Below are 89,466 nucleotides of genomic sequence, written 5' to 3' on the forward strand. Positions count from 1 at the left end.
ATTTGAACAGTTACAATCTGATTCCGCTGGCGGAGTATCGCGAAAATCTCACCGCGATGGTCTCCGCCGCGAAAAGTGCCGGCGCAAAAGTGCTGCTCTGCGAGATTCCGAATGTCAATCAGGAGATGATGGCCAAACGGCACAAAGAAGAGTTCTTCCGGCAGGAGAGTGCGGAAAAGAAAGTGAACAACGTGAATGCGATCGTGGCGGAAGTCGCGAAAAATCAAAATGTTCCACTTCTTGCAACCACGAAGGTTCTCGGCGCGTCGACTCAGAATGCGGCAAGTCTCTTCCGCAATCCGGCCAATTCCGGCGCTCCGGACGGCGTTCACCCGACCCCGAATGGATATTTCCGACTCGCCGATGCGATTGCAAAACGAATCTGGACGGAAAAGTGGACGCCGAAACGAATTCTCTGCATCGGCGACAGCATCACGTTCGGGGAAGGAGTGAAAGGCGGCGGAAGCGCTTCGCCGGATTCGGAGTCATATCCGGGGCGTCTCTCCCGATTTCTGAACGGAAAGTGATTTTGCATTTTTCTCGGAGGACATCCGACTGAAACGAGCGATGATCCCGAGTAGAATTCCAACGGTTTTCTCCATCTCGTCAACAGAAGCGAACTCGCTTTCCCCGTGGAAGTTGTATCCGCCCGTCCCCAGGTTGGGGCAGGGGAGTCCCCGGAAAGAGAGCATCGCACCGTCGGTTCCGCCGCGGATCGGGACGATGACCGGTTCAAGGCCGTTTTCCCGCACGGCATCCCCGGCGATTTCCAGCAGAAATGGATAACGCTGAATCACCTCTTCCATATTGCGGTACTGATCTTTGATGGCAACCGTGACGGTTCCTGCGCCGTATCGGGCATTGAGTTGAGCGGCAATGCGGTGCAGAGTGGTTTTGCGAACATCGAACGACTCCGCGTCATGATCGCGCAGCAGATAACTCGTTTGAGCCTCGGAAGCCGTTCCACTGCAACGAATCAGATGGTAAAATCCCTGAAACTGTTCGGTCTGCTCGGGGACTTCGTTCTGCGGCAGCATCGAGTTGAATTCAAATGCGACACGCAATGCGTTGACCATGATTCCTTTCGCCGAACCGGGATGAACCGGTATCCCGTGGAATTCGACGGTCGCGGTCGCGGCGTTGAAGTTCTGATATTCGATTTCGCCGGCGGCGCCGCCGTCGACGGTGTAGGCGTATTCCGCATCGAACGCTTTCACATCGAAGAAGAGTGTTCCCTCGCCGATCTCTTCGTCGGGGGTGAATCCGAAGCGCAGAGGACCGTGCGGAAGATTCCCGGCGATGATCCGTTCCGCCGCCGTCATGATCTCCGCGATCCCGGCCTTGTCGTCCGCGCCGAGAAGCGTCGTTCCGTCGGTCGTGATGAGCGTATGGCCGATGAGCCGGCTGAGAAACGGGAAACGGCCGGGATCGAGCGCCTTTCCACTCGTACCGAGCGGGATGATTCCGCCGCGGTATGAGACGATCTGCGGTTTCACATCTGCTCCGGAAGCGGCGTCGGAAGTATCGACGTGGGCAATGAATCCGAGGGCGGGCGCATGTTCGAGCCCCGGCGTGGCGGGAACCTCTCCTGTCACATATCCGTGCTCGGAGACGTTGACATTGAGAATTCCGATTGTCCGCATCTCTTCCGCAAGATGCCGGGCGAGCGCCATCTGATTCGGGGTGGAGGGATGACTCCCGGTGGTTTCGTTCGACGTCGTATCGAACCGGACATAATCAAGCAGTCGTTCAAGGACCGTTTTCATGCTGACCTCATTTATGTTATCTTTTTGGCGTGCAGTCGGTTACTCCCGGACCGACGATTCGGCTCCGTCCGCTCTTTTCGGCCGGCAGAAGCCGGATTTGCAGCGGCACAAAGACTTCGATGTTAGGCACATGGGTGATGATTCCGACGAGTTTCCCCCCGCTTTGCAGAGACTGGATCTGCGGAAGCACGTGGGCGAGAGTATCCTCGTCAAGGGTTCCGAACCCCTCGTCCAGAAAGAGCGTATCGATCTGGAGATTTTCACCGGTCATGCGCGGGAGTGCGAGCGCGAGCGACATGCTCACGAGGAAACTCTCTCCGCCGGAAAGGTTTTTGACCGTCCGGACATCGTCGCACTGATAGTGATCGATCACATTGAAATCGAGAGGGGAATCCTCGATGCTGACCAGTTCATACCGGTCGCTGAACTTGCAGAGCACCTTATTGGCCTCTGAGATCAGCTGTTCAAAGATCAGCGACTGTGCAAATTCCTGAAATTTTTTGCCGTCCTGTTTGCCGATAAGATCGCTCAGGAGTTTCCAGCGTTCCAGTTCCCGGCGCAGCTGCCCGAGTTTCTCCTCGGCGGTTTTACGGCGCTCGCGCTCCGCTGCGTCATGCTGCAGTTTCTGTGCAATCGCTCCGGCGGCCTCGTTGAGAAGTCGGGCCTGTTCCCGTTGCTTCTCCGCTTCGGCGGCGCGTTCTTCACAACTCCGGGAGTCGCCGCCGCCGCACGGTTTAAGTTCAGTTTCGAGTTCCGCCAGGCGCTTTTCCGCGCTCTCTTTCCGGGCGGTGTGAACGGCTGCGTCCTCCTCGAGTTTCCGGAGCTGCGCGGCACACTTCTGTTCCCGGCCGGCGGCGTTTTCGATGGCTGACTCAAGAAGTTTCTCGACCTCATCCGCGGGGCGGCCGTTGAGCAGAACCGCGCGCTGTTTCCGGGTCTCTTCGAGTTGTCCGGTCCGGGTTTGGCGAAATGTATCCAGTTCCCGGAGTCTCTCACGCTGATGGGTCAGAAAATCATTCTGCAGCGTCCGTTCCGCAGTCAGTCGTTCCCCGGTCCGGATGGCTTCCTCGACCCGGGCGGAACGCTCCTGAAACAACTTAAGTCGTTTTCTGAGAAGAGAGATCGCCTCTTCCGGAGGACATCCGAACGGCGCGAGCAACCCGATGAGCTCTTTCCGGGTTGACTGCAGACGCATGTTCAGATTGTTCAGACGGTTTCGACTCTCGTTGAGTGATTGCGCCGTGAGCTCGGCCCGGTGTTCTGCTTCCTTCCGGGTTTCCCGGAGGGACCGGATCTCTTCCTCATGAGTCTGAAGTTCAGCTTGCAGACGGAGACTTTCCTCTTCAACTTTCTCGATCGCTTCAAGTCGTTTTTCCCATTCCTGCAGGTGGTTGCGGAGAGATTCCGCCAGATCGGGCATGGCCGCGGAGAGATTCCATTCCTGCGGGAGTTCCGCATCAAGTTCCGCGCTGTCGTGTGCGTCGGTTTTTCGATCCGCATCACACTGTTCTTCGAGAAGCCGGAGCGACGACTGGAGGGAAGCCTGCTCGAGCCGCAACGTCTGTATCATTTCACTGAGGGCGCGATAACGTCTGGATTTCTGCTCGGTCTCCTCCGCGGTTTCTCCGGTGGCGTAGGGGTGATGCAGAGCGCCGCACAGCGGACACGGGCGACCGTCGCGCAGATTGGCGCGTTCGGCAACGAGATCTGGAATCCCGAAACGCGGTTCGAGTTCGCGCCATTCCGTCTCAAGTTGTTTGAGTTCATCGGAAATCCCCGTCTCCTTTTCCCGGAGCTGTCCGGCCTTTTTCGCCAACTGTTCCAGATGAAGCCGGCCGGACTCAAGCCGTTCCGCGGTTTCGAGAAACGTTCGGATCTGCTGAACGCGCAGCGCCGCCGTCAGACGGTGATGGTGATATGTTCCGCCGTCGGCATCGGAATCGCCGGGAACGGCATGGCGCCGCCCGAGTTCCTCTTTCTTTTGAATCAACTTTTTCTGCTCATTTTCAAGATATTGCAGCCTTTCAACCGGCTTCTCTTTTTCCTGCAGCTGCACGGAGAGAGTGTTCTGGAGAGTTTCACCGGAGGCAATCTCGGCGTCGATCTCTTTGCGCAGTAAAGCGAAATTGCCGAGTTTGACGCTCCATTCGGCAAAATGTTCCGGCAGGAGAGCGTCTTCCGGATGTGCGTCAAGTTCTTTCCGCGCAGATTGTTCCATCGTTTTCGCCTTGGCGATGGCGGCATCGGTTTCCGAAAGTTTCCGCTCGGCATTGCGGGTCGCCTTTTGTTCTTTTTCAAGCTGTCCGGCGTTGGCGGCGAGCTCATTTTCCTGGAGTCGAATCGTCCCGTCGAGTGTCCGAGCTGCCGTGACAGCAGGACGTGCATCCTCCCGTTTTTGTTGGGTTTCAACTGTTTGCGCTTTCGCTGCGGCAAGCTCTGCCCGGGCGACTTCCAGCTGAGGCGCAGCCGCCTCCTCTTCGGCGGCAAGTTGTTTCAATTCGTCGAGGAGATTCGCACGGCGCGTCGTCAGATCGTTGATACGGTCGAGAGCGGCGGCATGAGCCGTACAGCGCGAAGCCTCGGCACTTTTCTGTATCCGCTGATTTTCAAGTTCGGCAAGTTCTTCATCCGGAATAAGTTCAATCTTATCAATTCCTGCGGATTCAAGCGCAAATCCCGCCTGGAGGTCGCGAAACTTTTCAAAAGCAGCCATGGAAATCTGCTTGTAGATCGTGCTGCCGGTGATCTGTTCGAGAATCTCCGAACGTTCCGCGGGCGAGGTGTTCAGAAAGATGGCGAACTCCCCCTGCGGCAGGAGGATCGCACGGGAGAAATGTTTGAAATCCATCTTCAGAATCGAAGCGATCACCTTTGAAGTCTGCGAGAGTTGAGAGGAGATCATCTTGAGCGACCCGTCCGGCAGCATCTCCTCCAGAGTATGATGAAGTTCCTGAAGATTGCCGTCGGATTTGTTGCGGGCCCGTTTCTGACTCCAACGTGCGACGTAGCGGCGGCCCGAAACGCTGAACTGCAGCTGGGCGAAGCAGTTTCCCGTGCCGCGCGTCATGATCTCATTCTCATTTTTGGAGGTGCTGCCAAGCCGGCTGGTCTGCCGGTACAATGCCAGCCGGATCGCATCGAAGATCGTCGTTTTCCCCGCTCCCGTCGCACCGGTGATCGCGAAGATCCCGTTGCGTTCAAATGCCGGATCGGTCAAGTCGATTTCCCACTCTCCCTCGAGGGAGGCGAGATTCCGAAGCCGGATTTTTTCCACTCTCATGGCTGAACCTCCCTTTCCTGCAGTTCCGCGAGAAGTTGCCGATACGTTTCGAGCAATCCCGTCCGGGCGTCCGGGGCGGTGATCCCTCTGCGATCGAGCAGAAGCTCGAAAACCTGCTCTTCGGAGAGAGAACGTAATTCGTTGACATCTCTTATCTTGCGTTCTTTGACCGGGGAGGGGAGCAAAGAACGCGCAATCAGCGGATAATTGTGCTTTGTCCTCGCGAAGAGTGTCGCGATTCCGGCGGCGAGGCTGTGGGAATCAAGATCGGTGGCAAGAACCCGGCAGCAGACCTCTGCCGGATTGTCCCGGGTGGCCGTGAGTTTCGGCAAGATCTCCTCCCACTTCCCCTCGAGCGTCACGATCTCCCGCGTCTGCGGCACCGGAATCGGGGTGATCTCCGGCGTTCGCCCGGCAAACTCCACAAACAGGATCTCCCGCCGCCGGACGTCGGAGAAACTCATGCGCAATGGAGATCCGCAGTATCGGATCTGCTTTTGCCCGCCGACGATCTGCGGCTGGTGGATGTGTCCGAGCGCGATGTAGTCCGCCGATGCCGGGAGATCCGCCACAGAAGCAACTTTGAGCCCTCCGACGAACTCACGCACTCCGTCATTTTCCTCCATCGTCGCGCCTGCCGCGGCGAAATGCCCGGTCAGCACGAAAGGAATCGGCCTGCCCGCGCGCAGCTCTTCGGCCCTTTCCGCGATTTTGCGGTAATGTTCCCGAAACCCCGTCCGTTTGGCTTCCTCGCGCTCTTCGGGACTCTCCCCCCAGCTCGAGAGATGGAGATCCCCGTCGCGCAGATACGGAACCGCTCCGATGATCATGGCCGGCTCGCCGTCATCTCCCGGAATCGTAACAATCTCATCGGCCGGATCATCCATCGCGGATCCGAATACCTTGATGTGAAATGCCCTGTCAAGAAGCCCTGCCGGAGCGTTCAGAAAAGAGGGCGAATCGTGATTGCCCCCGACGATGATAATGCGCAGACGACCGGTGGCGCGAACCACTTCGGCGAGGAAATCATAATACATTCCCGCACAACTGTTTCCGGGAGAATTTGTATCGAAGATGTCCCCCGCGACGAGGAGGACATCGATCTTTTTTTCGACCAGCACATTCTGCAGCCAGCCGAGAAATTCCCGGAACTCTTCCTCGCGCCTGCGGCCGTGAAAGAGATGTCCGAGATGCCAGTCTGAAGTGTGCAGCAGTCGCATTGCCCGGTCAAATCATTCCCAGTTCTGTGGCGATGAATTTCGCCCGGTTGGTCGTGATCGAGTCGACGCCGATCTCGACCAGATGCTTCGCCACGGCGGGATCATCGACCGTCCAGACATGAAACCCGAGATTCGCCGCATGCAGCGCTTCCGCGTAGGCGGGGGAGAGAAACTCCGACTCGCAGATGTCCACACCGTCCACTCCGAGGTGCTTTAATTTTGCCGCAAGTTCCTCCGGGGACAATACCGCCCGCCTCGGTTCCGGAGATTTTCTGGTGAAGTTGCAGCAGAGCCAGTAGGCCTTGTGAGCGGGAAACCGTTTTTTGACTTCGGTGATCGTCGCCTCGTCGAATGCGATGAACGTGAGCTGTTCCGGACGCCACGGACCGGACCGGAATACCGCCTTGAGCGCATCGACGATCGGGCCGACGCTTTTCAGCTCAATGTAGATCTCACCGTAATCCGGCATGGTTTCAAGCACTTCCCGCAGGGTCGGAATCCGGGTGTAGCGCCAGGCTTCCCCTTTCCAGATTCCGGCGTCGTACTGTTTGAGTTCCGGGAGAGTCAGGGCGGAGATCGGAAGATCCGCCCCGCAGGTGCGGCGAAGATTGTCATCGTGCATGCAGACGATTTCGCCGTCTTTCGAGAGATAAAAATCCCCCTCGATGCAGGTGGCGCCGCGGCTCCACGCGAGGGTGAAAGATTCGAGCGTGTTCTCCGGTGCGGCGAACGATTCGCCGCGATGTGCAACGATTTTTACGGACATGATGACAAATGCCCCCCCTGTTTATTTCCCGCAATCACAAGAGAATATAACATCAATTCCAGTATTTTCCACATTGGCGATCAAAACTTCGCCCCTTTTTACCGGAATTTTCACTTCCATGTCGTAAAGACGGTTCAGCAGAGCGTCGATGTACCGTTTCGGCAGCGGCTCGGAGCTCCGGACCGGCAGGCGCGGCATGAGCTCGGAATTGCAGCGGACGGTCGCGGTGACGACCCGGCGCGGGTCGGTCAGTTCGTTCCGCGCATAAAGTTCGCCGCGCGGGCAGCGGTTGCCGGTGACACTCCACGCATCGGAGTCATTCGAGCGCTCCGCCGTCAGGTGGCAGCCGATCGGACAGTTGATGCAGATCAGTTTCTTTTCCATGATGTTACGCCTCCTCCTGCAGGCGGAAAACAAGCGTTCCGGACTCATTGAGAATCTCGGCCGGCAGTTCGACTTTCAACATTTCCGCCGGCTTGACATAGGTGAATTTCCGTTTCCAGACGAGACGTCCGTTGAGTTCGGCCTCAAGCGTCGCCGCATCGCTGACGATGAGCGGTCGGAACGAGTAGGTCCCTTTTTCACCAGTGTTGAACTTGTTCGGCACCACATATTTGAGATTTGCGGAAACGGTTACGGGGTTTGCCTGACTGTTGAGCGTGCCATCCAGATAATGCACGATCGAGCGGCCCGCATCGGCCGCCTCTTCCGAAACGAAGTCGACGAGATCGTGCACATGCAGCACATTCCCTCCGGCAAATACTCCGGGGACGGAAGTCTGCAGATTCGCATCGACAATCGCGCCGCCGGTCGCCGGATTCAGCTCCACTCCGAGTTGACGGGAGAGTTCGTTTTCCGGGATCAGCCCGACCGAAAAAAGCACCGTGTCACATTCGATCCGGAACTGGCGGTCCAACTGGGGAATTCCATTGTCAAGCGGTGCAACTTCCACGTATTGAACCCGTTCTCTTCCGGCAATGTTCACGACCGAGTGCTCGAGATAGAGCGGAATTCCGAAGTCGTTCAGGCACTGAACCACGTTTCTGGTCAATCCCGACGGATGCGGCATGATTTCGACCACCGCCTTGACTTCGACGCCGCTCCAGCGCAGCCGCCGCGCCATGATGAGCCCGATGTCGCCGGAACCGACGATGACCGCGCTCTTTCCCGGCAGCATGCCCTCGATGTTCAACAGTTTCTGTGCCGCCCCCGCCGTGAAGATTCCCGCGGGCCGGCTTCCCGGAATCGCGAGGTTGCCGCGATTGCGTTCCCGACACCCCATTCCGAGAAACAAAGCGCGGGCCCGAATGCGGGAAACTCCCTCCGCCGCAGAGAATGCGAGAAGCTCAAACCCGTTGTCCGGCAAGCGCTTGATTTCTGTTACCGCAGTTCCGGTTTTGAATTCGACGTTCGGCTTTGCTGCCAGTGCCGCCACCCGGTCGGCATATTCCGGTCCGGTCAACTCCTCCTTGAAGTAGCGCAGCCCGAAGCCGTTGTGAATACATTGCCGGAGGATGCCGCCGAGCTGATCTTCGCGGTCGATGACGACTGTCCGAAATGGACTCTTCGCCGTTTCTGCAGCGGCGGCGAGCCCCGCCGCGCCTGCGCCGATGACGGCGATATCGTAAGAAAAATCGTGAATCATTCCGCTGCCTCCGGGGTCGTGTTGACTTTGATTGTTCCGAGTTTTCCGCCGAGCAGCCGGCTGTTTCCGCCTTTTTTGGTCAGCTCCTCCATCGGAATGCCGCTCTCGCGGCTGATGATTTTCATGATTTTCGCCGAGCAGAAGCCGCCCTGGCAGCGGCCCATTCCCGCCCGGGTGTAGAACTTTACGCCGTCCAGCGTCGTGTGTCCCTTGCGCACGGCCTCGATGATTTCCGCTTCCGAAATCTTCTCGCAGCGGCAGACCACGTGAGTCCAGGCGGGATCGTCGGCATGGAGACGGTCGAGAGCTTCCGGAGTCTCGTTGCGCAGTTCATGATGCGGCGGATTGCGGTATTCGATCTTCTCTTTTTCGACAAGTTCGAGACCGTCTTTCTTCAGCAGGTCTTTCACATACTCTCCGATCGCGGGAGAAGCCGTGAGACCCGGCGATTGAATTCCGGCAACCTGCACGAAGTGAGGGACTTTCTCCGACAGGTCGATATAGAAGTCCTCACTGTCGAGGACGGGCCGCAATCCCGCGAACGAGGTGATGACGTCCCGGGTCGAAACCCCGTTGACCATGCGGCTTACGAGCGTGACGATTCTCTGCATGTTGTCTGCGCTTGTGGTCGTATCGAGTTTATCTTCCGCCGGATCGGCGGTCGGACCGATCATGGTCGTCCCCTCGGCGGTCGGAATGACGAGAATTCCTTTCGATTCCCGGCTCGGAACCGGAAAGACCACCTTACCCGGCCGCGCCGGAGAGTTTCGATCGAGCAGATACTCCTCGCCTTTTCTCGCATGAATCTTGAACTCTTCCGCTCCGCAGACGGCCGAGACTCTGTCGGCAAAGAGCCCGGCGGCGTTGATGACATACCGCGCCTTGATCGTGCGGCCGTCCGCCGCGGTCAGTGTCCAGAGGTTGTTCTTCCGTTCTCCGGAGACGACTTCAAAATTGCAGAAGAGGTCGCAGCCGTTCCGGCGCGCCGATTCCACGAGGCTGAACACATAACGGTACGGTTCGATCGTTCCGCCGTTCGGCGCATAGAAGCCGCCGACTACTTCCGGATTCAGTTTCGGTTCCAGTTCGAGCAGCCGGTCGCGGCCGCACATCTCAAGGTTGCGGACTCCGTTCTCCACGCCCTGCTGATAAAGTTTCCGCACGGTCACCATCTGCTCGTCCGAGAACGCCACCACGAGGATCCCGTTGCGGTGAAACGGGAAATCGAGTTCGTACTGGAGTTTGTCGAACATCAGATTCCCCAGAATCTCCAGCCGGGCCTTGAGCGTTTTCCGGGCAGAGTGATGAAATCCGCCGTGGATGATTCCTGAATTCGCTTTCGACACGCCGAAACCGACATCGGCCCACCGTTCGACCAGCGCGACTTTCAAGTCGTAATGCGACAGTTGCCACGCGGTCGACGCACCGGATACTCCGGCACCTACAATGACTGCATCATACATGTTCCCATATCCTTTGAAGTTCTCCGAGATTGTTCACCTGAAAATCGGGATGGATGTTCTCCGGCACGACGAGATCCGCACCGGGCTGCAGAATGTGGCATGTGACCGCTCCCGCGTTTTGGCCCAGCGCGATATCGGTCGCGAGCCGGTCGCCGGCCATGAGGCATTGTTCAACCGGTACTGCGTACCGCGCGGCCGCCTCCCGCAGCATGCCGGGATCGGGTTTGCCGAGCACCTTGAGTTTCGTGTTGGTCGACACTTCCAGGCAGCGGGTGATCGCCCCGCAGTCCGGCAGCCAGGTCGGCTGATCGGTCGGACAGTAGACGTCCGGATGGGTTGCGAATCCCGGGATTCCTTTCCGCAGCAGATATGCCGTCCGGCAGAGGTCGTCATAGTGAAATGCGCGGTGAAATGCCACGATCACCGCCTGAGGCGTCTCGTCGTCGAATTCAAATCCGGCGGCTGTGAATTCCGGACGGATGCAGGGCATCCCGAAGAGGTGGATCCGTTTGATTTCCGGATGGTTGCGCTTCAGGAAGTCGATTGTGTAACAGGTGGATGTATAGAAATTTTCCGCTGTCGTTTCGATTCCCATCCGGTGCAGTTTCGCGACGTACTCTTCCGTGCTGTACGATGAGTTGTTGGAAAGAAACGCATATCCGATCCCGCGTTTCCGCAGGAATTCCAGAAACGGCAGCGTCGTCGGGAACAGCGTCCCGCCATGGTAAATCGTTCCGTCCATATCCAGAAACACCATGCGGACGGATTTGAGTTGTCTCTCCATCTTCAGTCACCTCTGCTGCTTGTTTATCCGGCTGCGTGCAGCCTCCCGGAGAATGATGTTTACATTCAAGTTTACTGAATATAAACTTAGTTGTGAAGAAAGTCAACCGCAAAAGCAGAAAAAAGCGGGAAATCCCAGATTTCACCGGGATTCCCCGCCGATGGTAGCAGGAGGAGAGGAGGTAACAAACTCTTTGATTCCTCTCGTGGAATGCTGTTCAGGTACAGACAAGTGAAAAATTTTGTTTCCTTTGTTGTCCTGAACTTACTGTTCACTTTTGAGCAAGTGGCCACCAATAGTCTTTATCACGAGCCGTTTCTGAATATTTCATTGCTGCAACATGACCATCGACAAATGCCCAGTTTGAACGTCCTGAGTGGAATCCTAAAAAATTGTCGTTGGCAGCGCCATTCGATTCCAGCAAGGCGTGATTTGCATCTTTATATGCGATGTTACTGAAATGGTAACTGTGAATGGTTGCGTAATCGTTGTGCATCTCTCCGAGGAGAACGATTCGGCTGGTATTTTTCAGAGATGTGATACGAGGTGACCCCGTGTGTTCTCCGGTGTTTCCTGCCCGCAACCAACGGGATTTGGGATCGATTACCCAATCTATGACACCCACATTTATCGCGTAGCTGAGTTTTGTCCCCCATTCAGACGTTTCAGAGGTTGAAATTGCTGGATTCAGGCCAGATGTGTCGCCGGGGCAGAGATATATCGTTTTGGGACGCCAACGTTGCGGTGTGAATGATACGCCAACATAGCTTCCGCAACTGACAGGCCAGCCGTCCCTGCTAAAACCATAATACCTGCTCTGACCGGCAATTGGCAGCATATCTTTATTATCTCCGGTATAGAGTTGAAATCCCGTGGAGATTTGTTTCAAATTATTTGTACAGGAGATTGCATGAGCCCGTTGTCTGGCCTGATTCAATGCCGGAAGAAGCATGGAAGCCAGAATCGCGATGATCGCAATGACAATCAACAATTCGATGAGTGTAAATTTGAGTCTGGACATAATAACCTCATGTTCATTTCTGTTTGGATGCCGTTTTCTCATCAAGAACCAACTCACGCCAGTAATATTTCATATTTTCTGGCTGTTCTTCAGTGGAATGCACCATTGCCGGTCCCACCGAACCTTGGGCGACAATGCGGTTGCCATGCCGCAGCAGGAACTCTTTTGGTAAACCAGGAGAACATTTCCCAATCTGACCCACATTCAATCCTTCTTGCAACGAAACCTTTCCGATACCGGGTATTTCCAGCTCGGCGAGCTCGGTCATCCATGCAAAGTAGTTCATGTTGGGCCAGGTTGGATGTTCCCCTCCGCCAACAGTGCGGCGACCACCATCACAGACAGGCCAGGAGAGAAAAATCCGATCTGAGGTCAATTCCGGATAGGTTCCGGTCTTATACCATTGGATATAGAGACTCATGAGATCCAGGACTGCGTCCTGTTTCAGTGTTGATGGAAAGATATCATGATCTTCATCAACATCATTCCAAGTCCATATAATCACATGATCAGCCTGTTCTTGCATGGCGATCATCCACAGCGTGTGCATATAATTCCATGCTGGTTCGATAAAAGCTGTTCCTCGACGATAATACCCGGTGCCGACACCCAAGAAGAGAGGCTTATTTTCCTTGCGAAGCAGTGGAATAAGTTGTTCGCAGCTATTTTCCAGCCAACTTTTGTGTGCTCCAAGCGGACAGAGATCAATCGCATCGAAAATTCGTACCGCTTGTTGCATGCGCGGTAAGTTAATGACAGAACGAGTAAAAGGTCCAAGTTCCTTTTCCGGGTTCTCTACAATGTTCCCGACAAAGAAAAAATCACTGTTTGACTCTTTGCGGATAGATTCCAGCACCTGATCAGGCGTCCTTTCATTCAGAAAGAACGACAGCAGAACAGGCTTCCCGTTGATCCGATAATAGTTGGGATGTTTGGCGTAGGTCTCTTCCAGCGCCTTAATTGCGGGGGCCCAGACTTCAACAGACGGGGGCAAGCCACCAGCTCGATCTATTTGCAGGCAGAAACGCATTTCAGGTGCAACACGTTTCATGGCATCCAACCATTTTTTCGTCTGTCCGCCATGCCAGATAGCCAATTCGGGCGCATGGCCTTTTTTCCAGCCGTTGCGGACCATAACATCCAGAGCTACCACATCGATCCCTGCCTGCTGCATCCGGAGCAGATGGCGTTCGATGCGACGTGTTTCATCAGTCTCATCAGCAGCCAGAGTCCAGTGATTTTTGGAGGGATCAGTGGAATCAGCAACTCTGTTTCCTGTATTCGGAGGGAACCATGGCACTACATGAACAATGACATCACGATTTGTCCGATCCGAAGAGAAAGAAAAAGAAGGTTTCCCTATATTTCTCTGCTCCAGTTTCGGTGCAGCCATAATTGGGACGCACGCCAATAGGGTGATTGCTGCGAAAAAAAGTTGTTTCATCGAGGATCTCCTTTGGTTGAAAGTGGAATAACTGACTTGCGTTGAATCAGTTCCGGCTGCATACTGTGACTTCCAAGCGGTTTCTCCGGGTGTCGCAACAATTTGACTGCCAACATGAGTTGACCGGCAACATTGGATCCGACTGTATCAATTGGAGGGGATCCTGTCCGGGTTAACTCCTCGTCCGCAATCGCGACAACACTCAAATCACGTGGAATCGAAATATTGTGATTACTGCAAGCGGTCACTGCGGCAAGAGTAGAGCCTCCAGAAATTCCCAGTAGAGCAGTAAAGTCAAAACCCCGCTGAATGATCTCGCAAAATTTATCGTAAGTTTTTGAAAGTGCTACTTCTCCTGGAGTGATTGCGCAATCAATCATTTCCAATTTGATATTGTGGAGCTTTGCGTAATTTTCTGCTCCATGAATGCGATCTCTGATGGTTTTGTTGGGAGGTTCATTCAGTAGAACTCCAACATGACGATGACCATTTTGCACCAGGTGATGCAAGGCAAGAGCGGCTGCAAAACCATCGTCGAGTACCACACTGCCGATTCCAAATCCATCAAAATAGCGCCCCAGGATCAGAGTCGGACCGATCTCCCCATAGCGAAATAGTGTCTCATAATCCGACTTTGTAAAATCTCCTGCAGACGGCAGAATGATTGTCCCGGCAGACCTGCGCATGCGTGTATCCAAGTCGTGGGGAATGGTTGTTTCATAGTCGAATTTTTCAACTCGAATCCGGGGACATCCTTCTTCTTCATTTATAGCCGTTGCGGTTTGCATCAATACGCTGGTGTCACAACTTTGCCAACGCGGCAACATCAGTAGATATTGTCCCTCCGGCAGTTGTTCGCTTTTCACCTTGGTGCCGATGTAAAGTCCTTTCCCGCGCGTTGCCATGAGTAATCCTTCCAGGCGAAGTCGTGAGAGAGTTCGATCCACTACGGACTGGCTGATGGCGTATCGGCTCATTATTTCCCGGATAGTCAAAAAGCGTTCTCCACTTTTCTGATTGCAGATTTGTTCCCGCAGGAGCTCATATAGTTCGTCTGACTTGTTGGCGGTTTGTGTCATTTTTTTGTGATCGTTTTTATCTGTATTTGTCTGTGTATCGTACTATAATTATAGTAAAACTTTCACAAAATGTCAATAGCTATTTAAAAAAAAATAAATTTTTTTAGAAAGGCCATCCAACCGCTGATGGAGGAGAAGATCTTTCAGGTGCTGTTTGATTCTTTATTCGTTGTCGTTAGCCGATGGGACAGGGGAGGGACATTTTTTCCCGCAGGAGGGGACAAAATGTCACGATGGAACCTCTTTCTGGAGAACGGCATGTATGAAAAAATCTGGCATGGCATATGCTTTCTCTTTCAGCGCCGACACGAAAGAGTCGAAATGAAGGAGGAATGAATATGAATATGATGCAGAGATGGAATCTGAACGACGGGCTGCTGCCCGCTACGCTCGGCGGACTCAATGAACTGTTCCGCTCGGTGTTCGATGCCACGACTGATTTCGGTCCGGAGTGGCTGTCGGACCGGATCGGCGCCCTGCCTCTGGATATGGAGTGCGGCGAAAAGGAAGTGACCGTCAAGATCCCGCTTCCCGGCTGCAAGGCCGAAGAGATCAATGTGGAGGTCGTCAACGACATCCTCACCGTCAAAGCCGAACGCTCCGAGGAGAAAAATGACGATGGCGAGGAAAAACATTATCTCCGCCGTGAACGCTCCAGCATGAGCTACGAAGAGTCAGTCAAACTCCCGGCCCGCGTCAGGGGACATGAGGCAAGCGCAAGTTATGAAGACGGAGTTCTCACCGTCGTACTCCCGCGCGAGGAGGAGAATGTCGACAAGGCTCATGTGGTCAAGGTTCAGTAAGAGAGGAGCTGATTATCATGGAAAAGGATATGCAGGAAAAAAATGAAGTCCGCACGATGCCGGAACCGGTGACGATTGTTCCGCTCGTGGACATCGTGGAGAACAACGAGGGGGTTACGCTCACATTTGAAGTCCCCGGCGCAAACTCAGAAAGCGTCGACATCGAAGTTCTCAACAATATCATGACGATGAGCGCGAAGAGTTCACTCCAGCGCAATGGGCGTCCGGTTGTCTTTAAACGCAACTTCCGCCTTTCCGAAGACGTCGATGTTCAGAACATCACCGCGAAAACCAAAGACGGTGTTCTTACACTCGAAATTCCGAAAGCGGAACGCGCCAAGGTCCACCGGATCAAGGTTCAGTAACGTTCCATATCAAAAAAGCCCGGCAGTCGACTGGCTGCCGGGCTTTTTCTCTTTTCAATCACGGACGGTGAAATTCGCACGGAACCCCGGTCTGGCAGAGCGCGCAGCCGAGTGCCCGATCAAGCCAGCCGTAGGTCTTTTCGCGATCTTTCGCAACGTGTTCGACCGCGTATCGGGCACAGGCCGGTTTGTCGCGATCCTTGAATTCCGGTCCGATCGCGTGAGCCGGGCAGCGCCGGATGCACGCCCCGCAGCGGATGCACCACGCGAACGGGTCGTCGCCGTAGGGACGTTTGTCGGCCGGGAGTTCGAGCGTCGTCACAACCGAACCGAGACGCATCGCCACACCGTGCTCCGTGATGAGGCTCGCCGAGAGCCCGAACGTCCCCGCCCCGGCGACAAAAGCCACATGCCGTTCCGACCAGCTCGAAGTGAAGTGTTTGACATCCCACCCCGGCGGCGGATAGACCGCTTTCTGCTCCAGGTGCGGCGCGATCGCGGGGAAACCCGCTTTCGTCAGCAGGCTTGCCATCTGGGCGCGCATCTCCTCGTTCAAGATCTCGCCGAAACTGCGGACTGCCGCCCATTCGATCGACGGGCGGACCGTCTCCGCGCGGTTCGTTTCGCGCGCCTGCCGGTTCACGGGCAGCACCCAGGAGATGACCGATTTCGCCTCGGCTTCCGGAAATTTCCGTTTCAGCACTTCGTCCGGCGTCCAGTGGTGCGGTCCGATCAGCTCCTTGAAGCGGATGAAGAACGGATCGTCCGCCGCCGCAACTTTCACTTCCGGCTCATCGAAGAAGCGGTCGGCTCCGGTCTGGTGATAGAGATTCCGGAGAAGTTGTTCGATCTGGGTTCGGTTCATGATACGGTCCTCCACGGTTGCAGGAAAAACGGGAGACCCGTTTCCGGATCTCCCGCGGGAATCTGATTTACGCTTCGATCTTCTTTTCAAGGTAATCGCGCAGCTGCGTCACGTTGACTCGATCCTGAAGCATCGTGTCTCGGTCGCGCACGGTCACGCAGTTGTCGTTGCCCGACTCGAAATCGTAGCAGATGCAGTACGGCGTGCCGATTTCATCCTGCCGGCGGTAGCGCTTGCCGATGCTGCCGGTGTCATCGTATTCGGCGCGGAAGTGGCGATCGATCTCCTTGTAGAGCGCGTAGGCCGACTCCTTGAGCTTCTTCGACTGCGGCAGCACCGCAACCTGAATCGGCGCAACGAGCGGCGGCAGGTGCATCACAATGCGGGTATCCTCCTCCATCCCCTCTTTCGCGGTTGCGGCTTTCTCTTCGTCGTAGGCGGCCGAGAGCAGCGCGAGCATCGTGCGGTCGAGACCGACGGAGGTTTCGATGACGGTCGGCATGAACTTGCGGTGGTTGTCATGATCCATGTACGAAAGGTCCTCGCCGGAGAATTCACTGTGGCGCGAGAGATCCCAGGTGCCGCGGTGGTGAACTCCCTCGAGTTCGCCCCAGCCGAACGGAAACTTCACTTCAATGTCGATCGCGGCTTTCGCGTAGTGTGCGAGCTTCTCGTGGACGTAGATGCGGAAGAAGTCGTCCTTGAACTTCAGCTTGTTCCTGTAGTAGTTGATCCGCTGCTCTTTCCAGTATTCAAAGAACTCCATGCCCTGAGCCTCTTCGCAGAAGAACTCCATCTCCATCTGCGTGAATTCGCGGCTGCGGAACGTGAAGTTGCGCGGGTTGATCTCGTTGCGGAATGCCTTGCCGATCTGTGCGATGCCGAACGGAATCTTCTGCCGCGTCGCGACCCGCACGCTGTGGAAGTCGACGAAGATCGGCTGGCAGGTTTCGGCGCGCAGATAGGCGGCGTGTTCCTCGTCGAAGACGGGGCCGACAAACGTTTTCATCATGAGGTTGAATTCGCGCGGTTCGGTCAGATCTTTCGAGCCGCAGTTCGGGCAGGTGGTCGGATCCTCCATCTGGTCGACGCGATAGCGGGATTTGCAGTTGCGGCAGTCGGTCATGAGGTCGCTGAACTGGTCGAGATGACCGGACGCTTTCCAGACGCGCGGGTGACAGATGATCGTCGAATCGAGCCCCTCGACGTTGTCGCGGGTTTCGACCATCTCGTGCCACCAGAGATTTTCGATGGCGCGTTTCATCCGGGCGCCGTAGGGGCCGTAATCCCAGAATCCGTTGATGCCGCCGTAAATCTCGGAACTCGGAAATACAAATCCGCGGCGTTTGCACAGGCTGACGAGCTTGTCCATCAGCTCCTGATTCTTGACGTTTTCTTCGGCCATTTTTTCTTCCTTGAGCGTTGTCGGAGAAACCGTGGTCCGGCCTCTCTTTGTAATGAGTAACGAAAAGAAAGGACGCTTTCCGGAAAAGGCGTCCTCTCCTTAATATAACATCGCTTGATGAAAAAGCAAGGCAACTCACAGCACCAGTTCAAGCGCAAGCACACCCTCGAGCAGATTTCTGCCGTTTTCCTCGTGCCAGTCGAGTTGAAATTCCCGTTTCAGGACCGCCCGGATCACACGATTCTCCAGCGTTTCCCGGTAGCGCGGCAGCCATGCGTCGAGGGCGAGCAGCCGCTGAAAAAGCTCATCGCGGTGCGGCGTCCGGATCTGCAGCTGCGCCTGTATCCGGAATCCGGCGGCGCGGTTGCCCGAGGCGATTCCGGTCAGTCTCACCGCGGCAGCCGGGCAAACACCGCATCCCGGCGGAGGGAATTCTCCCCGGCAGATCCCGCGATCCGGCGCGAGATTGAGTTTCTCTCCGAGCCACCGGGCGAGGGCGCGTTCGAGCGCCGCCGGATCGAATGCGACGACATCCCGGTTCGGAGCATCCGGGGCCGGAGTGCTGTCGGCGCTCTGCGAGGAGGCGACGTCGACGCTGGCGGTCAGCGTGAGAGTGCCGCTGCCGCATTCACGCTCGAAAATGCGTTCGATTTTAAAAGAGTCGCCGCCGCTGTGCCAGACGGCGTTGAAGAGAACTCCTCTGCTTGTGACATTCACGGCCGGAAGCCGGGCGAGAAGTTTCGAGAGAGTTTCTCCGAATCCGGAGCTGCCGACTCCGCGCACGGCGAGTTCCAGCGTGAATTCCCGATGCCGCAGATCCTCTGCCGGAGCCGAACCCGTGATGCGGACGGCGGCATCCTCCTCCTCCACGTCACCGAGAGTCCCGACGCGGACACCGAGCAGGGCGGCGACGCCGTTCTCCACGGCAGTGAGCGGGATTCCCGCCCACCGGGCGGCGTCCGGGGTCTCCGCGGTTTCCTGCGCGGAAAAATACGAGCGCGCGAGGTCGATCCGGCAGAGCAGCGCGAGCTCCACGGTCGTTTTCGGGACGCCGTGGTGCAGGACGGTGTTGAAAGTTCCGGCGTTCTGCCGTTCGATCCGGTTGAACCGGACGGCGAGCACTTCGTCGTGCTCCCGCGGAAACGCCGTCGCGATCCGCGAAAAGGTGTTGCGGAATCCGGCGTCTCCGGATCTCCCGGTCAGCGTCGCCGTGACGGTCAGAGAGCCCGGACTCTCCTCCGCCGGCTCCGGGAAACCGGTTACGGATACGCCGATGCCGTCGACGTTGTCCGGCAGTTTTCCCGCCCTGACATTGAGTCCGGAGACGAGCTGCCGCAGCAGGGCGGCGAGTGCCGCTTCAACCGCTGCGGAACGGAATGCGCCGCGTTGCCGGCAGGCGGTTTCCGAGGCGGCGGGGGGAGTGAAAATGTCATTCATCGAAACATCCTCCTTGGTGTGGGTTGTTATTCAAGGTCTTTTTGTCAACTTTTTCGGAAAATCTACTTGCAATGTTTCTTCAAGGATATATATTACGGCAAAATATAGCATTGAGAAAAACTCAACCAGGGGAGGTATCATCATGTCGAAAACAGCACTGGTGACGGGCGGCGGCCGCGGGATCGGCGCCGGAATTGTGGAGAAACTCGCTGCGGAAGGGTGGAACGTCGTGTTCTGCGGACGTAAGGAGGAGTCCGCGTTTACCGAACGTTGCCGGGAGCTGGAGACGACTTACGGCGTGAAAGCCGCCTACTTCTGCTGCGACGTTTCCATTCACGAGGAGCGCGGGAAACTGCTCGCCCGGATTCTCGAAAAATTCGGTTCGCTTGAGGCGCTTGTGAACAATGCGGGCGTCGCGCCGCTCGTGCGTGCGGATATCCTCGAGATGACCGAGGAGAGCTTTGACCGCGTGCTCGGGATCAACCTCCGCGGGCCTTTCTTCCTGACCCAGCTGGTCGGGCGTTATTTTGCGGAAAACAAGATCGCCGGGACGATCGTGAACATCGGCAGCGTTTCGGCGACGGTCGCTTCGATCAGCCGCGGCGAATACTGCATCTCCAAGGCGGGCGTGGCGATGGCGACGAAACTCTTCGCCGTGAAGATGGCGGAGTTCGGGGTGCCGGTCTATGAGATCCGTCCGGGCGTGATCTCGAGCGACATGACCAGCGTGGTCAAGGCGAAATACGACAAACTCATCGCCGAGGGGCTCACGCTCCAGCCGCGCTGGGGAGAGCCCGCCGACATCGGCAGGGCGGTCGCGATGCTGCTGCGCGGAGATCTCGCCTATTCGACGGGGCAGGTCATCAACGTCGACGGCGGCATGGAGATCGGGCGGCTGTGATGAAGACGCGCAGACTCAACACGCTCGTGATCGGCTCCGGAGCTTCGGGGCTCGCGGCGGCGCTGCGGCTCAAAACGCTCGGAGTGGACGACGTTCTGCTGCTCTCCGAGGGGCTCAGAAACGGGACTTCGATCAATACCGGCAGCGACAAACAGACCTATTACAAACTCGGTATTTACGGCGCGGAGCCGGACTCCCCGGCGCTGCTCGGCCGGACGCTGTTCGACGGCGGTTCGGTCCACGGGGACGTGGCGCTCGTCGAGGCGGCGATGTCGGTGCGCTGTTTCATGAATCTCGTGAATCTCGGCGTGCCGTTTCCCTGTGATGAATTCGGGCAGTACGTCGGCTACAAGACCGACCACGATCCGAAGCGGCGTGCGACGAGCTGCGGGCCGTACACCTCGCGCGAGATGTGTCTCGCGCTGATCCGGGCTGTAAAAGCCGCCGGAGTCGAGATCGCCGAAAAACGCAACGTCGCGGAACTCGTCACCGTTGACGGCCGTGCGGCCGGGGCGGTCGCATGGAATCGGGAGACGAAAGAGTTCGAGACGTATCTCGCGGAGAACACCGTGTTCGCTGTCGGCGGGCCGGGCGGTCTCTACGCTTCGAGCGTCTATCCGGCCGGACACATGGGGGCGATCGGGCTCGCGCTGAAGATCGGGGCGAAAGCACAGAATCTGCCGGAGTCGCAGTTCGGACTCGCCTCGACCCGCTTCCGCTGGAATGTGTCGGGGACCTACATGCAGGTGCTGCCGCGTTTCGTTTCGACGGCGGCGGACGGCGTCTCGGACGAGCGCGAATTTCTGCTCGACCATTACGGCGACGCGAATGCGATGAATTCGATGATTTTCCTCAAGGGTTACCAGTGGCCGTTCGACGTGCGCAAGGTCCCGGACGGCTCCTCGCAGATCGATCTTCTCGTCCATGAGGAGACCGTGAAGAAAGGGCGGCGGGTCTTTCTCGACTTCCGGACGAACACGGAAAATCTCGACTTCGCGGCGCTCTCGGCGGAGGCGCGGGAGTATCTCGAGAAATCCGGCGCCTGTTTCGGCACGCCGGTCGAACGACTCGAGAAGATGAATCTAGGCGCAATCGAACTTTACCGGGATCACAACATCGATCTTTACAAAGAGAAACTTGAAATCGCGGTCTGCGCGCAGCACAACAACGGCGGGCTTGCGGGCAACATCTGGTATGAGTCCGTGAACGTGCCGCACCTCTTCCCGATCGGGGAGGTGAACGGCTCGCACGGCGTGACCCGCCCCGGCGGCTCGGCGTTGAACGCGGGGCAGGTCGGCGGCTTCCGCGCGGCGGAGTTCATCGCTGCGAAATACCGCGAAAACACGCTCGACTTCCCTCGGGCGGAAGAGGCGGCGAAACAGCTTGAGGCCGATCTTCTGCGCCGTCTCTCCGGCACGCGCGACTGGCGGAGCGACCGGCGCGAATTTCAGGAGCGCATGACCGCGTTCGCGGGCCATCTGCGGCCGCAACAAAAACTCGACGAGGCGGCGGATGCGGCGCGGAATCTGCTCGACGCGATGGATCGCGAGGGATATCCGGCGGCGGACACCGATCATGCGATCACGAACTTCCATCTGGCGTTCTCCTCGTGGATCTACCTCGAGTCGATCGCGTTTCAGGCGGCATCGGGGGCGGGGTCGCGCGGCAGCGCGGCCGTGCTGCGCGCGGACAACTCCGTGATTCCGGAGAATCCCGCGTTCCGGGCGCAGGTGCTCGGCACGACTGTAACGCCGCAGGGGGTGCGGGTCGGCTGGGAGCCGTGCCGCCCGTTCCCGGAGACCGACGGCTGGTTCGAGACGGTCTGGGCGGAGTTCCGCACCGGGAAGATCTACGGGTGACCCGATGGCGGAGTTCGATTTCACGATTCTGCGCGAGCTGCGCAAACGGTCGGGACTGAGCATCGGCGAGGTTTCGGCCGGGAGCGGCGTCTCGGCGGCGGTGATCTCGAAGCTCGAGCGGAACCGCACCCGGGCGGAGCTCGATACGCTCTACCGTCTGGCGCGCGTGTTCGGCATCACGGCGGCGGAGCTGCTGAGTCTGGCCGAAGCGCGGCTGTCGCATCCGCTGAAAGCGACGGCGCACCGCAACGAGGATTTCCTCTTCCGGGAGATCAACTACCGGAACATCCGCTGTCTGCACGGCAAGGCGGAGCAGGGGGCGCGGATGAAGCATCCGAACATCCATCAGGACGACTATGAACTCTGCTGGATTCTCGAGGGAACGCTGCGGCTGACACTCCCGTCCGAGGTCCATGAACTTTCGGCCGGGCAGTCGCTCCAGTTCGACGCGCTGCTCGAGCACACCTACGAGGCATTGACCGATTGTGAGTTGTTGATTCTACACATCAGAAAGGAAAACAGGTTCTGAACATGGCGGAAAACTATCCCAAAATCAGTTCATTCAAAACCGCGGAGGCGTTCCGCGCGCATCTGAAAAACCTGAATCTCGATCTCGAAGTCGATGACGCGATCCTCCCGGCGCCGGAGAGCCCGCTCGCGCAGGGGCTCGAATACCACGGCCGCCGGATCGGCAACCGCTGGTGCATCCTGCCGATGGAGGGGTGGGACTGCCTGCCGGACGGTTCGCCGTCGGAACTGACCCGCCGCCGCTGGCTCCACTTCGCCGCGAGCGGCGCGAAACTGCTCTTCGGCTGCGAGGCGTGCGCGGTGATGGAGTCCGGCAAAAGCAACACCCGGCAGTTGATGATCACACCGGCAACCATGCCGAAACTCAAGGCGCTCTGCGCTGAAATGCGCGAACTTCACGCGCAGAAATTCGGCACGGCGGACGATCTGCTCATCGGGTTGCAGCTGACCCACTCCGGCCGTTACAGCCATCCGCACGACGATGCGAAACTCGAATCGGTCACGGCCTACTGCCATCCGCTGCTCGACGAGAAGTTCCACAGCAGCGCCGCGAACGTCGTTTCGGACGGGGAGCTGCGGAACATCATCCGCCACTTCATCGACGCCGCGAAGCTCGCACAGGAGGCGGGATTCGACTTTGTCGACGTGAAGATGGCGCACGGTTATCTCGGCCACGAACTGCTCTCGGGCTTTGAGCGTCCCGGCGAGTTCGGCGGCAGCTTCGAGAACCGCACCCGCTTCTTCCGCGAAATCGTCGAGGGAATCCGCCGTGAAGTGCCGGGTCTGGAGATCGGCACGCGCTTTTCGCTCTTCGACTGCCTGCCGTTTGAAAAAGGGCCGGACAAGGTCGGAATCCCGATGCAGCGCAACGGGATCGGCGTCGGCAACTACCATTACGCATTCGGCGGAGACGGCACGGGACTCGGATACGATCTCACCGAGCCGATCCGGTTCCTCGAACTCTGCCGTTCGCTCGGCGTGGAGCTGATCTGCACGACCGTGTGCAGTCCCTACTACAATCCGCACTTCCAGCGTCCGGCCTACTATCCGGTTTCGGACGGTTATCTGCCGCCGGAGGATCCGGTCTGCGGCGCGGCGCGGCAGATCGGCGCGGTCGCGAAAGTCAAGGAGCACTTCAAGGGGACGGGAATGATCTTCATCGGTTCGGGCTACACCTGTCTGCAGGAGTTTCTGCCGCAGGTCGGTCAGGCGGCGGTCCGCGCGGGCAGAACCGACATGGTCGGAATCGGCCGTATGGTCATCGCCTATCCGGAGCTGCCGGCGGACGCGCTCAAGGGAGGGCCGCTGCAGACGAAGCGGATCTGCCGCACGTTCGGAGACTGCACGACCGCGCCGCGCAGCGGCATGGTTTCCGGCTGCTATCCGCTCGATGAGTTCTACAAGTGCCGCCCCGAGTGCGCGCGCGTGAAAGAGATCAAGCGGAAACTCCGCGAAGCTTAAATCGGATACCAGAGCGGTTCGGCTCCCCAGGAGACGAATCCGTCCACGCAGATTCCGAGCGCGACCGCCTGCGCGCAGCGCGAGTACCAGGTGTCATATCAGAGCGCCCCAGAGAATTCCGGCTGCAACCGCCGCCGCACACGGGGTGTTGAGCAGTTCCGGCATAAGGGCGGCTCCTTTCTCAGAGTTTCAGCAGCCAGGGGAGGCGCAGGACGGCCGCAGTGATGATCGCCGGCAGCAGCGGATCTCCGGGCAGCAGGTGAAATACGGTGTAAACCGTTCCGGCAACGACCCATCCGGCGGCGGTGAACGTGGTTCCCCAACTGCGGGGGAATCCGGATTCGGCCGCGAGCCGGGCGCGGATGCTCCCGGTCGCGAGCGCGGCGAGGGCGGTGACGACGAGCCACGAGGGTTCTGCGGTCATAACGCTCTCAGGAATGAGCCAGACAGCCGGAAGCAGCATCACTGCCAGCGCGAAAAACTGCATGGCCCGGGGGCGCAGCGGCAGCGCCATGACGCTCAAGCCGATACAGGCCCAGACTGCGGCGGCGGGAATTCCGGTGAAGAGCTCTTCGGCGGACATCGAGTCCCAGGCGGTCAGCACGAGCAGCGCGAATCCCGCTGAATTTTCCATGAGGCCGAATCCCTGCGGATTGCGGCCGAAACGGCCGAAATAGAGACGGATCGCCCCGTAGCAGAGAAACACGGGAATCAATACCCGGAAAAACCACGGCGACCGTTCCGCAATTTCGCCGGCCGGGAGATCCCGGGGAGGCGGGAGCGTCGGGGGCGTTCCGTCGGAGGCGTAAAGTGCCGTGACGATTCCTGCAGGGATCATCGGTTCTGAACCGAACGGCGCAAGCAGCTTCTGAAGCCGGGCGTCGAGCAGTTCGGGGTCGGCGGATACCGCGTTCCGCGCGGCGGCGATCCGGCCGCCGTCCGATCCCGGTACAACGGCCCACTGGGCCGAGAGAGGCAGCAGCAGGCGGTTTTCGCTCGGCAGAACGAGGATGCCGGCGGGATCGAGGAGCTCCCAGAGTTTGCGCACGAGTCCGCGCCGCGCCGGTTCGCCGCCGCGCGGGAGCTGGTCCACATAGATCAGGTGAAATCCGGAATCCAGGGTGGGAAGCACCCGTCCCGGGGTCCCCTCGTGCGGTTTGAATTTCGGGTTCCCGAAGCGGCTGAGAAAAATTCCCTGAGGCCAGATGCTTTCAACCCGGTCGACGAACGGCATTTCGAGCCAGATTCCGGGGATGAGGGAACTTCGATCCGAGAGAAAGAGGATGCGGGTCGAGTCGGTGTTGGCCATGAGCAGCGCGGGGAGCGCCGGTGCGACATCGTGCGGCTCGGGGAGCCGGATCGGCGGTCTTTGGGCGAGCATTCCGGAGGTGAAGAGCACCGTCGAAAGCGGCAGCAGCAGAATCATCGCCAGGCGCAGCAGCCAGTGCGCCTTCACCCAGAGGATCATCGCGGCGAAGAGCAGCGGGAAGAGCACCATCAGCCAGAGCGCCGCCCGGAACGGATCTCCCCCCAGCAGAAGAATGGACCCGGCGAACGCCCCTCCCGCGAGAAAGCGCCAGGTGCCGGAACGGAGCGGCAGAGCCGTGAGGTAGCCGCCGGCGAGGATGCCGCAGATCGCCAGCGCCGATTTCGGGCCGGGCAGAAGACTGTAGAGGAAAAACAGCACGGCCGGGAGCAGCAGCATTCCGCGTATCTGATGTTTTTCGCGCCAGCTGCCGACCAGAATCGCGCCCGGAATCGCTTCCAGAGCGGCGATGAGGAACGCGATTCCCGGCGTGGCGGAAAGACCGGTGCCGGAACGGAACAGATCGAGCGCGCAGGTGAATGCCGCAGCGAGAAAGGCTCCCGGAAGTACGGCTCCGCAGATCGCCCGGGCGATCCGTTCCGCGGTCCGGGCCGCGGGGGAGCTCTCCCAGGCGGGGAGGGGCTTCCTGCGTGTTTCTGTTGTCATCGCTGCTCCAGAGTTGGTGTTTTTAACAAATATAGTGTTAAAGTTTGAAAAAATCCAGCTCTTCCGGTTGCTATTTCTGCGGGAAACGACTATCTTAAAGTACCCGAGTGTGAATGACAGCATCCGGAAAGGAGAAATTTGACTCGTATGAACAGCAGTGATTTTCAGATTGCCAGCCTCGGGAAGAGGCTGCTTGATTCTCCGCTCAGCCCGACGACGGCGTTCATTCCGGACGACGCCACCGTGGCTTATGACAGCGACGCCGTGAAACTTGCCGAATATGTGAGAAAGGGCGAGACGATCCCCGCGTTTGAACTGGCCGGTCCCCGGGCGAAAATCTATCATGACCCGGCGTGGAGCAAGGCGGCAGTCCTGACCGCGGGCGGACTCTGCCCCGGACTGAATGACGTGATTAAATTTCTGACCAGCACATTGCGCAATCAGTATCGGGTGCCGATCGTCTATGGCATCCGGTACGGCTATCGCGGGCTGAATCCGGCCAGCAAACTGGCCCCGCTGGTGCTGACCGACGAGAACACCGACGACATCCACGAGCAGGGCGGGACGATTCTCGGCTCCTCGCGCGGAGAGGAGGACACCGCCGTGATGGTCGACACGCTCATGCGCATGAACATCAATCTGCTCTTCTGCATCGGCGGCGACGGAACCGCCCGCTGTGCGCATGAGATCGCGATCGAGGCGCAGAGACGCGGACTCTCGATCAGCGTGATTGCGATCCCCAAGACGATCGACAACGACATCGGTTTCATCGACAAGTCGTTCGGGTTCGAGACGGCGGTCGCGACCTGCGGCCACTTCGTCTCCGGGGCACACAACGAGGCCAAGGGGGCTTATAACGGCATCGGGCTTGTGCGTGTGATGGGGCGCGATTCGGGATTTATCGCGGCATACGCTGCGCTCGCGAATTCGTATATCAACTACTGTCTCGTGCCGGAACGGAAGTTCACGCTCGAGGGGGAGGGGCCGGACGCGCTGCTCCCGAATCTCGTCGAACGCATGAACAGCAAGCATCACGCCGTGATGATCGTCGCCGAAGGTGCGGGGCAGGAGCTCTTTGAAAATCTGCCGGAGATGCACGACGCCTCCGGAAATCTGATTCACAACGACATCGGCATTCTGCTGCGCGACAAGATCCGCGAATATTTCAAGAAGCTGAACATCGAAGTGAACGTGAAGTATTTCGACACCTCCTACGCGGTCCGGAGCGGCCCGTGCCACGGCGCCGACGCGGTATTCTGCGCGATGCTCGCGCAGAATGCGGTGCATGCCGCGATGGCCGGGAGAACCGACATGGTGATCGGCCACTGGGGAGACAACTTCACGCATGTGCCGATCTCGCTCGCGACGCGGCGTCGCAAGAAAATCGACCTGAACAGCCAGCTCTGGACGAGTGTCCGGGCGACGACCTGTTTCTGATTTTACGTGTTTCAGGAGGAGAAAACATGTTGGAACAACTTGGAAAAGTTTCCAAATCGATCGATGCGCTGCTGGCGTCGGATGGTTTTCCGAAGACGATCCGTCCCGAATATCTGCGGACGGCGGCGCTGGACTATCCGCTCAACGGCGGCAAACGGCTGCGTCCCGCGATTGTGATCTGGTGCTGCGGTCTGCTCGGCGGAACGCAGGAGCAGGCGCTCTATCCCGCGGCGGCGGCGGAGGTCTGCCACAACTGGACGCTCGTCCATGACGACATCATCGACCAGGATCCGACCCGCCGGAACCGTCCCGCCTGCCACGTCGCGCTCATGAACGAAGTGCGCGGCCGTTTCGGACTCTCGGAGGACGAGGCTGCGCGCACGGGGCGCGACTTCGCGATTCTGACCGGAGACGTGCAGCAGGGATGGGCGAACGACCTGCTGCTGCGGGCGACTGATCACGGGGTCGCTCCGAAAGTGGTGGTCGGCCTCATGCGCCGGTTTCAGGAACTGGCGAACCGCGATCTCATCAGCGGGGAGGCGCTCGACGTCGAGTTTTCGCTGCGTCCGGTCGAGTCGATCGAGCTCGACGAGGTGCGCGAAATGCTCATGGGCAAGACCGGCGCGCTGCTGCGTTTCTGCGCTGAAGCGGGCGCAATGATCGCGCTCGAGACGGACGACCCCGAAACGCCGGAGGTGAAGAAACTCGGAGAATTCGCGCTCGCTGCCGGCAACGCCTTTCAGTTGCGCGACGACTACCTCGGGATTTTCGGCGAGTTCAAGACCCTCGGAAAACCGATCGGCGGCGACCTGCGCGAGGGCAAGGCGACACTGCTGCTGCTCTCCGCACTCCGGATGGCTGACCCCGCCGCCCGCACACAGCTGCTGCGGATGCTCGGACGCCGGGAATATACGCAGCACGATCTTGATATCGTCCGCGGCATCATGGTCGACTCCGGTGCGGCCGGGAGTTTGAATTCCGAGGCGGAAGATCTTGCGGACAAAGCGCGCCGGATTCTGAATGAGTTCCCGAAGAACAAGTTCCGAACGTATCTGCTCGGACTGGTCGATTATCTGATCACCCGCGAGAAGTAAGTTGTGGAGAGTCCCGGCGGAAGCCGGGATTTTTCGTTTCAGGCGGCGGCCGTCAGAAGCGGATCCGGGCGATGAAAATCGAGTTGTCGCTGCCGTGATCGAGACAGCGCTGCAGATTTTCCGGACCGAGCGGGCCCGGACTCTGCATCCACTCCGAGGCGACGACCCACGACTCACGGTCGTTGAGGCGGCAGCAGCCGAAGTTGCCGAGCCGCGCGCCGCGTTCCGGTACGGCGATCCGCTCCGTCGAGCGGATGACGCGAAGCCGTTCCGGATCGACCTCCGCGATGAAGAGCGGGGCGCGGTGACGGAAGACATGGTCGTTGTTCCCCGCCCGCCGGGTGTAGACCAGAAAGAGCCGCCCGCCGCCCGTGATCCAGTGCTGCTGAGTGTTGTAATTCCCGAGCATCTCGCCGTCATCGAATCGCCACTCGACGGGATCGGAGTAGTGCAGCCCGTCCCCGCCCGTCGCGACGAAACCGGCTTCGTCATTGCGCAGCGTGAGGAAATAACGGCCGCCGTATGCGGTGATCGAGGGTTCGCAGAATCCACGCGGCACCGGAGTCGTCAGGAAGTTCCCGCATTCGAGAAAGCGCAGCGTCCCGCCGTCGAATCCGCACCGCATGACGGCCGCGCGACAGCTGTTGTGCCACGGGTCGCACGCCTCTTTGCGAGTCATGGTGTAGAACGGGATCAGCAGTTCGCCGTTGTCGAGTTCGAGGCATTGCGCACTGCCGGCGGCGCCGGCGAAAAAGGTCTCTTCCGGGTCGTCCGGCATATCGAGAGTGCGGTATGCGCTCCAGCTCCCGGTCACGGGATCCATCGTGCTGTAGACCGTGTGGCGCGGCCGCGGCGGCGGGACGAATTCGTCGTCGCAGTAGAGCATGCTCGCTCCCGTGAGCAGAAACCTCCCCGTTGCCCGGTGGTAGAGCGGGGTCGCATCCGCCATCGCGATTTCCCGTCCCTCTCCGCCCGGAAACGGACGGCGCGCCAGATTCGGGACTTCGCGGATCTCCGACCAGTTCCGTCCGCCGTCCCGGCTGGTCAGCTCATGCAGGCCGTAATAGATGTCGCTGCCGGAGAGCCGCAGCGGCTGTGTGGTCATGACGGCAGATCCGTTCGGCGCAACTGCCGCGCGTGCATGGGTGAAACAGGTTTTCCCGGTGAAGTTCGTTCCGATTCTCTGAAGTTCGATTTCAGACACGGGTTGCCTCCATTTCGATCCCGCGCGCGATCTCCTCTGCGTCAGCCGGGGAGAAGCTGCCGGGAAAGGCCGAGAGACAGTTTGCACTCGCCGCCGCCAGCGCCAGCCGGAACGCCTCGAACGGATCGACGCCGCAGAGCAGTTCGCTCGCCCAGACCGCACTGGCGGTGTCGCCGCAGCCGATCGGATTCACAACCCTTTCCAGCTGCGGCAGATTGTAGGTGACGATCCGGCTGCCGTCGGAGGCATACGCCATGCCGGGGCCGTCCGTGATCGCCGCAAGTTTCACGGCCGGGGAGTCGAATACCCTCTTCAACCCCGTTGCGATATCATCCGCACCGGTCATCGCGCGGAGTTCGTCCGCGTTGATCTTGAGCCAGAGTTCCGCATTCGATGCAAATACCGGGCGCAGATTCTGATAGGAGTCGACCAGCAGCGGCCGGCCGTGTTCCGCGGCGATTGCGGCCGCGCGCGGATAGAGCATCGGATCGGTTCCGGTCGGCAGCGTACCGCAGAACGCCCCGGCGTCCGACTCCCGGAGCCACTCGTCGAACCGTTCGAGCAGCGCATCGACCTCCGCGGCGTCCGCCGCGAACGACGGCTCGATCACCTCGGTCATCGTCTGCGTCTCCAGACACAGACAAGTCGTGCAGCAACGGGTCGGCGCGACGGTCGGCACCGAAAAGACCGGCATCCCTTCTTCCGCGAGTCCCGCCCGGATCTTCCCGCCGTTTTCACCGCCGGCAAACTGAATCAGCCGTGCGGCAACTCTGCCGTGGCACGCGGCCGCCCGGCAGAAATTGATTCCTTTCCCCCCCGGAAACGTCTGCATCTCCCTCGCGCGGTTGATCGCCCCGTAACGGAAGCGGTCGAAAAACAATGTCTTCTGCCAGGCCGGATTCGGGCCGAGTGCGGTGATGCGTTTCATCCTGCGACTCCCCTTAAAATCGCCGCGACTTCCGGGTCGCTGAAGTCGCGCGGATTGCTCCTCATGCTGCCGGAACGGCAATTTTTGACGATGAAATCGAAGTGTTCTTCCCGCAGCCCGTATCCGCGGAAGTCCGCAGGCAGACCCGCTGCGCGCCGCAACTCTTCCAGCGCCGCAATCAGCGCCTCCGGCGTGTCGCGGATCAGCATGCGGGCGAGAAACGCCATCTTCTCCCGGCAGGCCGGCAGATTCCAGCGCAGCAGCTCCGGCAGCAGCACCGCGCAGCAGACGCCGTGCGGCACGTGCAGCAGACTCCCGAGCGGATGGCCGATGCCGTGCACCGCTCCGAGACTCGACTGCGTGAACGCCATGGCGGCAAGCATGCTCCCCTCCGCCATCGCGATCCGCTCCGGAATCGAACTGCTGCGGACGGCCGGGAGCAGCGCCGGATGAATCGAGAGCGCCGCTTTGAGCGCGAGCGCCTCGCTCGACGGGGTCGCCTTTTTCGAGAGAAAACTCTCAATCGCCTGCGTCAGCGCGTCGAATCCGCTCGCGGCGGTGACGCCGGGCGGGCAGTCGTATGTGAGTTCGGGGTCGACGATCGCCGTATCCGCGAACATCGTATCGTGCCGGAGCGACTGCTTGATCCCCGTTTCCGGGTCGAGCAGCACCGCATTCGGCGTGATCTCCGCTCCCGTTCCGGAAGTGGTCGGCAGCGCCGCGAAGAAACACCCTTTGCCGGGAATTTTCCCGCGTCCGTAGAAGTAGTCCGCCACGCTCCCGTCGAGCGGCAGGAGCGCCGCCGCGCTTTTGGCCGTGTCGATCGCCGAACCGCCGCCCCAGCCGATGACGTTCGCCGCATGGATTTCCCGGCCGGCGGCGAGCACGCGCTCGACATCCTCGAGCGGCGGCTCCGGGCGGACGTCGGCGACGATCCGGACTTCACGCCCTTTCAACTCCGGCAGCAGTTCGGATTCCACCCGCTCTTTCGAGTGGCGTCCCGCGACGACGAGAACATTTCCGGCGGGGAGTTTGGAAACGAGTTTATGCCGTTCCCCGCAGCCGAACAGGATCTCATCCGGAAGTTTGAATTCGCAGTTCATTCTTTTCCCTCATGTTCCGTCAGGTAGATGTAAAGATTCTGCGCCGCAACGCCCTCGGCCTGTTTGCGGCTGGCGGCGCGGCCGAACGCGACATAGCCGTGCAGCGTGACTTCCACTTCGTAGATCGGCAGATGTTCCGGGCCGGTCGTGCGCAGCACGGTATAGGTCGGCGGCTTTCCCCAGCGACGCTGGGAGTACTCCTGAAGCAACCCTTTCGGATTGATCGAACTCAGGAGCGAGCGCGGATCGGGGTATTCCTCGCGGAACATACTCAGTATGAATCGCTTGACACAATCGAACCCCCCGTCGAGATAGAGCGCGCCCAGAACCGCCTCGAAAAGATCCGCCAGCGTCGAGTCGCGGCCTGCGCCACCCGCCTCCTGTTCGCCGCGTCCGACGAGCAGATATTCTCCAAGTTCGAGCTTGCGGGCGAGTGCCGCCAGCGCACCCTCACGAACCAGGGCCGACCGCATTTTGGTCATTGCCCCCTCATCGCACTCGGGATAGAGTCGGAACAGGTATTCGGTCAACACGATCTCGAGCACCGCGTCGCCGAGAAATTCGAGCCGCTGATTGTCGTAGGGGAGGGCGTTCTCCACCGCGTAGGAACGGTGAGTCAGCGCTTCATTGAGCCGGTTGCTCCAGGGAATATCCGGGCCGAGCCGATTTTTGAGTTCATCGATATTGCGCGTCACGATTCCACTCCGCACTTTCGTATTTGCTGCGGGCGAGAGATTCCGCCCGCTCGATCCACTCATCCGGAATCAGCCGTTCCCGGAACGTGACTCGGAAAAATGATTCCAGAGCCGTTATCAGCGCCGCATTCAATTTCTCCCAGTCTCCCCCGGCGACTTCGAGCCGGATGCTCCCCTGATGCAGAATGCCGTTCCGGGTGCGCCGCTGAGCTGCACCGGCGTATTTGCCGCCGTTTCCCGCGGCGATGATGTCGAATTTGCTCGGGGAGACGAAACACTTCATCGTCGCCCGGTCGACGTGCGCGGTTTCGCTGCTCTGAAGTTCCGCCGTCACGCCGAGTGCCGTGAGCATCGGGAGCATCGCCTCATGAAAAACGCGGTAACTCTCCATCCGGTTCAGACTCGTGAGCGCGTGTCCCGCCGGAATCACGGCCGTGTAGGTGAGATCCCCATCGTGAAAAACATTGCCGCCGCCAGTCGGACGCCGCACGATCGCGTAACGTGCCGCCTCCGTCTCCGGGTAGAGCTGCGAACTGCCGATCGACAGAGAGGGGCGGTCCCAGCGGTAGGTGCGGATCAGCGGAGCTCCGAGATTCCCGGCCTCTTCGAGCAGAATCTCATCCATGCTCATGTTGAAGAACGGATCGTGCACCGTGTCGCGCCAGAGCAGCCACTCTCCCGTCATTGCCTGCCGTCCTTCCGGATGCGGCCGGTCAGATAGCCGACCCGGTTGTCGAGCGCGCTCCCGGCCAGATTGTAGCCGGAAAGCTCCTTGTATTTGCGCGTGAAGTCGCCGATGACCGTGTCGAAATCAAGCTTCACTTTCGGTGCCCGCGCTTTCACGCAGCGCAGAAACGAGGAGATCACGCGCGCAAGCTCGCGTTTACGACGCGGCTCCGGCATCTCCTCCACGTGAATTTTGCAGCCGTCGAGATCGATGACCCCCCAGCCGGAGTAGATCCCGACGGGACTCTTGCGGCAGAAGATGTTGCGCAGACTCAAATCCCCATGTTCAACGCCCGCCGCGTGCATCTTGACCAGCAGCGCGGTCACGCCTGAAACGAACTGCCGGTAGGGGTCGCCCTGCGCGAATTCGGCGGCGAGTTTGTCGAGAGGAAGCTGCAGCGAAGAGAGCTCCCGGGTTACGACGAAATCCTCGTAGGGAATCCGGAATCTCGTCCGCCGCGCCGCCACCAGAACTTCCGGCGTCGGAATTTCAAACTCCCGCAACCGCACCGCTCCGGCCAGAACCCGCTCCGGCCGGGGAAGTTTGAACAACTTCCGGAAGCCGTTCCAGTACCCCCGGAAGTTGTAACGCTTGATGAAGACGCCGTCCGCGACGACGGCGAAAACCTTGCGCCCGTTCTTGCAGCGTCGGGCGTCAGGGTCGTTGATCTTATTCAGGATCACCGCCGGATCGTTCCCGGCATGCATCCATTCCCGTCGCACGAGCCCGGAGTAGCCGGAACCTTCAAACGGGATGTAGCTCCCGTTTTCCGTCAGACTTTCGAGAATTTCCGGCATGCCGGGCTGTTCCATGGCGCTCTCCTGAAATTACAGGTTCTCGACCACGAGGTCGCCGACTTCGGTGGTCGAATAGCCCATACGGCCCGCAGCCATCGATTTGAGCTTGTTGCCGGTGACAAACTCAATGCTCTTCTCGATCGCCTGCGCGGCTTCCTTTTCTCCGAGGAAGTCGAGCATCATCGCCGCCGCGCCGATCGCCGCAAGCGGGTTGATGACGTTCTTGCCGGTGTATTTCGGAGCAGAGCCGCCGATCGGCTCGAACATGCTCACGCCTTTCGGATTCAGGTTGCCGCCCGAGGCGACGCCCATGCCGCCGGAGGTCATCGCCGCCAGATCGGTGATGATGTCGCCCATGAGGTTTTCCGTGACGATCACGTCGAACCACTCCGGATTCTTCACCATCCACATCGTCGCGGCGTCCACATGGCAGTAGTTCGTCTTAACGGTCGGGAAATCTTTCGCCATCGCATGGAACGCGCGGTCCCAGAGACCGCAGACGTAGGTGAGGACGTTGGTCTTGCCGACCAGCGTGAGCTGCGAGGTGTAACCGGCTTTCCGGTCCTCCTCGGAGAGTCCGCGCCACGGATTCTCTTTCGTGTGGCGCTTCGCCGCAAGCTCAAACGCGAACTTCAAACAGCGGTCGACCTGCGAGCGGGTGTAGACCCAGTTCTGGCAGGCGACTTCGTCCGGCGTATCGATCTGGACGTTGCCGCCCATGCCGGTATAGACCCCGCCGCTGTTTTCACGCACGACGACGTAGTCGATGTCCTCGGGCTTCTTGTTCGCGAGCGGAGTCTCGACTCCGGCGTAGAGCTTCACGGGACGCAGATTGATGTACTGATCGAGGTCGAAACGCAGCTTCAGCAGAATCCCTTTCTCGAGGATGCCCGGCTTCACATCCGGGTGGCCGATCGCGCCGAGCAGGACGGCGTCGTGCTTTTCAAGCTGCGCTTTCGCGTCGGCGGGGAGCGTCTCCCCGGTCTTGAGGTAGTGTTCGCCACCCCAGTTGTAATACTCTTTCTCGGTCGTGAAACCGAATTTTCTGCCGGCGGCATCGAGAACTTTGACCGCCTCGGCGATCACTTCCGGACCGGTGCCGTCGCCCGGAAGTACGGCGATTTTATAATTTTTCGACATTTTGAATCTCTCCATGAATTGCAGTCGGAATCAGTAACGCTTCTGCTTGCTGTTGGCCAGCACGCGCAGCCGCAGCGCATTGAGCCGGATGAAGCCTTCGGCATCCTTGTGGTTGTAGGCGCGGTTGTCCTCGAAGCTCGCGACGTGATCGTCGTAGAGGCTGTATTCGGAGCGGCGGCCCGTCACATGGCAGGCTCCCTTGAAGAGCTTCACGCGGACTTCGCCGGTGACGAACCTCTGGCTCTCGGTGATCGCGGCCTGGAGCATCTCACGCTCCGGCGCGTACCAGAAGCCGTTGTAAACCATGTCCGCGTAGCGCGGGATCAGGCTGTCGCGCAGGTGCATGACCTCGCGGTCCATCGTGATCTCCTCGAGTCCGCGGTGGGCGATGTTCAGAATCGTGCCGCCGGGGGTCTCATAGACGCCGCGCGACTTCATGCCGACGAAGCGGTTTTCGACGATGTCGACCCGGCCGACCGCGTGCTCCTTGCCGAGCGCATTGAGTTTGCGCATGATGTTCGCGGGAGAGAGCTCCTCGCCGTTGACTTTCTTCGGAACGCCTTTCTCGAAGTAGATGATGACGTCTTCGGGCTTGTCGGCCGCCTGCGACAGCGGCTTGGTCATGACCGCGATCTCATCGGGGAACTCGTTCCAGGGGTCCTCGAGAATGCCGCCCTCGAAGCTGATGTGCAGCAAATTGCGGTCCATGCTGTACGGCTTGGCCGCGGTCGTGGTGACCGGAATGCCGTTTTTCTTCGCATATTCCACGAGATCCATGCGTCCCGCGAAATCCCACTCGCGCCACGGGGCGATAATTTTGATGTTCGGTTCGAACGCATAGGCGGTCAGCTCGAAGCGGACCTGGTCGTTCCCCTTGCCGGTGGCGCCGTGGCAGATCGCGTCGGCTTTCTCGGCGCGGGCGATCTCGATGAGGCGCTTGCCGATGAGCGGACGCGCGATCGAAGTTCCGAGCAGGTAATTCCCCTCGTAAATCGCGTTGGCCTGCATCATCGGGAAGATGAAGTCGCGGGCGAACTCCTCGGTCAGATCCTCGACGTAGCACTTGGAAGCGCCGGTGCGGATCGCCTTTTCTTCGACGCCGTTGAGTTCCTCCTCCTGGCCCACGTCGGCGCAGAAGCCGATCACTTCGGCGTTGTACTTCTCTTTGACCCACTTGACGATCACGGAGGTGTCAAGTCCGCCGGAATAGGCGACGATTACTTTCATTTTACCACTTGCTCCTTAGTTGTTTCAGCGGTTGAGTTTTGTGTGATCAGATAGTTTGTGCTGGTCGGGTAGGCGAATTCCAGCCCGGCCGCGTTGAATCGTTCGAGAATCTCCAGATTGATCTCCTGCTTCCACCTCTGCATCTGGATGTAATCAAGCGTCTGAAACCAGAGAATCACGCTGATGTCGAGAGAACAGGCCTGAAAATCCGTGAAGAAATAGAGCGGCGGCTGTCCTTCAAGGTCGAACCCGGGATGATGGTCGAGGATCTCTCCCAGAATTTTCAATGCGAGACGCATCTGCTCCGGCGTGGTGCTGTAAACCAGCCCGAGCGTGAACGAATATTTGAGATAAGGCCGTTCCGTAATGTTTTCGATGGTGTTATCTGCGACAATGCGGTTCGGGATGTTCCAGAGCGTTCCATCCAGAGAGCGCAGCCGGGTGCTTCGCAGTCCGACCTCTTCCACCGAACCGGATGCTTCGCCGATTGTGACCCGGTCGCCGATTTTGAACGTCTTGTCTGAGACGATCGACATGGCGCCGAAGAGATTCCCAACGGTATTCTGAGCGGCGAACGCGAGTACCAGGCCGATCACCCCGGCGCCGGTGACGAGTGCCGCCACGTTCAGATTGAACAGATTCTGGGCGATGAAGATGATCGCCATCACCCACACGGCGGTTTTGATGGTGCGACGAACGAGATCGGCAAACAGCTGATTGAGCTTGCGATCTTCATTGACCCGCCTCTGCCGCAGGTAGAAATCCACCAGCGAAATGATGCGGAAGATCCCCCAGAGAAACGCGAGAATGAACCCCGCATAGAAGGTCTTCCCCAGCCACAGCGCGATGGCTCCGGGCAGATGCACGAGATTGTTGCAGGCCGAAAACCCGACGAGAAGAATCAGCAGCGTGAGCGGCGCACCCAGTCGATCGACGATCTTGAGCGGCAATTCCGATGGCAGTTTCCGCAGAAGTTTCGGCAGCAGCGCCCGGAAAAGCCAGCGGATGAGGAACGCCACGATGATTGTGACGGCGATTCCGATCGCCAGCTCAAGCAAATTCTCCTGCTCGCTGCGAAACCACTCCACCGTCTTTTCCCAGAGAAGACGGAAATAGCCGAACCCATCCTCGATGCTGTCGACTTTCGTGATATCCGGCGTTACCGCGGGCACCTCGGATTCCACAACGACCGTCGGTTCCGCAGCAACCGCGAGGGGCTGCAAAAAAAAGCTGAACATGAAAACTTTCCCGAATCTCTGCTTTTAAATTCTGAAAAACGCACTATATTATTCCGAGCCGCATTCCGGCTCATTCCTATAAAATAACACCATTGGCGGGAAATTGCCATCATGCCGATGAAAATTCATGATATTTAACGGCCGGAACGGGGGAGAGTATGGCGCAGGAGTTTTTCGAGAGTCTGATTGCATGCATCCGGAAGGATGCCGAAACGCATCCGGGGCAGAGCATCGACCCGGACGTGCTCCGCGAGTTCATGACCGATCGGACGCCTCCCGTTCCGGCGCGGAAACCGGCACCGCGTCCGGTTCAGGCGGCCGTCCCCGCCGCGCCGCGGTCGATTCCGCGCCCGATTCCGGCACCGGTTTCCGCGCCGTCTCCGGGGCGTGAGTTGCCGCAAGCGGCCCGGATCGCGCCGGCGCCGGCCGCTCTGGAACGAATCGGGTCTCTCGATGAGCTGCGGCCGATCGTGCTTGCCTGCAGTCGCTGCCCGCTGGCCGCGACTCGTCACAACGTCGTCTTCGGGGAGGGGGATCCGCATGCGAAACTGATGTTCATCGGCGAGGGCCCCGGCTATGACGAGGATATGCAGGGACGCCCTTTCGTCGGACGGGCGGGGCAGCTGCTCAACAAGATGATCGCCGCAATGCAGTTTGCGCGCGAAGAGGTCTATATCGCCAATGTCGTGAAGTGCCGGCCGCCGGGGAACCGCGTCCCGTCGCCCGACGAGGCAGCCGCCTGCATCGGCTATCTCAAACGACAAATCAAACTGGTTCAACCCGAAGTCATCGTGCTGCTCGGTGCGACCGCCGTGAATTTTCTGCTCGGCAAACGCGACGGGATCACGAAGTTGCGCGGAAAATGGCTCGGGTATGAAGGCATTCCGGTCATGCCGACCTTTCATCCCGCGTTTCTTCTGCGTCAGGAGTCGGCCAAACGCGAAGCCTGGGCCGACCTTCAGCAGGTTATGAAAGTGTTCGGAAAAGTCTATCGGCGACAGGGATAGCCGGGGCGGAGCCGAAGCGCGTTTCTTGCAATTTCTGCGACAAAGTGCTATATTTCTTCTCTAAGGAATTTTCACCGAGAGAGGAGTGTGTCTCATGCCTTACGACGTCACAAACATCACCATCCGTTCCGCCGGAAAAGATCAACTTTCGACCGTTGCTGCGCTCGCAGAACGGATCTGGCCGGACGCCTACCGTTCGATTTTAAGCGACGGGCAGATCCGCTATATGCTCAAAATGATGTACGATCTGCCGGTGCTCGAACAGGAGTATGCCGAGGGAACCCGGTTCGATCTGATTTACGACGGCGACAAGCCGATCGGATTCACGAGCTACGGTCCGTGCCAGGAGCATCCGCACTTCTGTGCGAAGCTGCATAAACTTTATCTCGACAAGGCGTATCACGACCGCGGCATCGGCACGCTCGCGCTCCGGCATGTGATCGAAGAGGCGCGGAGCCGTGAGTACCGGGTGCTGCATCTGAACGTGAATAAGCACAATGCCACCGCAATCCGCGCCTACGAGCGCAATGGTTTCGTGAAAGTGCGCGAGAGTGTCACAGATATCGGCAGCGGCTTTGTGATGGATGATTATGTCATGGAGATCAAACTTTGATTTGACGGATCAGACGTGTTTCCGGCGCAGACTCGAAGAGGGAATGCCGATCGCTTCGCGGTATTTGGCGACGGTGCGCCGCGCGACGGCGATGCCGAGAAGTTTGAGCTGCCTTGCGAGCTGTTCATCGGAGAGCGGTTTGTCGGGCGGCTCTTTCTGAATGAGTTCGCGGATTTTTTCCATGATGGCCCGGTTGGAGAGTTCCGCACCGTCTTCGGCGGTAAATCCGGCGCTGAAGAAGAACTTCAACGGGAAAATTCCCTGCGGCGTCCGGACAAACTTGTTCGCGACGGCCCGGCTGACTGTGGTTTCATGCAGGTCGAGCTCCTCGCCGACCTGACGCATCGTGAGCGGATGCAGCGCCTCAACCCCATGTTCGAGGAAATCCCGCTGGGTTCGGGCGATGACATTTGCAATCCGGACGATCGTGCTCTGACGCAGATCCAGCGCCCGCATGAGATCGCGCGCCTGCTGCAGCTTTTCCCGCAGATAAGCGCGGTCGGCCGGGGAAAGATCGGGCGTCTCGAGCAGTTTCAAATACCGTTCGGCCAGAAAGAGCCGCGGTGCGCCGGTTTTGCAGGCGCGCGCTTCAAATTCTCCGTCGTGCCGCACGATCTCCACCTCCGGAGCGATGAATTCCGAGTGCTCCGGAGCGAGCGCCGATCCGGGATACGGGGAGAGTTTGCGCAATTCATCGAGCGCGGCATTCAACTCTTCGAGCGGAACTTTGAGCGTCCGGGCCAACTGCGGCAGACGATTGCGCGCGACTTCTTCAAGATGGTGGTCGAGAATCTCCTGCAGAAGCGGCGTGAGCGCATGCTTCCGCTCGAGCTGGAGGCGGAGGCACTCCGCGAGGTCACGGCAGCCGACGCCGGGCGGATCAAAACTCTGCACGACCTGCAGCGCTTTCTCCACGGTTTCGACCGGTTCGCCCGTCGACATGGCGATATCCGCGACGGTACTGCGCAGATAACCCGTATCGTCGATTCCGCCGATGATCTCCGACGCCACATTGCGGACATCGTCCGGCAGAACGGTCATCGAGAGTTCAAATTCGAGCTGTTCCTGCAAAGAGGGAGCCGCGGCCAGAGAGTTCATCCAGTATTCGCGCCGCTCTTCATCTTCATCGGAAGTGGTGCGTTCCGGAGGCAGCGGAAGTTCGTCGCTCCACTCGTCGGCTTCCGCGGCCTCGGCGGGGAGAAGAGCTTCGTCCTCACCGGAGGCGGTCGGAGCGGGTTCCGGCTCGGGCAGGGGGGAGTCGCACTCGGCCTCGAGCAGCGGATTGCTCTCCATCGCCTGAGTCAGTTTTTCTTCAAGTTCCAGCAGGGGGAGATTCAGGAGTTCCAGGCTCTGAAGCTGTCGCGCCGAAAGCTGTTGTTCCTGCCTGAGAGTGGTGCTTAGCGTTTGCTGATTTCCGGACATGGTGATATATTAAAAAATAATCTTTTGAAAAACTTGTTGTTTCGGGCCAAACGTGTTTGCATTTTGCCCGGATAGAATTTAAATTTGAAAACGGCATTTTTCCACCCGGATTCGGGATTTTTCGATAAAAAAACACAATCACCGCCGGAGAAAGGCGGTTTTTTCTGGAACGGACAGGGTTGTTATGGTCAAATTGAGCGTTCTCGGCAGCGGCAGCCGGGGCAATGCACTGGTTCTCTCCTGCGAGACGGGAGCACTGATCGTGGATATGGGATTTTCCCGCCGCGAACTCCGGAATCGCATGGCTTCTCTCGGGCTCGATCCCGGGCGGTTGCGCGCCGCGCTTCTGACTCATGAACACGACGACCACTCCAAAGGGTGCCGGGTTTTCTGCGACGAACTCGGGATTCCGCTCTGCACGGCGGCTTCGACGGCGGACTATCTGCGCCGCCGCGGGAAACTCCCCGGGCGGGTGCTCGAATTCGAGCCCGGCCACGACTTCCAGATCGCCGGATTCGAGATCTCGCCGTTCGCGGTTCAGCATGACGCGGTCTGTCCGGTCGGATTCGTGATCCGGCACGGAAGCTGTTCCGTCGGGATTGCAACCGACCTCGGCGACGTGAACGCCCTGGTCAAACAGCGCCTTCGCGATTGCAGCGCGCTGATTCTCGAGAGCAATTACGATGCGAAAATGTTGCGGGACTCCGATCGTCAGCTCTATTTGAAGCGGCGCATTCTCGGCCGGCACGGCCATCTCGACAATGTCGTCGCCGCCGAAGTGATCGGAGAACTGCTCACGGCCCGGACGTCGGTTCTCATGCTCGCACATCTTTCGGGCGAATGCAACGATCCGGGGCTGGTCCGGGCGCTGTTCGAGCGGAGACTCGCCGAACTCGACCGGAACGATCTGCGTTTCGAGATTCTCTCGCAGGAGCATCCGGTCGGGCCGGTGGAGCTCGAGGACGAGTCTCCCGCACAGGAGGTGTTCGCATATGCCGCAAACTGAGCCGGAACCGATCAAGGTATTCTGCCGCGGATGCAAGGCGAAGCTCGACATGAGCGGACTCGAACCGTTTTCCCGCGTAGCCTGTCCGGAGTGCGGGACGATTCTGCGCGTTCCGATGCGGTTTGAGCGGTATCTGCTGGAGAAACTCTGCGGCCGCGGCGGAATGTCCTGCGTCTATCGGGCGATCGATCCGCAACTCGCACGGCGGGTTGCGGTGAAGATTCTCGACCCGGCCAACGAAGATGTGAAAAGTGAAGAGGAACATTTTCTCGCGGAGGCGAAAATCGTCTCCAGGTTGAGCCATCCGGGGATCATTCCGGTCTACAACTGCGGCATCTGGGAGAATCAGGCTTTCATGGCAATGCGTTTTATGGACAACGGCAGCCTTGAACACCATTTGAAAGCGCGGACGCTCCCCTCCCGTCCGGTACTGCTCGGGCAGCTCACGGTGATCGCCGAGGGGCTGGCCTATGCGCACGGGCGCGGGGTCGCGCATCATGATGTGAAGCCGGGGAATATCCTGCTTACGAAAGAGGGGGAGGCGAAACTCGGGGATTTCGATCTGGCCGATGTGTCGGTGGGAAAAGGATTCGCATCGGTGCGGGGGGGATTCGCCAGTCCGGCCTACGTGAGTCCGGAGCGTCTCTTTTTCGGAGCGGAGGATTATCGGGGGGACATTTTCAGCCTCGGAGTGACGATTTATGAACTTCTGGCCGGCTCTCCGCCGTTCGGCATCGTCGGAGAACCGGAGGACCTGCTCGAACGGAGAAACCGGAAAGAGTATCCGCCTCTGGCCAAATTGTCGATCAACTGTCCCGTGGAGCTGTCGGATCTGGTCGATCGGATGCTCGCATATTCTCCCGATGAGCGTCCCGAATATCCGGAAATCATCCGCATTCTGCGGGAGGCCGCAGAGAAAGGGGAGAATGCCGGCCCCGGGCCGGGAACCGAGACGCGGGCGTTTTTCGGCCGTTTTCTGAAGCGGCTGGGGTCCAGGCAACCGTAAAAAAGAAAGAGGAGGAGTTGACGCGTATGAAGATCACCGGAAAAATCACCGGGAGTATTCTCCTGCTCGGGTTGCTGTGCGGTCTCTGCGCGATCCCGATTCTTCTGCTCGGATTTCCGGAGTGGATCGATTCCCGTCACTTCATGGAGGAGAGCCACGTGACGGAATGGCTGCTGCTGTGCGGACTGGGCGGATTGGTGCTCGGATTTCTGCTGACGGTTCTGGTTCTGCTGCGGATTATCCGTCGAGTGGTGCTGCCGTTGCGGGATGCGATCGATTTTGCCGACCGACTCGCGGCGGGAGAGTTTCCGTCCCGACTGGCGGAGTACGGCAACAGCAACGACGAAGTGCGTTTGCTCTACACGGCATTGAATCTGCTGCGCGACCGGCAGATGAATCTGAACAGCAAACTCAAGCTCCGGCTTTCGCGCGAGGCGGAAACGAGGCGCGATGCGGAATCGCACTCCATGCTTCAGTTGCGGATCATCGCGCGCATGCTGCCGGAGATGCGGATTCCCCTGGGGTCGATCAAGGGATTCTGCCGGATTCTGCTGCTGGAACTTGAGTCGGAGAAGCCGGATCGCCGCGAGATGGTCCGGCTGCTGGATGAGACCGGACACCGGGTCGGGATGATTTCCCGACAGATCGACCGGCTGCTGGATATTTCCCGGCTGGATCGTGACCGCTGGGATCGTTTTGAGGCGGTCGAGTTCAATACGGCGGAGTTGATGCGCGAACTGGTCGCGTTCAACCTGATTTCGCTGCAGGCCCGGGAAGTCATGCTGGTGAATCACTTTTCTGCGAGCGCGCCGGAGCGGATTGTCCAGGATCGCGAACTGCTGCATCAGCTTCTGACCATCATGATTCTCTCGGTGGGGCGGGCGGCCGCCGCCGGAGAAACGCTGGTGCTCTCGTGCTTCCGCGAGGATCACCGGGTGATGTTTGAGGTGTGCGACTCGAGGCACGCTCCGCTGCGGGAGCCCCTGGCGGAGTTGTTCCGGGCATATGAGGAGAGCCACGATCCGGAGGCGTCAGCGGCGGAAAATCTCAGCATATCGATTCTCGGCCTTGTATTTGCCAGAGAGCTCGCCGCGAAGCTGGGGGGCGTTTTGAGGGTATTTTCGACAGAACGGGCGAATGCGGTTCTGCGGTTTGAGCTTTCGGACAGTTGCGTTTCACGCACCGGGGAATCCCTGCTGACCCGCAGTACGGGCCGGGATTTTTCTCCGCGCGAACCTGAGTCACCCCGTCGGCTGCCGCCGCCGGAGGGGAAGAGGATTCAGGTTCTTCACGGGACGGAAGTTGCGGATGCTCCGCTGCTGCTGGGGCGGCTGCTTGGAGCACAGAATATCGATGTGCACAGCTTCACCACGGCGGCGGAACTGCTCGAGGAGATCCGCAAAGCACCTTACGACTTTCTGGTGGTGTCTCCGACCTTGAAAGGATATGAGTTGCCAATTCTGATCGGAGAGTTGCGTAAGGCTGCGGGCAGACGCGACCTGCCGGTTGTGGTGATCGCGAGTTCATTTTCGGATGAATTCCGGCGCGAACTTGCGTCGCTGGGGCGCGTGTTCCCGCTGAATGTACCGGTGAATTTTGCCCTGCTCGGGCGACTGATCCGCGAATCGGTCGCCGGCAGAGAGGTGCGGAACTGATGGAAAACGATCGCGGAGGAGTGCGAATGAGACGAATTTTGACGATGACAACGGCGGCTGTTCTGATGGCACTGGCAGCAGGTGGATGTGCTTCCGCCACAACGGATGAGGAACTCACTTTCCCGGAGCCGGCGCTGACCGTGACGATCCAGGAGTCGGGGAAAGATTTCCGGCTCAAGGTTGGGCAATATGCGAAAATTTCCCTCAAGGAGAATCCGACGACGGGTTACTCCTGGTTTTTCCGGACTGATACCGGGAAACCCGGCCCGCAGCCGAAAACCGGTTTGCCGGTCGAGTTGGCCGGTGAGCGGCTGCTGCCTGCGGAAAGCGATCTGGTCGGCGCTCCGCAGACACGAGAAGTCATGATCAAAGCCGTCCGCCCCGGCAAGATCTATGTCGTCGGCAACTGCATCCGAGCCTGGGAAAAAGGGGCGAAACCTGAGATCTCCGTGCGCTATCGGTTCACTGTGGTGTATTGATCCGGAAGCGGTTTTTCCGATCCCGCCGGTCGCCGTGCAGAACGGCCGCCGGCTTTTTTTGTCCTCTTTCTCTCCTTTTTTGATTACGTTTGTAATTCTTATATACTGTTTAAGTACAAAGATTTAACATATTTCATATAAAAAATTTTGATTTTTCTGCACATCCCGGCTTGATTTTTGCGATTACAAATGTAATTTTATATTGCAACGAGATTTCAGTCAATCCGGGAGGTGTCATTATGCGGGAGCGAGCGAATGTGAAGCCGGAGAAAAGGACCGGAAAGCGGCGTGGGACGGGCCGATGGAAAATGCTGTTGATTCCGGCATTGATCGGGGTGCCGGTGATTGCCGTACTGTGCGGACTGCTCATTCATTTGACGCCGGAGCCACTGACTTCCGAGGAGATTCTGGCGAAAGAGGAGTGGAGTGAGCGGGAACTGGTTGATACACTTGCCCGGGCGTTTGCGCCGCAGAGCAACCGCGGCTCACGCCGGGAAGTGCTTGATCATCTTCGCCGCCAGTTGCGCAAATATCCGGAAGAGGAGCAGAAATCGATCCGGATTCGGGCGTTGACCGGAGCGATGAGCGAGACGCTCCGGCAGATTCGGGCGATGCCGGAGGAGGAGCGCGAGAAAATGTTCGTCGCGATCCGGAAACAGGCCGAGAAGTGGCACCGGGAGGCGATGAGCGGGAAAGGGCGTGAAATGCTCAATACGATCCGCACTTCGGAGGAGGGACAGGCGTTCAACGCCGAGGCTGTCCGCATTATCCACAGCGAGCTCACACCGGAGGAACGACGCAGATTTGCCCCGATCACGGAAATCTGGATCAAGACGTTGGAATTGTGAAAGGAGACATGAAAATGAACCATCGTTTCACGTGCCATAACCTTTTCCCCTGTAAAAAGATCAATCGTCTTTTCCACTCTGTGCACCCCATTCCCGTTCCCGGCAGAACTGGAGAGGGGTTCGGAGGAGAGAAAAAACCTCACACACAAACCATGTTCCGCCCCGTTCCCGCCCCGCAGCCCATTCCAGCGCCCAGCATTACAAGAGAGGGGTTCGGGGGAGAGAAAGCGGCTCGGAAGAGCGCGTCTCTCCCCGTACCAACCAACCATCAAACAACCAATCGGCCGATCATCGCCGCGCAACAGAGTCTCCGCTCGGCAAGCGGCGAAGTGGAGCAAAAACGCGAAGAAATCTTTCCGCAGAAAAGCGGGAAGATTGCTTCGTGTTTTTGCGGCTCTTTCTCCCCGTGCCGGCCGACCGCAGCCGAGTCCGACTCCGACCCGTACGCGGCACCGGCACCTTGCCGGACGCCGGGGGTGCGGGGGGCGGCGGACACGCCCCCTGCCTCCCACGACCAAGCAACGCTCCCCGACGAGGCACCTTGCCGGACGCCGGGGGTGCGGGGGGCGGCGGACACGCCCCCTGCCGCCCACGACCTGGTAACGAAAAAAGCCCACGACCCGGCGACGCCGGAAGCCTACGGCCAGGTGACAAGAAAGGCGGCGTTTACGCTCATCGAGCTCCTGGTGGTGATTGCGATTGTGGCGATTCTTGCCGGACTTCTGATGCCGGCGTTGAACGGGGCGCGCAGCCGGGCGAAACGAACGGGCTGCATCAACAATCTGAAACAGATCGGACTAGGCCTGGAATCCTATCTCGGGGACAATCGTTATATCATTCCCTCCTGCCGGATTACGCCGAAGAGTGCGGGGGAGGGGGAGGCGTTTCTGCCGGGGATCGTCGAGACGCTCAAGCCTTATCTCGGGGGGAACGAGACGGTGTTTCGCTGTCCTGCGGATAACGAGGAGTTGTTCGTGCGAGAGGGAAGCAGTTACGTCTGGGGTCGTGAGTGGGGGATCAACGGCAGACGGGCCGACGACCGGGAGCTGCGGCTGCTGGGGTATCGGATTCCGCTGTTGTACGATGGGGAGGCGTTTCACGGGCCGGCGGGGGAGACTTCGTCGCGCAACTATCTGTATCTCACGACGCGAATCAGTCTGGATGCGATGAGGGAGAAAGTGGAATGAGCGTTGAATGTTTCTGTCTCACGAAGCGTTATGGGCGCAGAGTGGCACTTGACGACGTGTCACTCGAAATCGGGGATGGGGGAGTGACGGGTCTGATCGGGCCGAACGGCGCGGGCAAGAGCACGCTGATTAAAATCATCACAGGTCTCGTGTGGCCGACGGAGGGATTTGTGCTGGTGGATGGATTCGATGCGCATCGTGAACACCGAAAGGCAATGCGGCGGATGGGGGCGATCATCGAGTGGCCGGCATTTATTCCGGATTTGACGGCGCGACAGAATCTCGATATCTTTTCCGGCGGACACGGGGCGCAGTATCGGGCGCGGCGGACGGAGATACTCCGGTTTATGGAGCTGGACGCGGCGCTGGACCGAAAAGTGGGGACGTTTTCCACGGGGATGCGCCAGCGGCTCGGGATAACGCTGGCGCTGCTGCCGGAGTCGGAGTTCATCATTCTCGATGAGCCGACCAACGGGCTCGATCCGGCCGGGATCGTCGAGATCCGGCAGATCATCCGGGAGTACAACCGGAAATTCGGGGTGAGCGTGATGGTGAGCAGCCATCTGCTTTCCGAAGTCGAGCAGATCTGCGACCACCTGATTCTGATCGATGACGGCAGGGTCAAAGCCTGGGGAGAAATCGGGGAGCTGCTCGGAGAGGAAGATTCGATGCTGATTCTGGAGACGGACCGCCCCGATGAGGCGGCGGCGCTGCTCCGGAAGAGCGCGGAATCGGGTGCGCTGCCGCTTGAATCGATCGACCCCGCGGGAGGGAAGAGACTCCGGTTGGCGCTGACTGGGGAGTGTTCCGGAGCGGTGAACCGTCTGCTGGTGGAGGCGGGTTTCGAGGTGACGCATCTTGCGCTCGAGCGTCCGGGGCTCGAGACGTTCTTTCTGCGCCAGACGACGGGAGGCGGTGAATCATGTTCAGAATGATCGGATACGAACTTGCCAAACTGCGCGTGCAGAAGAAAAACTACGTGATGCTGGCCTGCCATTTGTTCTTTCTGGCGCTCTGCTATCTGGCGTTCCGGTCGGCACAGGGGAGGTTTTTCCAGCGGTTTGACCGGACGATGAATTTCCATCTCGAGAATCTGAATGATTATCTGGACGGACTGTTTTTTGCGCGGGTTGCGATGGTGCCGACGTTCATCGTGCTGATGCCGATTCTGGTGGCGACGCTGGCGGGAGATACCGTTGCGGGGGAGATGCAGGACGGGAGTCTGAAGATGTATGTGTCGCGGGCCAGGTCGCGCAGTGCGGTGCTGCTCTCGAAATTTTTTGCGGTATACCTTGTCACGCTGCTGTTCTGCATCTGGTTTGCGACGGTGAATGTGGTGGTCGGAGTGATGATTCTCGGGGTGTCGCCCACGCAGCTCGTGATGCTGACCGACCGGATGTTCGGGACCGACGTGGTCGTCATGGGATGCGGGGGGGCGCTGCTGCGTTACATCGCTTCGGCCTTGTACTTTTCATTTTCGCTGACGGCGCTCGGGGCGATCACGCTCTTTTTCTCCTGCATATTCAACCGGATGAGTGCGGCGACGGTGACGGTGATCTCGCTCTATTTCGTCTCTTACGTGATCGCGGCGCTGCCGTTCAGCGAGGCGATCCGGCCCTATTTGCTGTCGGAGGTGATGAACAATGCGTTTCTGTTCTGGCTTTCGCCGCTGCCGCTGCACAAACTGCTGTTGAACCTGGCGGCATTGTCGCTCTATACGGCGGGATTTCTGCTCGGGGCGGTTTTGACGTTCAACTGCAAGGATTTGAAATAATCGATCGATGAAACTTGAAAAAAGGCTTTAAAGTAATTTTATCATGAAGAAAATGAATATTTCGGACGCGGAACTTGAACTGCTCAAGGAGTTGTGGGTGGAGTCCCCGTTGACCTCGCGGCAGCTGGTCGACCGGCTGCGGACCCGCACCCAGTGGGGAGAGCCGACCATCAAGACGCTGCTGCTGCGGCTGCTGCGCAAAAAAGCGGTGCGCCGCCAGTCGCAGGGGAAGTCGTTTCTCTATTCCGCTGCGATCGAACGGGATGAGTATCAGTACACCGTCGGCCGGAGCATGATCGACCGGCTTTTCGATGGGTTGGCCGGAAATTTTCTGACCTGCCTGGTGCGGAATGAAGCGTTCCGGCCGGAGGAAATCGAGGAGCTCCGGCGGTTGCTCGACGAGAAAGCCGCGGAGCAGAGCACCCCGCCGGCCGGAGAGAAGTCAGCGGAGTGAACGATCGTCATGAATACTCTGGAACTCTATATCGGTGCGACCTTTCTGCGCGGGGCATTTGCCGTGCTGCTGCTGCTCGGTGCGGAACGGATTCTGCGTTATCGATTGGATCCGGAGTGTCGCCGCCGTCTCTGGCTGTTCAGCCTGGTGGTGCTGGTGATTCCCCAGATGAGTGTTTCGGTTCTCCCCGTGAAACTCGATCTTTCTGAGGCGGCCGCGCCGATGTTCCGGTGCATCGGGAGCGCGGCGGGGAATTTGCAGGCGGACGGTTCCGCTCCGGAATCCAGACGGATCTCCGCACTGTCGGCGACGTGGCGTTTCTGCTCTTTTCACCGTCGGAAAATCGAAGCCGCGGCGCTGGTCGGGCTGCCGCTTCCGGCGCTGCTGCTGTTGCTCATGCGCTATCTGCGCTGTCGAAGAATGGTACGTCAACTGCCTCCCGTCACCGATCGCCGGGTGCTGGAACTCTGGACGCGCGTGCTGCGGGAAACGGGGTCGCTGCGGCGGCCGGTGATTCTCCTTGACTCCTCCGTGATCGGGCCGGGGCCTACTCTCTTCGGCTGTTTCCGCCGGAAGCTGCTGCTGCCGATCGAACGGCTGAAAGAATTGTCAGACAAAGAGTTATCACTTCTGCTCGAACATGAGTATCACCATTGCCGTTCCGGAGACGATCTGCTCAACATGGCTGCGCTCATGATCTGGGCGGTTTTCTGGTACAATCCGTTTCTGTTGATCGTCCGGCGGAAAATCCGCAGCAGCTGCGAACTGGCCTGCGATCACGAATTGCTGCGGCGCCATCCGGAATCGGTGCGGGAATACGGGATGCTGCTGCTGAAATTCGCTTCCAATTCCGCCGGGACGGTTGTTGCGATCGGGCTCTCCAATGCGCCGCACGAACTCTCGAGGCGCATTCGCGGGATGACCGGCGGCCGCGTCGTGCTGATGCGTCGCCGCCGGCTTTTGCGTTGGGGAGTCGTTCTGCTCCTCGGCGGCCTGATGGCGGCTCCGTCACTGCTTGTCGCAGTCGATGTTCGTCCGGCTCGCAACTCCCCGCCGATCCGGGAAGCGCAGGCGGATCCGAGACCGCCGCTGCCGTATCTGACTTTCTGTGAATTTCTCGAACGGAGTGAAACGGGAGAAGCGAAAGAAGTCAGCTGGCTTCTGGACTATTCCGACCCGTTCCCCGCAGCGGGGAGCAGGCTCATTCTGGAGTTCCGCGGCATGCGGCATCCGATTCCCCTCGACCGGAAACCTCGCTGGATTCGACTTCTTCACAACGGTGACGCCGCAGCGGAGAAATGGCATTGGGAAACGTCGGCACAACAGCCGCCCTCCCTCCGGAAAGAGCGGGGCGTGGAGAGGCGGGTGATTCCGGCTGACCGCAACCCGGTTTACATCTCCGTTCCGGAGTCGGCCGTTCCGGCCGCTCTCCTCCTCGAGATCGAGGGAATCACCCCGGGGAATCTCGACGAATTCCGCCATCCCTGAGCGGCGCGGGGGAGGGGATCAGTGCAGGAGCTCGGCAGCTTTGACGATGAGATCGGCACACGCTTCGATGCCGAGTGCGCTGCTTTCCAGGGCAAGCTGATAATTCTGCACGACCCCCCACTGCCGCCCCGTGTAGTGACGATAGTAGTTCTGGCGCTTCTTGTCCCGGTCGCGCAGAAATTTTTCCGGTTTGGCCGGCGTTTCCCCGTAATGCTGCGTAATCTGCCTGATGCGGAACTCCATGCTCGCATGAATGAACGTGTTCAAACAGTCGGTCCGCTCCCGCAGAATGTAGTCGGCGCAACGTCCGACGATGACACATGACTCCTTTTCCGCGAGATTGCGGATAATGTTGTGCTGGATGATGTAAAGCTGGTCGGAGATCGGCAGAACCCCGCCGTCGAGCCCGGTTCCCAGCGCCCAGTTGAAGAGAAACGCATTGGCCGACTCGGCGTATTCACCGTTCTCCTGGATGAATTGTTCGGCAAGCCCGCTCTCCTTGGCGATCTTGGCGACGAGCTCCTTGTCGTAGCAGGCGATTCCGAGTCGTTCCGCGACGATTTTACCGACGGTTCTGCCGCCGCTGCCGAATTCACGACTGATTGTGATGATGCGCGTATTCATAATCTCTTTCCCCCGATGTCAGGCCGATGGTTTGAAAGGAATATAAAGCCGGGTCGACGCCATGTCAACGGGCTTCATGGAATTTCTTCATATTTGCACTCGTTTTCCGCCTCCGGAGCACGAAACGCCAGAAGAGCAGCCAGAAAATCAGCATTCCGGCGGAGATCAGCCACACTTCGCCGATTCCCCTCGTAAAGACCAGCACGAGTGCGAGCGAAGTCCAGATTCCTCCGCCCATGATCGGTTCGTGCAGCAGCTGTTTGTAGCCGAAACTCGCCGCTGCCGGAGTATTGTTGTCCGGGTCGACCGTGCGCAGCAGCAGCAACCCGGTCGCCGTGACGCCGAGTCCCTGTCCGAACTCCGCGATCGCCCGCTCGAACCACGCCTCCTCGAAGAGCCGCGGCGCTACGTAGAGCACCATGAACACGCTCCACACCGTTCCTCCGACCGCGAGAATCAGCAGCGGCATCCAGTAGGCCAGTACGAAGTCGAGCCGGATCGAGGCGACCGCCGCCACCACGAGAAAATCCAGCGACGCTCCGCCGAGACGCTGAATCTGCCCCTGATCCACCAGAGAATCCAGACGCACCAGCAGCAGAATCTTCTGCAGAATCAATCCGCCGATCAAACAGAGCGGAAAGAGCGGGAAACTCGTGAGTATCTTCAAATTCTGAATCCCCTCCGGCATGAAGCGGTTGGAAAATGCGAGCAGCTGCTGGAGCCCGTAGCCGATCAGAACCGCCATCCCGAGCGCCGCGATATGCAGCGCGAGCGAGTCGATCGATTCACTCTGGACCGTCTGCTTCCCGGCGGGGGGCTGTGCATGCTTCGGATAGACGCCGATCCGTTCGTGGGGGGTCTGCTCGCGAAACGTCCGGACATTCTGCACCCAGCCGCGCCGGACCGCCAGGTTGATGAGCGCCATGCCGAGCGTGATTCCGAGCACCATGCCGATCGTCGCCATCGTGTAGCCGAGCGCGATGCCCGCCTCCCAGTTGAAATCCTCAAATGTCCGGGTCAGCCCGGCGACGGTTCCATGTCCTCCCTCAAATCCGATCTCGAGCAGATTGCCGAACGCCTTGTTCACGCCGAAAAGCGGAACGAGCAGGGTCGCCGCAAGACCGAGACCGATCACATACTGCCCCCATGCGAGCAGCTGCCCCATACAGAGCTGCGGCGCGGCCTCGCTCCAGATCGTCTTCATCTTCGGAATCTTCGCCCCGATGAAGAGGGCGGCAAAGACGATGTTGATCAGGAATCCCGGCAGTGCGCCCCAGCTGCTGTGCCACTCGGGAGCCATCTCTTTCCCGAACGTGTTGATCCAGAGCAGACCGATCAGACCGCCGATCACCGAAGCGGGCAGGTAGAGCCGCTGGAAGAGCGGAATCGCGGTGCGGACAATTTTCCCCAGCACCAGCAGCAGACACAGTCCGCAGAAAGACATCACGACGGTTTCCATGCAGCTCCCTCCCTTGCGTCACAGACTAGATCATATGCCCCATGCGTTCTTTCTTCGTGCGGAGATAGAACGCATTTTCGCGGCACGGTTCGATGATGATCGGAACCCGTTCCGTGATCTCGAGCCCGTAACCGGAGATGCCGACGAGCTTCTTCGGGTTGTTGGTCAGCAATCGCACGGATTTGACGCCGAGGTCGAGCAGAATCTGCACGCCGATGCCGTATTCGCGCAGATCAGCGGGGAAGCCGAGCTGCTCGTTGGCCTCGACCGTATCGCATCCCTCGTCCTGGAGCTTGTAGGCGTGGATCTTGTTGAAGATCCCGATGCCGCGCCCCTCCTGCCGCAGATAGACGATCACACCGGAGCCGTTCTCCACGACCTGCCGCATTGCGGCGTGCAGCTGTTCGCCGCAGTCGCAGCGGGAGGAGCCGAACACGTCGCCGGTGAGACACTCGCTGTGGACACGCACAAGAACGTTCTCCTGATCTTTCACGTCGCCGTAAACCAGAGCAAGATGTTCAAAGGAATCGACTTTCGTGCGGTACGGCGTGACTCGGAACTCCCCGAACACGGTCGGCAGCCGGGCACTTTCTCCGCGAATGATCAGATGCTCATGACGGCGGCGGTAGGCGATGAGATCCGCGACCGAGCCCCACTTCAGATGGTGTTTTTTCCGGAATTCGTCGAGCTGCGGCACCCGTGCCATCGTGCCGTCATCGTTCATGATTTCGCAGATCACGCCCGCCGGAGTCAGCCCCGCAAGACGGGCGAGATCGACCGCCGCCTCCGTGTGACCGGCCCGGCGCAGCACACCGCCGGGGCGCGCGATGAGCGGGAAGAGGTGTCCCGGAGAGACGAAATCTCCCGGCGCGGTGGCCGGATCGATCCACGCCTGAGCCGTTTTCGCCCGGTCGAACGCGGAGATCCCGGTCGTCGTCCCGCGCCGCGCGTCGACGCTCTGGGTGAACGCCGTTCCAAACGGATCCGAGAGCGACGCGGGCGTCGAGAGATTCAGCTCCGCCGCGCGTTCCGCCGTCAGCGGCGCACAGATCAGACCGCGCGCATATGTCGCCATGAATGCGATCGCCTCCGGCGTCACATGTGCGGCCGCCAGCACGAGATCGCCCTCGTTTTCGCGGTGTTCGTCGTCAGTGATGATGACCATCTTACCGGCCTTGAGATCAGCAACCAGTTCCTCGACCGGATCAAATTTGATTTTGCTCATTCCCTGAATTCTCCATGAGGTGAATTGAATTATAGATTGATTTCGCGCGAGACCGGGCGGATCGCCGAGGCGCGTCCGGTCCGATAGTCGTAGGTGACGACCGTGCCGTCGAGGCGGATCGCACCTTTTTCCACGACGGCGAGCCGGTTCGGCATGCCGGTGGTGAATTTGTAGAGGACATCTTTCACGTCGCGTCCGAGTACGCTGGTCGCCGCGCCGGTCATGCCGACGTCGGTCTGCCGGGCGGTGCCGCCGGGCAGCACGATCGCATCGGCGGTCGGCACGTGAGTGTGAGTCCCGAGCACGGCAGTCACACGGCCGTCGAGCAGATAGCCCATCGCAAGTTTTTCACTGGTCGCCTCCGCGTGGAAGTCGACGAGAATCGTGTTCACGGTTTTCGGCAGTTCGTGCGCGAGGATCTCCTCGACCGTTTCAAACGGATTGTAGGCCGATTCGCGCATGAACACTTTCCCCTGCAGATTGATGACCGCAACTTCGCCGCCGGCCGGATTGCGGAAGACACCCCAGCCGCGACCTGGCTGTCCTTTCTGCAGATTCGCGGGGCGGAGCACCCGGTCGAGCCGGTCGATTTCGGCGTCGAATCCACGCTGGTCCCAGACATGGTCGCCGGTCGTGAGCACGTCGGCGACTTCGAGCAGCTCTTTCGCGCAGCCGGAAGTCAACCCCGAGCCGGCGGCGGCGTTTTCCGCGTTGACCACGACAAACTGACAGTTGAATTCCCGGCGCAATTCAGGAACGAGCTGACGAACCGCCTCGCGTCCGCCCTTGCCGACCACGTCGCCGATGAACAGCAGATTCATGATGAAATTCCTCTTCTTGTTGCAACAACAGCCGATGTTCTTTTGCCGCGTCTCCCGAGAATCAGCAGCATGCAGAACGCGCCGGCGAACGCCGCCGGTGCGAGAAACATCGCACTTCTGAGCATGAAATATTTGCCGATCACCCCGGCGAGCAGCAGCGCGATTCCGGCGATTCCCCAACTGCCGCCGACGATCATCCCCATGCGGGCGCCGAGTGCGAGCTTTCCGGGAGCGGTCCGGGCGAGTACGACCAGCTGCGGAAATCCCGCACCGACCAGCAATCCCGCAAACGGAACGAGCACTGCCGCCGCCGCGTATCCGGCCAGCAGCAGATAGCAGACAAGAACCGGAATCCCGATCAGAATCTCAAGCGTAAGGCAGCGGATCACCGGCACGCGCCGGATCAGAAAACTTGTGCCGAACGCCCCCAGACCCGCTCCGAGCCCGAAGAGCGTTCCGGAGAAGCCGCCGAACCCGAGCGAAAAATCGAGCTCGGCAAGATAGCTCGGCAGCAGTCCCTGAATGATACAGCACCCCGTGTTGATGAGAACCGCCAGCCAGAAAAGCTCGCGGAACGTGCAGTTCGCCGCGGGAAGCGATTTCTGCGGGGAGGGGGAGTTGCCGCTCTCCGGCCGCGCCGCAGTCGGCGAGCCGCTTTTTTCATCGAGCGCAAGCCGGACCCGGGATCGGTGAAACAGAATCAGAAGACACGCCACCGGCAGGAGAAGCAGCAGCAATCCCGGGAATCCGAAGAACTGCACGAGCAATCCCCCCAGCAGCGGGCCGGTCGCGTAACCGCTGAATCCCGCGAGCATGAAGAGCGACGTCGCCACCGCCGGAGAAACCGTATTCTCCGGCAAGGCGCAGATTCCGCGCAATCCCTCCGGATGCGTGAACGCCACGCCGAATCCGAGGATCAGAACCAGCAGCGTCAGAAAGAGAGTCGTAAAAACATGCGGCGTCAGACAGACCAGACAGATTGCACACGAGAGCACGAGTCCGAGCTGGACGAGCATCGGACGTTTGGCGGATTTGCGCAGTGTCCCCGCCCAGACCTGGATTCCGTTGGAACTGAAGCTGCAGAGTGTCAGCAGCGCGGTTCCGGTCACGAGCGACAGATCGTACTCCCGCCGGAGCTCCGGCAGAAACCCGGGCAGCGTTCCGGAGAGCATGTCAACGGTGAAGTGAATCGCGGTCAGCAGCAAAAGCTGCCGGTACGCGAGCAGGTGACGAGTCATAGTTTCCTGACGATATCCTGGTTGTTTGCGCGGTACGGTCTATTAATATAACCTCGCGCGCGCCCGGCGTCAAGCGCAAGGGGGTGGTGTTGCACGGGGATTTTTCCCGCCGGGGTTGCTTTTTCCCGAAATTGCGCTATATTGCACGGTCATTCATTCCGAAAACAACGGGGAAATCCAAGTGCGGAAAAAACTTTCATCGCTCATCTCATCTCCGGCGCGCCGGGTGAACTCGATTCTGCCGGACTCGGCGTTTCAACCGCCGCCGGAAGATGGTGTCCTGCGGAAGAGACTTCGCATTTTACTTGCCGCCTGGGGAGTGTGCTGGTTTCTGCTGCCGCTCGCGGTGCTCGAAAATGTGTTCATCGACGTGCCGGAAAATATCGTCTGGGGCAGTTATTTCCAGTTCGGATACGACAAGAACCCCTACCTCGGCGCCTGGATCGGCTACCTCGGCAGTTGGCTCACCGGGAACAGTCTCTGGAGCAGTTATCTTTTGAGTCAGCTGTTCGTGCTCGCGGGGCTCGCTTGCGTCTGGAAGCTCGGACGGCGCATGACGACGGAGGCGGGGGCGTTTCTCGCGGTGCTTTTCCTGCTTGGCGTGAACTATTACGGGATCAAGTCGGTTGAGCTCTGCGACGATGTGATGGAACTCGGATTCTGGCCGCTTTTGCTCCTCTTTTTCCACAAGGCGTTGCGGGATGGCAACCGCGTCGGGCACTGGCTGCTGGTCGGTCTGCTTGCGGGCTGCTGCTTCATGGTGAAATATTACGCCGCGGTGCTGTTCGCTTCGATGTTTCTCGTGATGGTGGCGACGCCGGAGGGGAGGCGGGCGTTCCGGCGGCCCGGACCGTATCTCGGGGCGCTGGTGTTCGTCATCGTTTCGTTGCCGAATTTCATCTGGCTGGCGGGGAACGACATGGTCGCGTTCCGTTATGCGTTCGGCCGTGCGTCGCTCGGGGAGGGGGCGCCGGCATTTGAATTCTCTTTCCGGCGGATGTTGAAATATCCGCTGCGTTGTCTGACCCGGACGCTCTCGGTGCTGCTTGTGCCGCTGATTCCGTTTTTCGTGCTCTTCTTCCGGCGGGATGAAACGGTCAAATCTGCCACGTTCGACCGGAGATTCGTGGCGATTCTCGCATGGGGGCCGTTCGCGTTCACGCTGCTCTTCTCGTTCGTTTCGGGCGGATCGGTCAATTATTCGTGGGTGGTGCCGTGTTTCCCGCTGCTCGGGCTCTTTCTGGTGCTGTGGTTCCGGCCGTACCTCAACCGTTTCAGTCTGAAGTGCTTCACTGGATTCATCATCATTTTGTGGGTGGTGTTCGCCGCGGTTTTTGCAGGACGGAGTCTCTGGCAGCAGCCGTATCGGAAACGTGGATGCGATTATGAAAACTTTCCGGGGAAAGCGCTCGCCTCGCGCGTTACGGCGGAGTGGCGTTCGCGTTACGGCACGCCGCTGCCGTTCATAATCGGCGAACGGCGCGAATCGTGCAACGTCGCGGTCTACTCTCCCGATCGGCCGCAGGCTTACTTCTCAGCGAATCCGGAGTTCAGCCAGTGGATCGACGAGGAGCAGATCCGGGAACAGGGGGCGGCGATCCTCTTCGACGGCCGCCCGAACCGTCGTCCGAAGTTCCTCAAACGCCTCGCGGAGTCGGGATTTCCGATGACGCCGGAGGTGAGGATCGAGGAGGAACGCGCAATTCCCGGCTGGTTCCGGGCGCTCGCGGGAGCGCCGAAAAAGGATGCTTACGTCTACTGCTTCATTCCGCCCGGGCGGAAGTAGTCCCGGCGTTGGCCGCATCCGCTTCCCGGAAGACACGGATGCAGTTGAAGAGAGTGCGCGGCACATGAAAGAACGCTTTGGAGAGCGACCCCTTGAATCCGTTGCGCACGCTGCCGTCGAAGCGGACGACGCCGTACCATTCCCCGAATTCGGGATCGCGGAAGTGTTCCGTGCTCCACTCATCGACTTCATCGAACATCCGGAGAAACCATGCGTCGCCGGAGATCCGGTAGGAGTAGGCCGCGGCGAGCATGGCCTCATTGTGAGTCCACCAGCCCTTGGTCATATCCATGCCATCAAACATCGGCTTGTCGAGCGCGTCCATGAAGTAGTACAAGCCGCCGAATTCGGAGTCATGCGCATAGGAGTAGATCCGGCGCGTCCACTCCGGAATCTCCGCGAGCAGCTTCTGTTCTCCCGCGAGTTCCGCGCCCTGCGCAAGAAACCACATCGTCTCGAAATCGTGTCCGGGAATGACGGTGCGGAAGAACGAGTTGTCGAGTCGATACTCTCCGGAAACCGGTGTGCGTTCCAGCCACCGTCCGACTTCGGAGCAGAAGAAAGTCGGGAGCACGTCAAAGGTTTTCCGCAGCGTGGCATTCACACGGCCGTCCGCGAATTCGCATCCGTTCACGATCATCGTGCGGCAGAGATGGCAGAGGTGCATATAACCTCCTCGCACACGCATTGCAGGGAAACGCGAATCGGGCGAATTCTGTTCCGACCGGGCAAGCGCGGAGGTGATGCAGTTGAAACAGCTCTGCGCCTCGGCGCGGAAACGCTCCTCGCCGGTCGCGCGAAAGAGCTCGGCGCACGCGCATCCGGCATAAATGCAGGTCATGGCTTTCATGAGCCCCGCTCCGCCTCCTCCTCCGCCGCGTCGCGCTCCCATGCGGAAAGCGGGATTGCCGGCGGCATCGCAGATGGGAATGTAATTGCCGTCCGGCTCACGCAGCTTTTCGCAGAAGCGGAAGCCGTGGAGCGCGAGTTCGAGGAACTCGTCCCGCTTGTATTCGGAATTGTACAACGCGCTGAACATGTAGACGTTGCGCCACTGCATCGCAGTGGATTTGAGCGGATCGAAGCAGTTGCCGGCGCGGTCGAGGGAGTTGAAAAATCCGCCGTTTTCGCGGTCGACGGAGTGTTGAACCCAGAACGGGACGACGGAATTCAGCAGCTCGTCCTCGAGGCGGGCGGCCAGTTCGGAAAGTCGTGACATGATGACAAAGATTCCATTCGGTGATTGAAAAAAAACGTATCATATACCATACACCGGGAAACGGGGAATTTCAATTCCAGGCGCAAAACTTCCGACCGCGGATCTGGGAAACGGAACTGTTTCTGTTCATTTCCGTCACCTGAGGAGTGGCAATACTTTTTGCCGGAATCCCGCCTTTTCCGGGACTTTTATTTCTCGAATGCGGCTGTATATTATTCTGCATAACATCGCGGAATCATGAAAACGAGGATATGGAAATGAGGGAAGAAGAAAAGATTTTTGCCGGAATCCTGTTCAATCCAGGCGATCCCGAACTCAAGGCGATCAAGTTGCGCTCCCACAAACTCAGCGCCGCCTACAGCCGCACCGCAGAGGACGAAACTGAACTCCGGGCGGAGATCATCCGGCAGATGGTCGCCGAGTTCGGGGAGGGGAGTTTCATGCAGGGACCGGTTTTCTTCCATTACGGCGTGCATACGCGGATCGGGAAACGCTGTTTCTTCAACTATAATCTGACGATTCAGGACGATGCGCAGGTCATGATCGGCGACGACAACAACTTCGGCCCGAATCTGACCATCGTCACGCCGCTTCACCCGATGCTGCCGGATGAGCGGCGGCTCATGCTCGACGGCGAGGGCAAGCCGAAACGGTTCTGCTATGCGAAGCCGGTCCGGATCGGCAGCAACTGCTGGTTCGGAGCGAACGTCGTGGTCTGCCCCGGCGTGACGATCGGCGACGGCAGCGTGATCGGTGCGGGGAGCATCGTGACGCGCGACGTTCCACCGCACACGTTCGCCGCCGGGAATCCGTGCCATGTGATCCGCGCGCTTTCGGAGGCCGACAGCATGCGTCACAAACCCGCCGTCCTCGCGGACAACCGGGTCATGGAGCACTGATCCCTGCTGCGCGCAGTCAGCGTTGATTCCGCCTGAAATATTTGCGGATAACCTGGCCGCGCGCCGTGTCGCCGACCGGCTGCTCGATGGTTTTGTCATCGGAGTGTTCGACGCTCCAGCCGGACCACTCCCGGTACGCGTGATAACTCCAGTCCCAGCCGTATTCTTCGAAAATTGAAATCCAGTCATCGAGCCACTGCGCCCCTCCCGGAGCCCAGCGGATGACGCCGAACTCGCCGACATAAATCGGAACATTGTATTTGAGCTGAAACTGACGGATCGGTTCGGCCATGATCCGGAGCCACTCCCGATTCCACCCTTTCGAGGGATCCGGATACGGGCCGACCATCGCCCGTCCGCGAATCCCCTGATGCGTATATTCGCCGGGCTCGTAGAAGTGAGGCGAGTAGATGATGTTCGGCAGATTGATCGGCCGGGGATTGTAGGAGGTCGCCACGATGATCGGCGTGTCCGGGTCGATCGCCCGGATCTCACGGGCGAGTTTTTCTGCGAATCGATCCCAGTCCAGCGCATCCGAGCGGACGTCGTACACCTTGTCGATCGGCTCGTTGACCAGATCGTATCCGTAGATCGCGGAGTCTCCCTTGAACGCTTCTGCGATCTCCCGCCAGAGAAGCACGACCGCCTGCTGGCGTTCCGCTGTCCAGAGTCCGAGATTGTTGTTGATTGCGTTCATCTCCCCCGGAGAACGGTGAAGATCGATCACGACCTTGATTTTGTACTTATGACAGTACGGCAACACCTGTTTGAGCTCCGCGATTCGGTCGCGTCCCCAGGCGAGATACCGTTCCGTGGTCTGGAATACGGCCGGCCCCCCCTGCAGGAACTGCCACCGGAGCAGATTCCCGCCGAACTCTTCGGCAAATATGCGGAAATCCTCCTCTTCCTTCAGCGCTCCGGCCATTGCGCCGCGGTATTGCGGCGTTTTCTGCAGCGGGGCGCGGTTCAGACCGGGGGATGGCGGTTCGGGCGCGGGAACCTCCAGAATCCGGATCTCGCGGTATTCGGCCAGACCGTTCTTTCCCGCATCGGCGAGCACGAGCTTGAAATCTCCCGCGTAAGGGGGAATCCGCCACGAACCCGCGTGCCGCTCCCAGCCGCTCTTTTCGCGCGGAACGGGGGGGCCGGGGCGGTAGCCCCAGTTCTCCCGATATTTGTCGAAGGGACGATAATTCGGGACGAGTTTCAGACAGTCGCCGAATTCCTGTCCGAGCTTCTCTCCACGAACAACGCCTTCGACCGTCACCATCTTCCCCTTGAGCAGTGCGCCGTCGATGGGGAAGGCGGGGGCTTCCGGACCCCGCACCCGCAGGAACGGTTTTTCTCCCGGCTGCCGGATCAGTTCGGCTCCGGCGGGAATGGAAGAGTTTTCCGCGTTCCACTCCCAGAGAATGCGTGGCTCGACGCTTCCCGCCGGAAATGACAGGGCAAAACACGCAAGTCCAAGCCAGGTTGCTGCAAAATGTTTCATCTGCCCGCCTCCTTCACGACGATGCGCGGCGTTGTGCTCCGGTCGAACCCGAAGTAGACCGCATGGTCAAGTCCTTGAAGAAAGACCAGCTCTTTCGGACCGGGGAGGTTGTTGTAGAGAATCCGCACTCCTGAGGGGGGACAGACCCAGTCGGAGAGTCCCGCGTCGATTTTGACCGGACAGTGGATCCTGCGGGCGAAATTCACCGTGTCATAGTAGAGCAGCCCCGGCGCCGGATCAGGCCGCCAGCCGCGCACCCGCCCGACTTCAACTCCCCAGAGATCACAGAACCATGGAATCTGCAGAAAACATTTCGTGACACCCTTCGTCAGAGCTGCGACTGCAGCGGATTGAAACGCCCCCTGACTGCCACCGATGATCTCAAAATGTTTGCCGTCCCACTCCGGCAGAGTTTTGACGAATTCAGCCGCGCGCACGCCGCGCAGAATCATATCGTGAAAATAAGTCGTCAGCGGCGACTGGTTTTCCTCGTTCCGGAAACCGTATCCGGCCAGAATGCTGCTCTGAAGTTCCCGGTAGTAGGCGCTTTCGCGGCCGTTTTCGATCCCGTGCGGATTGATGGAAAAGGTGATGACGTCTCCATCGCGATAGAGCGGCGCACTCTGGACCGAGTAACCGTCGAACCGCAGACGAACCGGGAATTTCTTCCCTTTCGCGGCGGCTTTCGGCATGGTGAGATAGCCTGAGACCGGTCGGTCGCCGACGCAGGGGAGTTTGACATCGAATACCTCGACCTGCTCACCGGATTCCACGGATTTTTTTTCAAGCACTTTGAGCGGAACACCGGCCAGTTTCGCGAGTTCCTCCCGCCAGAAAGCGTCGAAATCCGCGGGCTCCGGTCTGCCCTGTTGCAGTTTTTCCGGCGCGACGCCTCCGGCCAGTCCGTACTGAATCGGACGGGGGCCGACGCCGGGACGCGGAATGCGTTGCACCGGTTCGCCGTCATCCCCCAGCAACATGGCACGAACCATCACGTAGCCGGGACGGTCGAGCGAACTGCGGAATTCGAGCGGTTTTTCCGCATCGACGTCGAGTGTCCGCACTTCGGTTTTGCCGTCGTCTCCCGCCCGGATGAGCCGGACGCATCCGGATACCGGCTTGCCGTTGTCGAGAATCCGGAATCGGAAGATCATCGGTTCTCCCGCTTCATACAGAGCGTTTTCCCGGTCGAGGGTTCCGGTGACGGTGCAGGTCTGAAACGTTTCCGCCGGACGTACTTCGCGAAACCCGGGCGCGTGGAATCGAACTTTGCCCGCAACATTCAGCAGTGCGAGGTCGAGGCCCGCTTTCCGGATCCCTTCCGGGAATGCGATCTTGAGCGTGTGGCGAGACATCGCGCCGTTTTTGTTCGGAATTGGCAGACGCAGGAACTGTTCTTTCCCGTTCGCGGCAACATAGTGGATCTGAACGAGGATGCCGTCCCCGTTTTTCACGGATTCGGGCAGATCCTCCGCTTCGACGCCGATCGAAAAGAGCAGTTCACGACCGGCGAGCTGCGCCGGATCAAGCGGAATTCCCGTCCAGCTTTTGATTGCGGAATCGTGGCGGAATTCGAGGTCGCCCGCTTCGGTGATCCTCCGGGTTTTGTTGTTCAACTGTCCTCTGACTTCCGGCGCGCTGAGGTTCACCTCGACCGGCCCCGCCGTTTCTGCCATGACCGCACTGCAAAGAAACAGCAACGGCACCAGGAGCAGAAATGTTTGAAATCGAATTCTCATAGTCGCTTCCTTTCCCTATTTTCAGTTTTTCCAGTGAATTCCGCTGTCGGAGTCGGTGCGGAACGGGTCGACGTTATACGGCATGGCGTTGCCGGTCGGATGGATTGAGACGTTTCCGCCGAAGTAAAGTGCGTTGGCGGAACTGCCGTGACGCGGCGAGACGGTCGGCCAGTCCTGATTCGGCCCCTGGTCGGGCCGCCAGCGCAGTCCGCCGCCGTCCGTAAACGTCCCGTCGCTTTTGAGTCCCTGAATGTCGACCAGCAGGAATTTCGCCTGAAGCTGCTTGATCCGGGAGAGTTTCACCGCCGTTCCGGCCCGAACAAAAACCGTGTGCAGCACGGCGTAGTGCGGAGCGTTCATCCACCAGCATTGAGCCTGGGTTCCAACCATGTCGAAATCCCCCGGCTGAGCCGGACAGCGCAGCACGGCGTTCGTGACATATTGACCGCCGGGAAACTGGTAACCGTTCGTCCACGGCGTTGACGGGACGTTTGGATTCGGTCCCATCAGGTAACTCGTCCAGCTCGGCGGCGCGTTGGCACTGCCGGTGTCCAGCGGCGGCAGCACATCATCGTTATCACCGAAATACTGTGCAAATCCCAGCCCGATCTGCTTGAGATTGTTGACGCATGAAGCCGTTTTGGCCCGGTTGCGCGCCTGATTCAGCGCCGGAAGCAACATTGCTGCCAGAATGGCGATGATCGCAATCACCACGAGTAATTCAATCAATGTAAAAAGGGAACGACGATCCATTTTCTCATCCTTTCGGTTGGTTTTAAACGGTTTCACTTCACTTCTTTCAATTTGATTTTCCGTACACCTCTCGGCATCTGATGGCTGAATTGCCACCGGTTCAGACGTTCCACCGCACGACGAATCAGATCGGTATGACTGGCGCTCCACTCCCAGACTCCACTGTCGCAGTAGTTGCGACTGTGCCATTCCAGGCGATCTCCGCGGATGGCGGCACATTGCAGTCGGGCACGGAGTTTCGGCGGCATTTCAAGGCAGACCAGATGGTCCAGCAGAATGTCAAATGGAGAAAAGACGGAGTCCGCTTCGCAGGCTTCAAGCTCTTTGAGCAGTCGTTCGCGGATTGTGTCGAACAAGGCGAAGTCCCGCTGTTTCACCCGCGCGGCCATGCGGAACAGCGGTGTCCGGAATGCGAACGTTGTCACATGTACACTCATATTCGCCGTCAGCGCTTCGATGCTGCTGTTGGTCTTTTCATTGAGCAGCAGAAGCGTCCGCCTGCGTCCGGAACGCCTGATTTTGCGCCCGATTTCTTCCCCCGCGGCGGCGTAATCGAACATGACCAGCGGCAGATCCGCATCACCCAGCGGCTGGTCGATTAACATCACCGGAATGCGCCGTGCCAGTTCCTGGAAATAGTTTGCATTCGCACTTTCGTTTTCCGGCGAGAGCAGCATCCCGCGCACTCCGTTGTAAACCATGGTTTCAGCCAGTTCGCGTTCCCTTGCTGAACTCCCGTTGGAAGAGCGGACGATCGGCACAGCATGATTGCATTCCCGGTCAAACACATCCGATGCTATCGCGATGAGATTGCGCTCAAAGTCATTTCCGGGGGTATAAGGGTGGATCATTCCATACTTGGCAATCTCCGGCTGGACGCTTTTTCCGGGTACGATCCGCCCGCTTTTGCCGTGATGAATCTGAACGAGCGACTCCTGGCGCAGCAGTTCCATCGCACGCTGCACCACTCCGATGCTCACTGAAAATTCATCTGCCAGAGTTCGGTAGCTCGGCAGCCTTCCGTCCGCAGATAGTCCGTCTCCCAGACGGTTGCGGAGATGGCGCGCCAGCCGTACGTAATGTGCTTCCCGTTCCCCGTTCGCTCTTTCCAGTTTTCCGCCGCTCATCCCAAACACTCTAAATACTGTATCGGTGTATCTTTATTTTAATTATACCATATCTCAAGAAAAAAAGCAACCCCCGATTGCAGAAAAATGGGAAAAAATGCATTCGGGGGGCAAGAGTATGAGGCCGATCACTTGAGTTTGGAGAACGCCTCGAAACGGGTGGCGGTTTCGGAGGCCGTTTCGCCCGGGGAGCCGATGTAGCTCACCGATTCCGTGCTCGCGTCGATCCCGAAGAGCTCCCCGAAGAAGCTGGTTCGGCGCGCTTTGACGAACACGATTTGCGTTGTGCTCCCCGGCTGAATCACCGGAGCGGTCGCAAGCGTATTCACCGCGCCGCCCGCAATGATGTTCGGAAGCAACGTTCCGCTCGAGACGCTTCCGGTCGTTTCGAGTTTGAATGCGTCGACGCCGCTGCCGAGCGCCAGCGCCTTGTTCTCAAGCGTGGCGCAACCCGCACAGCAGAACAATGCCGCCACAGCAAAAAACAGATGTTTCATGAAACCCTCCTTTTCTTTGTTTTATAAAGACATGCGCTGCGACGTGCATCGCACACCTTGTAACTGACCTTGTGCTTGTCGATCTTGTTGATCCGCTTCATCATCGTGCTCTGCCCGCGCTCGATCCGGCGCACCACCCACACGAGACCGGACATGACCGGCACGAGGATCGCGAGCAGCCTGCCGATCGCTTCAATATGCTCCATCGTTTTCACTCCCGCCGTTCCACGCGAAAGAACCGAAGTCGCGCAGCTTGAAGTAGAATTGCAGCATGACGAATACCACCACATATCGGCGCGGATCAAACTTGCCGTATCTGTTTCGCGCAAGCAAAATTCCGTTGATGAGCATTTCGTCATCGGCGTTTTTCCGGTCGAGTTCCGACCCCCCGAGATAATAGCGGATATCGTGAATATCCGCGGCCAGAACCAGCGTCGGGAACAGAAAACCGATCAGCCACCGCAGCCAGGACGGCATCCACTCCGCGCCGATCCCGTTGCACACTTGCTGCGCCCGTTCCGTATCCTCGAGCAGCGCTGCTCCGGAAAGATTGAGCTCGTTCGCAAGCTGGATCTTCTTCTCGATCTCATTCAGACTGTACATCGGTTTCCCCTCTTTGTTCGTTCATCTTCTCACGCACCTGATCGAGTGTCAGGCCGAACACGGCGAGCCACTCTGCGACCCGCTCGTCGAGCAGGTCGATCATTCCGCCCGGCGCGGCGTTCGTGGTCAGCAAGGCAAGCCCCATGATCCCCGCCTTGAATGCGGTCGGCTCTTGCAGTTTTGCCGCCAAATCCTCCGCCGGAACGAGCGCATAGAGCGCGTCAAGAAACAGCTCCTTGTTCACCCATTCCGAGGTTGCCGTTACTTCAGGAACTCTATCAGCGAGATACCAGCCGCCGGAGGACGCCTGTTCCACCTCCATCAGCTCCATGCCGAGGGTTGCGTAATATTCCGCCGCGCTTTCACTCTCCCCGAGTCCAACGATGCAGGCACCGGTTTCCTCATTTATGATTTTTGCATATTTCTGCATATCACGCTCCTTACCGATTGTTGTAAAAATAAATGTTGGCTGCCGCCATCTGATTGACGTCTGTGATTTTGATGACATCTCCGGTCAGTACGGGCAGCACGACATCACTGTTCGCATCGACAACCGTCACCCCATTGATGGATACCGACGTGTAGATATTCTTCGTTACACAGCGAACCCATCCGCTTGAAGAAGAAGTATATCCGGAGCTGGACTGTGCCGCGGAGGTCACGTCGGCAGCCATGCTGTAATCCGGCACCGCGATCATATTGGCGGCGGACAGGTTGCCGGATACTTTCATGTTTCCGACAACAGTCAACGTTCCGGAAGCGGTCTCGTAAATCCGGCTTGTAAAATCTCCGGAATCATTGTTGAAATGGAAGTCGATATAGGGCAGATCCCCGGAAATCTCGACTCCGCTGTTAAATGTCGGATGATTTTTGACTACATAGGATTCTGCGATGTTCTTCCCGCTGCCGTCGTATACGGCGCTTCCATTGATGTCGCATCTCCCGGTCGAAAGGTTGACCGTCAACGGACGGAAATCATTGTACGATCCGTTCTGATCCCCGGCGTTTGTCAAAAGGATGTACAGATTTCTGCCGTCGTTGCGGAAGAAAGTCCCATATTCCCCCTGAATCATTCGGAACGCATTGTATGCCGTGCTTTTGAGTTCCCCGGTCAGCGTGCCGCCGGAAAGCGAAAGTTTATCCGGGTGCGCGGAGGAGTTCTGATTGTGCGCGGAGATTTTTTCGTCGACCATTTCCGCGGCGACGTTCGGATCGCCCTGCGGTCCCTGCGGCCCCTGCGGTCCCTGAATTCCCGGATCGCCCTTGTCGCCTTTTTCGCCTGGAATCCCCTGCGGGCCGGGATCTCCCTGAACGCCTTGAATCCCCGGATCGCCCTTGTCGCCTTTTTCGCCCGGATCGCCCTTTTCCCCCTGCGGTCCGACGTCACCGCGCGGGATCGTCAGATTGAGGAGCTGTTCCGGGGATTCTCCGGAGAGCGTCGCCGTCGCCATCGTCCCCGGTTCCCCGGTCGTAACCGCCCCGATGGAGATGACATTCGCCGGACCCGGTTCCCCCTGCGGTCCCTGCGGACCGACATTCGACGCGGGCAGCAGAATCGTCTGATTTTCGACCGTCAGCGGTTCTCCGTAAGCGTCGGCGAGAATCACCGGTCCTCCAATCCCGTTCACAGTAGTTGCCGATTGAAACAGAACCTCTCCGCCGGGAATGCCGCCGGGCCGGAGGGCGGCCCGGAAGCCGAATCGCGCCAGAGTCTGAGGGGACGAGTCCCCGTCGCCCTGCGCCTCGATAAACATGAGGCAGTGCCGCCTCTTCTCCGGATGGGAGGCGACTTCGAGAAAATGACGCAATTCCGGATGGATCCGGAACGTCAACTGCCCCCGGGCGGGATCGGCCGTCGAGCCGTCCGGCCATTCGCCAGGCTGATTCACCGCATCGTCGGAACTGCGGAGCATCAGTTCTCCGCCGTTCTCCGCGGTGCAGAAAGCCGACAGAGCATAGGTGTCTCTTGTTTCCAGCGGGTGCTCCGCAAGTTCCCAGGAGAGATCCTCCCGGAGCGTGCGGTCTTTGAACTCCACCGCAATCACGGCGGAGGTGTTGAATTCCACTTCCGGGAATGCCCCCGGGAAAGTGATTTCGTCCCCGACGGAATCGATCAGCCGCTTCGTCGCGGCGTCCACCGTCAGGACATGATGAAGAATCGGTTCGGACATGAAAAAATCCTCCTGTTGTTGTCCGGCGGGTCGCGGCCGGATGTTCACAACAGAAGGATTTTGTCAACTTTTGAGGCGGAATCAGCGTCCCAGCTCTTTCCAGACCGGTTCGAGATCCACCACCTGGCGGGTCTGCGCAGCCTTGTCGAGTGCGAGCGCATAAACTGCGCTTTCAAGCCCCTCGTTGCCGCTGCATTTCGGTTTTGCACCGGTGGTCATGCTCTCGTAGAGCTCTTTCATGATATAGTCGTCGCCGCCGCCGTGGCCGTCTCCGGTGACTTCGACCTCCATCGTGCCTTCCCCTTTCAGGCAGCGGTAGTAAAGTTTGCCCGTGTAGAGATCGAGCTTCATCGTCCCCTCGCTGCAGCAGAAGTACATTCTGCGCTCCGGGATCGCATTGCTCATCGTCGCCATGAACGAAACGCGCACTCCGTTGCGGAACTCCGCGATCGTAATCGAGTTGTCCATGAGATCGGTATCCCCGGAGAACGGGGAACTGATCGCATGGGGATCCCACCAGGTGCAGAACGTGTCGCGTCCGTACTTCTCCATGAGCTTTTCATTTTCCGGAACGAAGAAGTTCCGCCCGCCGAACGACGCCACGCGCGACGGCAGCGAACCGGAAAACCAGTTGATGAGGTCGAGGTCATGACAGCACTTTTCCAGAATGTGCGGACCGGCGAACCTGGTCAGCCGCCGCCAGTTGCACATGATGTAGCCGCCGTGCTGCGGCGGAATGTTTTCGCTGCCGTCGATCGCAATGAGCTTTCCGAGTTTTCCGGAATCAAGCAACTCCTTGGCCTTTCGGTAGATCGGGGCATAGCGCAGGACGAATCCAGTGGCGAAGAGTTTCCCGCTCTTCTGGTGAGCCTCGTAAATTTCGCGGCAATCTTCGATCGATGTCGCGAGCGGTTTCTCCGAAAACACATGCTTCCCGGCCTTGAACGCGGCGAGAATGCCCTCCTTGTGATAGACGTTCGGGGAGAAGATCATGACCCACTCCACTCCCGGGGTGTTGATCGCCTCTTCGAGACTGTCGCACGCTTTCGTGATTCCGGTATGCTTCCAGACTTCGATCGTTTCGGCCATCACCGTCTTATCCGGGTCATAGGCTGCCAGAATCTCGACTCCGCCCTGAGAGTCCCGCAGCAGATTGCCGACCACACCGCGTCCGCGGCTGCCGGTTCCCAGAACGGCTACGCCGATTTTCTTCTTTTCCGCCATGTTTCACCTCTTGTTTTTTTTTCACTGGGCTCTTGACAAAAAAATCATTCGTTGTGTATATTATACTACGGGAAACAAAAAGTCAAATGGATAAAAACCGCATGAGTAATGACAAAATCATCGAATTTGACTTCAGTTCCGAGCGGCCGGATGTCCACCGTCTGCTGCGGAGAATGCCGGATTTTCACGCGAGTTACGGACTCTGGATCATCAACGCCGGTGCGGCCGGACGTTCCGGCGAAAACGGCTTTGCGCTCTGTCGGCCGAGAAAATTTGAATTTTACTCCATCTCCCATCTCATCGAGGGGCGCGGCCGCTGCTGGATCGACGGTTGCGGTGAATGTGACGTGCAGCCCGGGCAGCTTGTGATGATCACGCCGGGGGTACTCAACCGTTACGGTGGTGCGGCCGACAGGCCGTATATCGAGGACTCCATCCGTTTCACCGGCCCGATCGCGGATATGCTGCGCAATTCCGGGATTCTGCAGGACGGCGTCTGGGACTTCGGCAGCGCCCGCAAGCTCCTGCCGATCATGGAGATGATTCAGGATCCGTCGCGCGACGCCCAGATCAATGCGAACATCACGCTCCAGAAACTGCTGATCGACCTCTATTTCGAGCGGAACCGCAACTCGACGGTCCCCCCCGTCGAGGAGCTGCTCGAGGAGGTCAAAGCGCGCCCCTCACACTGGTGGACGGTCGAGGAGATGGCGGAATTCTGCAATCTCTCGACCGACCAGTTCCGGCGGAATTTCGAGCGTCGGACCGGGATCCGCCCCAAAAAGTATCTGGAGGAATTCAAACTGCGTCAGGCGGCGGAACTGCTTGTTTCCAGCCGGTTGCCGGTCGCGGAAATCGCCGCCCGCCTCGGCTACCGTGACCCGTACCATTTCAGTCGCCGTTTCAAGCTGTTCGCCGGAGTTTCGCCGGAACGTTATCGCCGCGAATTTCCGGAGTTCACCGCTCCACCAGCCGATGTTTGAGTCCCGCCGTGCCCCAATTTTCTGGACGATTCCGTTCAGACAAGATGCCCCGATTCCATCGGCGAGATCGAAACAAGCGCCGTCCGGAGACAGCGAATCCGGGCGGGGAAAGCGAATTCTGGTGAAAAACACCTCCTTTGAAGTCATAAAACGCTGAATTTTTGAAAAATTTTCGTTTCCGCTATTGACATTACAGCTACTTTTTGGTATAATTATTACAGCAGAAACGCAAGTTACAAATTTTTCGCGGATTGGATAGAAGAATTAAAGGTTCAATTTCAGACAGTGCAGTTCGGTTCCCTCCCTCGGCATGAAGCGGGTGTCGGAACCACTATCCAGTCCGCGACTTCCGACTGATCTACCTCGTGTGTTTCAACGGTTCGGGTTCATGGCTCTGGAAGAAATCAGGAATATGACCGGCATCCGGGGAGATGCACGGATCATTTCAGTTCGGTAACCATTCCGAAAAAGAAAAAAGGTAGAGAAAGGAAGAAGAGAAGAGATGAACATCTACGTTGGCAACCTCCCGTACAGCATCGACCGTGACGAACTCCGCACCACTTTTGCCGCGTTCGGCGAAGTCGCAACCGCCCGCATCGTCACCGATCGCGAGACCAACCGCTCCAAGGGGTTCGGTTTCGTCGAGATGCCGAATGACGCTGAAGCCCGCAAGGCCATCGATGCGTTGAACGGGCAGGACCTCGGCGGCCGCAAAGCTGTCGTGAATGAGGCTCGCCCGCGCGAGGAGCGCCCCCGTACCGGCGGATTCGGCGGTGAGCGCCGCGGCGGATTCGGCGGCGGCGAGCGCTGGTAATTCCCGCACTCTCTGCGACCGGCCGGAATCACTTCCGGCCGGTTTTTTCTTCTCTATTTCCCGGGCCGGCATTGTATTCAAAGCATTTTGGCGATATATTGAGTGACCTACTTTTTTATGGAATCCAATTCGAGGAATGTTTTGAAACTGCGTGTGAAACTCGAGCGTCTGCTTTTGCGCTTTCATCGCCGGGTGGTGCTGCGTGCGGCCCGTTTCTGGCAGACGCGATGGGGAGAGCGCAGTTTTCTGGTGATCCTGTCGATCTTCATCGGCGTGGTTGCGGCGATCGCTGCGGCCGTACTTCACCTGCTCGTGACCAAATTCGAGGAATTCGGTATCTGGCTTACGGAACCTCATGAACTGCACGAAGTCGTCTGGCTGGCACTGCTGCTGTGTCTGCCTATGCTCGGTTTGCTTGCAAGCTTTCTGATTCAACGTTTCCTCGGGGGGCCGCGTTATGCGAAGAGTCTGAGCCCTCTCATCTTGAATCTTTCCCGCAAACGGACCAATATTCCGGCGATTGAAATGGTCAACCACATGCTTTCAAGCGCATTTTCCGTGGGCTTCGGCGGGTCGGCCGGTCTGGAGGCTCCCAGCGTTCTGACCGGTGCTGCGATCGGGGCGAACAGTGCCGGTTTTTTCAATGCGAACCGGTCGCGGCGCAGTCTGCTGCTCGGGTGCGGCGCGGCTGCGGCGATTTCCGCGATCTTCGACAGCCCGATCGCGGGGGTGCTGTTCGCCGCGGAAGTCCTGCTGCCGGAGTTCACGGTTTCGGCTCTGGTTCCGATGGTGATGTCGAGCGCCGTCGCGGCGGTAATCTCGCATATGATTGCGCAGGGCAATCATTTTGAATTCGTGACGGAACCCTGGAGAACGAATGCGGTGCCATGCTATTTTCTGCTGGGGGTCGTTTGCGCGCTGGTCGGGGTCTACGTCATCAAATGTGCCTATTTCACGGCCGACAAGCTCAAAACCCGGTTTCGTTCCCCGTGGCAGCGGTTGTTTGTCGGCGGGGCGCTTTTGTGCGTGCTGCTGTTTCTGTTCCCGACTCTGCGAGGGCAGGGGTATCTTTACATCGAACAGATTTGCCAGGGGAATCTTTCCGGCATTGCGAACAATTCGCCGCTGCTCTCGCTTCTTCCCTCCGAGACATTGATTCTGGTGATCGTGTTTGCGGCTGTATTGCTGCTGAAAGTGGTGGTTTCCGTCCTGACGGTCGACTCCGGAGGGGATGGCGGAATCTTTGCTCCGTCGATGTTCATCGGAGCTTTCACCGGCTTCGGATTTGCGCGGCTTGTGAATCTGACCGGGCTGATCGACCTGCAGGAGAGCAACTTCGCCGCAGTCGGCATGTGCGGCGTATTCACAGCAGTCATGCGCGCGCCGCTGACGGGGATCTTTCTCATTGCGGAAGTCACCGGAGGTTATATTCTGCTCGTTCCGCTGATGATTGTTTCGGCGGTCTCATATCTGCTGGCCAGAATGTTTGAACCGAATTCCATCTACCGCAAGGCGTTGGCGGAGAGCAATCTTCTCGATGACGACCGCGACCGGACCATGCTGCGCTCCCAGCCGGTCCGGCTCTGTCTGAACCGGAATTATCACGTGCTGCGGATCGACCAGCCGCTCGAACGGCTGATCGATCTGGTTGAAAGCACTCCCGAGGAGATTTTTCCGGTGCTGGACGACAGCGGGAAACTGCTCGGCGTCGTGCATCTGGAGAAAGTTCTGAGCGTCATGCTCAATCCGAAAGTTTACGGACTTCTGCTGGTCATGGATCTCATGGAGTCTCCGGTCGGAACGGTTTCGCCCGACGATGATCTCGCCCGGGCAATGGCGAATTTTGAAAAATTCAATCTGGAATATCTTCCGGTCTGTGATGATGCGGGGATTTTTCACGGGTTTATCGCCAAGGCGCCGATTTTCGCCAGATACCGCAAGATGGTTCGAGAGGCCAACTCTTTCTGAACGTTCGAGCCCGAGCCGCTGCCCGTGAACGGGATTTCTCTTTTTTTCCGTTTTTTTGAGCGGATGATTTGCAAAATGGTCTGATTCTGGTATAATAACAATCAAAAAATTCATGCTGTTACTCGATTTCTGGAGGGCCGAATCGGTCCGTTTTGACGCAGTTTTGTTTGACATCGACGGGACGCTGGTGGTCGGTCCGCGTCTTCTGCCCGGAGCCGCGGAGCTGATCTCACTGCTCCGGCACGACGGTACGCCGTTTTTCTTCCTCACGAATGACGGGGATCACACCCGGCGTCAAAAGTGCGGTTTCCTCCTGCGAGCGGGAATTGAGGCGGAAGAGCGCGAGGTGATCTCCTGCCTCTCCGTGCTGCCGGAACTCGCACGCCGGAACGGTTGGGAAAGAGGGCTCTTCTTCCGGGCCGGGCGGCTCGGAGATACCGGCGACCTGGAGTTGACATCCGATCCGGCCCGCCTCGAGGAATGTTCAGCTGTCCTGATGGGGGAGGGGCCTTATGACTGGCGGACGACCTGGGAAGCGCTGATCGATTTCTTCCGACATCATCCGGAGCGTCCGTTCATCGTGCCGAATCCCGATACCTGCTGGCCGAACGCCTCGACCGGCGGGATCGGAATCGGTGCCGGCGGACAGGCGCGCTGCATCCGGCTTCTGCTTCATGAAATGGGCACGGAAATCGAGCCGATTTATCTCGGCAAGCCTTATCGCGCGATTTACGATTACGCCGCCGGACGACTCGGGGTCACCGACCGGAGTCGAATTCTCTGTGTCGGCGATTCGCTCGCAAGCGATATTCGCGGAGCGAACAACGCCGGAATGTACTCGGCTCTCGTCCTGACCGGGATCACGTCGGAACAGCAGGCGCAGCAGGCATTCGGGGAGTTCCGGCCGCGAGGAATTTTTTCCGCGATAGGTCAGGGCGCCTGAATTTTTCGGAACAGACCATAATTGTAGTCAAAAAAAAAGAGGTTTCGTCAATTGCCATTTAGACGATGGCTTTTATAGTAAGTGATGTGAATAACTTTCACCAACCAACTCAGGAGAATAGGAAATGACGAGAGATTTGGCTGTTCAGTTGTATTCGCTGCGCCAGATGGCGGAAAAGGATTTCAACGCCGTTCTTCAGACTGTTGCCGACATCGGCTTCAAGGCGGTCGAACCGGCCGGATTCTGGGGCATGAGCCCGGAGGAGTTTCTGAAGCGCATCAACGATCTCGGGCTGAAACTTTACAGCTCGCATTCGCCGTGGGCGCGTCCGGACAATCTTGAAGAGACCATCGACATCGCCGGACGGCTCGGCCTTGACCGGATCGTCTGCGGCTATGGCCCGGAGGATTTCAAGGATCTCGACGCGATCAAGCGGACCGCCGAAACCACTTCGATGATGCAGGAGAAACTTGAGAAGGCCGGCTTCATGCTTTTCCAGCACAATCACAACTGGGAGTTCGAGCGGATCGACGGGCGGCTGAAATATGAGATCTATGCGGAACTCTGTCCGAAAGTGAAGTTCCAGCTCGATGCGTTCTGGTCGACCAATTTCGGCGCCGAGGATCCGGTCGAGATGATGAAACTTTTCAGCGACCGTGTGGTGGCGCTGCACATGAAAGACGGCATTCTGCATCAGGGAGCCGAGGAGCTCAAGATCACGAACGGCATCTACGACCGTAAAGTCGATCTGCTGCCGCTGGGCGAGGGAGACCTGCCGATTCCGGCGATCGTCGCAGCTACGCCCGATCGGGTCAACAACATTGTCGTTGAGCTTGATTACTGCCGCGTCGAAATGGTCGAGGCGCTCAAACGCAGCTACAAATACATGACCTCCACCGGACTGGCTGTCGGAAACAAGTAAGTTTTCCGTTTGCAATCCGACCCCGGGGAATTGAGTTCTCCGGGGTTGTTTTTTTCGGGAGAGAAATCTGCGAAAAATTAGAAAAAATGTCGCACTGAACTTGTATTTTCCCGATGAACGTGATATGCTTCTTTTGTCAGGGCGGAGGCGCTGCCGGGCGCGTTGCGTGCTCCGGGGGTTATGTAATTTGAGACACAAGGAGTTATGGTATGAAGCAATCGCGATGGAATCGGATTCTTCCGGGAGTGGCAGCGGCGTTGGCGCTCTTCACCGGACTTGATGCAGCGGACTTGGAAGTTCCTGCGGAGATCACCGGAGTGGTGCCTGAGGCCGGAGAGTTCAAACTACTCTACCGCTACGATCTCATGAGCGGCACCGGATTTGGAGACAACAGCCAGGTCAAGTATCTGACCGACAACTCGTCGGAACTCTCGAAGAATGCGGTGGTTAAAGTCGCGTACTTCATGGATTTAGCCGGGAAAGACGGCAACCGGCAATGGGTTTACGTTTCGATGGACTCTTTCGATCCCAATGCCGTGCGTCTCGGAGTGCCGACTGCGGCGACGGGGAGTGATTTCCAGCAGATGGTGACCAATCTGGAAGTACGCAGCAATGTTCCCGGACTCAAAACCGGCTCATTTGAATTCGGAAATATCGAATTCTGGCCCACGAATTACGGCGGTGAGAATGCGATACAGGTTTCGGGAGCATCGGATCAAAAGTTTGATTTCGGGGATGTGAACAATAAGGTCGGGAATCACGGCTCCATGCAGGTGCACAACTGGCGCGAGAAGCAAACCATTTTCGCATACAGTAATTTCATTGCCGGGCGCAACTCGGCGTTCGGAATCGGGAACAACCCGGATCCGGCCGGTCATCCGGACTGGACGTTCTGCAAATCCGGCCCCAATTATGACAGTGCGACGTTGTATGTTCTGGTTCAAAGCGGTACGCCGCTTGAGAGTCCGTTGCTCATTACGCCGCCTCGAACGCTGGAGCAGGTTCAGGCAGATGCGACGAACATGGTTCCGGAGACCGGCGGGATGGAACTTCTCTACCTCCACAACCTGAAAAATCAGGTGACTGCGGAGGAAGTTCCCTATCTGATCAATAATGCCGAAAAGTTTGCCGGACGGACGATCAAACGGGTCGGCTATCTTGCCGCGCTCACCGGGCAAGACGGCAGTGTCAACTGGGTTTATGCGGAAATGGATTCATTTTCGCCTGATGCCTCGAAGCTGGGGGTTCCGAATCGTTCTGCGAATGCCACTTTTCAGCAGAACGTCGAAAATCTTGTTGTCAAAAGCAACACGGACCGGGTTTCAGCCGGAAGTTTCCCGCAGGGGAATATTGAATTCTGGGCCTACAACTACAATCAGAAGAACAGTGCATCCGTTCCTGGAGCGAGTGACACCAAATACGACCATGGTGATACCTGCGACACGAATACATACGGATACGGTTCCATGCAGATTCACAATTTCTCGGTTCCGGAGACGGTTTTTGCCTACAATAACTTCAGAGCCAAGGGGAATTCCGATGTCGGCATCGGCAACAATCCGGATCCGAAAGGTCAGCCGGACTGGACATTCTCCGGCGCGGCCTCCGCGTTGCGGGAAGCCTATCTGTATGTCTTTGTTACCGCGGAGTGAGTGATCCCGTTTCTTTTTCAACTCCCGTTTCGGCCTCGGAGCGGGAGTTTTTTTGTATATTACCGGGGCTGATTTCCCAGCGTTCACAACAGCGACAACAGAAGCCGATGTTACAAAGAGGGCAAAACGCCGATTCCCTGCAATATCCCGGCGATGCCGATTGCAGAGACGTCGTTGATAATCCTGCCGTCGGTGTCGACGGTATAGAAATTCATGACCGAGGTTGAGAATTTTCTGTTGTTCGGGGGAATTCCCGCAAAAGAGGCGGTTCCGGAAAACGTGCCGGTACATCTCCATTGCACAGCGATTGTCGTTTCATCGGCGACCATGTTTTCAAGCGTCCAATGCACATCAGGAAAGCTTTGCCTCATAAACTCGACGATACTCAGATATCCCTTTGCGCCATAAAGCGGGGAAGATGAAAATGGCGTTGTAAATGCGGCGTTTGCGGAGATCAGTTCCTCGCCAAGAGTAAGATTGTTCGTATTGATGCATTCTTCGAAACGTCGCATAGCAGTGCGATTGCGTTCGATTATTTCATTATAAGGCATAGTTTGGTGTCCTCATTATGACGTACGTCATTGACAGTTCATATGATGTGATATTGCCATACAATAGCATGAAGATTTCTGATTGCAAATCAGACTGCGAGGGGAATATAAACCATCTCTGGAACATTTTCTGCAGGGGAGGGGATACACTGCTGTTGAAATCAATATTCCCAAAGGGGTGGCGCTCGGAAACCTCAAACAGGGCAGGGCGTCCGGGCATTTCTCCCCGATGCAACTTCTTGCGAAATCCGAAGTTTATGGATATGATCGCCGATGGATTACGCGGACTTACCACGGCGGAAAAGGCTTTGCTTCGGAACTATGCCGCCATTGATGATTACGAACGAGCTTCCGGCCTGCTTCTCAAGCGCGGAATTGAATTTCATAAAGACGCTGTCGGGGTGCTATAATGGTTTACGTTTTATATGACAAGTTAGGCAACTGGCTGATCAAGTTGCAGGATTCTATCCATTTCGGCATAGAATTCAGTGATTCGGAGGAATGGGGAGAAAACTTTTGCTCTTCACTTGCCGATGCAATCGCCGATATTCTCAATCGTCAACTTCAAAACAAGGAGAAACCAAACATGCCCGGATATTGGAAACGTGCCTCGGAACGTGCTTTGTCGATCGATGCAGAGCGCGCCGCAGAAACCGAACGTCAAAATCTTCTCGATCAGATTCGCGACGCTTTGCGGCATTCCGCCGATGATGCTGAACTTCGCATTCGTTTGCAGAAACTTCTCGACGAGAGGGGGGATTCCGGCGTCAATATATAACGTCGCATAATACACGTTATGTTTAATTTAAAACCGGTTTTTCCGGGGAGGGGGATCGTCCGGTTTGGAATGCCGTGATTTTCCGGAAAAACCTCTCTATATAGATTGATAATGTCAACCTTTGAAAGTATTTTATAAAAATGGTTGTTTTACGAAAGCGAAAACATGAAAGAGTATGATGTTATTGTGATCGGCGCCGGGCATGCCGGATGTGAGGCCGCCTTTGCCGCAGCCCGGATCGGAGCGTCGGTGCTGCTTATTACGCTGAATCTGGATCACATCGCCCAGATGAGCTGTAATCCCGCTGTCGGAGGTATCGCAAAAGGACAGGTCGTCAGGGAAATCGACGCGATGGGCGGAGCTCAAGGAATGGTGACGGATGCCGCGTCCATTCAGTTCCGGATGTTGAACCAGACCAAAGGTCCGGCTGTCTGGTCTCCACGTTCCCAATGCGATAAGGTTATCTATCAGCGCGGTATGAAGCTGCTGCTCGAAGAAACTCCGGGCATCGATCTTCTGCAGGCGGAAGTTACCCGGTTTCTGGTCGAAAACGACAGGATCGTCGGAGTGGAAAATCAATTTGGAGACCAGATCCGCTGCCGGGCTGTCGTGGTGACCACCGGGACGTTCCTGAATGGGAAACTTCATTACGGCATGCGGAATTTTCCCGGCGGCAGAGCGGGAGATTTCCCATCAAATGCCCTTTCGACAGCTCTGGGTGAACAGCTCCATCTCCGGATCGGGCGGCTTAAAACCGGAACGCCGCCGCGGATTCTCGCGAAAACCATCGACTTTTCCGCCATGCGCATTCAGGAGGCCGCCGGGCAGGAAGAAGAGTTCTGCAACTGGAGTGAGGCATTGCGTCATCCCCTGCCCCGCGCCGTGAAACACGATCTTCCGTGCCACATGGTTTACTCCACGGCGGAGACGGCGGATATCGTCCGGGCAAACATTCAATATTCTCCTATGTATCAGGGTGTTATCAAGGGAATCGGAACGCGTTACTGCCCGTCGTTCGAGGATAAGGTCGTACGCTTCCCACAGCATCCGGTTCATCTGCTCTATCTCGAGCCCGAGGGTGCCCAGACCCGGGAATACTACATCAACGGTATTTCCACAAGTCTCCCGGTCGAAGTACAGCGGCAGATGATCCACTCGATTCCGGGAATGGAGCATGCCGTGATTTCCCGTTACGCCTATGCGATCGAATATGACTTTCTTTATCCCGATCAGCTAGAACGTTCACTGCGCATCAAATCGTGGCCAAATCTCTTCACCGCCGGGCAGATCAACGGCACGAGCGGTTATGAGGAAGCGGCCGGTCAGGGGCTTGTCGCCGGACTCAACGCTGCCCGCACGGCAGCGGGAAAGTCGACCGTCGAATTCGGCCGCGACCGCAGTTATATCGGAGTCATGATCGATGACCTCTGCACGAAAGAGATCATCGAACCTTATCGGCTTTTTACGAGCCGTGCCGAATACCGGCTCAACCTGCGGCAGGACAATGCCGATCTGCGTCTCTCCGGGCAGGCGCACGAACTCGGGTTGCTGCCGGAGGATAAATACCGGGAATTCTCCTCGTATCAGTCGGACCTTGAACGGGTTACAACGCACTTCCGAAACACGAAATTTGCCGGGAAACCTTTGTTGATTTATCTGAAAGAACTTCCGGATACCGCCAGCTGGGACGACGCCCGCAGACTTCTCCCCTGCCCTGTCGGATTGCTGCCGGAGCTCCCGGCGGGACGTCCCGGACGCCGAATCTGGCGGGAACTCATGGTCGAAGCCAGATATGACGGATATCTGCAGCGGGAAGTTGCTGAAATCAACCGCATGCGGAAGCTCGAGGCGTTGGAACTCCCCGCGGATTTTGATTATGAGGCGATCAAGGGTCTCAGCAATGAAGCACGCAGCAAACTCATGAAAGTCCGTCCGACCACTCTCGCCCAGGCCGGTCGAATCGATGGCGTCACTCCCGCCGACATCGCCCTGCTCCAGATAGCAATCGTGCGGCAGAATCGCCGGGAGACGGAAGCATGAATCATTCCGGGAATTCCGCGTGGAGACGATTGCGCAGCAGCCCCCTGGCCATGATTTCACTGGGGATTGTTCTGTTGTATGTGTTTGCCGCGGCCGGAACTGAACTTTACACGATCTGGTGCGAACACTGCGACCAGATTCCCATATACAACCTCGCTGACGACGCCATGCGTTATGCCCCGCCCTCCCCTCAACACTGGCTGGGAACGGATTATCAGGGGCGTGACGTGCTTCTGAGAGCGATCGCCGGGAGCGCCACCGCGGTGAAAGTCGGAGTCATCGCAAGTTTGATTTCGGCGGTGATCGGAGTTCTGCTCGGAGCGATCGCCGGTTTTTTCGGCGGCAAATTCGATGACATTGTTGTCTGGCTGTACAGTACGTTTGCCTCGATGCCGACGTTGCTGTTCATCCTCGCATTCGCCCTGCTGGTCTCCCGCAACTTCCTGCCTGCCGGGATGATGCAAGTCGCGGAATGGACGGGAACCGTTCTCCGCGCCGAACCGGGAATGCTCGCGGTGTATCTTGCGATCGGCATCACGGGCTGGGTTACGCTCTGCCGCGTGGTTCGTGCCGAGGCGATGAAACTTCGCAATATGCCTTTCGTCGCGGCAGCCCGGGTTGCGGGAGTGAGCGGACCGGTCATTGTTTTGCGTCACATTCTGCCGAATGTGTTTCACCTGGTCATCATCTACTTCACGCTGTCTTTTGCGGGGGCGATCATGCTCGAGGTCATCGTAAGTTATCTCGGATTCGGCGTACAGGGCGCGCCCAGCTGGGGCGTGATGATCTCGGACGGACAGGAGCGGCTCTGGCGCGGAATCTGGTGGGAAATCGCTGCGGCGACCGGTTTCATGTTCGTCCTGGTGCTCGCGCTGAATGTGCTCGGGGATGCGTTGCGTGACGCTCTCGATCCGCGCCAGAGGAGCCGCTGAAAAACTTCACGGTTCAACCGGCTGCTCCGCCGGGATGCTCCTCCCCTCCCCCGCGGCGACCCCATCCCGGGAATCCGGTTCCGGCTCTCGCGGATCAAGCTCGGCGAGGAATCGCGGCCCGATCAAACGGAAGAAAACCCAGAATGGCAGAACAAGAATCGCACGGACATACGGAACATTCGTCACCACCAGAAGATAAATGCAACAGGTCAAACCCGACACGACACCGAAAGCGATTACCCCCCCGAGCAGAACGACCATCATGACCAGATAATAGAGGAAACAGATCCCGAAATGTTTCCAGACGAGTCGGTTCATAACCCGGATTCCCTGCCGGAATGTCAGATTGTCCCGGTACATGATCGGCATGAGCAGTTGATAGAAGAACCACATATAGTAGCTGATGACAATCGTGGAAACCATCAGGAGTCCGGCGCAGATCCAGATTCCGGGCCCGGGCAGAACCAGCTCGTTATGCGTTGAGAGTTCCCCGGCATAGACGATCAACTGAGGAGTGAGAACGGCCAGAATCACCACATAGTAGAGAAATACGATGCAATTTACCAGAATGCTCCCGATAAAATAGGAGTTCCCGATTTTCCGGTACTCCTGCCACGGCTTGCGGATCTCCTGTGTGCCCCGGAGCAGATTTGCCAGGAGGACAAATTCAAACCGGCAACGGATCCAGTAAGCCGCCAGACAGAGGAGCAGGTACACGACATAAATGCCGGCGACCAGCCAGATGATTCCGGTTGCCGGTTCCAGCTCCTGCAGCAATCGACTCCAGAATGTTCCATCGGTTCCTTTCAGGACATGATGAACGGCGTTTTCCACTGACACAGATTGCTCCATGGTCTCAAAAAAGGGAGTGACAATCCGACTCATGAGGCTGCCAAGATCGATGGAAAGAATCGTCATCCAGGCGCAGAAGCCGATGATCAGCCAGAACTTGAAGTCAAATGGTCGAAAAAGAAGCTGCACCATCCGTTTCCAGGAATCGTTCAAAACCTTATCCAGCGAAATCTGCCGTTTTCCCATAACTCATTCCTCCGGGTTGGTTGCTGCCATACAATATCGCCATGTTCAGGCGGATGCAAGTCGAAAGAACCCTGTTTGCGTTTTTTTGTCCGGTGGAGTATAGTAAGATATGAATCAAGAACGAGACACAAAGCGTGACCGATTCCGGATGCTGACGGCATTCGGCATGATTTTTCTTGTCTTTGCGCTTTTCCTCGGCCGCGAAACCGTCTGGATCCCATGCCGGAATGCGGTTTCCGCATGGTGGTGGGACGCCGTTCCGGCGAAAGTGATTTCAAGCCGGATTGAATCGCTTCCGAGAACCGGACGGGCCGCATTTCGGATCGACTACCGGTATGAATGCAGCGGCATCCGCTGCGGTTCGATTCGCTACAGCTTTTTTCCGGAAAATCTTCCGGACGAAGCGGAACGGCTTCTGCCGCTGCTCCGGCAATACCCTGCCGGGGCACAGATCACCTGTTACGTCGATCCCGCCTCTCCGATGGAAGCGGTCATTGACCGAAGCATACCCCCGCATTATTTCGTGCGCGGGGTGGCGGTTCTGGCGGGAATGCTGCTTGGGATCGGCTTATTCATCCACGCGGTCAGGATCCGGCGCCGGAGCGCAAACGGTGCGGACGGGTTTCACTCGAACAACGGATAAACACGATACTCTCCCGCTGCCGCAGGGATTTCACCGGAAGCGAGATAAAAACAATTCGCCTGAAAGTCGAAGATGACGCTGTACATGTTATTCGCCATCAATACACGTGAATCACGCAAAACAGCTTGAACCGCCTCCGGGGAATCCAGCGGCATGGCGTCGCGCGCGGCGTGTTCGGTTCCGGTGTCGGGAGGCGCATTCTTCTGCGATTGCGGAGAATTGTCGGCAGTGAGTAATCCGTCAACCGGGACACGTTTTCGGACGACGCCGGACGAGTCTCGTTCATAGACGGCGATCCGGCCGGACTTCGCATCGCTGAGGCCGATCACGAACGGCATGCCGGGAGGCATGGAAAGGATCGCCTCTTCCGCACCGTCGAAATCGGACGATGTTTCGGCGATCTCGCGCATCCTGAGAAAGACAGGCATTTCGGATTCCTGCCGGGAGGAACCGAGCTGGTTGAAACTCAACGCGACACCGGCGGAGTTGATGACCTCGAGAGCTCCGATCATTCCGGAAAACCCGAGATAGACGGTCGGCAGTCTCCCCTCTCCGCCCGGAACGCGAAAAACGGTGATCCAGTGTTGTCCGATTCCGGCAAGTCCATCCCAGTCGAGGTTATGGGCGTGAAAGGTTCTTCCGTCGGGAAGAACGCGCAATATCTGGCGGCATCCGACCGGAAAACGGCCGAGATCGAGGAAACAGTTGCCGAACTTCATGGCACGGGGATCAACGCACGCGGCTTCCGCGAGAGCGGTGATTTCGGTATTCCATCGGGGATCGATGTTCTGGAAAAGGTTGTCGGCGCGTTGAAACAGGAGTTCCCTCCCCTGCCCTGCCGCGAGTGAGCCGAGGTAATATTTTTCCAGCAGTTGAATGCCGAATTTCAGTTTTCTGCCGTGGATCCGGCCCGATTCGGCGGGATTTCCGGAGAGTGTGATGACAGCGGGAGAGCCATGCGCCGCCCGCCAGAGGAAACTGCTGCCGCGGATGATGTCGGAGAACACGCCGCAAGCGGCAAGAATGCAGCAGAGCAGAATGACAGAGACAATGGCAATCCATTTTCGCCGTGTCCATTTGATATTCCCGAAGAGCCGCACGGAAACCTCCTCTTGGTACAATACACTGAATTCCCGGAAAAGCAAATCGGATTCCAGTGTAAAAATCCTTATGAAAACAGAAAAACCTCGAAAATCCGGCTTGAAATTCCGGGAATGGCGATTATATTAGGGACGTTTCCTGAGAGGAACATGTCGGGATATAGCGCAGTCTGGTCTAGCGCGTTTGACTGGGGGTCAAAAGGTCGAGAGTTCAAATCTCTCTATCCCGACCATTTTTATGCCGAAATTCCGGGAATCTGAGCTCAAACTCGGGTTCCCGTTCTTTTTTGTCCACTGTTGCCGATTCTCTCCCAAAGTGGCCGATTCGAGGCGAAAATGCCACATTTCTGCCACATTTTTTTGCCACACAATTTTCCCTCCGACAAATAGCCCCAAAAAAATTGATTTTTTTCATTTGGACGACTCGGATTCATTCCGTCGGAAAGAATCCGAAGAACCTGAAATTTCGGTTTCCAGCCGAATCATTCCGATTTCCAGCGGCGGAAATGCGCTGGTTGGCGGAGTATCTCTTGTGGTGCTATCTTTTCTCCATCGTTAACATCAACCAATGGAAAGGAAATTCACCATGAACGAGATCATTAACGAAATCGAAGAAAAGTATGGATCGCTCCTCATAAGAGACGGATCTAGATTTCTCCTCGGGTTGCAGAGCTTTGCCGAACTTTACCAACAGCAAACCCGCTGCATCTATCTGCCCAACGAGAAGCAGTTTTATCAATATTCGCCGGCAAGCGGTCTGTGGCAACCTCAAAGACAGAGTGAGATGATCTCACAAGTCGGTCTTGCGGTTCGGGAATTTGCGAGCCGACGCGGAATCGAATGTGAACTCGCCCGATATCAGCGTCCTGCGGCGATCCGAGATATCCTGACCTATCTGGAAGTTCAAGCTGAAGTGGAAACCGCCTTTTTCTCTTCCTCGGGAAACTGGGTTCACTGCCGGAACACGATGGTGGAGCTTGCCGACTCCGGTGAATGGGAAATGCGTCCGTTTTCGCCGGCTTATCACAGCCGCAACCGCTGCGATATCGTCTACGATCCAGCTGCGGATTGCCCCCGGTTCAAAGAGCAACTGCTGTCTCCGTTGATGGAAGAGGATGATGTGGAGCTTCTGCAGAAGTATTTCGGCCAATGCCTGCTGGGACGAAATCTCACGCAAAGTATTCTCCTGCTGACCGGTTCCGGCGGCAGTGGGAAAGGAACGGTCGCAAATCTCCTTGAGTTACTGGTGGGACCTCTCAACAGCATGCAGATCCGTCCCGGTTGTATCGGAAGCCGCTTTGAAACCAGCGCCTTTCTCGGCAAGACATTGTTGACAGGGAAGGAGTCGCAAACTTCATTCTTTACCTCCCACGGCATGGGAATTCTGAAGTCTCTGGTGGGGGATGATACCTTGCGGGTTGAGCTGAAACACTCCAATGAGCAGCAGATGATTGAGGGGACCTTCAACGTTTTCATCGTCGGGAATGCCATTCCGCTTCTGGAGTTCGAGAGCAACGATGACCTCACGGCCTGGCATCGACGCTTGCGCTGGATCAAGTGCAAAAGCTATATGCCGCCAAAGCCGATCGATCACTTTGCCGACACTCTCTTTGCGGACGAAGGTGCCGGCATTCTGAACTGGAGTCTTGCGGGATTGCGGCAGCTTCTGCTGGCGAACTCCACCCGATTGCCGATATCTGAACTGCAGAAAGAACGGTTGAATTTCCTTTTCGGCCAATCCTTCCAACTGGAAAGCATTCTCCGGAACTATCTGGAGGAGGCTCCGGGGAGCAACCTTACGACAGAAGAGATTTTCTGCCTCTATGTCGGCGTGGCCAACCATATCGGGTGGCAGCTGATGCCGGAACGGAAGTTTCAGGCAGCGCTTCCGGATTGTATGCAGGCGCTGTTTCATCTGAGTCGCTGCCGTGACATCAAACGCCCGGGCACGGATGGCCGCTGGACCAACCGCTCCGGTTACCGGAATATAAAAATAAAGAAGTTGACATCCCCCGTACGAACCGTATGAACCGTATGACGAAATGGACCTTTTGGCTTGAAAATAAAAAATTATTTCTGAATAGCTCCACCATGAAAAATAAGATGAGCTTAAAACGGTTGATGTAATTGCTCCCTTGTAGAAGCAATCGATGTCATACTTAGGCCTCTTCGAACTTTAATGTGGTGCTGCGACTCTCAATTATATACGTCTCAAGCATCAACAAAACAACTCACATCCCGCATTCAAAAGAACCAATGAAAGGAAATCGCAATGACCGAACAAGAACTGAACGTATTCCTCGATCTGGAATGGAACTGTGCAGCATTCACTCCGGACATTGAACACATCTCCGCTCCGCTCTCACCGAAGCAGTGGGCACGCATCATCTCCCGACACCCGGAGCTTCAGGAGTTTTGTCCATTCTCCGAGTTCACCCCAGACGAATGGATCACCGTTCTTGAAAAACAGCCATCGCTTGCATGGCGGTGTACGTGCTGGAAGGATTTCACCCCTGCTAAATGGCAACGTCTGTTACTGCATCAGCCGACTTTGCTTCACTACTGCGAAATCCCGGATCACCCTGCTGTACGGAGCGGGTTACTGGCAAGTGACAGTTATTTCAGCGCAGACATCGACACACATGACTTCACTTTGTGCGACTGGTTCTGGGTCGTCAAGCACAACCCACGGCTTTGGAATCACTGTTCATGCCAAGACCAGTTCACAAAACCGATGTGGTGGAGCATCCTTTACAGCTTTGCTGAGTTACTGGCGGAGTGTCCCTGCTTTGAACAGTTCAGCGATGAGGACTGGCGCAGGCTCAACCTTCTTCCGAAGTTGAAGTCATGGATACGCAATGGCGAGCAGTTCAGAAAGCTGATCGCATTGACCAGGCATTCTTTTCGGACTCACATATCCGATGAAGTTTCTCAGCTGTAGTATCACTATCAGAGAGAACCTAAAAAGGCTCTTTTTTATGCCCGCTATTGCCGGGGAGCAAAGTATTGTTTTGATCCCTCTTGAAGACAGTCGTTCTTCAAGAGGGATCAACTGTCTATCGCGCTGAAGTCGGATATACCTTCTTCTTTCCCTGTAAAATATGAAGTTTTGAATACTCTCATCAGACAGGTTGAGTCATCTCTGATCTACTGTCTTCAAATGACGTTTGGCTTCCGTGAACAATCCCTATCCACGTCTTCTGGCGAACATTCTTTCTGTAATTGCAATAACACGATTTGACAAAGCAGCAAACACCTCGTATATTAAGATGTTCTTGTGACGCATTAACCTAAATTGGAGGAATGGACTGAACTGAGTTTCAAAATCAAATAACAATCAGATAACGTAAACTGAAGCAGACTTCACCTCGGGAAACGCCAAACCCACGTGAACAAGTCAAGCTTAAGAGTTTGCGCCCATATTTGGGCGCTCTCTGTGCGTATAGACTTGTTCAGGCATTGGCGTGCCTCTGAGGTGAATACAACAGGGGGCGTCTTTTTTTATGTTCAGTTTGGCTCAATATACAAGCCTCGCCTCTCTCGATTCTGCCAGCGACAGCAAAGACAGCATTCGTCTTTAAAAAGGAAAAGTCCCGAAAAATGGAACCCAACGAGGAGAAGAGACATGTCAGAAGAAAAGAAGAAATGTCCGGCTTGTGCTGAGGAAAATTCCGCGGGAGCCACGGTCTGCGAGTTCTGCGGAGAAAAATTCTCAAACACTTCAAGTTCCCGGGAGATGCCGGAATCAGCACAAAAACTAGAACTCTATAATCCCAAGGCTGCCGCTAACTGGTCGCTGTTGTTTACTCCAATCTTCGGAGCTTATGTTCTCAAAACCAACTGGAAAATTTTGGGACGGGAAGAACAGGAAAAACGATCAAAAATCTGGTTGATTTCCCTGATCATTATCTGGGGGATCGGACTCTTATTTTTGAGTGATCAATTTTGCTCAGCCATCTATTTGATCGGTTTAATTTCCTGGTTTTTTCTTGAGTGTAAACCACAGATGAAATATCTTACTGTTAACAAGCTCGATTTCCAGAAAAAAAGCTGGAAAACTCTTGTTCCGAAAGCCGCTGGTATTTTAGTCGGAGTCTGGCTTTTCTTCACTATCATAGGGTTTATGTTTGGTGGACCAACTTTGGATTATTCCTCCCCCGAAGCATACAGAGAGTCGTGCGGAGAAATTATGGACTATCTGGCTGAAGAATTTGGAGGCAAGGAATTCGGTAAAAAACTTCAAAACAATGATCTGTCCGAAGAAGAACAAGAGGCTCTTGCACAAGTAATAGTTCTGGGGGCGTTTTTAGACTACGAACATGATAAAGATTTAAGAGAAACAATTGATGGGATGTCGGCTCATGAATTGTTGGAGTTTGTCAACGAAAATTACTGGATGGATCCATTGGGCAACTTACACGAAAGAGAGTGATCATGAAACCCTGTATCCATTGTAAAAAAGAAATTCAGGACGAAGCGAGGAAATGCCGTTATTGCGGCAAGTGGCAGACACAGGAAAATACGACCGCCGTTTTTGACCGCATCCGTTCTTCCAGCCAGATTCGTCTGGGAGGAGGATTGGGAAAATCAATGGGGATTTTCATGGCGGCTAATGTCGGGGTTATGGTCATACTCATGATCATTGTCCGGATCTTCGATCCCCATGCCGGTATTGGAACCGCAATTTTTCTGCTGCTGATCGGATGTGCTGTCCCATTTGTGATGCTGTTTTTCTCCAAGTCATTGTTAAAATGGCAATATAAAATTCGGATCATTACAGCGGAGCATGTGGAAAACGATCAGGAAAAATATCTTCTGGAATTGGTGCAAACTCTGGCCAATCGCGCCAATCTCCCTGCTGTACCGGAAGTAGGCGTTTATGAAAGCGAAGAGATGAACGCCTTCGCAACTGGTTCCTCGAAAAAGGATTCCATGATTGCCTTCAGTTCCGGTTTGCTTAAGCAGATGGATAATGACAGCATTGCAGGAGTTGCGGCTCATGAAACCGCACACATTGCCAATGGAGACATGTTGACAATGACTTTGCTGCAAAGCCTGATCAACATCGCGGTAATCGTAATCGATTTTGCTATACGACAAACGGATTGGTACGAAGAGCTTTGTAAAAAATCACGTCTGCTGTCATGGCTGGTTCATTTCGTTATTGTCAACGTGCTGTTCCTGTTGGGCGATCTGGTTCTTTTATGGTTTTCCCGTCACCGGGAATTCGAAGCGGACGCCACTGCGGCCTCATTGGTAGGCGCAGATGCCATGTCTGGAGCTTTACGTCGACTTATGGATGATTCCCATGCAGGGGAAACGGTTGCGGCTGATGATCCAGCTGCCGCAATGATGATTTCTGCACCACCTGCCTGGACAGATATTTTCTCCACTCATCCATCCCTGGAAAGGAGAATTGAGCAACTGAAAGAAAAAAGATAATATAAAAGCGTCCATCCCCCCGTATTTTGATGTGGGGGATGGATGAAGATTCTTAGTTTTTAAACTGCAGATGGCACTTGGGACAGTGATACAAGCCGATCACGTTTTCGTCAATCAGCTTGCCTGCCTGAGCGCCCAGCAGACCTCCGGAGGTAACTCCCCAGAGGAGATTCAGGATTCCACCGGCAAC

Annotated in this window: 82 protein-coding genes and 1 tRNA gene (1 of these 83 cut by a window edge); 39 read left to right on the forward strand and 44 right to left on the reverse strand. The window is 57.8% G+C overall.

Annotation, left to right across the window (positions count from 1 at the left end; all coding sequences use genetic code 11):
• Positions 1-527, forward strand: partial view of an SGNH/GDSL hydrolase family protein gene (locus tag Q0J85_RS01075; RefSeq protein ID WP_294477437.1) — the 3' portion only. The gene continues 184 nt to the left of window position 1, outside the view; 527 of the gene's 711 nt are visible here — the last part of the coding sequence; its start codon lies beyond the left edge, outside the window; its stop codon occupies positions 525-527.
• Here the strand turns inward: Q0J85_RS01075 and pepT are convergent.
• The 11 genes from pepT to Q0J85_RS01130 all read right to left on the reverse strand — a co-directional run bounded on the left by pepT (position 486) and on the right by Q0J85_RS01130 (position 14,468).
• A complete protein-coding gene (gene pepT / locus Q0J85_RS01080) occupies positions 486-1,766 on the reverse strand; it encodes a peptidase T (RefSeq protein ID WP_294477438.1) in 1,281 nt (426 codons plus the stop codon). The genes Q0J85_RS01075 and pepT overlap by 42 nt on opposite strands.
• A gap of 16 nt (positions 1,767-1,782) precedes the next feature.
• Positions 1,783-5,046, reverse strand: coding sequence for an AAA family ATPase (locus Q0J85_RS01085; RefSeq protein WP_294477439.1), 3,264 nt, complete (start codon positions 5,044-5,046; stop codon positions 1,783-1,785).
• Positions 5,043-6,266 (reverse strand): exonuclease subunit SbcD, encoded by a 1,224-nt coding sequence (sbcD, locus tag Q0J85_RS01090; protein ID WP_294477440.1) that lies wholly within the window; start codon positions 6,264-6,266, stop codon positions 5,043-5,045. Before sbcD ends, Q0J85_RS01085 begins: the two co-directional genes overlap by 4 nt.
• Positions 6,267-6,273: 7 nt before the next feature.
• Positions 6,274-7,032 carry a glycerophosphodiester phosphodiesterase gene (locus Q0J85_RS01095; RefSeq protein ID WP_294477441.1) on the reverse strand — a complete coding sequence of 253 codons (759 nt, stop codon included), beginning with the start codon at positions 7,030-7,032 and terminating at the stop codon, positions 6,274-6,276.
• 21 nt (positions 7,033-7,053) lie between these two features.
• Positions 7,054-7,416 carry a DUF1667 domain-containing protein gene (locus Q0J85_RS01100; protein WP_294477442.1) on the reverse strand — a complete coding sequence of 121 codons (363 nt, stop codon included), beginning with the start codon at positions 7,414-7,416 and terminating at the stop codon, positions 7,054-7,056.
• 4 nt (positions 7,417-7,420) lie between these two features.
• The gene (locus tag Q0J85_RS01105) at positions 7,421-8,677 is read right to left on the reverse strand and encodes an FAD/NAD(P)-binding oxidoreductase (protein ID WP_294477443.1); all 1,257 of its coding nucleotides are present in this window, start codon (positions 8,675-8,677) and stop codon (positions 7,421-7,423) included.
• On the reverse strand, positions 8,674-10,140 hold the full coding sequence (locus tag Q0J85_RS01110) for an NAD(P)/FAD-dependent oxidoreductase (RefSeq protein ID WP_294477444.1): 1,467 nt from the start codon (positions 10,138-10,140) through the stop codon (positions 8,674-8,676). Before Q0J85_RS01110 ends, Q0J85_RS01105 begins: the two co-directional genes overlap by 4 nt.
• Positions 10,133-10,924 carry an HAD-IIA family hydrolase gene (locus tag Q0J85_RS01115; protein ID WP_294477445.1) on the reverse strand — a complete coding sequence of 264 codons (792 nt, stop codon included), beginning with the start codon at positions 10,922-10,924 and terminating at the stop codon, positions 10,133-10,135. Before Q0J85_RS01115 ends, Q0J85_RS01110 begins: the two co-directional genes overlap by 8 nt.
• A gap of 271 nt (positions 10,925-11,195) precedes the next feature.
• Positions 11,196-11,945: a prepilin-type N-terminal cleavage/methylation domain-containing protein gene (locus tag Q0J85_RS01120; RefSeq protein WP_294477446.1), complete on the reverse strand. Its 750-nt coding sequence runs from the start codon at positions 11,943-11,945 to the stop codon at positions 11,196-11,198.
• Positions 11,946-11,958: 13 nt separating this feature from the next.
• Positions 11,959-13,389, reverse strand: a complete 1,431-nt coding sequence (locus Q0J85_RS01125) for an endo-1,3-alpha-glucanase family glycosylhydrolase (RefSeq protein WP_294477447.1) — start codon at positions 13,387-13,389, stop codon at positions 11,959-11,961.
• The gene (locus tag Q0J85_RS01130) at positions 13,386-14,468 is read right to left on the reverse strand and encodes a substrate-binding domain-containing protein (RefSeq protein ID WP_294477448.1); all 1,083 of its coding nucleotides are present in this window, start codon (positions 14,466-14,468) and stop codon (positions 13,386-13,388) included. Before Q0J85_RS01130 ends, Q0J85_RS01125 begins: the two co-directional genes overlap by 4 nt.
• A 344-nt stretch (positions 14,469-14,812) precedes the next feature.
• On the opposite strand from Q0J85_RS01130, the gene Q0J85_RS01135 reads away from it, so the two are divergent.
• Positions 14,813-15,271 (forward strand): Hsp20/alpha crystallin family protein, encoded by a 459-nt coding sequence (locus Q0J85_RS01135; RefSeq protein WP_294477449.1) that lies wholly within the window; start codon positions 14,813-14,815, stop codon positions 15,269-15,271.
• Positions 15,272-15,288: 17 nt separating this feature from the next.
• A complete protein-coding gene (locus tag Q0J85_RS01140) occupies positions 15,289-15,636 on the forward strand; it encodes an Hsp20/alpha crystallin family protein (protein ID WP_294477450.1) in 348 nt (115 codons plus the stop codon).
• A 58-nt stretch (positions 15,637-15,694) separates the two neighbouring features.
• Here the strand turns inward: Q0J85_RS01140 and Q0J85_RS01145 are convergent, their stop codons facing one another.
• From Q0J85_RS01145 to Q0J85_RS01155, 3 genes are all read right to left on the reverse strand, one after another.
• Positions 15,695-16,501, reverse strand: a complete 807-nt coding sequence (locus tag Q0J85_RS01145) for a hypothetical protein (RefSeq protein ID WP_294477451.1) — start codon at positions 16,499-16,501, stop codon at positions 15,695-15,697.
• Between the two features lie 67 nt (positions 16,502-16,568).
• Positions 16,569-17,906 carry a glycine--tRNA ligase gene (locus tag Q0J85_RS01150; protein ID WP_294477452.1) on the reverse strand — a complete coding sequence of 446 codons (1,338 nt, stop codon included), beginning with the start codon at positions 17,904-17,906 and terminating at the stop codon, positions 16,569-16,571.
• A 135-nt stretch (positions 17,907-18,041) separates the two neighbouring features.
• Positions 18,042-19,343 (reverse strand): hypothetical protein, encoded by a 1,302-nt coding sequence (locus Q0J85_RS01155; protein ID WP_294477453.1) that lies wholly within the window; start codon positions 19,341-19,343, stop codon positions 18,042-18,044.
• 142 nt (positions 19,344-19,485) lie between these two features.
• Here Q0J85_RS01155 and Q0J85_RS01160 point away from each other — a divergent pair, with 142 nt between their 5' ends.
• From Q0J85_RS01160 to Q0J85_RS01175, 4 genes are read left to right on the forward strand one after another with little or no spacing between them, the layout of a single operon-like run.
• Positions 19,486-20,244: a 3-ketoacyl-ACP reductase gene (locus tag Q0J85_RS01160; RefSeq protein WP_294477454.1), complete on the forward strand. Its 759-nt coding sequence runs from the start codon at positions 19,486-19,488 to the stop codon at positions 20,242-20,244.
• Positions 20,244-22,103: an FAD-binding protein gene (locus Q0J85_RS01165; RefSeq protein ID WP_294477455.1), complete on the forward strand. Its 1,860-nt coding sequence runs from the start codon at positions 20,244-20,246 to the stop codon at positions 22,101-22,103. Before Q0J85_RS01160 ends, Q0J85_RS01165 begins: the two co-directional genes overlap by 1 nt.
• A 4-nt stretch (positions 22,104-22,107) precedes the next feature.
• Positions 22,108-22,632: an XRE family transcriptional regulator gene (locus Q0J85_RS01170; protein WP_294477456.1), complete on the forward strand. Its 525-nt coding sequence runs from the start codon at positions 22,108-22,110 to the stop codon at positions 22,630-22,632.
• A gap of 2 nt (positions 22,633-22,634) precedes the next feature.
• Positions 22,635-24,092, forward strand: a complete 1,458-nt coding sequence (locus Q0J85_RS01175) for a hypothetical protein (protein WP_294477457.1) — start codon at positions 22,635-22,637, stop codon at positions 24,090-24,092.
• Positions 24,093-24,273: 181 nt separating this feature from the next.
• Here Q0J85_RS01175 and Q0J85_RS01180 read toward each other — a convergent pair whose 3' ends face one another.
• On the reverse strand, positions 24,274-26,064 hold the full coding sequence (locus Q0J85_RS01180; protein WP_294477458.1) for a hypothetical protein: 1,791 nt from the start codon (positions 26,062-26,064) through the stop codon (positions 24,274-24,276).
• A gap of 147 nt (positions 26,065-26,211) precedes the next feature.
• Between Q0J85_RS01180 and Q0J85_RS01185 the strand changes: the two genes are divergently transcribed.
• Together Q0J85_RS01185 and Q0J85_RS01190 are read left to right on the forward strand one after the other, a co-directional pair.
• Positions 26,212-27,501 (forward strand): ATP-dependent 6-phosphofructokinase, encoded by a 1,290-nt coding sequence (locus Q0J85_RS01185; RefSeq protein WP_294477459.1) that lies wholly within the window; start codon positions 26,212-26,214, stop codon positions 27,499-27,501.
• A 26-nt stretch (positions 27,502-27,527) separates the two neighbouring features.
• On the forward strand, positions 27,528-28,595 hold the full coding sequence (locus Q0J85_RS01190) for a polyprenyl synthetase family protein (protein ID WP_294477460.1): 1,068 nt from the start codon (positions 27,528-27,530) through the stop codon (positions 28,593-28,595).
• Positions 28,596-28,647: 52 nt separating this feature from the next.
• Here the strand turns inward: Q0J85_RS01190 and Q0J85_RS01195 are convergent, their stop codons facing one another.
• From Q0J85_RS01195 to Q0J85_RS01235, 9 genes are read right to left on the reverse strand one after another with little or no spacing between them, the layout of a single operon-like run.
• Positions 28,648-29,799, reverse strand: coding sequence for a sialidase family protein (locus Q0J85_RS01195; protein WP_294477461.1), 1,152 nt, complete (start codon positions 29,797-29,799; stop codon positions 28,648-28,650).
• Positions 29,792-30,727 (reverse strand): 1-phosphofructokinase family hexose kinase, encoded by a 936-nt coding sequence (locus tag Q0J85_RS01200; RefSeq protein WP_294477462.1) that lies wholly within the window; start codon positions 30,725-30,727, stop codon positions 29,792-29,794. The genes Q0J85_RS01195 and Q0J85_RS01200 overlap by 8 nt, the downstream gene beginning before the upstream one ends.
• On the reverse strand, positions 30,724-31,830 hold the full coding sequence (locus Q0J85_RS01205) for an iron-containing alcohol dehydrogenase family protein (RefSeq protein ID WP_294477463.1): 1,107 nt from the start codon (positions 31,828-31,830) through the stop codon (positions 30,724-30,726). Before Q0J85_RS01205 ends, Q0J85_RS01200 begins: the two co-directional genes overlap by 4 nt.
• The gene (gene rnc / locus Q0J85_RS01210; protein ID WP_294477464.1) at positions 31,827-32,588 is read right to left on the reverse strand and encodes a ribonuclease III; all 762 of its coding nucleotides are present in this window, start codon (positions 32,586-32,588) and stop codon (positions 31,827-31,829) included. Before rnc ends, Q0J85_RS01205 begins: the two co-directional genes overlap by 4 nt.
• Positions 32,506-33,210 (reverse strand): biotin/lipoate A/B protein ligase family protein, encoded by a 705-nt coding sequence (locus tag Q0J85_RS01215; protein ID WP_294477465.1) that lies wholly within the window; start codon positions 33,208-33,210, stop codon positions 32,506-32,508. The genes rnc and Q0J85_RS01215 overlap by 83 nt, the downstream gene beginning before the upstream one ends.
• Positions 33,207-34,064 (reverse strand): lipopolysaccharide kinase InaA family protein, encoded by an 858-nt coding sequence (locus Q0J85_RS01220; protein WP_294477466.1) that lies wholly within the window; start codon positions 34,062-34,064, stop codon positions 33,207-33,209. Before Q0J85_RS01220 ends, Q0J85_RS01215 begins: the two co-directional genes overlap by 4 nt.
• Before the next feature lie 15 nt (positions 34,065-34,079).
• Positions 34,080-35,189 (reverse strand): 3-isopropylmalate dehydrogenase, encoded by a 1,110-nt coding sequence (locus Q0J85_RS01225; RefSeq protein ID WP_294477467.1) that lies wholly within the window; start codon positions 35,187-35,189, stop codon positions 34,080-34,082.
• A gap of 30 nt (positions 35,190-35,219) precedes the next feature.
• Entirely contained in the window at positions 35,220-36,416 is a 1,197-nt protein-coding gene (locus Q0J85_RS01230) for an argininosuccinate synthase (RefSeq protein WP_294477468.1), read from the reverse strand.
• Positions 36,413-37,654, reverse strand: coding sequence for a mechanosensitive ion channel domain-containing protein (locus Q0J85_RS01235; protein WP_294477469.1), 1,242 nt, complete (start codon positions 37,652-37,654; stop codon positions 36,413-36,415). The genes Q0J85_RS01230 and Q0J85_RS01235 overlap by 4 nt, the downstream gene beginning before the upstream one ends.
• 158 nt (positions 37,655-37,812) lie before the next feature.
• Here Q0J85_RS01235 and Q0J85_RS01240 point away from each other — a divergent pair, with 158 nt between their 5' ends.
• Positions 37,813-38,661, forward strand: coding sequence for a uracil-DNA glycosylase (locus Q0J85_RS01240; protein ID WP_294477470.1), 849 nt, complete (start codon positions 37,813-37,815; stop codon positions 38,659-38,661).
• Between the two features lie 94 nt (positions 38,662-38,755).
• On the forward strand, positions 38,756-39,274 hold the full coding sequence (locus Q0J85_RS01245; protein WP_294477471.1) for a GNAT family N-acetyltransferase: 519 nt from the start codon (positions 38,756-38,758) through the stop codon (positions 39,272-39,274).
• Between the two features lie 9 nt (positions 39,275-39,283).
• On the opposite strand, the gene rpoN is transcribed toward Q0J85_RS01245, so the two are convergent.
• Entirely contained in the window at positions 39,284-40,696 is a 1,413-nt protein-coding gene (gene rpoN / locus Q0J85_RS01250) for an RNA polymerase factor sigma-54 (protein WP_294477472.1), read from the reverse strand.
• Between the two features lie 184 nt (positions 40,697-40,880).
• Here rpoN and Q0J85_RS01255 point away from each other — a divergent pair, with 184 nt between their 5' ends.
• From Q0J85_RS01255 to Q0J85_RS01300, 10 genes are all read left to right on the forward strand, one after another.
• Entirely contained in the window at positions 40,881-41,702 is an 822-nt protein-coding gene (locus Q0J85_RS01255; RefSeq protein ID WP_294477473.1) for an MBL fold metallo-hydrolase, read from the forward strand.
• Positions 41,689-42,708 carry a serine/threonine-protein kinase gene (locus Q0J85_RS01260; RefSeq protein WP_294477474.1) on the forward strand — a complete coding sequence of 340 codons (1,020 nt, stop codon included), beginning with the start codon at positions 41,689-41,691 and terminating at the stop codon, positions 42,706-42,708. The genes Q0J85_RS01255 and Q0J85_RS01260 overlap by 14 nt, the downstream gene beginning before the upstream one ends.
• A 26-nt stretch (positions 42,709-42,734) precedes the next feature.
• A complete protein-coding gene (locus Q0J85_RS01265; protein WP_294477475.1) occupies positions 42,735-44,363 on the forward strand; it encodes a hybrid sensor histidine kinase/response regulator in 1,629 nt (542 codons plus the stop codon).
• A 26-nt stretch (positions 44,364-44,389) separates the two neighbouring features.
• Positions 44,390-44,842: a protease inhibitor I42 family protein gene (locus tag Q0J85_RS01270; RefSeq protein WP_294477476.1), complete on the forward strand. Its 453-nt coding sequence runs from the start codon at positions 44,390-44,392 to the stop codon at positions 44,840-44,842.
• A 239-nt stretch (positions 44,843-45,081) separates the two neighbouring features.
• Complete coding sequence (locus Q0J85_RS01275; protein WP_294477477.1) at positions 45,082-45,690, forward strand: hypothetical protein; 609 nt, start codon at positions 45,082-45,084, stop codon at positions 45,688-45,690.
• Between the two features lie 329 nt (positions 45,691-46,019).
• Positions 46,020-46,877: a type II secretion system protein gene (locus tag Q0J85_RS01280; protein WP_294477478.1), complete on the forward strand. Its 858-nt coding sequence runs from the start codon at positions 46,020-46,022 to the stop codon at positions 46,875-46,877.
• Positions 46,874-47,812, forward strand: coding sequence for an ABC transporter ATP-binding protein (locus Q0J85_RS01285; RefSeq protein ID WP_294477479.1), 939 nt, complete (start codon positions 46,874-46,876; stop codon positions 47,810-47,812). Before Q0J85_RS01280 ends, Q0J85_RS01285 begins: the two co-directional genes overlap by 4 nt.
• Complete coding sequence (locus tag Q0J85_RS01290; protein ID WP_294477480.1) at positions 47,800-48,651, forward strand: ABC transporter permease subunit; 852 nt, start codon at positions 47,800-47,802, stop codon at positions 48,649-48,651. The genes Q0J85_RS01285 and Q0J85_RS01290 overlap by 13 nt, the downstream gene beginning before the upstream one ends.
• 43 nt (positions 48,652-48,694) lie before the next feature.
• Positions 48,695-49,105 (forward strand): BlaI/MecI/CopY family transcriptional regulator, encoded by a 411-nt coding sequence (locus Q0J85_RS01295; RefSeq protein ID WP_294477481.1) that lies wholly within the window; start codon positions 48,695-48,697, stop codon positions 49,103-49,105.
• Positions 49,106-49,114: 9 nt separating this feature from the next.
• Complete coding sequence (locus Q0J85_RS01300) at positions 49,115-50,593, forward strand: M56 family metallopeptidase (protein WP_294477482.1); 1,479 nt, start codon at positions 49,115-49,117, stop codon at positions 50,591-50,593.
• A gap of 18 nt (positions 50,594-50,611) precedes the next feature.
• Here the strand turns inward: Q0J85_RS01300 and Q0J85_RS01305 are convergent, their stop codons facing one another.
• The 5 genes from Q0J85_RS01305 to Q0J85_RS01325 form a co-directional block, all read right to left on the reverse strand.
• Positions 50,612-51,217, reverse strand: a complete 606-nt coding sequence (locus Q0J85_RS01305; RefSeq protein WP_294477483.1) for an AAA family ATPase — start codon at positions 51,215-51,217, stop codon at positions 50,612-50,614.
• A 64-nt stretch (positions 51,218-51,281) separates the two neighbouring features.
• Positions 51,282-52,676 (reverse strand): sodium/glutamate symporter, encoded by a 1,395-nt coding sequence (locus tag Q0J85_RS01310; RefSeq protein WP_294477484.1) that lies wholly within the window; start codon positions 52,674-52,676, stop codon positions 51,282-51,284.
• Between the two features lie 25 nt (positions 52,677-52,701).
• A complete protein-coding gene (locus Q0J85_RS01315) occupies positions 52,702-53,901 on the reverse strand; it encodes a bifunctional 3,4-dihydroxy-2-butanone-4-phosphate synthase/GTP cyclohydrolase II (protein ID WP_294477485.1) in 1,200 nt (399 codons plus the stop codon).
• A 29-nt stretch (positions 53,902-53,930) separates the two neighbouring features.
• Positions 53,931-54,722, reverse strand: coding sequence for a TIGR00282 family metallophosphoesterase (locus tag Q0J85_RS01320; RefSeq protein ID WP_294477486.1), 792 nt, complete (start codon positions 54,720-54,722; stop codon positions 53,931-53,933).
• A complete protein-coding gene (locus Q0J85_RS01325; protein ID WP_294477487.1) occupies positions 54,719-55,960 on the reverse strand; it encodes an MFS transporter in 1,242 nt (413 codons plus the stop codon). Before Q0J85_RS01325 ends, Q0J85_RS01320 begins: the two co-directional genes overlap by 4 nt.
• Positions 55,961-56,141: 181 nt before the next feature.
• Between Q0J85_RS01325 and Q0J85_RS01330 the strand changes: the two genes are divergently transcribed.
• The gene (locus Q0J85_RS01330) at positions 56,142-57,746 is read left to right on the forward strand and encodes a glycosyltransferase family 39 protein (protein ID WP_294477488.1); all 1,605 of its coding nucleotides are present in this window, start codon (positions 56,142-56,144) and stop codon (positions 57,744-57,746) included.
• Here Q0J85_RS01330 and Q0J85_RS01335 read toward each other — a convergent pair.
• On the reverse strand, positions 57,724-58,965 hold the full coding sequence (locus Q0J85_RS01335; RefSeq protein WP_294477489.1) for an AGE family epimerase/isomerase: 1,242 nt from the start codon (positions 58,963-58,965) through the stop codon (positions 57,724-57,726). The two genes, Q0J85_RS01330 and Q0J85_RS01335, sit on opposite strands and share 23 nt — an antisense overlap.
• A 257-nt stretch (positions 58,966-59,222) precedes the next feature.
• Between Q0J85_RS01335 and Q0J85_RS01340 the strand changes: the two genes are divergently transcribed.
• Complete coding sequence (locus Q0J85_RS01340; protein WP_294477490.1) at positions 59,223-59,864, forward strand: sugar O-acetyltransferase; 642 nt, start codon at positions 59,223-59,225, stop codon at positions 59,862-59,864.
• Between the two features lie 16 nt (positions 59,865-59,880).
• Here Q0J85_RS01340 and Q0J85_RS01345 read toward each other — a convergent pair whose 3' ends face one another.
• From Q0J85_RS01345 to Q0J85_RS01390, 10 genes are all read right to left on the reverse strand, one after another.
• Positions 59,881-61,356, reverse strand: a complete 1,476-nt coding sequence (locus Q0J85_RS01345) for a cellulase family glycosylhydrolase (protein ID WP_294477491.1) — start codon at positions 61,354-61,356, stop codon at positions 59,881-59,883.
• Positions 61,353-63,095 (reverse strand): acetylxylan esterase, encoded by a 1,743-nt coding sequence (locus Q0J85_RS01350; protein ID WP_294477492.1) that lies wholly within the window; start codon positions 63,093-63,095, stop codon positions 61,353-61,355. The genes Q0J85_RS01345 and Q0J85_RS01350 overlap by 4 nt, the downstream gene beginning before the upstream one ends.
• Before the next feature lie 21 nt (positions 63,096-63,116).
• On the reverse strand, positions 63,117-63,848 hold the full coding sequence (locus Q0J85_RS01355; RefSeq protein ID WP_294477493.1) for a type II secretion system protein: 732 nt from the start codon (positions 63,846-63,848) through the stop codon (positions 63,117-63,119).
• Positions 63,849-63,880: 32 nt separating this feature from the next.
• Complete coding sequence (locus Q0J85_RS01360; RefSeq protein WP_294477494.1) at positions 63,881-64,975, reverse strand: GntR family transcriptional regulator; 1,095 nt, start codon at positions 64,973-64,975, stop codon at positions 63,881-63,883.
• Between the two features lie 128 nt (positions 64,976-65,103).
• Entirely contained in the window at positions 65,104-65,472 is a 369-nt protein-coding gene (locus Q0J85_RS01365) for a hypothetical protein (RefSeq protein WP_294477495.1), read from the reverse strand.
• Positions 65,469-65,678 (reverse strand): hypothetical protein, encoded by a 210-nt coding sequence (locus Q0J85_RS01370; protein WP_294477496.1) that lies wholly within the window; start codon positions 65,676-65,678, stop codon positions 65,469-65,471. The genes Q0J85_RS01365 and Q0J85_RS01370 overlap by 4 nt, the downstream gene beginning before the upstream one ends.
• Entirely contained in the window at positions 65,665-66,075 is a 411-nt protein-coding gene (locus Q0J85_RS01375) for a hypothetical protein (RefSeq protein WP_294477497.1), read from the reverse strand. Before Q0J85_RS01375 ends, Q0J85_RS01370 begins: the two co-directional genes overlap by 14 nt.
• The gene (locus tag Q0J85_RS01380) at positions 66,059-66,505 is read right to left on the reverse strand and encodes a hypothetical protein (protein ID WP_294477498.1); all 447 of its coding nucleotides are present in this window, start codon (positions 66,503-66,505) and stop codon (positions 66,059-66,061) included. Before Q0J85_RS01380 ends, Q0J85_RS01375 begins: the two co-directional genes overlap by 17 nt.
• A gap of 10 nt (positions 66,506-66,515) precedes the next feature.
• Positions 66,516-68,246 carry a hypothetical protein gene (locus Q0J85_RS01385; RefSeq protein ID WP_294477499.1) on the reverse strand — a complete coding sequence of 577 codons (1,731 nt, stop codon included), beginning with the start codon at positions 68,244-68,246 and terminating at the stop codon, positions 66,516-66,518.
• Positions 68,247-68,327: 81 nt separating this feature from the next.
• Entirely contained in the window at positions 68,328-69,470 is a 1,143-nt protein-coding gene (locus Q0J85_RS01390; protein WP_294477500.1) for a Gfo/Idh/MocA family oxidoreductase, read from the reverse strand.
• A gap of 101 nt (positions 69,471-69,571) precedes the next feature.
• Here Q0J85_RS01390 and Q0J85_RS01395 point away from each other — a divergent pair, with 101 nt between their 5' ends.
• From Q0J85_RS01395 to Q0J85_RS01420, 6 genes are all read left to right on the forward strand, one after another.
• A complete protein-coding gene (locus Q0J85_RS01395; protein ID WP_294477501.1) occupies positions 69,572-70,453 on the forward strand; it encodes an AraC family transcriptional regulator in 882 nt (293 codons plus the stop codon).
• A 502-nt stretch (positions 70,454-70,955) separates the two neighbouring features.
• Positions 70,956-71,267, forward strand: coding sequence for an RNA-binding protein (locus tag Q0J85_RS01400; protein ID WP_294477502.1), 312 nt, complete (start codon positions 70,956-70,958; stop codon positions 71,265-71,267).
• Between the two features lie 141 nt (positions 71,268-71,408).
• On the forward strand, positions 71,409-73,235 hold the full coding sequence (locus Q0J85_RS01405) for a chloride channel protein (RefSeq protein WP_294477503.1): 1,827 nt from the start codon (positions 71,409-71,411) through the stop codon (positions 73,233-73,235).
• 112 nt (positions 73,236-73,347) lie between these two features.
• The gene (locus Q0J85_RS01410) at positions 73,348-74,178 is read left to right on the forward strand and encodes an HAD-IIA family hydrolase (RefSeq protein ID WP_294477506.1); all 831 of its coding nucleotides are present in this window, start codon (positions 73,348-73,350) and stop codon (positions 74,176-74,178) included.
• 124 nt (positions 74,179-74,302) lie between these two features.
• The gene (locus Q0J85_RS01415; RefSeq protein WP_294477509.1) at positions 74,303-75,100 is read left to right on the forward strand and encodes a sugar phosphate isomerase/epimerase; all 798 of its coding nucleotides are present in this window, start codon (positions 74,303-74,305) and stop codon (positions 75,098-75,100) included.
• A gap of 209 nt (positions 75,101-75,309) precedes the next feature.
• Complete coding sequence (locus tag Q0J85_RS01420; protein ID WP_294477511.1) at positions 75,310-76,752, forward strand: hypothetical protein; 1,443 nt, start codon at positions 75,310-75,312, stop codon at positions 76,750-76,752.
• Positions 76,753-76,862: 110 nt separating this feature from the next.
• Here Q0J85_RS01420 and Q0J85_RS01425 read toward each other — a convergent pair whose 3' ends face one another.
• Positions 76,863-77,303: an ester cyclase gene (locus Q0J85_RS01425; protein ID WP_294477512.1), complete on the reverse strand. Its 441-nt coding sequence runs from the start codon at positions 77,301-77,303 to the stop codon at positions 76,863-76,865.
• Between the two features lie 257 nt (positions 77,304-77,560).
• Here Q0J85_RS01425 and Q0J85_RS01430 point away from each other — a divergent pair, with 257 nt between their 5' ends.
• The 4 genes from Q0J85_RS01430 (at position 77,561) to Q0J85_RS01445 (ending at position 81,053) form a co-directional block, all read left to right on the forward strand.
• Positions 77,561-77,713: a hypothetical protein gene (locus Q0J85_RS01430; protein WP_294477514.1), complete on the forward strand. Its 153-nt coding sequence runs from the start codon at positions 77,561-77,563 to the stop codon at positions 77,711-77,713.
• Positions 77,713-78,081, forward strand: coding sequence for a hypothetical protein (locus Q0J85_RS01435; protein WP_294477517.1), 369 nt, complete (start codon positions 77,713-77,715; stop codon positions 78,079-78,081). Before Q0J85_RS01430 ends, Q0J85_RS01435 begins: the two co-directional genes overlap by 1 nt.
• Before the next feature lie 165 nt (positions 78,082-78,246).
• On the forward strand, positions 78,247-80,121 hold the full coding sequence (gene mnmG, locus Q0J85_RS01440; protein ID WP_294477519.1) for a tRNA uridine-5-carboxymethylaminomethyl(34) synthesis enzyme MnmG: 1,875 nt from the start codon (positions 78,247-78,249) through the stop codon (positions 80,119-80,121).
• Complete coding sequence (locus tag Q0J85_RS01445) at positions 80,118-81,053, forward strand: ABC transporter permease (protein ID WP_294477521.1); 936 nt, start codon at positions 80,118-80,120, stop codon at positions 81,051-81,053. The genes mnmG and Q0J85_RS01445 overlap by 4 nt, the downstream gene beginning before the upstream one ends.
• Positions 81,054-81,059: 6 nt before the next feature.
• On the opposite strand, the gene Q0J85_RS01450 is transcribed toward Q0J85_RS01445, so the two are convergent.
• Entirely contained in the window at positions 81,060-82,091 is a 1,032-nt protein-coding gene (locus Q0J85_RS01450) for a hypothetical protein (RefSeq protein WP_294477523.1), read from the reverse strand.
• 109 nt (positions 82,092-82,200) lie between these two features.
• Between Q0J85_RS01450 and Q0J85_RS01455 the strand changes: the two genes are divergently transcribed.
• On the forward strand, positions 82,201-82,734 hold the full coding sequence (locus Q0J85_RS01455) for a DUF3592 domain-containing protein (RefSeq protein ID WP_294477525.1): 534 nt from the start codon (positions 82,201-82,203) through the stop codon (positions 82,732-82,734).
• Here the strand turns inward: Q0J85_RS01455 and Q0J85_RS01460 are convergent.
• Positions 82,716-83,834, reverse strand: a complete 1,119-nt coding sequence (locus tag Q0J85_RS01460) for a C45 family peptidase (protein WP_294477527.1) — start codon at positions 83,832-83,834, stop codon at positions 82,716-82,718. The genes Q0J85_RS01455 and Q0J85_RS01460 overlap by 19 nt on opposite strands.
• Positions 83,835-83,988: 154 nt before the next feature.
• Between Q0J85_RS01460 and Q0J85_RS01465 the strand changes: the two genes are divergently transcribed.
• The 5 genes from Q0J85_RS01465 (at position 83,989) to Q0J85_RS01485 (ending at position 89,276) form a co-directional block, all read left to right on the forward strand.
• Positions 83,989-84,067 (forward strand) — tRNA-Pro (locus tag Q0J85_RS01465).
• 353 nt (positions 84,068-84,420) lie between these two features.
• Entirely contained in the window at positions 84,421-85,863 is a 1,443-nt protein-coding gene (locus Q0J85_RS01470; RefSeq protein ID WP_294477530.1) for a DUF5906 domain-containing protein, read from the forward strand.
• 243 nt (positions 85,864-86,106) lie between these two features.
• The gene (locus tag Q0J85_RS01475; RefSeq protein WP_294477532.1) at positions 86,107-86,775 is read left to right on the forward strand and encodes a hypothetical protein; all 669 of its coding nucleotides are present in this window, start codon (positions 86,107-86,109) and stop codon (positions 86,773-86,775) included.
• A 684-nt stretch (positions 86,776-87,459) separates the two neighbouring features.
• On the forward strand, positions 87,460-88,266 hold the full coding sequence (locus Q0J85_RS01480) for a hypothetical protein (protein ID WP_294477535.1): 807 nt from the start codon (positions 87,460-87,462) through the stop codon (positions 88,264-88,266).
• Positions 88,267-88,268: 2 nt separating this feature from the next.
• Entirely contained in the window at positions 88,269-89,276 is a 1,008-nt protein-coding gene (locus tag Q0J85_RS01485; protein WP_294477536.1) for a zinc metalloprotease HtpX, read from the forward strand.
• Positions 89,277-89,466 lie beyond the last annotated feature (190 nt).

Origin of the sequence: uncultured Victivallis sp. (genome assembly GCA_944389935.1) — a bacterium.
GTDB lineage: Bacteria > Verrucomicrobiota > Lentisphaeria > Victivallales > Victivallaceae > Victivallis.

Bases quoted from the DNA above. Each gene is read 5' to 3' on its own strand.
- pepT (WP_294477438.1), bottom strand. From the start codon at position 1,766: ATGAAAACGGTCCTTGAACGACTGCTTGATTATGTCCGGTTCGATACG.
- Q0J85_RS01085 (WP_294477439.1), bottom strand. From the start codon at position 5,046: ATGAGAGTGGAAAAAATCCGGCTTCGGAATCTCGCCTCCCTCGAGGGA.
- sbcD (WP_294477440.1), bottom strand. From the start codon at position 6,266: ATGCGACTGCTGCACACTTCAGACTGGCATCTCGGACATCTCTTTCAC.
- Q0J85_RS01095 (WP_294477441.1), bottom strand. From the start codon at position 7,032: ATGTCCGTAAAAATCGTTGCACATCGCGGCGAATCGTTCGCCGCACCG.
- Q0J85_RS01100 (WP_294477442.1), bottom strand. From the start codon at position 7,416: ATGGAAAAGAAACTGATCTGCATCAACTGTCCGATCGGCTGCCACCTG.
- Q0J85_RS01105 (WP_294477443.1), bottom strand. From the start codon at position 8,677: ATGATTCACGATTTTTCTTACGATATCGCCGTCATCGGCGCAGGCGCG.
- Q0J85_RS01110 (WP_294477444.1), bottom strand. From the start codon at position 10,140: ATGTATGATGCAGTCATTGTAGGTGCCGGAGTATCCGGTGCGTCGACC.
- Q0J85_RS01115 (WP_294477445.1), bottom strand. From the start codon at position 10,924: ATGGAGAGACAACTCAAATCCGTCCGCATGGTGTTTCTGGATATGGAC.
- Q0J85_RS01120 (WP_294477446.1), bottom strand. From the start codon at position 11,945: ATGTCCAGACTCAAATTTACACTCATCGAATTGTTGATTGTCATTGCG.
- Q0J85_RS01125 (WP_294477447.1), bottom strand. From the start codon at position 13,389: ATGAAACAACTTTTTTTCGCAGCAATCACCCTATTGGCGTGCGTCCCA.
- Q0J85_RS01130 (WP_294477448.1), bottom strand. From the start codon at position 14,468: ATGACACAAACCGCCAACAAGTCAGACGAACTATATGAGCTCCTGCGG.
- Q0J85_RS01135 (WP_294477449.1), top strand. From the start codon at position 14,813: ATGATGCAGAGATGGAATCTGAACGACGGGCTGCTGCCCGCTACGCTC.
- Q0J85_RS01140 (WP_294477450.1), top strand. From the start codon at position 15,289: ATGGAAAAGGATATGCAGGAAAAAAATGAAGTCCGCACGATGCCGGAA.
- Q0J85_RS01145 (WP_294477451.1), bottom strand. From the start codon at position 16,501: ATGAACCGAACCCAGATCGAACAACTTCTCCGGAATCTCTATCACCAG.
- Q0J85_RS01150 (WP_294477452.1), bottom strand. From the start codon at position 17,906: ATGGCCGAAGAAAACGTCAAGAATCAGGAGCTGATGGACAAGCTCGTC.
- Q0J85_RS01155 (WP_294477453.1), bottom strand. From the start codon at position 19,343: ATGAATGACATTTTCACTCCCCCCGCCGCCTCGGAAACCGCCTGCCGG.
- Q0J85_RS01160 (WP_294477454.1), top strand. From the start codon at position 19,486: ATGTCGAAAACAGCACTGGTGACGGGCGGCGGCCGCGGGATCGGCGCC.
- Q0J85_RS01165 (WP_294477455.1), top strand. From the start codon at position 20,244: ATGAAGACGCGCAGACTCAACACGCTCGTGATCGGCTCCGGAGCTTCG.
- Q0J85_RS01170 (WP_294477456.1), top strand. From the start codon at position 22,108: ATGGCGGAGTTCGATTTCACGATTCTGCGCGAGCTGCGCAAACGGTCG.
- Q0J85_RS01175 (WP_294477457.1), top strand. From the start codon at position 22,635: ATGGCGGAAAACTATCCCAAAATCAGTTCATTCAAAACCGCGGAGGCG.
- Q0J85_RS01180 (WP_294477458.1), bottom strand. From the start codon at position 26,064: ATGACAACAGAAACACGCAGGAAGCCCCTCCCCGCCTGGGAGAGCTCC.
- Q0J85_RS01185 (WP_294477459.1), top strand. From the start codon at position 26,212: ATGAACAGCAGTGATTTTCAGATTGCCAGCCTCGGGAAGAGGCTGCTT.
- Q0J85_RS01190 (WP_294477460.1), top strand. From the start codon at position 27,528: ATGTTGGAACAACTTGGAAAAGTTTCCAAATCGATCGATGCGCTGCTG.
- Q0J85_RS01200 (WP_294477462.1), bottom strand. From the start codon at position 30,727: ATGAAACGCATCACCGCACTCGGCCCGAATCCGGCCTGGCAGAAGACA.
- Q0J85_RS01205 (WP_294477463.1), bottom strand. From the start codon at position 31,830: ATGAACTGCGAATTCAAACTTCCGGATGAGATCCTGTTCGGCTGCGGG.
- rnc (WP_294477464.1), bottom strand. From the start codon at position 32,588: ATGAGTGGATCGAGCGGGCGGAATCTCTCGCCCGCAGCAAATACGAAA.
- Q0J85_RS01215 (WP_294477465.1), bottom strand. From the start codon at position 33,210: ATGACGGGAGAGTGGCTGCTCTGGCGCGACACGGTGCACGATCCGTTC.
- Q0J85_RS01220 (WP_294477466.1), bottom strand. From the start codon at position 34,064: ATGGAACAGCCCGGCATGCCGGAAATTCTCGAAAGTCTGACGGAAAAC.
- Q0J85_RS01225 (WP_294477467.1), bottom strand. From the start codon at position 35,189: ATGTCGAAAAATTATAAAATCGCCGTACTTCCGGGCGACGGCACCGGT.
- Q0J85_RS01230 (WP_294477468.1), bottom strand. From the start codon at position 36,416: ATGAAAGTAATCGTCGCCTATTCCGGCGGACTTGACACCTCCGTGATC.
- Q0J85_RS01235 (WP_294477469.1), bottom strand. From the start codon at position 37,654: ATGTTCAGCTTTTTTTTGCAGCCCCTCGCGGTTGCTGCGGAACCGACG.
- Q0J85_RS01240 (WP_294477470.1), top strand. From the start codon at position 37,813: ATGGCGCAGGAGTTTTTCGAGAGTCTGATTGCATGCATCCGGAAGGAT.
- Q0J85_RS01245 (WP_294477471.1), top strand. From the start codon at position 38,756: ATGCCTTACGACGTCACAAACATCACCATCCGTTCCGCCGGAAAAGAT.
- rpoN (WP_294477472.1), bottom strand. From the start codon at position 40,696: ATGTCCGGAAATCAGCAAACGCTAAGCACCACTCTCAGGCAGGAACAA.
- Q0J85_RS01255 (WP_294477473.1), top strand. From the start codon at position 40,881: ATGGTCAAATTGAGCGTTCTCGGCAGCGGCAGCCGGGGCAATGCACTG.
- Q0J85_RS01260 (WP_294477474.1), top strand. From the start codon at position 41,689: ATGCCGCAAACTGAGCCGGAACCGATCAAGGTATTCTGCCGCGGATGC.
- Q0J85_RS01265 (WP_294477475.1), top strand. From the start codon at position 42,735: ATGAAGATCACCGGAAAAATCACCGGGAGTATTCTCCTGCTCGGGTTG.
- Q0J85_RS01270 (WP_294477476.1), top strand. From the start codon at position 44,390: ATGAGACGAATTTTGACGATGACAACGGCGGCTGTTCTGATGGCACTG.
- Q0J85_RS01275 (WP_294477477.1), top strand. From the start codon at position 45,082: ATGCGGGAGCGAGCGAATGTGAAGCCGGAGAAAAGGACCGGAAAGCGG.
- Q0J85_RS01285 (WP_294477479.1), top strand. From the start codon at position 46,874: ATGAGCGTTGAATGTTTCTGTCTCACGAAGCGTTATGGGCGCAGAGTG.
- Q0J85_RS01290 (WP_294477480.1), top strand. From the start codon at position 47,800: ATGTTCAGAATGATCGGATACGAACTTGCCAAACTGCGCGTGCAGAAG.
- Q0J85_RS01295 (WP_294477481.1), top strand. From the start codon at position 48,695: ATGAAGAAAATGAATATTTCGGACGCGGAACTTGAACTGCTCAAGGAG.
- Q0J85_RS01300 (WP_294477482.1), top strand. From the start codon at position 49,115: ATGAATACTCTGGAACTCTATATCGGTGCGACCTTTCTGCGCGGGGCA.
- Q0J85_RS01305 (WP_294477483.1), bottom strand. From the start codon at position 51,217: ATGAATACGCGCATCATCACAATCAGTCGTGAATTCGGCAGCGGCGGC.
- Q0J85_RS01310 (WP_294477484.1), bottom strand. From the start codon at position 52,676: ATGGAAACCGTCGTGATGTCTTTCTGCGGACTGTGTCTGCTGCTGGTG.
- Q0J85_RS01315 (WP_294477485.1), bottom strand. From the start codon at position 53,901: ATGAGCAAAATCAAATTTGATCCGGTCGAGGAACTGGTTGCTGATCTC.
- Q0J85_RS01320 (WP_294477486.1), bottom strand. From the start codon at position 54,722: ATGAATCTGCTGTTCATCGGCGACGTGGTCGGCAAGGGCGGACGCGAG.
- Q0J85_RS01325 (WP_294477487.1), bottom strand. From the start codon at position 55,960: ATGACTCGTCACCTGCTCGCGTACCGGCAGCTTTTGCTGCTGACCGCG.
- Q0J85_RS01335 (WP_294477489.1), bottom strand. From the start codon at position 58,965: ATGTCACGACTTTCCGAACTGGCCGCCCGCCTCGAGGACGAGCTGCTG.
- Q0J85_RS01340 (WP_294477490.1), top strand. From the start codon at position 59,223: ATGAGGGAAGAAGAAAAGATTTTTGCCGGAATCCTGTTCAATCCAGGC.
- Q0J85_RS01345 (WP_294477491.1), bottom strand. From the start codon at position 61,356: ATGAAACATTTTGCAGCAACCTGGCTTGGACTTGCGTGTTTTGCCCTG.
- Q0J85_RS01350 (WP_294477492.1), bottom strand. From the start codon at position 63,095: ATGAGAATTCGATTTCAAACATTTCTGCTCCTGGTGCCGTTGCTGTTT.
- Q0J85_RS01355 (WP_294477493.1), bottom strand. From the start codon at position 63,848: ATGGATCGTCGTTCCCTTTTTACATTGATTGAATTACTCGTGGTGATT.
- Q0J85_RS01360 (WP_294477494.1), bottom strand. From the start codon at position 64,975: ATGAGCGGCGGAAAACTGGAAAGAGCGAACGGGGAACGGGAAGCACAT.
- Q0J85_RS01365 (WP_294477495.1), bottom strand. From the start codon at position 65,472: ATGAAACATCTGTTTTTTGCTGTGGCGGCATTGTTCTGCTGTGCGGGT.
- Q0J85_RS01370 (WP_294477496.1), bottom strand. From the start codon at position 65,678: ATGGAGCATATTGAAGCGATCGGCAGGCTGCTCGCGATCCTCGTGCCG.
- Q0J85_RS01375 (WP_294477497.1), bottom strand. From the start codon at position 66,075: ATGTACAGTCTGAATGAGATCGAGAAGAAGATCCAGCTTGCGAACGAG.
- Q0J85_RS01380 (WP_294477498.1), bottom strand. From the start codon at position 66,505: ATGCAGAAATATGCAAAAATCATAAATGAGGAAACCGGTGCCTGCATC.
- Q0J85_RS01385 (WP_294477499.1), bottom strand. From the start codon at position 68,246: ATGTCCGAACCGATTCTTCATCATGTCCTGACGGTGGACGCCGCGACG.
- Q0J85_RS01390 (WP_294477500.1), bottom strand. From the start codon at position 69,470: ATGGCGGAAAAGAAGAAAATCGGCGTAGCCGTTCTGGGAACCGGCAGC.
- Q0J85_RS01395 (WP_294477501.1), top strand. From the start codon at position 69,572: ATGAGTAATGACAAAATCATCGAATTTGACTTCAGTTCCGAGCGGCCG.
- Q0J85_RS01400 (WP_294477502.1), top strand. From the start codon at position 70,956: ATGAACATCTACGTTGGCAACCTCCCGTACAGCATCGACCGTGACGAA.
- Q0J85_RS01410 (WP_294477506.1), top strand. From the start codon at position 73,348: ATGCTGTTACTCGATTTCTGGAGGGCCGAATCGGTCCGTTTTGACGCA.
- Q0J85_RS01415 (WP_294477509.1), top strand. From the start codon at position 74,303: ATGACGAGAGATTTGGCTGTTCAGTTGTATTCGCTGCGCCAGATGGCG.
- Q0J85_RS01420 (WP_294477511.1), top strand. From the start codon at position 75,310: ATGAAGCAATCGCGATGGAATCGGATTCTTCCGGGAGTGGCAGCGGCG.
- Q0J85_RS01425 (WP_294477512.1), bottom strand. From the start codon at position 77,303: ATGCCTTATAATGAAATAATCGAACGCAATCGCACTGCTATGCGACGT.
- Q0J85_RS01430 (WP_294477514.1), top strand. From the start codon at position 77,561: ATGGATATGATCGCCGATGGATTACGCGGACTTACCACGGCGGAAAAG.
- Q0J85_RS01435 (WP_294477517.1), top strand. From the start codon at position 77,713: ATGGTTTACGTTTTATATGACAAGTTAGGCAACTGGCTGATCAAGTTG.
- mnmG (WP_294477519.1), top strand. From the start codon at position 78,247: ATGAAAGAGTATGATGTTATTGTGATCGGCGCCGGGCATGCCGGATGT.
- Q0J85_RS01445 (WP_294477521.1), top strand. From the start codon at position 80,118: ATGAATCATTCCGGGAATTCCGCGTGGAGACGATTGCGCAGCAGCCCC.
- Q0J85_RS01450 (WP_294477523.1), bottom strand. From the start codon at position 82,091: ATGGGAAAACGGCAGATTTCGCTGGATAAGGTTTTGAACGATTCCTGG.
- Q0J85_RS01455 (WP_294477525.1), top strand. From the start codon at position 82,201: ATGAATCAAGAACGAGACACAAAGCGTGACCGATTCCGGATGCTGACG.
- Q0J85_RS01470 (WP_294477530.1), top strand. From the start codon at position 84,421: ATGAACGAGATCATTAACGAAATCGAAGAAAAGTATGGATCGCTCCTC.
- Q0J85_RS01475 (WP_294477532.1), top strand. From the start codon at position 86,107: ATGACCGAACAAGAACTGAACGTATTCCTCGATCTGGAATGGAACTGT.
- Q0J85_RS01480 (WP_294477535.1), top strand. From the start codon at position 87,460: ATGTCAGAAGAAAAGAAGAAATGTCCGGCTTGTGCTGAGGAAAATTCC.
- Q0J85_RS01485 (WP_294477536.1), top strand. From the start codon at position 88,269: ATGAAACCCTGTATCCATTGTAAAAAAGAAATTCAGGACGAAGCGAGG.